Annotated in this window: 106 protein-coding genes, 1 tRNA gene and 1 pseudogene (2 of these 108 cut by a window edge); 76 read left to right on the top strand and 32 right to left on the bottom strand. The window is 49.1% G+C overall.

Annotated elements, in window-relative coordinates:
- Positions 1-1174, top strand: partial view of a DNA mismatch repair endonuclease MutL gene (gene mutL / locus LACSTY_RS10615; RefSeq protein WP_151466737.1) — the 3' portion only. It extends 782 nt beyond the left edge of the window; 1174 of the gene's 1956 nt are visible here — the last part of the coding sequence; the start codon falls outside the window, past its left edge; it ends in the stop codon at positions 1172-1174.
- Positions 1171-1719: a Maf family protein gene (locus LACSTY_RS10610; RefSeq protein ID WP_087912623.1), complete on the top strand. Its 549-nt coding sequence runs from the start codon at positions 1171-1173 to the stop codon at positions 1717-1719. The genes mutL and LACSTY_RS10610 overlap by 4 nt, the downstream gene beginning before the upstream one ends.
- A gap of 119 nt (positions 1720-1838) precedes the next feature.
- Here the strand turns inward: LACSTY_RS10610 and LACSTY_RS10605 are convergent, their stop codons facing one another.
- Positions 1839-2342, bottom strand: coding sequence for a DUF4811 domain-containing protein (locus LACSTY_RS10605; protein WP_087912622.1), 504 nt, complete (start codon positions 2340-2342; stop codon positions 1839-1841).
- On the bottom strand, positions 2339-3796 hold the full coding sequence (locus LACSTY_RS10600) for an MDR family MFS transporter (protein WP_010491940.1): 1458 nt from the start codon (positions 3794-3796) through the stop codon (positions 2339-2341). The genes LACSTY_RS10605 and LACSTY_RS10600 overlap by 4 nt, the downstream gene beginning before the upstream one ends.
- Before the next feature lie 161 nt (positions 3797-3957).
- Between LACSTY_RS10600 and LACSTY_RS10595 the strand changes: the two genes are divergently transcribed.
- On the top strand, positions 3958-4959 hold the full coding sequence (locus LACSTY_RS10595; RefSeq protein ID WP_087913287.1) for an acyltransferase family protein: 1002 nt from the start codon (positions 3958-3960) through the stop codon (positions 4957-4959).
- Positions 4946-5743 carry an alpha/beta hydrolase gene (locus tag LACSTY_RS10590; protein WP_087912621.1) on the top strand — a complete coding sequence of 266 codons (798 nt, stop codon included), beginning with the start codon at positions 4946-4948 and terminating at the stop codon, positions 5741-5743. The genes LACSTY_RS10595 and LACSTY_RS10590 overlap by 14 nt, the downstream gene beginning before the upstream one ends.
- A 265-nt stretch (positions 5744-6008) precedes the next feature.
- Here LACSTY_RS10590 and LACSTY_RS10585 read toward each other — a convergent pair whose 3' ends face one another.
- Positions 6009-7397: a hemolysin family protein gene (locus LACSTY_RS10585; RefSeq protein ID WP_047106347.1), complete on the bottom strand. Its 1389-nt coding sequence runs from the start codon at positions 7395-7397 to the stop codon at positions 6009-6011.
- Between the two features lie 142 nt (positions 7398-7539).
- On the opposite strand from LACSTY_RS10585, the gene LACSTY_RS10580 reads away from it, so the two are divergent.
- From LACSTY_RS10580 to LACSTY_RS10570, 3 genes are all read left to right on the top strand, one after another.
- A complete protein-coding gene (locus LACSTY_RS10580) occupies positions 7540-8286 on the top strand; it encodes a TIGR02452 family protein (protein ID WP_087912620.1) in 747 nt (248 codons plus the stop codon).
- 20 nt (positions 8287-8306) lie between these two features.
- On the top strand, positions 8307-8927 hold the full coding sequence (locus LACSTY_RS10575; protein WP_087912619.1) for a type 1 glutamine amidotransferase: 621 nt from the start codon (positions 8307-8309) through the stop codon (positions 8925-8927).
- Positions 8928-9190: 263 nt separating this feature from the next.
- Positions 9191-10246 carry an RlpA-like double-psi beta-barrel domain-containing protein gene (locus tag LACSTY_RS10570; RefSeq protein ID WP_087912618.1) on the top strand — a complete coding sequence of 352 codons (1056 nt, stop codon included), beginning with the start codon at positions 9191-9193 and terminating at the stop codon, positions 10244-10246.
- 250 nt (positions 10247-10496) lie between these two features.
- Here LACSTY_RS10570 and LACSTY_RS10565 read toward each other — a convergent pair whose 3' ends face one another.
- Positions 10497-11054, bottom strand: coding sequence for a class I SAM-dependent methyltransferase (locus LACSTY_RS10565; protein WP_025012737.1), 558 nt, complete (start codon positions 11052-11054; stop codon positions 10497-10499).
- 212 nt (positions 11055-11266) lie between these two features.
- Here LACSTY_RS10565 and LACSTY_RS10560 point away from each other — a divergent pair.
- Both LACSTY_RS10560 and LACSTY_RS10555 read left to right on the top strand, forming a co-directional pair.
- Positions 11267-11338, top strand: a tRNA-Asn gene (locus tag LACSTY_RS10560).
- A gap of 263 nt (positions 11339-11601) precedes the next feature.
- Positions 11602-12144: a biotin transporter BioY gene (locus tag LACSTY_RS10555; protein ID WP_087912617.1), complete on the top strand. Its 543-nt coding sequence runs from the start codon at positions 11602-11604 to the stop codon at positions 12142-12144.
- 94 nt (positions 12145-12238) lie between these two features.
- Here LACSTY_RS10555 and LACSTY_RS10550 read toward each other — a convergent pair whose 3' ends face one another.
- The 4 genes from LACSTY_RS10550 to LACSTY_RS10535 form a co-directional block, all read right to left on the bottom strand.
- The gene (locus LACSTY_RS10550) at positions 12239-12604 is read right to left on the bottom strand and encodes a hypothetical protein (RefSeq protein ID WP_010491917.1); all 366 of its coding nucleotides are present in this window, start codon (positions 12602-12604) and stop codon (positions 12239-12241) included.
- A 39-nt stretch (positions 12605-12643) separates the two neighbouring features.
- Positions 12644-13786 carry a tRNA epoxyqueuosine(34) reductase QueG gene (gene queG, locus LACSTY_RS10545; protein WP_087912616.1) on the bottom strand — a complete coding sequence of 381 codons (1143 nt, stop codon included), beginning with the start codon at positions 13784-13786 and terminating at the stop codon, positions 12644-12646.
- A 454-nt stretch (positions 13787-14240) separates the two neighbouring features.
- Positions 14241-15029, bottom strand: coding sequence for a tyrosine-protein phosphatase (locus LACSTY_RS10540; protein WP_010491913.1), 789 nt, complete (start codon positions 15027-15029; stop codon positions 14241-14243).
- A gap of 138 nt (positions 15030-15167) precedes the next feature.
- Complete coding sequence (locus tag LACSTY_RS10535) at positions 15168-15560, bottom strand: helix-turn-helix domain-containing protein (RefSeq protein WP_010491911.1); 393 nt, start codon at positions 15558-15560, stop codon at positions 15168-15170.
- A gap of 309 nt (positions 15561-15869) precedes the next feature.
- Between LACSTY_RS10535 and LACSTY_RS10530 the strand changes: the two genes are divergently transcribed.
- The 3 genes from LACSTY_RS10530 (at position 15870) to LACSTY_RS10520 (ending at position 18061) form a co-directional block, all read left to right on the top strand.
- Positions 15870-16316 (top strand): universal stress protein, encoded by a 447-nt coding sequence (locus tag LACSTY_RS10530; protein WP_049169191.1) that lies wholly within the window; start codon positions 15870-15872, stop codon positions 16314-16316.
- Between the two features lie 180 nt (positions 16317-16496).
- Positions 16497-17111 (top strand): DNA-3-methyladenine glycosylase I, encoded by a 615-nt coding sequence (locus LACSTY_RS10525; RefSeq protein ID WP_087912615.1) that lies wholly within the window; start codon positions 16497-16499, stop codon positions 17109-17111.
- 29 nt (positions 17112-17140) lie between these two features.
- Positions 17141-18061, top strand: coding sequence for a DMT family transporter (locus LACSTY_RS10520; protein ID WP_087912614.1), 921 nt, complete (start codon positions 17141-17143; stop codon positions 18059-18061).
- A gap of 131 nt (positions 18062-18192) precedes the next feature.
- On the opposite strand, the gene LACSTY_RS10515 is transcribed toward LACSTY_RS10520, so the two are convergent.
- Complete coding sequence (locus tag LACSTY_RS10515; RefSeq protein ID WP_010491902.1) at positions 18193-18363, bottom strand: hypothetical protein; 171 nt, start codon at positions 18361-18363, stop codon at positions 18193-18195.
- Between the two features lie 135 nt (positions 18364-18498).
- Between LACSTY_RS10515 and LACSTY_RS10510 the strand changes: the two genes are divergently transcribed.
- Positions 18499-18987, top strand: a complete 489-nt coding sequence (locus tag LACSTY_RS10510; RefSeq protein ID WP_087912613.1) for a hypothetical protein — start codon at positions 18499-18501, stop codon at positions 18985-18987.
- A 2-nt stretch (positions 18988-18989) separates the two neighbouring features.
- On the opposite strand, the gene LACSTY_RS10505 is transcribed toward LACSTY_RS10510, so the two are convergent.
- Together LACSTY_RS10505 and add are read right to left on the bottom strand one after the other, a co-directional pair.
- Positions 18990-19226, bottom strand: coding sequence for a hypothetical protein (locus tag LACSTY_RS10505; RefSeq protein ID WP_010491898.1), 237 nt, complete (start codon positions 19224-19226; stop codon positions 18990-18992).
- A gap of 185 nt (positions 19227-19411) precedes the next feature.
- Complete coding sequence (gene add, locus LACSTY_RS10500; protein WP_087912612.1) at positions 19412-20431, bottom strand: adenosine deaminase; 1020 nt, start codon at positions 20429-20431, stop codon at positions 19412-19414.
- 104 nt (positions 20432-20535) lie between these two features.
- On the opposite strand from add, the gene LACSTY_RS10495 reads away from it, so the two are divergent.
- The 15 genes from LACSTY_RS10495 to LACSTY_RS10425 all read left to right on the top strand — a co-directional run bounded on the left by LACSTY_RS10495 (position 20536) and on the right by LACSTY_RS10425 (position 43464).
- Positions 20536-21840: a pyrimidine-nucleoside phosphorylase gene (locus LACSTY_RS10495; RefSeq protein ID WP_087912611.1), complete on the top strand. Its 1305-nt coding sequence runs from the start codon at positions 20536-20538 to the stop codon at positions 21838-21840.
- Positions 21841-22072: 232 nt separating this feature from the next.
- Positions 22073-23497: a cytochrome ubiquinol oxidase subunit I gene (locus LACSTY_RS10490; RefSeq protein WP_087912610.1), complete on the top strand. Its 1425-nt coding sequence runs from the start codon at positions 22073-22075 to the stop codon at positions 23495-23497.
- Positions 23494-24507, top strand: coding sequence for a cytochrome d ubiquinol oxidase subunit II (gene cydB / locus LACSTY_RS10485; protein ID WP_047106359.1), 1014 nt, complete (start codon positions 23494-23496; stop codon positions 24505-24507). The genes LACSTY_RS10490 and cydB overlap by 4 nt, the downstream gene beginning before the upstream one ends.
- Positions 24504-26246: a thiol reductant ABC exporter subunit CydD gene (cydD, locus tag LACSTY_RS10480; protein ID WP_087912609.1), complete on the top strand. Its 1743-nt coding sequence runs from the start codon at positions 24504-24506 to the stop codon at positions 26244-26246. The genes cydB and cydD overlap by 4 nt, the downstream gene beginning before the upstream one ends.
- Positions 26227-27954, top strand: a complete 1728-nt coding sequence (cydC, locus tag LACSTY_RS10475) for a thiol reductant ABC exporter subunit CydC (protein WP_087912608.1) — start codon at positions 26227-26229, stop codon at positions 27952-27954. Before cydD ends, cydC begins: the two co-directional genes overlap by 20 nt.
- Positions 27955-28141: 187 nt before the next feature.
- Complete coding sequence (locus tag LACSTY_RS10470) at positions 28142-28567, top strand: NusG domain II-containing protein (RefSeq protein WP_087912607.1); 426 nt, start codon at positions 28142-28144, stop codon at positions 28565-28567.
- A gap of 180 nt (positions 28568-28747) precedes the next feature.
- Positions 28748-30436, top strand: a complete 1689-nt coding sequence (locus LACSTY_RS10465; RefSeq protein ID WP_087912606.1) for an ABC transporter ATP-binding protein/permease — start codon at positions 28748-28750, stop codon at positions 30434-30436.
- The gene (locus tag LACSTY_RS10460) at positions 30436-32055 is read left to right on the top strand and encodes an amino acid ABC transporter ATP-binding/permease protein (RefSeq protein ID WP_087912605.1); all 1620 of its coding nucleotides are present in this window, start codon (positions 30436-30438) and stop codon (positions 32053-32055) included. The genes LACSTY_RS10465 and LACSTY_RS10460 overlap by 1 nt, the downstream gene beginning before the upstream one ends.
- Before the next feature lie 142 nt (positions 32056-32197).
- Positions 32198-33073, top strand: a complete 876-nt coding sequence (locus tag LACSTY_RS10455; RefSeq protein WP_087912604.1) for a PRD domain-containing protein — start codon at positions 32198-32200, stop codon at positions 33071-33073.
- 173 nt (positions 33074-33246) lie between these two features.
- A complete protein-coding gene (locus LACSTY_RS10450; protein WP_087912603.1) occupies positions 33247-35094 on the top strand; it encodes a beta-glucoside-specific PTS transporter subunit IIABC in 1848 nt (615 codons plus the stop codon).
- Between the two features lie 19 nt (positions 35095-35113).
- Positions 35114-36565: a glycoside hydrolase family 1 protein gene (locus LACSTY_RS10445; protein ID WP_087912602.1), complete on the top strand. Its 1452-nt coding sequence runs from the start codon at positions 35114-35116 to the stop codon at positions 36563-36565.
- 309 nt (positions 36566-36874) lie between these two features.
- The gene (locus LACSTY_RS10440; protein WP_087912601.1) at positions 36875-39664 is read left to right on the top strand and encodes a cation-translocating P-type ATPase; all 2790 of its coding nucleotides are present in this window, start codon (positions 36875-36877) and stop codon (positions 39662-39664) included.
- A 211-nt stretch (positions 39665-39875) separates the two neighbouring features.
- On the top strand, positions 39876-40442 hold the full coding sequence (locus LACSTY_RS10435; RefSeq protein ID WP_087912600.1) for a TetR/AcrR family transcriptional regulator: 567 nt from the start codon (positions 39876-39878) through the stop codon (positions 40440-40442).
- Between the two features lie 50 nt (positions 40443-40492).
- Positions 40493-41911: a DHA2 family efflux MFS transporter permease subunit gene (locus LACSTY_RS10430; RefSeq protein ID WP_087912599.1), complete on the top strand. Its 1419-nt coding sequence runs from the start codon at positions 40493-40495 to the stop codon at positions 41909-41911.
- Between the two features lie 218 nt (positions 41912-42129).
- The gene (locus LACSTY_RS10425) at positions 42130-43464 is read left to right on the top strand and encodes a dihydrolipoyl dehydrogenase family protein (protein ID WP_087912598.1); all 1335 of its coding nucleotides are present in this window, start codon (positions 42130-42132) and stop codon (positions 43462-43464) included.
- A gap of 475 nt (positions 43465-43939) precedes the next feature.
- Here the strand turns inward: LACSTY_RS10425 and LACSTY_RS10420 are convergent, their stop codons facing one another.
- From LACSTY_RS10420 to LACSTY_RS10365, 12 genes and pseudogenes are all read right to left on the bottom strand, one after another.
- Positions 43940-45367, bottom strand: coding sequence for a C69 family dipeptidase (locus LACSTY_RS10420; protein ID WP_087912597.1), 1428 nt, complete (start codon positions 45365-45367; stop codon positions 43940-43942).
- Positions 45368-45629: 262 nt separating this feature from the next.
- Positions 45630-45992, bottom strand: coding sequence for a PqqD family protein (locus LACSTY_RS10415; protein ID WP_087912596.1), 363 nt, complete (start codon positions 45990-45992; stop codon positions 45630-45632).
- A gap of 14 nt (positions 45993-46006) precedes the next feature.
- Positions 46007-47928 (bottom strand): annotated as a pseudogene (locus tag LACSTY_RS10410) (OPT/YSL family transporter).
- A 125-nt stretch (positions 47929-48053) separates the two neighbouring features.
- Positions 48054-49073 carry a bifunctional threonine ammonia-lyase/L-serine ammonia-lyase TdcB gene (gene tdcB / locus LACSTY_RS10405; RefSeq protein WP_087912595.1) on the bottom strand — a complete coding sequence of 340 codons (1020 nt, stop codon included), beginning with the start codon at positions 49071-49073 and terminating at the stop codon, positions 48054-48056.
- Between the two features lie 12 nt (positions 49074-49085).
- Entirely contained in the window at positions 49086-50204 is a 1119-nt protein-coding gene (gene ald, locus LACSTY_RS10400; RefSeq protein ID WP_087912594.1) for an alanine dehydrogenase, read from the bottom strand.
- 608 nt (positions 50205-50812) lie between these two features.
- Positions 50813-51460 (bottom strand): ABC-2 transporter permease, encoded by a 648-nt coding sequence (locus tag LACSTY_RS10395; protein ID WP_087912593.1) that lies wholly within the window; start codon positions 51458-51460, stop codon positions 50813-50815.
- Positions 51453-52319: an ABC transporter ATP-binding protein gene (locus LACSTY_RS10390; RefSeq protein ID WP_087912592.1), complete on the bottom strand. Its 867-nt coding sequence runs from the start codon at positions 52317-52319 to the stop codon at positions 51453-51455. Before LACSTY_RS10390 ends, LACSTY_RS10395 begins: the two co-directional genes overlap by 8 nt.
- Positions 52309-52701, bottom strand: a complete 393-nt coding sequence (locus tag LACSTY_RS10385; protein WP_010491847.1) for a GntR family transcriptional regulator — start codon at positions 52699-52701, stop codon at positions 52309-52311. Before LACSTY_RS10385 ends, LACSTY_RS10390 begins: the two co-directional genes overlap by 11 nt.
- Before the next feature lie 13 nt (positions 52702-52714).
- Complete coding sequence (locus LACSTY_RS10380) at positions 52715-53986, bottom strand: ABC transporter permease (RefSeq protein WP_087912591.1); 1272 nt, start codon at positions 53984-53986, stop codon at positions 52715-52717.
- Positions 53987-53989: 3 nt separating this feature from the next.
- Positions 53990-54877 (bottom strand): ABC transporter ATP-binding protein, encoded by an 888-nt coding sequence (locus tag LACSTY_RS10375; RefSeq protein WP_087912590.1) that lies wholly within the window; start codon positions 54875-54877, stop codon positions 53990-53992.
- 190 nt (positions 54878-55067) lie between these two features.
- Positions 55068-56273 carry an acetate kinase gene (locus tag LACSTY_RS10370; RefSeq protein ID WP_087912589.1) on the bottom strand — a complete coding sequence of 402 codons (1206 nt, stop codon included), beginning with the start codon at positions 56271-56273 and terminating at the stop codon, positions 55068-55070.
- Positions 56274-56611: 338 nt separating this feature from the next.
- Positions 56612-57580, bottom strand: a complete 969-nt coding sequence (locus tag LACSTY_RS10365) for a polyprenyl synthetase family protein (RefSeq protein WP_087912588.1) — start codon at positions 57578-57580, stop codon at positions 56612-56614.
- A 78-nt stretch (positions 57581-57658) separates the two neighbouring features.
- On the opposite strand from LACSTY_RS10365, the gene LACSTY_RS10360 reads away from it, so the two are divergent.
- The 4 genes from LACSTY_RS10360 (at position 57659) to LACSTY_RS10345 (ending at position 62840) form a co-directional block, all read left to right on the top strand.
- Complete coding sequence (locus LACSTY_RS10360) at positions 57659-58573, top strand: 1,4-dihydroxy-2-naphthoate polyprenyltransferase (RefSeq protein ID WP_049169163.1); 915 nt, start codon at positions 57659-57661, stop codon at positions 58571-58573.
- A gap of 32 nt (positions 58574-58605) precedes the next feature.
- Positions 58606-59676 (top strand): metallophosphoesterase family protein, encoded by a 1071-nt coding sequence (locus LACSTY_RS10355; protein WP_151466736.1) that lies wholly within the window; start codon positions 58606-58608, stop codon positions 59674-59676.
- Between the two features lie 792 nt (positions 59677-60468).
- Positions 60469-62373 (top strand): asparagine synthase (glutamine-hydrolyzing), encoded by a 1905-nt coding sequence (gene asnB / locus LACSTY_RS10350; RefSeq protein ID WP_087912586.1) that lies wholly within the window; start codon positions 60469-60471, stop codon positions 62371-62373.
- Between the two features lie 98 nt (positions 62374-62471).
- Positions 62472-62840 carry an HIT family protein gene (locus LACSTY_RS10345; protein ID WP_087912585.1) on the top strand — a complete coding sequence of 123 codons (369 nt, stop codon included), beginning with the start codon at positions 62472-62474 and terminating at the stop codon, positions 62838-62840.
- Positions 62841-62874: 34 nt separating this feature from the next.
- Here the strand turns inward: LACSTY_RS10345 and LACSTY_RS10340 are convergent, their stop codons facing one another.
- Positions 62875-63846, bottom strand: a complete 972-nt coding sequence (locus tag LACSTY_RS10340; protein ID WP_087912584.1) for a cation diffusion facilitator family transporter — start codon at positions 63844-63846, stop codon at positions 62875-62877.
- A gap of 15 nt (positions 63847-63861) precedes the next feature.
- Complete coding sequence (locus LACSTY_RS10335; protein ID WP_151466735.1) at positions 63862-65745, bottom strand: YhgE/Pip family protein; 1884 nt, start codon at positions 65743-65745, stop codon at positions 63862-63864.
- 252 nt (positions 65746-65997) lie between these two features.
- On the opposite strand from LACSTY_RS10335, the gene LACSTY_RS10330 reads away from it, so the two are divergent.
- Together LACSTY_RS10330 and LACSTY_RS10325 are read left to right on the top strand one after the other, a co-directional pair.
- Positions 65998-66591, top strand: coding sequence for a TetR/AcrR family transcriptional regulator (locus LACSTY_RS10330; RefSeq protein WP_087912582.1), 594 nt, complete (start codon positions 65998-66000; stop codon positions 66589-66591).
- A gap of 449 nt (positions 66592-67040) precedes the next feature.
- Positions 67041-67442, top strand: a complete 402-nt coding sequence (locus LACSTY_RS10325; RefSeq protein ID WP_080978087.1) for a pyridoxamine 5'-phosphate oxidase family protein — start codon at positions 67041-67043, stop codon at positions 67440-67442.
- 158 nt (positions 67443-67600) lie between these two features.
- On the opposite strand, the gene LACSTY_RS10320 is transcribed toward LACSTY_RS10325, so the two are convergent.
- Positions 67601-68416 (bottom strand): alpha/beta fold hydrolase, encoded by an 816-nt coding sequence (locus LACSTY_RS10320; protein ID WP_087912580.1) that lies wholly within the window; start codon positions 68414-68416, stop codon positions 67601-67603.
- 24 nt (positions 68417-68440) lie between these two features.
- Positions 68441-69145, bottom strand: coding sequence for a TIGR00266 family protein (locus LACSTY_RS10315; protein WP_075761137.1), 705 nt, complete (start codon positions 69143-69145; stop codon positions 68441-68443).
- Between the two features lie 418 nt (positions 69146-69563).
- On the opposite strand from LACSTY_RS10315, the gene LACSTY_RS10310 reads away from it, so the two are divergent.
- From LACSTY_RS10310 to LACSTY_RS10290, 5 genes are all read left to right on the top strand, one after another.
- Positions 69564-70727, top strand: a complete 1164-nt coding sequence (locus LACSTY_RS10310) for an aminotransferase class I/II-fold pyridoxal phosphate-dependent enzyme (RefSeq protein ID WP_087912579.1) — start codon at positions 69564-69566, stop codon at positions 70725-70727.
- 43 nt (positions 70728-70770) lie between these two features.
- Entirely contained in the window at positions 70771-71763 is a 993-nt protein-coding gene (locus LACSTY_RS10305) for a D-2-hydroxyacid dehydrogenase (RefSeq protein ID WP_087912578.1), read from the top strand.
- A 16-nt stretch (positions 71764-71779) separates the two neighbouring features.
- A complete protein-coding gene (locus tag LACSTY_RS10300) occupies positions 71780-72823 on the top strand; it encodes a PTS sugar transporter subunit IIC (RefSeq protein WP_151466734.1) in 1044 nt (347 codons plus the stop codon).
- A gap of 125 nt (positions 72824-72948) precedes the next feature.
- A complete protein-coding gene (locus tag LACSTY_RS10295) occupies positions 72949-73338 on the top strand; it encodes an NfeD C-terminal domain-containing protein (RefSeq protein ID WP_049169150.1) in 390 nt (129 codons plus the stop codon).
- Between the two features lie 11 nt (positions 73339-73349).
- Positions 73350-74921: a flotillin family protein gene (locus LACSTY_RS10290; protein ID WP_047106399.1), complete on the top strand. Its 1572-nt coding sequence runs from the start codon at positions 73350-73352 to the stop codon at positions 74919-74921.
- A gap of 92 nt (positions 74922-75013) precedes the next feature.
- Here the strand turns inward: LACSTY_RS10290 and LACSTY_RS10285 are convergent, their stop codons facing one another.
- Both LACSTY_RS10285 and LACSTY_RS10280 read right to left on the bottom strand, forming a co-directional pair.
- Positions 75014-76360, bottom strand: coding sequence for an aspartate kinase (locus LACSTY_RS10285; RefSeq protein ID WP_049169149.1), 1347 nt, complete (start codon positions 76358-76360; stop codon positions 75014-75016).
- Entirely contained in the window at positions 76357-77556 is a 1200-nt protein-coding gene (locus LACSTY_RS10280; protein ID WP_087912576.1) for a homoserine dehydrogenase, read from the bottom strand. The genes LACSTY_RS10285 and LACSTY_RS10280 overlap by 4 nt, the downstream gene beginning before the upstream one ends.
- A 109-nt stretch (positions 77557-77665) precedes the next feature.
- On the opposite strand from LACSTY_RS10280, the gene thrC reads away from it, so the two are divergent.
- The 12 genes from thrC (at position 77666) to LACSTY_RS10220 (ending at position 91102) form a co-directional block, all read left to right on the top strand.
- A complete protein-coding gene (gene thrC, locus LACSTY_RS10275) occupies positions 77666-79177 on the top strand; it encodes a threonine synthase (protein ID WP_087912575.1) in 1512 nt (503 codons plus the stop codon).
- Positions 79143-80048 (top strand): homoserine kinase, encoded by a 906-nt coding sequence (gene thrB, locus LACSTY_RS10270; protein ID WP_087912574.1) that lies wholly within the window; start codon positions 79143-79145, stop codon positions 80046-80048. The genes thrC and thrB overlap by 35 nt, the downstream gene beginning before the upstream one ends.
- A 172-nt stretch (positions 80049-80220) precedes the next feature.
- Positions 80221-81171 carry a hypothetical protein gene (locus tag LACSTY_RS10265; RefSeq protein ID WP_087912573.1) on the top strand — a complete coding sequence of 317 codons (951 nt, stop codon included), beginning with the start codon at positions 80221-80223 and terminating at the stop codon, positions 81169-81171.
- A 12-nt stretch (positions 81172-81183) separates the two neighbouring features.
- A complete protein-coding gene (locus tag LACSTY_RS10260; protein WP_087912572.1) occupies positions 81184-81465 on the top strand; it encodes a type II toxin-antitoxin system HicB family antitoxin in 282 nt (93 codons plus the stop codon).
- A 222-nt stretch (positions 81466-81687) separates the two neighbouring features.
- Positions 81688-82947 carry a carboxylate--amine ligase gene (locus LACSTY_RS10255; RefSeq protein WP_087912571.1) on the top strand — a complete coding sequence of 420 codons (1260 nt, stop codon included), beginning with the start codon at positions 81688-81690 and terminating at the stop codon, positions 82945-82947.
- Positions 82948-82995: 48 nt separating this feature from the next.
- On the top strand, positions 82996-83457 hold the full coding sequence (locus LACSTY_RS10250; protein WP_087912570.1) for a universal stress protein: 462 nt from the start codon (positions 82996-82998) through the stop codon (positions 83455-83457).
- Between the two features lie 160 nt (positions 83458-83617).
- Positions 83618-84349: a DNA/RNA nuclease SfsA gene (gene sfsA / locus LACSTY_RS10245; RefSeq protein ID WP_087912569.1), complete on the top strand. Its 732-nt coding sequence runs from the start codon at positions 83618-83620 to the stop codon at positions 84347-84349.
- Between the two features lie 354 nt (positions 84350-84703).
- Positions 84704-85927: a quaternary amine ABC transporter ATP-binding protein gene (locus LACSTY_RS10240; RefSeq protein WP_049169143.1), complete on the top strand. Its 1224-nt coding sequence runs from the start codon at positions 84704-84706 to the stop codon at positions 85925-85927.
- Positions 85920-86771 carry an ABC transporter permease gene (locus tag LACSTY_RS10235; RefSeq protein ID WP_087912568.1) on the top strand — a complete coding sequence of 284 codons (852 nt, stop codon included), beginning with the start codon at positions 85920-85922 and terminating at the stop codon, positions 86769-86771. Before LACSTY_RS10240 ends, LACSTY_RS10235 begins: the two co-directional genes overlap by 8 nt.
- Positions 86772-86782: 11 nt before the next feature.
- A complete protein-coding gene (locus tag LACSTY_RS10230; RefSeq protein ID WP_087912567.1) occupies positions 86783-87688 on the top strand; it encodes a glycine betaine ABC transporter substrate-binding protein in 906 nt (301 codons plus the stop codon).
- A 254-nt stretch (positions 87689-87942) separates the two neighbouring features.
- Positions 87943-89703 carry a pyruvate oxidase gene (gene spxB / locus LACSTY_RS10225; RefSeq protein WP_087912566.1) on the top strand — a complete coding sequence of 587 codons (1761 nt, stop codon included), beginning with the start codon at positions 87943-87945 and terminating at the stop codon, positions 89701-89703.
- A gap of 457 nt (positions 89704-90160) precedes the next feature.
- Positions 90161-91102 (top strand): diacylglycerol/lipid kinase family protein, encoded by a 942-nt coding sequence (locus tag LACSTY_RS10220; RefSeq protein ID WP_087912564.1) that lies wholly within the window; start codon positions 90161-90163, stop codon positions 91100-91102.
- Between the two features lie 88 nt (positions 91103-91190).
- Here the strand turns inward: LACSTY_RS10220 and LACSTY_RS10215 are convergent, their stop codons facing one another.
- On the bottom strand, positions 91191-91601 hold the full coding sequence (locus LACSTY_RS10215) for a GtrA family protein (protein WP_087912563.1): 411 nt from the start codon (positions 91599-91601) through the stop codon (positions 91191-91193).
- 235 nt (positions 91602-91836) lie between these two features.
- Between LACSTY_RS10215 and LACSTY_RS10210 the strand changes: the two genes are divergently transcribed.
- The 3 genes from LACSTY_RS10210 (at position 91837) to LACSTY_RS10200 (ending at position 94792) form a co-directional block, all read left to right on the top strand.
- Entirely contained in the window at positions 91837-92538 is a 702-nt protein-coding gene (locus LACSTY_RS10210) for a class A sortase (protein ID WP_049169139.1), read from the top strand.
- Positions 92539-92628: 90 nt separating this feature from the next.
- Positions 92629-93705 carry an AI-2E family transporter gene (locus LACSTY_RS10205; protein WP_087912562.1) on the top strand — a complete coding sequence of 359 codons (1077 nt, stop codon included), beginning with the start codon at positions 92629-92631 and terminating at the stop codon, positions 93703-93705.
- Positions 93695-94792, top strand: a complete 1098-nt coding sequence (locus tag LACSTY_RS10200) for a serine hydrolase domain-containing protein (protein ID WP_087912561.1) — start codon at positions 93695-93697, stop codon at positions 94790-94792. The genes LACSTY_RS10205 and LACSTY_RS10200 overlap by 11 nt, the downstream gene beginning before the upstream one ends.
- Positions 94793-94861: 69 nt before the next feature.
- Here LACSTY_RS10200 and LACSTY_RS10195 read toward each other — a convergent pair whose 3' ends face one another.
- Positions 94862-95902: a zinc ribbon domain-containing protein gene (locus LACSTY_RS10195; RefSeq protein ID WP_087912560.1), complete on the bottom strand. Its 1041-nt coding sequence runs from the start codon at positions 95900-95902 to the stop codon at positions 94862-94864.
- 177 nt (positions 95903-96079) lie between these two features.
- Positions 96080-96286: a hypothetical protein gene (locus tag LACSTY_RS10190; RefSeq protein WP_087912559.1), complete on the bottom strand. Its 207-nt coding sequence runs from the start codon at positions 96284-96286 to the stop codon at positions 96080-96082.
- A gap of 238 nt (positions 96287-96524) precedes the next feature.
- Here LACSTY_RS10190 and LACSTY_RS10185 point away from each other — a divergent pair, with 238 nt between their 5' ends.
- From LACSTY_RS10185 to LACSTY_RS10080, 22 genes are all read left to right on the top strand, one after another.
- Positions 96525-97214, top strand: a complete 690-nt coding sequence (locus LACSTY_RS10185) for a 2,3-diphosphoglycerate-dependent phosphoglycerate mutase (protein WP_047106419.1) — start codon at positions 96525-96527, stop codon at positions 97212-97214.
- Positions 97215-97376: 162 nt separating this feature from the next.
- Positions 97377-97673, top strand: a complete 297-nt coding sequence (locus LACSTY_RS10180) for an ArsR/SmtB family transcription factor (RefSeq protein WP_010491770.1) — start codon at positions 97377-97379, stop codon at positions 97671-97673.
- Positions 97674-97816: 143 nt separating this feature from the next.
- Positions 97817-99190 carry an MFS transporter gene (locus tag LACSTY_RS10175; RefSeq protein WP_087912558.1) on the top strand — a complete coding sequence of 458 codons (1374 nt, stop codon included), beginning with the start codon at positions 97817-97819 and terminating at the stop codon, positions 99188-99190.
- A gap of 89 nt (positions 99191-99279) precedes the next feature.
- Positions 99280-99747 (top strand): NUDIX hydrolase, encoded by a 468-nt coding sequence (locus tag LACSTY_RS10170; RefSeq protein WP_087912557.1) that lies wholly within the window; start codon positions 99280-99282, stop codon positions 99745-99747.
- 193 nt (positions 99748-99940) lie between these two features.
- Positions 99941-100525, top strand: coding sequence for a MarR family winged helix-turn-helix transcriptional regulator (locus tag LACSTY_RS10165; protein ID WP_087912556.1), 585 nt, complete (start codon positions 99941-99943; stop codon positions 100523-100525).
- A 229-nt stretch (positions 100526-100754) separates the two neighbouring features.
- Positions 100755-101843, top strand: a complete 1089-nt coding sequence (locus LACSTY_RS10160) for a zinc ribbon domain-containing protein (RefSeq protein ID WP_162494867.1) — start codon at positions 100755-100757, stop codon at positions 101841-101843.
- Positions 101844-101906: 63 nt separating this feature from the next.
- Positions 101907-102671, top strand: coding sequence for a zinc ribbon domain-containing protein (locus LACSTY_RS10155; RefSeq protein WP_087913285.1), 765 nt, complete (start codon positions 101907-101909; stop codon positions 102669-102671).
- A 161-nt stretch (positions 102672-102832) separates the two neighbouring features.
- Positions 102833-103291 carry a MarR family winged helix-turn-helix transcriptional regulator gene (locus LACSTY_RS10150; RefSeq protein WP_087912555.1) on the top strand — a complete coding sequence of 153 codons (459 nt, stop codon included), beginning with the start codon at positions 102833-102835 and terminating at the stop codon, positions 103289-103291.
- A gap of 688 nt (positions 103292-103979) precedes the next feature.
- Complete coding sequence (locus LACSTY_RS10145) at positions 103980-104171, top strand: hypothetical protein (RefSeq protein ID WP_010491756.1); 192 nt, start codon at positions 103980-103982, stop codon at positions 104169-104171.
- Positions 104172-104415: 244 nt separating this feature from the next.
- Complete coding sequence (locus tag LACSTY_RS10140) at positions 104416-105612, top strand: iron-containing alcohol dehydrogenase (RefSeq protein WP_087912553.1); 1197 nt, start codon at positions 104416-104418, stop codon at positions 105610-105612.
- Between the two features lie 47 nt (positions 105613-105659).
- Positions 105660-106628: an alpha/beta fold hydrolase gene (locus LACSTY_RS10135; RefSeq protein ID WP_087912552.1), complete on the top strand. Its 969-nt coding sequence runs from the start codon at positions 105660-105662 to the stop codon at positions 106626-106628.
- 418 nt (positions 106629-107046) lie between these two features.
- Positions 107047-107484, top strand: a complete 438-nt coding sequence (locus LACSTY_RS10130; RefSeq protein WP_049169124.1) for a 3-hydroxyacyl-ACP dehydratase FabZ family protein — start codon at positions 107047-107049, stop codon at positions 107482-107484.
- 70 nt (positions 107485-107554) lie between these two features.
- Positions 107555-108004, top strand: a complete 450-nt coding sequence (locus LACSTY_RS10125; RefSeq protein ID WP_005684753.1) for a MarR family winged helix-turn-helix transcriptional regulator — start codon at positions 107555-107557, stop codon at positions 108002-108004.
- A gap of 15 nt (positions 108005-108019) precedes the next feature.
- Positions 108020-108979: a beta-ketoacyl-ACP synthase III gene (locus LACSTY_RS10120; protein WP_087912551.1), complete on the top strand. Its 960-nt coding sequence runs from the start codon at positions 108020-108022 to the stop codon at positions 108977-108979.
- Between the two features lie 67 nt (positions 108980-109046).
- Positions 109047-109286, top strand: coding sequence for an acyl carrier protein (locus tag LACSTY_RS10115; protein ID WP_010491736.1), 240 nt, complete (start codon positions 109047-109049; stop codon positions 109284-109286).
- A gap of 23 nt (positions 109287-109309) precedes the next feature.
- Positions 109310-110299 carry a nitronate monooxygenase gene (locus LACSTY_RS10110; protein WP_087912550.1) on the top strand — a complete coding sequence of 330 codons (990 nt, stop codon included), beginning with the start codon at positions 109310-109312 and terminating at the stop codon, positions 110297-110299.
- 26 nt (positions 110300-110325) lie between these two features.
- Positions 110326-111249: an ACP S-malonyltransferase gene (locus LACSTY_RS10105; protein ID WP_087912549.1), complete on the top strand. Its 924-nt coding sequence runs from the start codon at positions 110326-110328 to the stop codon at positions 111247-111249.
- Positions 111246-111974 carry a 3-oxoacyl-ACP reductase family protein gene (locus tag LACSTY_RS10100; protein ID WP_087912548.1) on the top strand — a complete coding sequence of 243 codons (729 nt, stop codon included), beginning with the start codon at positions 111246-111248 and terminating at the stop codon, positions 111972-111974. Before LACSTY_RS10105 ends, LACSTY_RS10100 begins: the two co-directional genes overlap by 4 nt.
- Before the next feature lie 22 nt (positions 111975-111996).
- Complete coding sequence (gene fabF, locus LACSTY_RS10095; RefSeq protein WP_052767555.1) at positions 111997-113217, top strand: beta-ketoacyl-ACP synthase II; 1221 nt, start codon at positions 111997-111999, stop codon at positions 113215-113217.
- Positions 113218-113222: 5 nt separating this feature from the next.
- The gene (gene accB, locus LACSTY_RS10090) at positions 113223-113660 is read left to right on the top strand and encodes an acetyl-CoA carboxylase biotin carboxyl carrier protein (protein ID WP_087912546.1); all 438 of its coding nucleotides are present in this window, start codon (positions 113223-113225) and stop codon (positions 113658-113660) included.
- A gap of 431 nt (positions 113661-114091) precedes the next feature.
- Positions 114092-114532 (top strand): 3-hydroxyacyl-ACP dehydratase FabZ, encoded by a 441-nt coding sequence (fabZ, locus tag LACSTY_RS10085; protein WP_010491726.1) that lies wholly within the window; start codon positions 114092-114094, stop codon positions 114530-114532.
- Positions 114533-114569: 37 nt separating this feature from the next.
- Positions 114570-115343, top strand: partial view of an acetyl-CoA carboxylase biotin carboxylase subunit gene (locus LACSTY_RS10080; RefSeq protein ID WP_087912545.1) — the 5' portion only. Its footprint extends 609 nt past the window's final position; the window shows 774 of its 1383 coding nt (coding positions 1-774); its start codon is at positions 114570-114572; its stop codon lies off the right edge, out of view.

Here is a 115343-nt window from a genome sequence, read left to right as displayed (position 1 = left end):
TCAGCTCACCAAAGCCGTGATTGCCGGCTACGGCTCCAAACTCATGGTCGGGCGGTATCCGATGGGTGTCATCACGATTCAGATGGATGCGGCCTTGGTTGATGTCAACGTGCATCCGACGAAAGCGGAAGTGCGTCTGAGCAAGGAAGATCAGCTCAGCCATCTGCTGAGTGAAGCGATTCGGAGTCGGTTAGCAAAAGAAAATCTCATTCCAGACGCGTTGGATAACCTGCCTAAACGTGAGCACTATGACCTGGATCAGCTGGAATTAACGCTGAATAAAATCAGCCCGAAAACAGCTGCACCAACGCCGCCGCAGGGAACTGAACTACGCGAAGAAACCCATGACCAGCCTGTAAATACGCCTCAAGCTGGATCAACGCCGTCTGCTGAGACAGCGCCGGACTTAACCATGGATGATTTGGATGATCGGCCAATCTTTAGCGAACCGCAACGGCTGGCTGCGTGGGATCAGCGTTATCAGCAGTTGGATGCCAATGTAGCGCCAGCGCTGGTGGAAGACTTGCCAGCGCAAGATCTGAAGCGGAACGAACCAGCTGAGCGATTTCCGGACTTAACGTATTTGGCGCAGGTTCACGGCACTTACTTGCTAGCTGAGTCCAGCGACGGTCTGTATATTTTGGATCAGCATGCCGCTCAGGAGCGGGTCAACTACGAATTTTATCGTCAGGAAATCGGCAAAGTCGGCACCGATCAGCAACACTTGTTAGTGCCGATTGTCCTGGATTACTCCGCCGCCGATGCGATTGATATTCGGACGCACCGCGATGTTTTGGAATCGGTCGGCCTGTATCTGGAAGACTTCGGCCAAAATAGTTTCGTGGTCGAACATCATCCGACTTGGTTTAAGGCCGGTCAGGAAGAGGATACGATCAAGGAAATGGTGGATTGGGTGCTGCGCGACGGTAAAATAACGGTGGCGGCGTTTCGGGAAAAAACCGCCATCATGATGAGCTGTAAACGGGCCATCAAGGCTAATCATCATCTGGACGACAAGCAGGCGCGCGCACTGATTCAAAAACTGCCGCAATGCGAGAACCCATTTAATTGCCCCCATGGTCGGCCGGTTCTGGTGCACTTTTCCAATACGGATCTGGAGAAAATGTTCAAACGGATTCAAGATAGTCATGAAAGCGGGGAAATGCAGGCATGATCATATTGGCAAGTCACTCACCGCGGCGGCAGGAATTGCTCAAGCGAATTATTCCCAGTTTTGAGAGCCATCCAGCCACGATTAATGAACGGGCGCTGCCGGTTTTAGCGCCGCCAGAATATGTCCAGAGTCTCGCGAAGGCAAAAGGCGAATCGTTGGTGCCCAGCTATCCGGGCGCTACGATTATTGCGGCAGATACCATGGTGGCGTTTCAGGGCAAATTGCTGGGCAAGCCACATAGCCGGCAAGAAGCCAAGCAAATGATTACCGCACTTGGCGGCCAAACCCATCAAGTGTATACCGGCTTGTGGGTGCGCCTGGACAATGGCACGGTGCGTCAACAAGTCGTGGGCACTGACGTTACCTTTTGGCCACTTGAGGAAGCAGAAGTCGAGTCCTATTTGCAGGAAGATGCTTATCAAGACAAGGCCGGCGCATACGGAATTCAAGATGCCGGAGCCTTGCTGGTTAAATCTATTGACGGCGATTTTTACAATGTGATGGGTCTACCGATCAGCACGTTGTATCGCATGTTGTTGGCTTAATCCAGATGGGTTAGACGAATCAAAAGTACAAAATGACCGAGTTGCCAGATTCTTTTACGGCAGACTCGGTCATTTTTAATTCATTCATTTAGAATGTTACAGACGATAAGCTGCGTCACTTAGCCTTTAGGCGACTGCACAACCTGCCAGTTGCTTGGTAGGGTGAAGATGTAGACCTTGCCGATGGTTTTGCCTTGTTCGCCGGAACCGGCAAACATGATGGCGGCAAAGACGTTGCTGTATTTGAGTTTCTGCTCGGTGACAGCGACTTGCGGAATGGTGCCGTGTTTCAGTTTCGTCTTGATGGTGGCACTTGGCTTGACTGTGTGATCGATGGCGTCGCCGGAAATCCGGTAGCGGTAAGCAATATGTTTTTTAGCCGTACCGATGGGCTGGCTGATAATCTGCAATTGGTCATTCATGGGTGCCAGTGGTTGCAACTCGGTGGTTTCGTCAATCGTAAAACCAACATGGTAAAGATCATTCACACTCAACAAAGCAATCGGGCCTAAAACCAGCAAGCCACTGACAATGATGGCTAATGGCCGCTGCCGACTGGGTTTCATTAACACGACAGCCCAGAAAAAGGCGATGGCACCGATGATCAACAATAAGATAATCATGAGGCGTCCCTCCGATCCATGGCGTCATTTTTCAAGAAGAAGCTCAGTATTAAGCCTAGCGCTGCCATGACCAACGAAACGGCAAAAGCCGCCCGATAGCCAGCCAAGGTAGCCTGATGTAGCGCGTTGGCGTAATCAATCGGATCAAGGGCCTTGCCGCTAGCTGCCGGCGTTGCGCCCTTGGTGACGACCGACAAAACAGAGACCAGGATCGCAGTCCCGATCGATGCCGCCACTTGCCGAATCGTGTTGTTCACGGCCGTTCCGTGGTTGATTAAATGCGTTGGTAAGGCGTTCATCCCGGCAGTCGTGACCGGCATGGTGACCATGGTGATCCCGAACATCCGCACGGTATAAACTGTCGTGATATAAATCAGCGGCGTGGTTTCAGTTAACGTCATCAACGGCAAGGTGCCGGCGACCAGCAGAAACAGGCCAGCGACAGCCAAACGTTTGGCGCCAATTCGATCGAAAATCCGGCCGGTGATCGGACTCATGATCCCCATCATAATTGCCCCCGGGAACAAAATCATCCCGGAATGAAAGGCACTTTCGCCACGAATTGTCTGAATATACATCGGCAGCACCATTTCAACCCCGACCATCGACATAAAGGCGACCGCGGTCAAAATGACACTTAACGTGAAGGTCTTGGATTTAAAGACTCGCAATTCCAGTAGCGGTGTTTTGAGATGCAGTTGTCGCCAGCAGAACAAGGCGACAAAGATAATGCCAATCGCGAGACTGATCAGAACCTGGGTGTCCGTCCAGCCGGCATCGCCGACTGTTGAGAAGCCATACAATAAGCCGCCAAACCCAAGCGTCGAAGCAATAATTGATGGTACGTCGATCTTGGGATGTGACGTCGGCAAAACTTTCCGCATGCTGTAAGTGGCCAGTAACACAACCCCGGCAGCAATTGGCATGATGACGGCGAATAACGCCCGCCAGGTATGATGCAGCAAAATCCAGCCGGAAAGCGTCGGACCGATTGCCGGAGCCAAGCCAATGACGATGCCCGCTAAGCCCATGGCGCTGCCGCGTTTTTCCGGCGGGAAGATAGTGAACATCACGGTCTGAAAGGTGGGCATGGACATGCCGACACCAATCGCCTGGATGAGGCGGCCGGCCAGCAGCATCTGAAAATCGCCGGCAAGCCAGCAAATCAGCGAACCTAAGAAGAAAATGGTCATGGCCGTCAGATAAAGGTGCTTGACGTTGAATTTATCCAACAACCACGCCGAAACAGGAATCATGATGCCCATAATTAACATGAAGCCGGTTGTCAGCCACTGAACCGCGCTGGCGCTAATATGAAAATCAGCCATCAGTGTCGGATAAGCCGTGGTGAGAATGGTTTGAGTTAAGAAGGTCGTAAACGTGCCGATCAATAGGGTGATGACAAGTAGCAAACGATTATATGGATGCCCATTAACATCAGTTGGTGTCAACAAAATCGTGTCCTTTCTAAAAACGTTATAATCCAGTCTAGCACGTCAACAGCAGGTTTGGGTGAATGGCCTTCACAAAATCTTTAAAAAGGTATCAAAAAAACATCGTTGCGACTTGTTAGCCTAAAAGTAAGTTAATGAATACGGAAGGGGCGTTTCAAAACGTGAAAGTCCAATCGACGCATCAACGCATTGAATGGATTGATGTTGCCAAGGGCCTCGGAATCATTGCAGTTGTGTTGGGGCATTTCTATCCTCGCAATACAACGTTTTATGAAAGCTTATATTGGTGGCATATGCCATTGTTCTTTATGATTGGCGGTTTCTTCGTCAAGCCGACAACGTTGCCGACTTTAAGAGATTATCTGAGGCGGCGGTTCTGGCCAATGTTCAAGCAGTATTTTGGCTACGGCGTGGGGCTGATTTTGCTGAATTTTGTGGTTGAGCAACGCACGCCTGCATTTACCCTGGATTATTTGCGGCGACTGGTTTATGGCGGAACCGAACTGAATGGTTATTTATCGGTCTTTTGGTTTATGACAGTTTATGCCTTCAGTAGTTTGCTGTTTAGTCTATTACGTGGCTATATGCCAAAAGTCTGGCAAGAGGCGGTTTTAATGGCCGGACTTTTCTGGTTAGGGTTCAGTTATCCTAACGCTGAGGCAGTTTTAGGATTTCCGATTCCAGGCAACCTTGATTTAGTACTGGTTGCTTTGCCGTATATGTTTGTCGGCTGGTGGTTATTCCATTATGCCCGGCAAATTGTCACCAAGCCGTGGTTTATGGTGGTCGCTGTCGGCCTTTTCGCAGTGCTGTTTACTGCCCAGTCGCGTGGCCAAATCGACTTTTTGCTTTATATGAAATCCCATCACTTAACTGATCCACTTCTGGCGGGATGGGCGCCAGTCATCATCTGCGGCGGTTTATTTGCTGGAGCCAAAATAGTGTCAGGAACTTTTGCAGGAAACTGGTTAGATCGCATTGGCCGTAGTACACTACCTATAATGTATGGTCATAAAGCGGTCGGTTATATTTTGGAGAAGATCGGTGATCCCAATATACTTGTTTTGGTGATTGCCGGTGTCACAATTCCTCTTTTCCTTGCTTATGCGGGCCGCTGCGTTCGGGAACGTTGGCAAGACGGGGGATTATATGCGTTTAGTTAAAAGATTGTTGCTGGTCGTGGTGATTTTACTCGTTGGGCTGGCGCCAGGCACACAATTGGTGGAAGCGGACACGACACCGACCATTTTTGTTCACGGTTATCGGGGCACGGCTTTTTCGACCAATCAGCTGATTGAAGGTGCTGAGGCTGCGGGGGTGGCTAAGCGCAGTATGGTGATTACGGTGAGTCCGACCGGGCAGTTAGATGTTCGTGGGACGTTACACACCACTGCCGCGCCGATTATTCAGGTGATTTTTCAAAACAACACCGCTGGCGAGGAAGTAGACAGTCAATGGCTGGCTAAAATTTTCACGATGCTGCATGAGCGCTATGGCGTGGTGAAATTAAACGCCGTGGGCCACAGTATGGGCGCCTATGCTGTCATTGCGGCGGCGATGGCGCAAACGCCGATTGAATTGGAAAAAGTCGTTGCGATTGCCGGCCCGTATGACGGCTTGCTCGGCTGGAATGACCAGCCACATCAGTTACAGCTTGCAGCAGATGGGCGGCCGAACCTGATTCGGCCTGAGTATGCGCGGTTATTGAAGGACCGCACGCATTTCCGCGCTAAGTCGGTGTTGAATATTTACGGCAATGTTCAAGACGGTACGGATACCGATACTGTTGTGAGCGTCAACTCTGCCTTGAGCTTAGGCTATCTGCTTCGTGGCCTCACCAAGTATCAGACACTTGAAGTCACTGGCCCCCATGCCCAACACAGCCAGCTCCATGAACACAATGTGACGGTTGACCGCGCGATGTTGCAGTTTATCTGGGGAAAGTGACTTTGGTCGTGCCAAACTCCGCAATCTCCGGCCAGCTGGGGTGGCGACGCGAAGCTAGAGCGGTGGGCACAGCTGATCCCCATCTGGCCTACGATTGCTCCGCTTTGGCACTAAGATCTCAATCCCTATACAAACAAGAATCGTTCATGAAAAAAAGACCAATTGATCGCAATGTACGGTCAATTGGTCTTTTTTACACTTTAGTCATGAATATTAGACTGTTTAAACACATGTTAGTTGCAATTTGTGAGCTTAACGCTGAAAACTAATCCTGCTTCTTATCTTTTGCCTCTTTAACTTCCTCAGCAACGGTTTGCTTGACCGGTTTTGGATCCTGGGTGACGTCAAACCAGTTGGCGAAGCCGCGGGAGAAATCAGCGACGGTGAAGTTGAAGTGATCGATTTTGACTTTGTCATGCAACTTCAGATCGGGATGCGTTTCCATGATAAAGCCAGCAATGGTGATGATCTCGGAATCCGTGAACGCTTTGATATTAGTGTGGAAGAAACGTTCAAAGTCCCAGAGTGTCGTCTTGCCGCTGACCCGAAAGACTTTGGGATCGTCGGTTTTCCGAATGTACTCGTCGGAGACATCGTCGATTTCATCTTTAACCGTACCAAACAGCTCTTCATAAATATCTTTATCAGTGACGATGCCGCTAGTGCCACCGTATTCATCGACGACCACAACAATTGGCGTTTGTTTCTTGATCATTTGCGTCAAAATATTGTGAATCGGGGTAACTTCAGGCACATTGATAATCGAACGCAGCAGCTTGGAGACTTTCACGGATGGATCGACTTGCCCTTGCTTGACGAGATCATAGATGTAGACATACCCCAGAATCTTATCTTTGTCACCGTTTGCCACAACCGGGAACCGGCTATAGCCTTGAGTTAGATAGTCGCGCAAGGCTTCCTTAACAGTGGTATTAATATCGATCACAAACAGGCTGGTACGGTCAACCATGATGTCTTTGGCCGTTTTGTCATTGAGCTCAAATGCCCGCTGCATATAAATGACATCATTTTGTTCCATGTCGCCGGAAGTAACAGCATTCTTACTAAGGTTCAGAATTTCGGCTTGGGAGAAGGCCTCGTTACCTTCATCGGCTGGCTTCATGCCCATCATTTTGACAATGCCGGTGGCGCTGACGTTCAGCAACCAGACAAATGGGAAGAACAAGATATGGAAGTAATGTAGCGGCGTCACAACCAGCATTAACGTTTTAATTGGATAATCAATAGAAATGTTTTTCGGAACAATTTCGGTGAGCACCACTTCCAAGTAGGTTAAAATAATAACCCCCAAAATAGCGCCGACCGCATGCAGGCTGCCATTTGGCAAACTTAAGTGGGTCAAGCCAAACAGATCAACCAGCAAGAATTCAACGGTGGTTTCCCCGATCCACCCTAAAATGATGCCGGCCAGCGAAACACCAACCTGGGTCGTTGACAGATACTCATTTAAGTTGTGAACCATACGCAAGGCGCGCTCAATTTTCGCTTTGCGGCCCGTGCCTTTGTCGATCATCTCTTCCAAGGCACTCGGACGACTTTGAACCAATGCAAATTCACAGGCAACAAAAAACGCTGCGAAGAAAAAGGTGACGAGCATCACCAATAAATTGGGGACGATTTGGCCACTTTCCATGTATTCCATTCCTCATTTCATGTAGCTTTACAAACTTAATTTTAACATTGAATGAGCCAAATGAACGATAATTCATCGATTGCTTCTATATTGTGCGTTATGCTGGTATCAACGAGTATGCGATTCGAGGGGAGAAGCCGAAATGGAACAAGTCAAAATGTATTGGGAAACAATGAAGGTTTTTAAAGCCGAGCCGGAAATGCCCAAAACCCAGCTGATTAGCAAACCGCTGCCACGGACACCGGCAACAGGGACGGAAATGCCGCAGATTGCGATTCGCAACGTGGATGTTTTTCAACTAATGAGTGAGTTGACTGGCAAAGTCGGCGTGATGAACTTTGCCAGTCCGGTTCATCCAGGCGGTGGTGTGGCGTTTGGCGCGCGGGCGCAGGAAGAAGCGATTGCGAAGGGAACATTTTTGGTGCCGGCGCTGGAACAGTACATGGCGGATTATTATGATCAGAACTGCAAACAGCCTAATCGCGGCCTGTTTAGCTCAAAACTTATTTATGCAGAACATGTGCGCCAGGTTTTTGACGATCAGGGCCGCCGTTTGCCAAAAAAATATGTCGATATCGTCACCGTGGCCGCACCTGATCGTCGCGTCGATCCGCAATTAGATGACGCGACAGCCATGAAAGATATTGCATTTAAGGTTTTACAGACGCTGCGGGCGTTTAAAGCGCATGACGTTGACCAGTTGATTTTGGGAGCATTTGGTACCGGCGTTTTTGGTAACCCAGTTAAACCGGTTGCCGGCGTTTTTCGGAAGGCGTTGCTGTTACCGGAGTTTGCTGGCGCATTCAAACGCGTTTATTTTGCAATTTACGATCCGCAGATGAGAACGATTAAGTCATTTGCGGCTGCTTTAAAAGGTGAAGACGAATAAAGAAAGAAAGGAATTAACCGATGAAACTCACGGTCATGCAACACGCGGATGCTGAAGGCTTAGGGGTCATTCAAGACTGGGCCGATAAGCATTCAATTGAAACTGTCACTTACCGCCCTGATCAAGGGGATCCGATTGCGCAACTGAATCCGGCAGACATTGATGGGTTGATTGTGCTTGGCGGCCCCATGAGCGTCAATGACGATCTGGCCTGGCTAGCAGCCGAACGGATTTTGATTCGCAGTTTAAACAAACTGAACCGGCCAGTCCTTGGCATATGCTTGGGGGCTCAGCAGATCACCAAGGCTTTTGGTGCCAACGTCTACCCGATGGAAAAACCGGAAGAAGGAATCGGCACGGTCAGGACCAGTGATGGGACGCTGCTTAACGTTTTCCATTGGCATGGGGAAGCGATGAGCCGATTGCCGGGCAGCCAACTGTTATACGAAAATGACCAAGCACTTCAAGGATTTAAGTATCACGATCGGATCGTCGGATTGCAATTTCATCTGGAAGTGACGCCGACCTTGATTACAGCGATGGGGGCGGCCGCCGGCAAACCGCAAGGCCCGGTTAATGAAGCCATTTTGGCACCGGGACATGAGGTTCTTAATGCGCTACTTGAGCAACTTTTTGGGTAAAAATAAGCAAAAAACGCAATTTATTTAGACTTAGCGCGAAAAATCAAGGGTATCCTCGAAGATTTTTTGAAGTTCCGCTGACATGAGAATCGCGTCACAGCGGGCTTTTGAGATTGACAATGTTAAGGATGTAACCTAATGTAATCTTTTGTCATAGAACTTAACCTAACCGCAACACCGCGAATACATGTTCGTAATACTGACTGACTATACTAAGCCACAGTTAGTTAAGTCACCACATGAAATCAGGAGGAATTACGAACATGAAAAAGCTCTTAAGTACAGTATTATTCTCAGCCGTTGCTTTATCCGCCGTTGCTTTGTCCAAACCTAGTCACGTTAGCGCAGCAACGAAAGATACTGAATCGACAACCGTCAGTGCACCAGCTAGTGATAAGACGGAAGCCGACGTCACTTATAACGGTGGCGCAACAACTGTTTGGACTTCGCCGACAGTGGGACAACAAGCAAAACGTTACGTTACAACTGGCGAACATCTTAAATTTGTTAACAGTAAAAAAGTTTATTCAGAAATTTGGTATGAAACAGCCGATCATGGTTGGGTTCCAGAACGCTACTTGAGCATCAATACCTTGCAGCAACTGGCACCGTTAACCCAGAAGGCTGACGCAAGCGCCGCACCGACGCAGACAACGTCACCAGCTGAACAGGCCGCTCAGTCAACTTCTAATAATGCTCAGGCTTCATCAAGCGCTGCTGCTCAAGATGCTGCAGCATCAAGTGCGGCCGCATCAAGTGCAGCTCAGGCAGCTGCCCAGCAACAGGCACAACAACAGGCTCAGCAAGCTGCTGCCGCTTCGCAAGCCGCTGCTCAGCAACAAGCTCAGCAATCGGCTGCTGCCCAACAGCAAGCACAACAAGCAGCCGCTACTTCGCAAGCTGCGCTCCAGCAACAACAAGCTGCTGCATCTAAGGCTGCCGCTCAACAACAGCAGGCACAACAACCTGCCAGCCAGGCAACCGTTCAGACAACGCAGACAGCGGTTCAGACAGCTCAACCTCAACAGGCAACCCAACAACAAGCAACTAGCAACCAAGGCACCTTCAAGATCAGTTTCTATGATCCGTCTGTTATGGGTAGCAGCTTAGGTTATGGTGGTGTTGCCGCCAACTTAAGTGTCTTCCCTAAAGGCACCCATTTACGCATCACGATGTCAAATGGTCAGGTGCTAGACCGGGTTGTTAACGACACAGGTTCATTTGCAGCAGGCAACCCACGTCAGCTTGACGTAGCAATGCCAAACGACCAGATTCCTTCAGCGGGCATTCTCTCTGCGACAGTTGAAGTAGTTGGCTAAAGCGATTCGCCTTTAACATGAAACAAAATTAAACGCACTCGCAGTTTCCCAATACAGGGAAGCAGCGAGTGCGTTTTTTTGCAGAGCGTGAACTGGCGCGGTTAGAAGTCGGAGTATAAGTGGCCTTGGGCGTGATGGCCCGGGTTTAGGCCATCGCGACCAAGATCCTTATACGCAGACTTCTGCGCCCGAGAACGCATTTATGGTCGTTCATGGACTATCTGGGTTTCTGTCACGTTTTTGCGAAGAGTCACCGCACACGGGAACTCAGTAGCAAATAAAGTTGCGCAGTTTGAGTCAGCCGTTTATCGGTGACCTGAAACCACCGATTAATCACCAGTTGGGAACTAATCAGTTCATCAACAGCAAGCTGGTCACCAGTTGGCTGTTTAGGCGGCGCCACTGCTGCAATGAGCTGCCCTTTAGCGCTAAGTAATTGACTAAGTACATGGGTGATGGTGCGCAGCTCGGCAGGGGATTGGTTAAACGCGCCGACAATCAGATCGTAAGGGCCGGTCAGCAGTTTTAACCAATGATCAGGCATGATGCGATAACGCAGCCGATCGGAACTGGCCACTGCGCGGGCACTTTGGATGGCGGCGGTATCGGTATCAATGCCCAGTACGGCAGCCGCACCATGGTTCAAGGCATAGCGGCAAAACCAGCCGTCACCACAATGAATCACAAGCACACGTAGATCCGTTACTGGCGGCATTTTCTTAACGAGCGCCTGCCACACCGGTTGATCGTCACCTGATTCGAATGGCATGTTGGGATTATCTTGCATATTAGGATATGGCGTGTCCATAGTTTCACAACCCTTCACATTCATTATAGAGGAAAAAGACCCAAGATGTCGGTTGATCTTGCAGGTTTGTCGACGATGAGTTAACAGCGTAACGAAGCCTGATTTAACGCGGCGGGGAGCTTGTCTAAGGAAACACTGAAAAAAGTTTGGAAAAGTTAAACAAAAGCATTGCATTCTGCTAAGAAACATGAGAATATAATAGACATGTTAATTGCCCAGTAGTTCAGTGGTAGAATGCTTGACTGTTAATCAAAGGGTCGCTGGTTCGAATCCAGCCTGGGCAGGATAAAAGCCGTGAGCTGACAACGTTCACGGTTTTTTTTAATGTTTTTGAACGTGCTGGCTTTAGTCGCTGGATTTGGAATTAAACGGGACGATAACGAAGAATCGAAGCTGAATCAGTCACCGAAACCGACCAAGTTTACTGAGTAACAGATGAGGACTCTTTAAAAGAACACCAAAGAAACAGTCTGCCAATCATTTTTGCCGTTGTCGTGTGCCGTAATATGCTATTCTAAATAAAACAAATCGAACGAGAGGTGACGTCATGCAAACAAAAGCGTTGACACGAATGGGTTTATTACTGGCGGTTCTAATTGGATTGGCTTTTGCTCCGCCGATTACGATCGGTTTCCTCGGGGTACCGATTGTCCTGCAGAATATGGGCGTTATGCTAGTGGCATTGTTACTGCCTATACGACCAGCAACGATCACAATCGGGATGCTATTAGCCTTGGCGGCGCTAGGACTTCCTGTATTAACTGGTGGTCGCGGCGGTATCGCCGTCTTCATGGGACCGACTGCCGGCTTCATGTATGGTTGGTTGCTAACACCGCTGGCCTATGCCGGCATTACCCATTACCTTAAGCAAGATTCTTGGGTGACCAAAGCCCTTGGGATGACGTTGGGCGGCGTGCTGCTGACGGAATTGTTGGGCGCCGCGTGGTTGGCTGCGACGACGAATATGACATTTGTTCCGGCGCTTTTGAGTGTTTTGATCTATATTCCAGGTGATTTGCTTAAAATGGCACTCAGCGTTTTGGTGGTTCAACAATTAACGGCTGTGATGCCTGCCTTGAATTCAAAGTAAGCTAGTACAAAAAAGTACCTTGATTACCACCGTGTCAATGCATGGTGGGGAATCAGGGTACTTTTTTTGAACGGAGCTATGTTTTTGCAGGCTTTTAATCAACGAACAACAGTTCAAAAGCATGATCTTTTGTATTAATATTAACCGAAACGTGGCGATTGAGGTCACTCACGAGATTTCGGGCAAACGCCATTTTGGATTCAAAATCCTTCAACTTGGCCGTAAAAGGCACCGAATTGAAATCAAAGTTTTCGCCGATGAACGCGGCATCCGTGACATATTTAAGATTATTTTGATCGTGACGGCTGCCTGGTTTTAGAACAGCATCTAAATAACGGTACAATTCCGATGGCGAATAGTGTAACGGTTTAACCAGATCGGTTGTAATGTTGAAGTCTGGCGCATCATCGGCCATCTCTTCGTTGACCTGCACCTGTGTCAGTCCTTGATATAATTTCAATGTGGGCACCTCTCATCCTTATACTTTATTATAACATGCTCAGCGTTGGACGATTCGATCAATTGCGTTTTGAAACTCGGTGCGAGCTTCTTCGGTGGTTTCCTTAGCCTGGGCATTTTTCAAAAATGTCGTGAGTTCAGCTGTGGGAGCCGCGGCCAGTTCGCTAATAGCCCACGCGGCCGTTGCCCTGATCATGGGGCGGGGGTCGTTTTCAATGACCTCAAGTAGGTGCGGAACAGCACTGCGATCATGAAGGTTAACTAATGCAATGATGGCGTTACGCTGCAGCGGCTTTTTCCCGCGCCATGCCCCGGCCAGTTTACCGAAGCGGGTCTTAAAGCCTTTATTGCTTAGCGTTAGCATGGGAATTAATTCCGGCATCACGGTGTCGGGATCAGGTTCCATTTCGGGATGTATATGAAAATCTTTGCCTTTATTAAACGGGCAGACCTGTTGGCAGATATCACAGCCGTACAAGACATTGCGAATCATCGGCCGAAATTCCGGATCCATGTACCCCTTTGTTTGAGTTTGGTAAGACAGGCACCGCTGACCGTTCATCCGCCCATCGCCTAGCAGTGCCTTGGGCGGACAAAAGTCAATACAGCGGGTACACGTCCCACATTGACAAGCCATCGGTTCATCCGGTGCGAATTTAATATTCGTGATGATTTCGCCTAAATAGACATAGGAACCAAATTCAGGCGTGATTAGCAGGCCATTTTTGCCGATAAAACCAAGCCCGGCGCGCTGGGCGACGGCGACATCGATTAATTCTCCAGTGTCGACCATGGGTTTGAAGCGGATGGCTGTATCCGTCGCAGCCGTGTCTTTGATAAATTGCATTAATGCGTCCATCTTGCGATCCAAAACGGTGTGATAATCAATGCCCCAACTAGCCCGCGCAAAGCGACCGCGTTTAGGACCGGTGCGAGGTGGGCGGTCATGAATCTTAGAAGGATAAGCCAGCGCGATGGCAATGATACTCTGCGGCTGGTCAAAGATCTTGTCTGGATACAGCCGTTCATCCAGATTCTGGTGTTCGAATCCGGTTGTATGTCCAGCGGCTTTTTGAGCCAGTAAACTGGGTTTTAACGCAGCAAAATCATCGGCGGTGGTAAAGCCGATCTTGTCAATTCCCAGTTCCTTTGCGTGGCTTTTAATGGTTTCCTTAAGATCCATGCCGCCAACCTCCTAACATTGATGATGTCATTATTTTAGCGAAACGGTGGCGGGAAAGCAAAATTGCAGAACGCCCCAAAGCCCATTAACACGTTTACCAGCGCAGAAACCTGCGTGTAGAGGCTTCAGGCGTGACGGACAAAGACCATTCTTTGCCATTTGTACAATTGAGGGCCTGGTGAGGGGTAGCTTCCACTTTCTATAACGCGCTCGCCAGCGCAGAAGCCTACATGTAAGGACCCCAGACCACAATGGCCAAAGCCCGGCCATTGTGGTCTGGGGCCACTTACACTCCGGCTTCTAACCGCGCTGGCTCGCGCTCACAAAAAAACGTCATCCAGCCATTGCCAGACAACGTTTTTCGTTAAAAGAACAGGAGGCGGAACATCGCTTTTTCACGACGCTGCTAACATATCGGAAAAATGTGAACAGATTGTGACGAATTTATCGCTAATTACTGAAGATAGAGTTCCCGGAGGTCGCGCTTTTCCGCCGGCGTGAGTTGCAGAGCGTCTTGCAGATAATTTTTCATGCCGCCGTACTCTTCGTCGATGGTCGCCAATGCACTGTCGAGAAAGGCACCCGAAACGGTACCGAGGTCACGAATGTTAGCGAGCAACGCATCCGTTGCGCCGCGTTTGCGTGCCGCAGCAAGATTCTTTTCGACCATCGGCTGAATCAGGTCGTTGGTTGCCAAATAATCTTGCCGAATCGTATGACCATCGACCCCCAAAGCCGATAGTAAATAAACAGCGCCCATACCGGTACGGTCTTTACCTGCTGTGCAGTGGAACAGCACAGCACCGTTTTCGCTGTCGTTACTTAACAGAATATCGAAGAATTGACGATAGGCTTTTTGGGCGGATGGCATTTTGACAATATCGGCGTAGGTTTTGACCATATTCTCGAAACCAGCGTGCGGATCGCGGGAGAAACTCTTTTGCAGGGCATCAGCCTGTTCGCTGCTTTTGGTTTCGTCGGTTGGGAAGACAGGGACGAAGTGGTATTCAGCGACGTTCGGATAGCGATCGGGCTCGGCCGCTTGTTCCTCGGGCGAGCGAAAGTCCACGTCGGAAATCAGTCCATAATCGGCCAAATAATCCAAATCCTCATCAGATAATTCACTTAGTTTTGCCGAGCGGATAATTTTGTGAGATTTAATCACCTGGCCGGATTTGGTCCGATACCCGCCAAGCTCGCGAAAATTTAAGCCGTGTTTAATATTAAGAACATAAGGTGCCAAATTTAATTCCTCCATCGTGAAAACGTTTGACCCTAGTATACGCGACATTGATGGTGACCGGCAACGGGCTGAAGCGTTTTCATAATGACTAGATAAAAAGAGCCGCCCGCAGACGACTCCTAGTGTAACGCAAAGCAACTATTCTTCCGGTTGAGAAATAATTAAACCGGTAATGAAGGCTGCCACAAGGGACTTGGTTCCGGAACTAAGCGGGGAACCATTGTAGGTCAAAACGGAATTATTACCGATCAGATCTTCAATCCGAATGGTCGAACCCTCTGCAGCTGCTTTTTCCTGCTCTTTTTGTTTCGCGTACTTGTCAGGATATGCAACGCCTAACAAATCAAGCGGATCGACATCATAGTATTCAGCAAGCTTTCGAATACTGCGTTCGCTTGGAATTGTCTGATCGTTCTCCCACTTGGTAAAGCTTGCAGGGGACGTGTGCGTTGCCTTGGCAACTTCAACAATTGATTCGCCACGACTCTTACGGATTTGCCGCAAGACACTGCCAACACCATTTGTAATCATAAATTTCACCACGCTTCTTTTTTTCTTGTGTGACGCCGAATTCTTAAAAATTAAGAATACAAGCTTACTCACTATAATATAGCATCATTACGTATTAAATCAATCATTGAACCGCAAAATCAAAATATATTTAAATAAATTTTGATTGACGGTTCTTTGACCTGCCACGTTGACGCCTCAAGGTTGGTACTGATGTATATTTTACATGGTATGGTGATCGATTACCATGTTAAGACCAAATTTATTTCTTGTATTCGTTTCCTCACCGTTCTATGCTTAAGTTAATAAGAAAGTTAGGATGTGAGCGGAATGGACCAAGAATATGATCGCTTACTTGTACCCGTAGATGGGTCAAAGGAAGCCGAGTTAGCTTTCAGTAAGGCTGTTAAAGTTGCGATGGCCAACCAAGCCCACTTGGATGTTTTGAATGTGCTTGACACCAAGCAGTTTATCGGCAGCTATGGCGGTATGATATCCGGTGATGCGGTTTATCAGCTGACGCAAGATGCGCAGGAATACTTAGAGAATTTGAAGGAACAAGCCAAGAGTACGGGATTAACCGACATTGATATCCATATTCGTTTTGGTAATCCCAAGACGGTCATCGCCACCGACTTTCCACACGACCACCACAACGATCTGATCGTCATTGGCGCAACCGGATTGAATGCAGTTGAGCGGGTGCTGGTTGGTTCGGTAACCGAATACGTTAACCGCACCGCACCATGCGATGTGCTGATCGTTAAAACTAAATAAGCTTTTTGTCAGGTAAGAATCGGTGATATTACATCGCCGGTTCTTGCCTTTTTTGATGCACATCATATTTCGGAGAACGTTACAAACAAATCCAATAACCCGAGGACGACTGCTGGCATTCTTTAAGATCACGGCGTAATGTATCTATAACCAACCAGCAAAGAATTGGAGGTCATTGAAATGGCAGATACAAGCGATCGGACGGCACAGGCCAAGACGGAAGCAGCGTTGCGCCGCTACCAGGAGCGCAAACGCTATACGGATTGGGTTGCCAAAATGTCACCGGAATTACGCGCTTATCATGATCATGAATGGGGCGTGCCGGTTCACGATGATCAAAAACTATTTGAGTTGTTATCGTTGGAAATTTTTCAGGCAGGTTTAAACTGGGAACTCGTGTTACGCAAGCGGGCTGCCTTCAAGGATGCTTTCCATCATTTTGATATTAAACAAGTGGCAGCGATGGATGAGCCGGATGTTGATGCCTTGTTAAAACGCACCGACATCATTCGCAATCGCATGAAAATCGAAGCGACGATTACCAACGCGCGCGCTATTTTAAAAATTCAGGCCGAGTATGGTAGCTTAAATGATTATTTGTGGGCCTTTGTTGACGGCAAGCCATTGGTTAATCGCCCCAAATCACTAGCGGAGATACCGACTAAGAGCGCACTGTCGGTGAAGATTGCCAAAGATATGAAAAAACACGGCTTTGCCTTCGTCGGCCCGGTAATCGTGTATAATTATTTGCAAGGCGCAGGATTAATTGACGATCATGTTGTTATGGAAGACTGATCCAATCAGCGCAAGAAGGGGCAAGGGCGTTGAAACGCATCCGCTTGTGGGGAATTTTTCTAGCCATCATGGGGTCAAGTTTTTGGGGTATTTCCGGCCCGGTAAGCGAGTCCCTGTTTGATAAAGGCATCAAGGTGTCTTGGTTAATTAGCTCTAAAATGCTGATTGCCGGTGTTGTGTTGATGGCGGTGGCCTTTTGGAAAGATCGGTCGGCCATCATGGCACCGTGGCGCAATCTGCGTGATGCGTTGCAGCTGATTATTTTTGTGTTATTTGGCATGATCGGCATGCAGTATATTTATTTTAAGGCCGTTGCCGTGGCGAATGCCGCAACCGCGACGATTTTACAGTATCTTTCACCGGTCGTGGTCTTGGTTTTTCTTGCACTTCGATTGCGGGAAAAACCGCGTCGGATTGATTTACTGACGATTGGCATGGCTATGCTGGGGACAGCACTAGTTGTGACTAAAGGCCGGCTGACACATTTGGCGATTTCCCCGTCAGCTTTCTTTTGGGGCATCATGGCCGCCTTGGCTGCAGCCGCGTATACGTTATTGCCGGCAGGACTTTTAAAACGGCACTCACCAATTGTGGTGACAGCCTGGGCGCAATTGTTGGGCGGATTCCTGGTTGATGCGTTTGATCCCTTTTGGAAACAAATACCGCATCTTGATGCCGCTGGCTGGGCCGGTTACTGGTTTATTGTGATTTTCGGAACGATTATCGCTTATTCGGTGTACCTTGCCAGCCTACAGTTTATTTCGCCAACAGCAGCAACCTTACTGGATGCGTTCGAGCCGTTGGGCGCAACACTTGTATCGGTAGCCTTCCTGCATATGCATCTAGGGTTTGCCGAAGTGCTGGGCGGGGTGCTGATTATTTTGACAGTTGCCATGATGGCAATTGTGACACCACGTGGACCTAAGCTGGAAAAACGACCCGATGAATGAACTGTTTTGGTTTTAGAGTCAGTTGGTGATCAACAGCGGCTAAAACGTAAACGACCCTAGAGACTTGTTTTGCCTCTAGGGTCGTTTGATCTGAAGGCGATTGGACGAATCGATATCGCCAGTCGACAACTTTAACTTGCGTGTTTGACTAGGAGATTCGGCAGTGCCTGTTGGTGTTGGTTACGCCGTAATGCCAGGATATAGCCATTTTTAATGCGTAATCGGTACGTGACAAATAATTGCAGTCGGATAGGGCGGCCTAAATAATCAATGATCGGATACGGTTTTTGATTGCTTAGCATCGTGCTCATCTCCCGACTCCATTATATAACTTGAAATGTCACAGGTTTATGACAATCACCTGACAATCACCTACATTAGATGGCGCGTCCATGCTATACTGGCGTATGAATCAGCAATGAAGATGGAGGCACAGTATGGATCAGTTTAGTATCAGTAATTTAGCAGACTGGCTTGAAGCGCATAACGATGAGCTGATGGCCAAAACCACCCAACTGGATCCCACGAAGGTATATGCCATTGTGGATTATTTGAAAGTGCTCAAAAAGCCGGCTGAGAAATACCTGCACATGAAACAGACCGACTATTACACAACTGAGTCAGATCACAAATTGAATCTACCAGACGATCAGGCACCCCTGACGGCTACTCACGATCGCATTATGGTCAATCACGTTGATGGCTCCATTAAAGATGATCAACTGAATTTTACATATAACCACGAACCGGTTTTCGATGGTGGTTATGCTCCTCAGCGGGATCTCAATATCGTGAAGTATGGGCTGGAGGTCATCGGAGCAGTAGCAACCAGCGGGCACATCGAGACGGTCAGCAAAGCCTTATCCCCAGACGCCGTTCTCACACTTGCGCTGGCAGCCACCGCATTCGCTAACCACCAGTCTTAAGACTACGCAGGCGTTGCCAGCCAGTCATGGTCGGTTAACTCATGATATTTTTTCGAAACCGGAACCCAGAGATGGGCTCTTAAAATAGCGCTGATGCTTTGCCAAAATGCAGGGTCGTCGCGCTGTTTTTTATTCGTTGTAATCGTAATGGGGACGCCGGTTTCAGTGATGGCGTTAATGTTAGGGTAAACAATTTGCTGCAACTGGGTTGCAATAAAGTCAGTTTGGTTAATCAACATAAGAATCATCCTTTCATTTGTTGATAAAACCAGCATAACCAGACCATGTGGTGATATCACGAATCAACCGGGATGAATCTGGGGAAAATTGATGATGAAGTTGTGGCTTTTCCCTTAAGTAATGGTTAAGGGCTTTAAGGAACAGACTGGCGGAGTTTGCGGTCTTAACCCAAATGCCTATCAACCTACAGAAAAGCCGCATAATCCTGCTGCAACCGGTTGCGCAATGTTTGCTTGACTGGTTCGGAAATGAACGCGGCGTTAATGGCATTCAGATTGAAGGTCAAAAAGTCTGCTGCAGTGGTTTTAAAGTAGGTTTGATACAGTTCATACTCGTGGGTCAGGGTCGTATTGGAAACAGTGCGGTTGTCGGTGTTGATGGTGATAGCAGCGCCGGCAGCTTTGAGCGCTTGATACGGGAACTCATCTAGCGACCGGGCCGCTTTGGTTTGCAGGTTGCTGGTCAGGCACAGTTCGATCGTGGTATGGGTCTGGACGATCTTTTGAATGAGGTCTGGTTGATCGAAGCAGGCAGTGGCGTGGCCGATTCGCGGAATTCCAAGGAAGATGGCTTCGGCAATATTTTGGGGGCAGTGGCATTCGCCGGCATGAAAAGTCAACGGAACACCGAGTTTTTGTGCAGTTTTGATCGCCGGGGCGCACACACTGGTGGGAAAGTCGGCTTCGTTGCCGGCAAAATCGCCGCCGACCAACCCGTTACCTAGCAGCGCAGCATTGGCACGAAACATGGCTTGATTATCAGCATTGGGCAACTGGCGCATGCCACAGACGAGCGCTTTAGCAACAATGTCGAACTTGGTCATGGCCTGGTGCAGACCTTCGATGACAGCCTCGGTTGCTTCACTTAAAGACAAGCCGCCGCTGATTGAGAACGCTGGGGCAAATCTGATTTCGATATACCGAACATTTTCTTCCGCCGCCTGGGCGACAACATCGAAAGCCGCCAGTTGTAAAGCTTTTTTGGTCTGGAGCAGTGGGGCAACAAAATCAAAAGTTTTGAGATAATCAGCCAGATTTTCAGAGTCGGCCGGCGCCTGAACGAGTTGGCGCAAGTCGTCATTGGATGCCGGCAAAGGGCGATTGATCATTTTGGCGAGTTGGCGGATGCAACTTAGCGATAATGAACCGTCAAGATGGCAGTGCAGTTCCGTTTTACCTAAAGCATGTAGCGTGTCGAAGTCCATCGTTTTCTCCTTTGTAAAACTTAGAATGATTCGAGTTTAACATAGGCTGCTGCCAACGCGTTACAATAGTTGTAGGAAGCGAATAAAGGTAAGGGTGATAAAAGATGCGCATGGTCGATTTGATCACGAAGAAACGCGATCGAGGTGAGCTAACGAATGAAGAGCTGACCTGGATGATTGAACAATACACCGCGGACAATATTCCGGACTATCAGATGAGTGCCTTTTTGATGGCTGTTTACTTCAATGGCATGACGGATGCCGAGCGCAATCATTTTGCGTTTGCAATGCTACATTCCGGTGACGTGCTTGATTTAAGCGACATTCCTGGCATTAAAGTCGACAAACATAGCACTGGGGGCGTGGGTGACAAGATCAGTATTCCACTAGCGCCGTTGGTGGCCTGCTTAGGGGTTCCCGTGCCGATGATTTCCGGTCGCGGGCTTGGCCATACAGGCGGGACGCTGGATAAACTCGAAAGCATTCCCGGTTTCAACGTGAATGAGTCTGAAGCACAATTCAAAAAGCAGGTGCGAACAATTCACGAAGCGATTGTCAGCGCCAGTCGCGAAGTTGCGCCAGCAGACCGTCGAATTTATGCATTGCGTGATGTGACCGGCACTGTGGAATCGATACCACTTATTGCCGGCTCCATTATGAGCAAAAAACTGGCCAGCGGCACTAATGCCTTGGTCTTCGATGTCAAAGTCGGCAATGGCGCGTTCATGAAAACCATCAAAGATGCGCGCGCCTTAGCCAAGGCTTTGGTCAGCATCAGTCAGACCGCCGGCGTTAAAAGCGTCGCGTTGCTGACCGACATGAATCAGCCTCTGGGTATTACGATCGGCAATAGCCTGGAAATTGCCGAGTCCATTGCGGTGCTGAAGAATCGGGGGCCACGAGACGTGCATGCTCTGACCGTCGCTTTAGCAGCGCAAATGCTGGTACTGGGCGGCAAGGCTCCCAGTTTGGAAATTGCCAGCGGTTTAGCCGAAGACGCTTTGCGGGATGGGCGCGCTTTGACTGCGTTTAAGCAATTAATTCAAGCACAAGGCGGCGATCCCGCTGTCGTTGACGATCCGCGAAAATTACCGCAAGCCAAGTATCGGATTCCCGTGACTGCAGATCAAAGCGGCGTTGTCGATCAAATTGACACCAATGCGCTTGGCCTGGCAGCGATGCAGCTCGGTGGTGGCCGGGCCAAAAAAGATGATGTCTTGAATTTGGCAGTCGGATTGGTTTTGCACAAGAAACTGGGAACACCGGTGTCGAAAGGCGATACGCTTGTGATGTTGCATGCGGATACGAAAGATGTCGCCGATATTGTTGGACTAGTCCAAAAAGCCTATCACATTGGCCCCTCAGCGCCGAAAAAGTCACCGCTCATTCATGAAATTATTCGCCCGTGACATTTATTTTCACAAACAGATGGATTATTTCTACAGTCGTGAAAAAGATAGAAAACAGAACGTCTGGGAAGCGTTTGCGGACGGGCGTGTCGGCCAATATCATAACACCCTTGTGATTTGAAAAAATGTGAGAAGCATGATTTCCATCTTGTTTTTTTGGTTTTTGGTTTTTAAAAAATAAATATCGGGGTATACTTAGATTGTAATGAATCTATTGAAGGAGGAGAAACATATGCTAATGGCAATGGACGTATTATCGCTTGCACGTTTTCAGTTTGCGATGACGACCGTTTTCCATTTCTTTTTCGTACCGTTTTCCATTGGTATGGGCCTTGTGACCGCCATTATGGAAACGCTATATGTGCGCAAAAAGAATGAGACATATAAGAAGATGGCCAAGTTCTGGGGCAAGATCTTCTTGCTCAGCTTTGCCGTAGGGGTCGTTACCGGCATTATTCAAGAATTTCAGTTCGGCATGAATTGGTCGAACTATTCACGATTCATGGGGGACATCTTCGGGGTGCCACTGGCGATTGAAGCCTTGTTGGCATTCTTTATGGAATCGACGTTCATCGGTTTGTGGATGTTCACCTGGGATCGCTTCAAGCCAGCTGTACATGCTATCTTTATTTGGATGACTTGGTTAGGCACCACGTTATCGGCAATCTGGATTCTTTCAGCGAATGCCTTTATGCAGCACCCAACCGGCTTTGCGATCAGTCAAACCACGGGTCGCGTCAAGTTGGTTGACTTTGGTGCCGTGATCACCAATCCGCAGTTGTGGGTTGAATTTCCGCATGTTATCTTTGGTGCCTTTACCACAGCCGGGTTTGCCGTTGCCGGCATGGCTGCTTGGCGGTTACTGAAGAAGGATCAGGTCGACTTTTACAAGAAGTCACTTAAAGTCGGTTTGGTTGTCGGCACCATCGCTTCTGCGTGCGCGATTGGCTTTGGTGACTTGCAGACGCAATTCATTATCAAAGATCAGCCAATGAAGTTTGCGGCTACCGAAGGGATTTACAAAGATACCAGTGATCCGGCGCCGTGGACGTTGGTTGAGTTAATCAATACCAAAGATCACACGACAAGTGGCAATATTGAAGTGCCATACTTGTTGAGCCTGCTTTCCTACCACAAAATGAACGGTTCGGTTAAAGGCATGGAGACGGCTAACAAAGAACTTCAAGCTAAGTATGGTAAAGACAAAAACTACTATGTACCGGTTAAGACCTTGTTCTGGAGCTTCCGGGTCATGGCTGGTGGCGGTGTTCTGCTGTTCCTGCTTGGTGTCTTAGGTCTTTGGTTCGGTCGCAAGAAGAAGGATACGTTGTTGAATCAACGTTGGTTGTTGTACATCCTCGGCTTTGCACTATGGCTGCCGTTTATCATTAACACGGCTGGCTGGTTCATCACTGAGTTAGGTCGTTATCCGTGGGTTGTTTACGGATTGTACACGATCGCCGATGCGGTTTCGCCAACCACGACAGCCGGTCAATTGCTGTTCACCAATATTTGCTACTTCCTGATCTTCACCTTACTCGGTGGTGTGATGATTTATTATTCACACCGTGTCTTGAAGAAAGGACCAGAAGGCGATTTGAACACCGATTATGGGGTCAACAGCGATCCGTTAGCTAAGGAGGCGTTCGCAAAATGAGCTGGTTACAGATTTTATGGTTCTTTTTATTGTTCGTCCTGTTCAGCGGTTTCTTCGTACTTGAAGGCTTCGATTTTGGCGTTGGCATGTCAACCAAGCTGTTAGCTCGCAACACGAGCGAAGAAGATCAGCTGGTGGCAACGATCGGGCCGCATTGGGATGGTAATGAAGTTTGGCTGATCACCGCTGGCGGTGCGATGTTTGCTTCTTATCCAATGTGGTACGCAAGCTTGTTCTCCGGCTTTTACATCATGTTCTTCATCGTTTTGTTCGGGCTGATTGTTCGTGGTGTGTCCTTTGAATTTGCGGCACACGCCGAGACCAAAACCGGTCGCAATATCTGGCGCTGGGCGTTGGCTTGCGGCAGCTTGATTCCGCCGTTTGTCTTAGGGATGATTTTCACTGCGATTATCCAGCCGCTACCAATTACTAAGGCTGGCGATGTTTATCCGACGTTGGGCAATCAGATTAATCTTCTGACCATCGTTGGTGGTGTCGCAGTGACATTGATGATGCTGATGCACGGGTTGAACTTCATTCGCCTGAAGACAACCGGAGATTTACGCAAGCGTGCGCGCGATTGGAATAGCAAGCTGTATTATCTGCTATATGCCGGTGAAGTTGTATTCGCAGTTCTGCTATTCTTCATGACCGACTTCTTCAAGGAGCGTCCTATCAGCACGTTGCTGATTTTGGTTGTGATTGTCGGCTCAACTGTCGCTGCCCATATCGGGGTATTGAAGGATAATGAAGTGCTTTCCTTTGTCGGAAGCGCGATTGGATTGGTTGGCGTCGTTGGCGTCATCTTCAATGGCTTATTCCCACGTGTGATGATCGGGCAGGATGCAGCAATGTCCATTCTTGCAAAAGATGCCAGTGCCAGCTCCTTGACCCTGACGATCATGACCATCGTGGCAGTTATCCTGTTGCCAATTGCCTTAATCTACTTCATCTGGAGTTACGTTGTCTTCCACAAACGCATTCAAGCAAAAGGGGCGGTTAGTGAATGATCGATAAGACGCTCATGCGCTTATCGGGAATGAAGAAAACAATGACAATGCTTGCCGGGTTTGCACTCGTGCAAGCTTTTGTTATTTTATTGCAAGGAAGGTTTCTTGCAGAAGGGATCGTCCATTCCTGGAATCGTCAAAGTTTAGCCGGGTTATGGAAGCCTTTGGGGCTGTTTGCACTGGCATTTACCGTGCGGCAGCTCATTGTGTGGGTGCGTAATCGTATCGGTGCCCGCTTTGCCATGAACGGGTCTGCGTGGTTGCAAGAACAATTGCTGAAGCACTTGTATGCATTAGGACCAGCGGCAGTGGCAAAAGAAGGTACCGGTAATCTGGTCACCATGGCGCTCGACGGCATTCCCGAAGCCGAAAATTATATTGAACTGATCTTAAACAAAATCCTCAACATGAGCATTATTCCGTGGGTTTTGGTCGCTTATATCTGGTACGAAAATTGGCTGACTGGCTTTACTCTGCTGATTATGTTTCCGATCATCATCTTGTTCATGGTGATTTTGGGACTGGCAGCCCGTGACAAGTCGGAAAGTCAATATGCCGGTTTTCAAAAAATGAGCAACCATTTCATTGATTCGCTGCGGGGACTCAAAACGCTGCAATTGATGGGCATTAGCCGCCAGTACGCCAATAACGTTTATGAAGTTTCGGAAGATTACCGGAAGCAGACCATGGGCGTTTTGCGCATCGCCATGTTGTCCACTTTTGCGTTGGACTTCTTTACCACGTTATCGATTGCGGTTGTTGCGGTTTTTCTTGGCATCAAGCTGATGGACGGCGGCATTCCTTTATACCCAGCGATGGTGGCGTTGATTCTGGCGCCGGAGTATTTCATGCCGATTCGCGATTTTGGCACGGATTACCACGCAACGTTAAACGGTAAAAATGCGATGGCCGCGATCTGGAAAGTAATCGACCAGCCGTTGCCGACTGATACTAAGGTGCTGCCGGCGTTTGATGGCTGGCAGGATCAAGATACTTTGAGCATGCAGCATCTTGATTTCATGTACGACGATAAACGTGCAGGAATTCATGACGCTAATCTGCAGTTTACCGGCCCGGAAAAGGTAGCAATCATTGGCGCCAGCGGTTCCGGCAAGTCGACATTGTTAAATTTGATTGGCGGCTTTTTGCAACCGCAATCCGCAACGATCACTGTCCGGGGAACCAAGGTGCCGCATTTGACGCAGGCTGCCTGGCAGGATCATTTGAGTTATATTCCTCAGGATCCGTATTTATTTGCGGATACCATTGCGGCTAACATTCGCTTTTATCGGCCGAGTGCTTCAGATGACGAAGTTCGGCAAGCAGCAGCGGCGGCAGGTTTGAGTCACTGGATCGAAACGCTGCCGGATGGTTATGCGACCCGCATCGGTGAAGGTGGCCGGGGAATCTCTGGCGGCCAGGCCCAGCGAATTGCGTTGGCGCGGACACTGGTTGATACCAACCGGTCGATTTGGCTATTTGACGAGCCAACCGCCCATTTGGATATTGAAACCGAAGCCGAGCTGAAAGAGACACTGGTGCCGCTTTTTAAAAACCGGCTGGTCATCTTCGCCACGCACCGACTGCACTGGCTCAACCAAATGGATCGCGTGATTGTGGTTGATGGCGGGCGGATCGTCGCTGAAGGAACACCGAGCGAGTTAGCAGCCCACTCTAAGCCATATCAGGCACTTGTACACGAAATGCGAGGTGAATTCAATGCATTGGTGGAAAAATGAACACTGGGTCCGGCCTGATCTAAAACGCTACCGGTGGCTGCTGTTTTGGTCGCTGGTTCTTGGGGTCATGACGTTCGTGTTTGCCGGCGCGTTAATGTTCACCTCAGGCTTTTTGATTGATAAAAGTGCTACCAAACCGTTATTTGCGGCGATTTATGTGACTGTTGTCCTGACCCGTGCCTTTGGGATTGGGCGCCCGGTCTTCCAATATGTTGAACGTTTAACCAGTCACAACTGGGTGCTACGGATTACCAGCCATATGCGCCGTAAGTTATACAAAGTGCTGGAAACCGATGCGGCATTTGTCTCGGAACACCACCAGACCGGTGATATTTTGGGATTACTGGCAGATGACATCGGCCACATTCAGAACCTCTATTTGCGGATGATTTTTCCGACCGTGGTTGGCGCTGGCTTAACAGTGATTGCCACGTTACTATTGGGCTGGTTCAACTGGGGCTTTGCGTTATGGATCTGCTTGTTATTGCTGTTTCAGATCCTGATTCTTCCTTGGTGGGGGCTAGTGGTTGAACGCTTCCGCAAGGCTGAGCAAAAGCAGCTGAACCATGATGCCTATGTATCACTGACAGACTCGGTGCTTGGCCTATCCGATTGGGTCATCACCCATCGCGGTCAGGAGTTTTTGGATCAAAGCTTGGCAGCACCGAAAAAGCTGGCTGCCTCGACCGCAAAATCCAAACGGTTCCAGTGGGGACGGGACTTTGTCGGTCAGTTACTGTTCGTGTTGATTACGATCAGTATGCTAATTTGGACGAACCTTGAATGGACTGGCAGTCAGGCAAGTGCCAACTGGGTTGGTGCCTTCGTCCTGGTTGTTTTCCCGCTTGATCAAGCCTTTTCTGGGATTGCCCAGGGCGTCGGTGAGTGGCCGACTTATCGAGATGCGATCCGGCATCTCAATGATCTGCACCCAGTGACGCGGGCATTGCCCAAACAGCAACCGGTACCGTCTAGTTTTAAAACCATTCAGCTAAAACAGGTCAGCTTCCGTTACAAGCCAACCGATCCTGAATTGATTACCGATATCGATTTAACCGTTCACGCCGGCGAAAAAATGGCGATTCTGGGACCCAGTGGCATGGGGAAAACGACCTTGTTGCAACTGGTCTTGGGTGACTTAACGCCGACAACCGGCCAAGTTCTGATCGACGGGCAGGATGTCCTGACTTATCAGCAAAACCGCACGAATTTGTTCGCGGTGCTAGATCAAAGTCCATTTCTGTTCAGTACGTCGATTATTAATAACGTCCGTTTGGGCAATGAAAATGCCAGCGATGAAGAAGTCGCTGCAGCGTTGAAAGCCGTCAAGCTGGACAAGCTCATTGCCCAACTGCCCAATGGTATGGACAGCAGTGTCGAAGAAGCCGGCTTTGCCTTTTCCGGTGGTGAGCGTCAGCGGTTATCGTTAGCGCGGATTCTTTTACAGGATGCACCGATCGTACTCCTGGACGAACCTACCGTTGGCTTGGATCCGATTACCGAACAGGCGCTGCTGGATACGATGTTCTCCGTTCTAAAAGGGAAGACCATTCTCTGGGTCACCCATCATCTGCAAGGTGTCAGCCAAACTGATCGAGTTGTCTTCCTGGAAGATGGCCGGCTGACGATGAATGACACACCGCAGCATCTGGCGGAACAGAATCAGCGGTATCAGAATCTGTATGCGCTGGATGCGGGGTTGCGGTGATAATGCTTTAAATTTTGGAAAATTTGCATTTCGTGTAAAAACTTCATAAGAATAAGATAATTTCACTTAGTAGTCATGCGAGCACAACAGCCGTAACCCAGGTTTGGGATACGGCTGTTTTTTTAACAGTTATTAGTGGTTAACGCGTACAATAAGAAACTGATAAACCGATTCGAGGTGACCTAACATGCGCTGGCTAAAAAAATATGTACGACCACTGGATTATGTCATTGTGGTCATACTCTTCATAGCATGCTTCATTCCGCTGGGCATTTTTTCAATGACCGAAGCGCATGTGAATACGGATCAAAAAGTGGCCGTTATTTCGATTAATGGCCATGTTAAACGGCGCATTAAGCTGGATGCGCATGCGGGCCACCAGCAGTTTACGCTGTATCCGGCAAAAGGGCAGTACAATGTCATCGAAGTTGATGGCGCCCGCATTCGCGATAAGGAAGATAATTCGCCGGATCAGATTGCGGTGCATACGGGCTGGATTAGCCAAATTGGCCAGCAAAGCATCTGCCTGCCGCATAAATTGCTGATTGAAATCAAGCCGGCGCAAGGAAATAAGGACACTAGCGGCGATGATGGCGGACTGGTACACCCTTAATCAGTCGGCTTAAACGTTTACAAGCTGCTAAATGTGGTGCAGTATTTCAAAAATAGCTGCTTAAATGTGTTTTTCTCATGGTAAACTGGAAAAACAATCTGTTGTTCAGCAGATCGTTTGCGACACCGATGGCAGTCACAATGCTGCAGACTGATTGAAAGAAAAGAGGCAAGCCTTTTAATGCTGGGATTACTGAAATACGGACGTGACAAGCTTGGGGCTGGGGTTATTGAAGCAATTTTTGATTGGTTACCGACAGTCTTGCCGGTCATCATTGCGCTTGAATTGGCGGCAAATCGTGCGATGGAAGCAATCGTGGTGGCCGGGGTACTGGGGATATTTTGGCTTCTTTATATTACGATTTACGAACGGCATCACCGTCATGACTGGGCCATGAGTGCCAAGCGTGAGCTGCGTGATCGTTATTTCGAGGCGCTTTACCAACGCAATGATGCAAGTGCCGCAACCGGTGCAGATAATGCGGTGATTCAGCGTGATTTGGGTGGACTTAACAATTTGGATATGTTTTATAGCACGTTGTTTCCCACTTCCTTGCAGGCCGTGATGACTTACCTGCTGTTAATCGCGCTGTCGATTTGGTATCGCTCATGGCTGGCATTACTGCCGCTGGCCTGTGTTCTGTTGATTGGCTTTGCGATGATGTTTCTCGGCAAGCAGATGTCGGCGCAGAATAAGACCCATCTGGCTGGCTTCTTAAAAATGGGCGGACGCTTTATTAACGATCTGCGTGGGATGAATACTTTAGTGATGTACAATGCTGCCGACCGTTACGGGCAAAAGTTCGCGGACGATAGCGAATATTTTCGCCAGGCAACGATGAATCTTTTGAAAACCCAGTTGCAGGTGCTGTTTGTCATCAATGGTTTTGTTTACCTAACTGTGTTCGTTGGCGGTTTTGTGACCGCACTTCAGCTGATTGGCGGCCAGTTACCAGTGGCCGGGGCGTTTGCCACTTGGTTTACGTTGGCCATGATGATGGTCAATGCCCGGCAACTTGGCTATTTCGTGCATGTTGTCAAATCAAATGGACCGTCACTGGCGGCGATCCTTGGAACAATTTCCAAGGCCAAAGCGACGCCAGCGACAGTTCGGATTACCGACAACCGCCCACTTAAACAAATCACACTTGATCAGACGACGATCGGTTATGCGCCGGATAAACCACTTGTCACTGACATCGATGCTACGCTAAAACCGGGCAAGTTATACGGTTTGGCGGGCGAAAATGGCACCGGTAAGAGCACGCTCATTCAAGCTATTTTGGGTCGCCTGGAGCCTTTATCCGGAACGATTATGGCTGACAACACGGCCGTCTCTGCGTTGAGCAACGCACAGAAAGCTGCGGTGTTTGGGTATGTCACGGCAGATGAGTACCTTTTTTCCGGCACTGTTCAGGAAAATCTGCTGTTAGGGAATCGCTTTGGTGACACTTGGCAACAGAAACTTGAGGACCTGGGACTGATGCAGTTTGTCCCTACATTGGAAAAAGGATATGACACCCAAGTAGGCGAAGGCGGACGGTTGCTTTCACCTGGGCAGCGGCAACAGTTGGCGTTTGCGCGGATGTTACTGGCGGACAAGACCGTTTACCTGTTGGATGAAATGACGTCTAGCATTGATAAAGTCAACGCTGCGGCGATTTTGGCAGCCATTAAAAAACTGAGCCAAAAGAAAATTGTTCTATTTATTTCTCACAACCTCTCCGCCATGGCGCAGGCTGATGTGGTGTGGTTTATTCATGATCATCACTTAATTGTTGCCAATCACGCGCAGCTTTACCAAGAGCAGCCGGCGTATCGGCGACTGGTGGATAATCCGGAGACGATGCAGAAAGAGGGTGCACGCTGATGATCAGAGGGTTATTAAAGTACACTCATCATTTGACTGGCGCCATTGTGATCAGTTTTTTGATCGGCATGGTCGCCGAACTGGCCAAGGCAGTTGTCTTGATTCTTGCAGCGATGATGCTGTTTGATCCGCAACACGCGTCAGAGTTGCTGTTGCCAGGCGTCATCGCGGTCATTCTCTTGGGTCTCGGCAGTTTCGGCGAGCAATATGCCGGACATTTTGTAGCTTTTCATGTGCTGGCTGACTTACGCGGCGCGGTTTATCGGCAACTGGTGCGCTTGGCTCCGGCAAAACTGGATACGCAATCGAGCGGTAAGTTACTCAAGTTAATCGGCAGCGACATCGAAGCGATGGAAATCTTTTATGCCCATACCATTGTGCCTGTGGCAATCGGCGTAACATATGGCCTTTTAATGACAGCAGTTTATAGTCGTGTCAGTATTTTGGCGGCAGTGGTCGCGCTGGTCGGCTATGCGGCCGTGGGCGGGCTGATTCCGTATGCGCGGCATCAGCAATTGACTGCTAAGACTCAGGCTGCTGATCAGCTGAAGGCGGCCAACCAGCAGTACTTGTTAGAATCAGTTCGTGGGATGGGGGCGGTGCGCCAGCTGGGCATTGCAAAAGAACGCATGGATCAAGGCAATGTCGGGTTTGACCGTGAAGCTGCCGCGTTTCAACAAGCGCAATTCAGTCAATTATTAAAAAATGTCGCTGCAACGTTTGCCATGGTCGCAACGTGGCTGTTCATGGTCTGGACAAGTGGCTGGCAGCAGGCAACCGCCTTACAGCAAGCGGTTCTTGCAGTCTTCCCGCTGACGTTCGGCCCGTTGCTCGCACTAAACAATCTTCCCGGGTCGTTACTTAACGGGTTTGCGGCGGCTAAAAATCTATTCAACTTACTGCAGGAGCAGCCGTTAATGGCAGCGCCCGCAACTGCAAGTCAGACAGTCGATGCGATTAAGCAGATTCAGGTGAAGCAGGTTTCATTTAGTTATCCAGCGCGTCCCGAAGAGGTTTTAAACGACGTGACGCTGACCTTAAAGGCTGGTGAAATCGCCGGTTTTGTGGGTGCGAGCGGGTCGGGTAAAAGTACGTTGGCTAAACTAATCATGGGGTGGTATCCAGTCACAAGCGGCCAGATTTTGGTCAATGGCACAAAAATTGCGACCATCAGTCCTCAATCGCTGCGGGCACAAATTAATTATTTGCCGCAGACCGCGATATTTTTTTCCGAAACGGTCCGTGATAATCTGACGTTACATGATCCGACGATTACGGATGATCAAATTTGGACGGTATTGGCGCAAGTTAAACTAAGTGACCGGTTAAAACAGCTTGCAAATGGCCTGGATACGCAGATTGCTGCCGGACATGTGCCTTTTTCCAGTGGCGAACAGCAACGGCTCGAATTGGCCCGTGCCTTGCTGCATTCAAGCAGCGTCTTGGTCTTAGATGAACCCACCAGCAATCTCGACACAGAAAACGAGCGGCTGATTCTGGATACGATCAAAGCCTATTATCATGGCATCGTCATTTTGATTTCACACCGCGCAGAATCAGCAGCCTATGCGGATCGGATTTATCGCTTCAATAATAGGCAGGTTGTGGAAGAAAAGTAATTTGTTGGCACTTCAGGTTGTTATTTTTCGATAAAAAGAGCACGCGAAAACATTTCCGTTGTCATTTTCCCCAAAGATTGATAGCCTGAATTTGAACACGGATCAGCAAATGGTCTGACCGTCTTGGAGGAGGGCACGCGCCATGATCATTGAAACGATTCTGAACAATAATGCCGTTGTGGTTCGGCATGAGCAGCGTGAGACGATTATCGTTGAACGCGGTATCGGGTTTCATGCCAAAAAAGGGGAGACACTGACATTGCGGGACAGCATGAAGGTGTATGTTCCGGAAGACCAAACCAAGTTGAAAATTGCGGCGGAAACGATTGCCAGCTTACCGAGCGAGTATTTGACGCTGGCGGCACAGATTGTGCAAGAGGCAGAAGTTCAGTTGCAGACAACATTTAACAGTTATTTGCTGATTGAAATGGCTGATCATCTGCATTTTGCGGTGATGCGGTTGCATGACAATTTGTTATTGCATAACCGACTGTTGTGGGAAATTCAGATGGCCTATGAGCAGGAATATCGAATGGGCAAGTGGGCGTTGGAAGCGGTGGCTGAGCAGTTAGGTGAAGCGTTACCGGAAGATGAGGCTGGGTTCATCGCTCTGAAGTTTGTTAGCAACGATCTCAATCATCAGCAGCCGGTTGATTCGTTAGCGTTTACGCAGATGCTGGCGAATATTACGAAAATCATTTTCTATCGGCTAGGATTGGACATGAACACCAAAACGCCGGAGTACCAACGATTGGCAATTCATCTCAAGTTTTTCCTTCAACGGGTTTACGCGCACACAGATAAGCAGGAAGCGACTTACGACCATGCCCTATTAGCACATTTGCAAGAAGATTATGTGCAGGCTTATCAGTGTATGGAGGATGTTGTTCAGTTTATCGAGCAGAAGGTCAATGTACCCGTTTCCAAAAACGAGCAGATTTATTTAACACTGCACATTTCTCGGTTAGCTGCCAGTCACGGACAGAACTTAAAAAGTAGTGTCACGGACAGAACTTAAAAAGTAGTTGACGACGGCTAATGAATCAGATAAGATGTGGTTATTGAAAGCGAATACAGTACCATCTGGCTTGTTACTATTGAATTAGGCAAAACCAGAAAGACTTAACTTAGGCACACCCTAGGTTTCGTCTTTCTGGTTTTTTTATTGCCCAATGTCTGGAGGAAAGAAAAATGGGAGAAGCAACACTGGCGAAGCAACTGTTGCAGTTGGTTGGCGGCAAGCAGAATATTGAACAGGTTTGGCACTGTGCGACGCGGCTGCGTTTCACATTGAAGGATCCGCAAAAGGCGACCGCGGCCAAACAGAAAGTCGAGGCGTTGGACGGGGTCATCACGGTCGTGGAAGCAAGCGGCCAGTATCAAGTGGTTATTGGCAATAACGTAAGTGATGTTTATCAGGCAATTATTAAACTTGAACCGAGTTTAGGTGACAGTGCGCAGGTGGCCAATGACCAGCCGAAGGAGAAAATGACATTCAAACGCGCTTTCAATGGCTTATTGACCTTTATTTCCGGCGTTTTCACACCATTTTTGGGAGCGATGGCCGGTGCCGGGATTCTAAAAGGCTTACTATCTCTGGCCGTGGCGGTTGGCTGGTTAACGACCAAAAGCGGCGCCTATCAGATTTGGTGGGCAGCGGCGGACGGCATTTTCTACTTTTTACCGATCGCATTAGCCTTTACGGCCGCGAAACATCTGAAGGTGAATCCATTTGTGGCGATGGCGATTGCTGCCGCGATGGTTTATCCCAACATTGTCGGACTTGTTGGCAAACCGAGTATTGATTTCTTCGGCATTCCGGTGGTGGCGGCTAATTACACGGCCACGGTCTTGCCGATTTTGCTGGTCGTCGTGGTTCAGAAGTTTCTGGAACCATTTTTCAATAAAATTTGGCATCAGTCGGTTCGTAACATTTTGGCACCGTTATGCCTGTTAGTGATCATCGTGCCGCTGACCATGTTGGTGGTTGGACCGGTTAGCTCCATTCTCAGTAATGGCCTTGCCACCGCAATTGTGTCGCTGAACAAGAGTGTACCGGCTTTAGCGGGGATGGTTCTTGGCGGCTTCTGGCAGGTGTTTGTGATTTTCGGCGTTCACTGGGCCTTGGTGCCGGTCATGATGAACAACATTGCCCAGTATGGGACGGATCCGATGATGCCGATTCTTTTGCCGGCAGTTTTGGCGCAGGCCGGTGCGGCATTTGCGGTGTTCCTCAAAACTCGTGACGCCAAAATGAAAAGCTTAGCTGGCTCAAGCACGATTACGGCACTTTTCGGCGTCACGGAACCGACTATTTACGGGATCACCTTAAAACTGAAAAAGCCATTTTATTGCGCATGTGTCGCGGGGGCAGTTGGCGGGATTATTGTGGCCATGTCCGGCGCCGGTTCGAATGTGGCATCATTGGCCAGCATCTTATCGTTGCCGACTTATCTCGGTAAAGGGTTCGGCGTTTCGGTGATTGGCGATATTGTGGCATTCGTTCTCGGCGTTGCGCTTACCTTGGTGTTTGGCGGAATTAACGCCGGTGTTAAAGAAGACAAGCCGCAAGCAACCCAGATCGCAGCGGATCACGCAGAAACACTGGCCGCACCGGTTAAGGGAACCTTAGTGCCGCTCAGTGAAGTGCCGGATGAAGTTTTTTCCTCGGGCACCATGGGGCAAGGCATCGCGATTGAACCAGAGGATAACTTGGTCAAGGCACCAGTCGCGGGAACGATCAGTCTGGTCTATCCAACCGCGCACGCTATTGGGATCACGTCTGAAAAAGGGGCAGAGATTCTGATTCACATCGGTATCGACACAGTGAATTTAAAAGGCAAGTATTTCAAACCCTTGATTAAACAAGGACAGAAGGTGGATGTCGGTACGCCGTTGGTTGAATTTGATTATCAAGCGATTAAAGCTGCAGGGTATGCGCCAACCGTGCTGATGATTGTGACGAACTCCGACCGTTATCAGGTTGAAACCCGAGCGGACGGGACAGCCGCAGACGATGCGTTAATGACGCTAGCTTAGAAAGGATGAACATTTAACCATGACTTATTTGAATTTTCCGAAACAATTTATGTGGGGCGGTGCAACCGCAGCCAATCAGCTGGAAGGCGCCTATCGTGAAGACGGCAAGGGATTGTCGATTGCCGATGTCCTGCCCCAAGGAAAAGCACGGTTTGATCTGGTGAATGAGCCGGATTTTGACTGGACCATCGATGAAAGCAACTATCGGTACCCGAATCATCAGGGCATCGATCATTACCACCATTTTAAAGAAGACATTAAGCTGTTTAGTGAAATGGGCTTTAAGTGTTATCGTTTTTCGATTGCCTGGTCACGAATTTTTCCGGAAGGTGATGAAAAGACACCTAACCTGGCTGGTCTGGCGTTCTATGATGCAGTGATCGCGGAGTGTTTGAAATATGGGATTGAACCGATTATCACAATTTCCCATTACGAGATGCCACTGCACCTGGTTACCAAGTATGGCGGCTGGAAGAATAAGCAGCTCATCGGCTTTTACAAGCGATTTGCCGAAACCGTTTTGACCCGGTATTTCAAACAGGTTAAGTACTGGATGACTTTTAACGAAATTAACAGTGCGCTGGCATTTCCAGTGATGAGCCAAGGCTTGGTGAATAGTAACGGCGCCGCTGATAAGCGTAACATTTTCCAGGCCTGGCACAATCAGTTTGTGGCTGGTGCCGAGGCGGTTAAAATCGGCCACCAACTGGACCAGGATCTTCAGGTTGGCTGCATGTTGTTATACGCCACTACTTACAGTTATGACGCGAATCCGGCCAATCAGCTGGCGACGCTGCAACAAAATCAAGCGTTCAATTTCTTCTGCGGCGATGTTCAGGTGCGCGGCGAGTATCCAGCCTACACGGATGCGTTGCTGGATCAATATGGCATTAAGTTAACGGATCTGGACTTTTCGGCTGCCGAGTTGGCAATGTTGAAGCAGCATCCGGTTGATTATATTGGCTTCAGTTATTACATGTCTGCTGTTGTTGAAACGGTTCAGAAGGATCATGCTGAAGTTGGCGGGAACTTGTTAAGCGGCATTAAGAATCCTTTCCTGGAAGCGAGCGAATGGGGTTGGCAGATCGACCCGACCGGTTTGCGCATTGCCTTAAACCAGTTATACGACCGTTATCGCAAGCCGTTGTTCATCGTTGAAAATGGTCTCGGCGCCGTGGACCAGCCGGATTCAAACGGCGAGATTCACGATGATTACCGGATTGATTACCTGAAGCAGCACATTGAACAAATCGGTGCGGCCATTCATGATGGCGTCGATGTGATGGGCTATACGCCATGGGGATGCATCGATTTGGTCAGTGCGTCAACCGGCCAGATGTCAAAGCGTTATGGATTCATTTATGTTGATCTCGATGATGCTGGCCAAGGAACGCTTAAACGTTCCAAGAAAAAATCCTTCGACTGGTATCGGCAGGTGATTGCGTCTAACGGAGCTGATTTAGATTCCTAACTGACGGCTTGCGTTAGGATGCCTGAGTCCAACTTGACAAAGTTAACGGTGTTATGTTTTAATATTAGCTATAGTGAATAGCAACGAATCGGTTGAGCGTATGCTTCAAGATGCCTTTCCTGGGGAAGAAAGGGCGTTTGAGGCGTGCGCTTTTTTCGTGAGCAGGAGCGCTTAGAAATCGGAGTGTAAGTGGCCATTTAGGCTTCAAGGTTCTTACACGGAGATTTCTGCGACTGCGAACGCGTTACGACACAAGCAAAAAAACGCCGCCAACCGAATTCGAGAACGTATATCAAGAAAGGGATGACCATGAACAAAGTTTATTTAAAGCACAAAGAAGAAGTTTTGACCGCACTGACAACGAATCGGACACATGGCTTAACCAGCGCAGAGGCTGAGGCGAGACTGGCAAAGTTCGGCCCGAACGCATTGAAAGCAGCACCGACGATCCCGGCCTGGCGCCAATTTTTGCTGACCCTCAAGGAACCCCTTGTCATTATTTTATTTGTTGCAGTCGGCTTGGCATTGTTGAGTGCGGCTTATGATTTTTTTGTAACCGGCAATCGTAGTCATGGGATGGCGGCCATTTATGAAAGTATCGCGATCTTAATTCTTATCGGCGTTAATTCCGGCTTGGGATACTGGCAGGCGCAATCGGCGAAAAAGTCGATGGACGCGCTACGGAATATGGCCGATCATCAGGCGCGGGTGTTGCGCGATGAAGTTTGGGAAGATGTGCCGGTTGCGGAGCTGGTACCAGGCGATATCGTTCGGGTGCAGACCGGTGACTTTTTGGAAGCCGATGTGCGGTGGCTGCGGGTGGCGAACCTGCAAACATCTGAGGCGCACTTAACCGGCGAAGCAGAACCGGTGAGCAAGCAATCGCATGCCTTGACCGAAAAAGTTGAATTAGGCGATCAGACCAACATGGGTTTTTCCGGTTCGATGATAACTGCCGGGAACGGATATGGTGTTGTGGTCGCTACCGGGATGGAAACCGAACTCGGCAAAATCGCCAAGTTAATGAATGACGTGCAAACGCAAAAAACGCCAATTGAGCGGGTCGTTCACAGCTTGAGCAAAAAGCTGATGATCGTTGCGATCGGGATTGTTTTCCTGACATTAGGATTGGCCTTGTTTAAAGCCTATCAGCAAACCGGTAACCTCTCCTTTGAAATACTGGCAGCGTCACTGTCCACTGCGATTGCGCTTGCCGTAGCGGCGATCCCTGATGCTTTGCCCGCTGTCTTGTCGATTGTTTTAACCATTGGTGCGACCAAGTTGGCCAAGAATCAAGGCTTGATCAAGTCATTGAATTCGGTTGAAACCTTAGGCGCTACGAATTATATTGCGTCCGACAAAACCGGCACGCTGACGAAAAACGAAATGACGGTGACGCGCTTTTTTGCTAATGGCGCGCATTATGAAGTCGAAGGCAATGGGTATGACACGACCGGGGACTTTTTACCGGTAGATGACCAGGACACCCCTGCATTTCAACGATTTTTGCAGGCAGCGGTGTTAAACAACGAAGCCAATGTGACGCAAGATGAAGATGGCCGCTTTCAGCCGTTTGGCAATCCGACCGACGTGGCGTTGGTCGTAGCTGGCGCAAAAGGTGGCATTGACCGGGCGACTTTGCTGGAAAAAACCGATCAGCGCGATATCGACATTTTACGGGTGTTACCGTTTGATTCAACGCGGAAAATGATGAGCGTTGTGATTAAAGCAAACGGTCAGTTCAAAGTCTTAACCAAAGGCGCGCCGGATGTTATTTTGCAGAAAACGGACCAGGTGGTGGAGCATGATCAGCTGGTGCCGATTGCAGATGCGCGGGCGGACATGGAAAAAGTGATTTTGGACTTTGCCAATGATGCGTTGCGAACCATTGCGATCACGGAACGCGCCATTGATGAATCGCTAGCCTTGCACGGTGAGATGGCCGAGCTGGAACAACATCTGACACTGCTTGGGATCGCCGGCATCATTGATCCGCCACGCCCGGAAGTGAAGCGTTCGATCCAGACGTTACACGCGGCTGGAGTGAATGTCGTCATGATTACCGGCGACCACGCAGCCACTGCGCGCGCCATTGCTTACAAGCTGGGAATTGTTCAGAAAAAAGATGCTCAGGTTATTGAAGGCGCCATGTTAGACAAACTGCCTGATGCAGAGTTAGATGATGTGGTCTTGGAAGCGCGGGTTTATGCGCGCGTGTCCCCAGAGCACAAGCAACGGATCGTTAAAGCTTTGCAACGGCGCGGCCAAGTAGTTGCCATGACTGGTGACGGGATTAATGATGCACCGGCGTTGCGGGCCGCAGATATCGGCATCGCTATGGGCATCAATGGCACTGAGGTCACCAAAGACGCGGCTGATTTGATTTTGCTCGATGATAAATTCACCACCATCGAAAAGTCAGTGGCAGCTGGCCGGACGATCTTCGGAAACATTAAGAACTTCATGCGCCATGAATTGACAACCAACGTTGCGGAAGTGCTGGCGTTACTGTTAGGCGTCATCTTGATGACCGGTCCCATCGGTCACGTCAGCGTCACCACACCAACGCTGACCGCACTCATGGTTTTGTGGGTGAATATGATTTCGGACGCGTTGCCAAGCTTTGCCTTAGCGTATGATAAACCGCAAGCAGACCAGATGAAGCAAAAACCGCGCGATACTGATGTTTCGATTCTAAAAGGCATGGTGGGCCGCATCTTCGTTCGCGGGACCGTCATGGGTGGCACGGTGTATGTTGCGTTTATCTGGGCAGCCAGTGCCGGTTTACCAGCTGCTGCAGCCCAGACGATCGCGTTCCTGACACTGGTGTTTGGCCAATTATGGCACGTCTTTGATGCCCGGAGCACGACGACGTTATATCGACGCAATCCATTTAGCAATATCAAGTTGCTTGCTGCAGTGAGTTTTGCGGCGGTGAGTTCACTATTGGTCACTACTTTACCGTTTTTCAACGTGGTGATGGGTACCCAAATGCTGACATGGCAACAATATTTGCTAGTCACTGTGCTGCCGGCGATTCCTACGCTTGTACTTTCGGGGATTAAAGAACTTTGGTTGGCAGTGGCTAAGAAAAAATGATGTCTTTTAAAATAAACCGGTGCTGACTGCGTTAAGCTGCTCATTCAATGGGCGGTTTTTTTCGTTAGCACTCGCGACTTCTACACCGGCGAACGGCAGACGGTGGAAGATGCAACGCATGATTGATTTTCATATTTCTAAAAATAAAATTGACTTTTTCCAGAAAACAGCAGTATTATATAGACCGGTTGTTATAATTTGGAGGTTAGCAATGAACACACGTGAAAAGTTAGTCGCGACAGCTGCGGATCTTTTTCAGGAAGAAGGGGTCAGGGCGACGGGATTATCAAAAATTCTGGCCGTCAGCGGGACCCCGAAAGGTTCACTTTATTATTATTTTCCTGAAGGCAAAGTGCAGCTGATTGAAGCCGCCATTGAGTATGCGGGTGCGCAAATTTTGGCGCGGGTTAGACAAGCGCTTAAACGGGATGAGGCTCCGGAAATTGCCTTGACCGGACAGCTGGCGGAAATGGCGGATGAGATGCAGCAGCACGGCCGGCTCAGCAGCCATTCAATCAGCCTGATCGCGCTAGAAACTCGCGATGAACCGAAATTACAGGCAGCTTGCAGTGCGGTTTATACGCAACTTGAAGATTTATACACCGACAAACTGGTTTCAGCAGGGATGTCAGTGGCACCGGCGCGGCAACTGGGGCAATTCGTTCAGGCAACGATCGAAGGCACCATTATGATCGCGACCACCAAAGCGAATCCTGACTTGTTACGCCAAACCGCGGTCCAGTTGACCTACCTGATTAAACAGGCATTGGCGTCATGAAAATGCCTGCCAGCTGTTCATTGATTCGAAAGTAGAAAAGGAAGTTATTCATGCAATTATCACAAACAAAAGCAATGCCACAAGCCCGCGTTCATATCGCCCATCCGGCCTTAGCCATGATCGGATTGATGATCGGGGCGTTTGTCGGCATGTTTTCAGAAACATCACTTAATATCGCATTACCTAGCCTGATGACGGCACTGAATGTGTCACAAGGCACGATTCAATGGCTCGTCACCGGTTATATGCTGGTCATCGGGATCTGCATGCCGATTTCCAGTCTTTTGTCCAAATGGTTTAATACCAAAAGAATTATTTTATTCGCATTAGGCGCCTTCATTCTTGGCTCCGTTGTTTCCGCGATGGGCGCTAGTTTTGCCGTTGTCTTAATCGGTCGCCTTATTCAGGGCATTGGGACTGGCTTGATTCTGCCGCTAATGTTTTCGGTGGCGATGCAGATTTTTCCGCCGTATAAATTGGGCACGGTAATGGGATTGGCGGCGCTGGTAATCATGTTTGCGCCTGCAATTGGCCCGACCATTACCGGACTCATCCTAGCCAAGTTCACCTGGCATGATATTTTCTGGCTATTCGTCCCGTTCTTGGTATTGGCATTTATTTTTACGTTGACGTCAATGGAAAATGTCTATCACCAAACCAAAACACCGGTCGACTGGATCTCGATTGTTGCCTCATCGATCGGTTTTGCCGGGATCGTCGTTGGCACAACCATGGCGAGTGATTCGGGTTGGTTATCGCTCACCGTGGCGGTTTCACTGCTGATCGGCATTGCCGGTTTGGCATTTTATACCCGACGGCAGTTATCGTTGAAAAAACCGATGTTGAACTTGCGGGTCTTCGCCAATAAGCAGTTTACGGTTGGTACCTTACTGGTCATGCTTGATTTTGGCGTGATTCTGGCTTCGATGTATTTGTTGCCAATGTACCTGCAGCGCGTTATTGGCTTGCCAGTCGCGATGACCGGGCTCGTGATGTTGCCAGGTGGGATTGTCAACGCCGCGGTTTCGGCAATTGCCGGGCGGATGTATGACAGTCATGGCGCGAAGTGGTTAGCCCGTGGCGGCTTTGTGATTGCCATTCTCGGGATCCTGATATTGCTGAGTAGTGGGGCACAAAGTCCGTTGTGGTGGATCATTTTGGGACATGTGACCTTAATGATTGGAGCGCCGCTTGCGATGTCACCGGCGCAGACGTATGGCTTAAACAGTTTGAGCGGCGCCGAAAGTGCAGACGGCAGTGCCTTGCTGAATACCTTGCAGCAAATTGTCGGTGCGGTTTCAACGGCGGTTGCCACAAGCATGCTCGCCTTGGGTTCCGCTCAAGCAGCCGGACAATCAGGACTGACAGTCGGTTCGCACTATGGCTTCGTGTTCGTCTTAATTCTTGCCGTGGTTGGCCTGATCGTTGCCTTCCAAGTTAAAAAGCCCCAAGTGAGTCGCGATCTTTAATCCCTCAAACGCCTTTAATAAGTTCCGGTAAGTGATTGTGCGAAAACAGTCGTTCTTACCGGAACTTTTTTGCTATCAAGCGGACTTTTTGTAGAAAGCGTCATATAGAAGTGGTGCAAAAATGTTTCCGCCGCTAAGCATTGTCCGTGACTAATTTGTATACCATCTGTTATGCTTACTTCGTTGTTAGTAGGCAGTGTCATAAGGAGGATGATAGTTTGAAGAATCCATATGATTTTGATGTCTTGTACTTAGGTAGTGGGCATGGCGCGTTTGATGGTGCGGGCCCGTTGGCAGCTTCGGGGAAAAAGGTGGCAGTGGTTGAAGGCGACATGATCGGTGGCACCTGTCCGAATTATGGCTGTAACGCGAAAATTACGCTTGATACGCCGGTGGCTTTGCAACGGCTGGCAGAACGGATGCAGGGTGTTGTATCTGGTAATATTAAGATCAACTGGTCGGCATTAGTCGCCCACAAACAAGCTGTGATTAAGCCGTTACCGGATGCTATCGGTACGGGATTAACCCAAAACGGCGTAACGATCATCCATGGCTATGGAAAATTTCAGGATGCACATACGATTGTTGTGGGTGAAAAGACTTATACCGCAGACAAAATTGTCATTGCGACTGGCCAGCGCCCGCATCGCCTTGATGTGCCGGGAACTGAATTAGCGCATGACAGTCGGGCCTTTATGGATTTGGACGTCTTGCCGAAGCGGATCGGTATTTTGGGATCAGGCTACATCAGCATGGAATTTGCAACGATTGCCAATGCGGCAGGCGCCGATGTCCATGTGTTGATGCATCATGACCGTGCTTTGCGGGAATTCCACCAGCCGTTTGTCGAAGATGTGATGGCTGACATGACGAAACGGGGCATTCAATTCACGCCGAACGCGGCGGTGACTTCGCTTGAGAAAACCGATGATGGCATTGTGATTCACTATGGTGACAAGGAGCAGCTGGTTGTCGATTGGGTGCTGGACGCAACCGGCCGAATCCCGAATGTTGAGCAACTGGGGTTAGAAAATGTCGGCGTTGAGTTTAACCAGCACGGTATTCCCGTGGACGACTATCTGCGAACCAATGTGGCCAATATTTATGCATCGGGCGATGTTTTAGACAAGCCACAACCCAAATTGACGCCAACAGCCACGTTTGAGTCCTATTACCTTTACAAGTTACTGAGCGGCCAAACAACTGCGCCGATTGATTATCCGGCGATTCCGTCAACGGTTTACACCTCGCCAAGAATTGCCAAAGTCGGTGTGGCACCGGAAGCGGTCAAGGATGATACTTACAAAGTCGTTCACAACCACATTCCGGATGACTGGTATCATCAAACCGATCAGGAAACGGTGGGTGATAGTCTTTTGGTGTTCGATCAGGAACATCATCTTGTCGGCGCCACGGAGTACAGTGCTCAGGCCGAAGACGCGATCAACACGTTATTGCCGGCGATTGTCTACCATCTGAGTCGTGATCAGATGTGGCAAATGGCGCACATTTTCCCGGCGGAGGGTGCAGCAGCATGGCATAAGATTCGGTAGTCTCTCGGCTTTGAAAAAACAAACGTAAGCTATTGGCTTTCAATCTGTTTAGTTCAGTGCACTGTTGGGGGGAAAAATTAGGCAATAAGTTCCAAGCCGTGCCAAACTCCGCAATCTCCGGCGGGGCCTGGGCTGGAACGTGGTGGGCACGACTTTGAGCCTCTGCAAAACCGGCAGAGTCTCAAAGATCGGCCTTGTACTACGCCGGGAAGACCGCCCGGCTAGTACAATCTCACCACTGAGCCCGTCCCCGCCTACGATTGCTCCGCTTTGGCACTAGTATCTTAGCAAACCGACTGAATTATCCTCTTGGAACCAAAAACGAACGCACTCCTTGCAAACTTTTTGGAGTACGTTCATTTTATTTTGGGATCGTAAATTATGACCCAGTCTTTGCCGTAACGGATTTTGTTGCAAACTTGTCTTCAGTCGTTCGTGAGTTTGCAGTATACCGCGTCACAACTTAACTACAGCGCTAGAGATTCGGATCCATTTTGAAGGTCAGCTTCGATAAGCCGGTTCCCATCGTGATTAGCTTAAACAACAACTCGCGAGTGGCGTCGTTGTAGTGTTGCGCAATCAGATGGTTTTGCTCGGTGAGGTATTGGGTTAGATCCGAGCCGCTCATTTTGGCGGTGGCGGCGTCGACCTCAGCGATTTTGCGGCGGGCCCATCCATTGAGCTCTTTTTGGTAGGCTAAGTCGTCTTCGATAAAGTCGGCGTAGTGGGACTCGACGACCATCGCTAGCGCTTCGTAAAGCCAGTATGCAGCGTTGAGATCCATTTTGGCCGGTAGTTCGCGGTAACTTTCATCGGTGTCATTGGCATCGGTGAAGAAGGGAACGTACGGACAGAAGGCGGGGATGCCAAAGCCGACCCACTGGACAGCGGCAGCGGGGTGCTGATCGACCGGACGCATTTGCAGAATGTGAGAGTTGGCGGTGCGGGATAGCGAAATGGCGCGATATGTTTTGCGGTCATGTTCACTACCGCTTCCTAATGGGTCAAACTGGGTTTCATTGAAGTGTGACTTGAGCACATACTGAATATCTTCAATCGAAATCTTGCGGTTGGCTTTGCGGATAAAAGGCAACTCCGGTGATTCCGGATCTTGGATGGTTTCGGGATTGAGGTAGCGTTGGGCGAACCAGACCCGCGGCGTGTTGTAGTGATGATCCTTTTCGGTGTCGGTACCGAAGATGTGGCGGAAGTTCCATTGATCAGTGTCGGGATTCAGGTTATGGCGATCAACAAAATCCTGGATGCCGTCTGCCCACATGTAGTTGTCAGGATCGTTGAAATCGATCGTTTGAATGGCAACCTGATTGGCCGCAACTGCATAACAATCGTCAGGGATGCGCACGGCGACCCATTGATGCCCGGTCACGATTTCCATGTACCAGACTTCATTTTGATCGTTAAACTGCACGCCGTTACCTTCAGCTGAACCATATTGTTTCACGAGGTCGCCGAGATACCGGACGCCTTCACGTGCACTGTTGATAAAAGGCAAAACCAGGGTCGTCATGGAGTCCTCAGCTAAGCCATTTTTAACAAACGGATCATAGGCGAGAACGCGTTCATTGGCATAAACACTTTCGGTGGCACTTTCGCCGATATTTTTCTCGTTAAAGCCGTCTTCTTCGTTTGGCCCGGCACTTTGATCGGCATCGGGCGTTGCGGTGTAGCGATAGCCGGTTTCCGGTAGAGGGACCGTTAATTGATTGTATGGTGAGACATAAGTTTCTTTGCGTCCAGTGACGGCTGGCTGGACGATGAAACGCTTGGGATAGATGGCAACAAGCCGATCTTCGTTGCGGGAGATATAAGTGGCACCGTCAAGTGAAGCTTTTTTGCCGACCATCATTGAAGTACAAGCAGACATTTCGATTCGATCAATCATTTTTTTCCTCCATTTTTTTGCGTGAGCGTGAGCCGGCGCGCTTAGAAGCCGGAGTATAAGTGGCCTTGGGCGTGATGGCCCGGGCTTAGGCCATTGCGACCAAGGTCCTTATACGCAGGCTTTTGCGCCGGGGAACGCGTTAATGTGAGCGTGAGCCGGCGCGCTTAGAAGCCGGAGTATAAGCGGCCTTGGGCGTGATGGCCCGGGCTTAGGCCATTGCGACCAAGGTCCTTATACGCAGGCTTTTGCGCCGGGGAACGCGTTATAGAAAGTTTGGGTGGTGATCCAGCCGTTGAATTAAATGATCCTTTTCAGCGATTTGATTGAGATAAAGGGCTAACCGCGCGTCCCGCTGATCGTCGGCCTCTGGGAATTTCTGGGCGAGTTCTTTGCCGATCATGGCGGCGGTTCGGCGGCCATTGATTTTGCTAAAAACGAAGCTGCCATAAGCATCAAGATGCAGATAGCTGACTTCGGGAATCTTCATATGCAGCACTTTCCGACAAAATCGCTGAATAGCGTGGTTTTGCGGACGGATAATGGTGATTTTTCCGTTCTTTTTGGTGTACTGCACCTGGGGATTTTTTCGATAAATGACCGTGGTGAGCATGTCAGTCTGTGTCATTGTTTAGACGCCTCCTACTCAGCTTGCTTCTTGGCGGCAGGGTGTTTGATGGCCATCAATGGCACAATAATCGCTGCGGCCATGATGATGAGTAACACGACGGCCATGGCGTTGCTACCGGCAAAACCAGCAGGTACACGGTTTTGCAAAACGCCGGTGACGTGTAAAATGATACCGATCAAGCCAATGATGGAACCGCCGGCAATCAGGCCGCTAGAAAGTGAGACTCCAGCGGATAGGCGCGTTTCGCGAAGTTTCTTGTTTTGCGTGGTTTTTTGAATGAAAAGCTTTAACAACGCACCGACCAGAATAATCGAAGTCGTTGAAATCGGTAGATAGAATCCTAAGGCAACGGTCATGATCGGCAGATTCAGCATCCAGCAAACAAGCGCCATGATGATGCCGACAATGATCATGATCCACGGCAGGTTACCGGATAAAATGCCGGTGGTCAGCGTGGCAATGAGGTTGGCTTGCGGCAAGCCGAATGGCGGATCAGCACTTTTAACGGCTAGTTGCGGCGAGAGAATCACCGTGGTGCCAACAACAACGATGACACCGATGAGTGCGGCGAGCAGAAAATACTTCATCATTTCGGAGCGCCGACCGCCGACAAGGTAATTGACTTTTTGCGTTTGCATATAGGCACCGCCGACAGAAATCGCGGTGACAATGAAAACGCCGAACAACAGGAGAATCTGTGGGTATTGGACGTCCAACCCATCAGCGCAAACACCAGCGTCATGACAACCAGACTAGCGATGGTCATGCCGGAAACCGGGGCGTTCGAGCAACCGATCGTACCGGCGAGTCGGGCTGAAACAATGACAAACAACAGAGCCAAGACGAGAGACATGATGCCGGCCAAGATGGTGATCAACATGTTGCCAGTTAGAAAAGCACCGACGATGAAGATCGCGATGGTGGCAACCAAAAGTGCCATGATGCCAAGTGAATTTTTTTCTTCGCCACTGTTATTACGGGCGTTGAGCGTTTTCTTGATGGACGTTACGATGACCGGAATTAACTTGATGGCCCCGATAATACCGCCGCAGAGCATCATCCCGGCGCCGATGTACTTGGTATAGGAACCGGCCACGGTATCGATGTTCATCTGTGACATCAACATGTGGGCGTCATTCCAGACATGGGCGTGGCCGCCAGCCATTTGCGTGAAGTAAGCAATTAATGGCGTGATGCCAAAGTTAGCCAGTATCGAACCGGCAAACATGGTCAAGGACACGTCCAAGCCAACAACAAAACCAATGCCCGCCAACATCGGATTGACTTCTGTTGAAATTTTCCAGCGGTAGGATGCACTACCCACAAACGTCATCACACTGTTGACCCACCCGAAAACCTGCGTGGTGAGCAACGTGATCGCGCCGCCGATGCCAAAACCGATCCCCATATGTTTCAGCGCATCGCCACCGGCTTCACTGGCATCCAGCGCTTCGGAAATGGCAGTCGATTCCGGATACATGAGTTTACCGTCTTCTTCAACTAACAAATAATTCTCGACAAGGCTAGCCATGCCGACTGCGAATAAAACCGCCAGCGCACCGACGGCAATGCCGGCAAAAAAGTTCACCCGGCCGCCAATGATGATAATGGCTGGCAAGACATAAATCATCCCGCTGGCAATCGACTCACCGCCGGAACTCATCCCTTGCAGCAGATTCTTGCCAAAAAGTCCTTTTTTCTTGGCGAAAACGCCGACTAACCCTGATCCGATAATCGATCCGGGAATTCCGGCGGCCACTGTCAAGCCAGCTTTCATGCCCGAATAAGCCGTAGAAGCGGCAAAGATGGTCGCCAAAACGGCACCGATGATGAAAATAGCCGTGCTTCCGCCACTATTTTCCTGTGTGCGTTCTGTGGCATACGGCACATATTTCGTCTTAGCCGCGGTTCGCTTCGAGATCGTCTTTTCCATTGTGTTACCCCCAATTAACGCGGATTCTGGCGCCACAACATTTGCACATTAGCCGTGATGAAAAGATTTTCGTTCAGCTCAAGGCTAATTTTTGACAGATGCTTACTGGCACCCTGATAAAAACATTAGCCGACAAAATGGCCGGTTGGATCATGGTCGAAGAAATGTTCGATATTTTGGGCGACTCGTTCCAAATCAACATTGCCACCTGATACCAAAGCAACGACTTGCTTGTCGGTGAGCCATTTGTCATCGATTTTGTGGGCTTCGAGCGCCGCGGTTGGCAATGCGCCTGCTCCCTCTGCAACGGTTTTAGCGCGTTGCAGGAGATCCTTCATGGCTTCGGCAATTTCTTCTTCCGAAACCAGTACCATCTCGTCGACAAGGTTGCTAGCGAGGCCGAATGTGATGTCACCGGGCATTGCCACGGCAGTTCCATCAGCCAATGTCGAGCCGGCGCATTGCCGTGTCAGGTGACCGGCTTGCAAGGAAGCGGTCATGCCGTGAACGTTTTCGGATTGCACCCCGATAATGTGAATCTGAGGATTGGCATGCTTGAGCGCCACGGCGATGCCAGAGATTAACCCGCCGCCACCGACTGGCACAATGACAGTATCGATGGTAGGAAGTTGCGTCAAAAGCTCTAGACCAATTGAACCTTGTCCGGCAATGACGAGCGGATCGTTGTAGGGATCGACAATCGTGAGGCCGTCAGCGGCCGCTTTTTTTTCCATAAAAGCGCGCGCTTCATCAAACGTTTGGCCAGCCAGGATCACGCGAGCCCCATAGCCGCTGGTTGCCTGCTGTTTGGCGAGTGGTGCGGTTTCCGGCATCACGACGGTGGCGTTGATTCCCAATAAATGTGCCGTTAATGCGACACCTTGAGCATGATTACCAGCGCTGGCAGTGATAACGCCTCGCTGCTTTTCACTATCGGTGAGGTGATGGATCTTGTTGTAGGCGCCGCGAAACTTGAATGAACCGGTCAGCTGCATATTCTCAAGTTTGAGATAAACATCGCCGTGCGTGACAGTGCGGCTGAGAAACATTGATTGAATCAGCGGCGTCACGCGACCGACCTTGTGAATCAGCTGACTTGCTTCCCGAATATCTTTTATCGTGACGGGTGGGGTCATCGTTAGCATCAAAACCACCTCCTAATTTCTAACCAGCACTTCTGTCAACGGTGTGAAAGGCTGCGATAACGAGTTGGCAAGACTTTGATTCGTGATCTTGCCATGGTAAAGATTGACGCCGGATGCCAAGGCAGGATCCGCCGCGATTGCTTGGTCAATGCCCTGAGTAGCAATCGCCAGTAGGTAAGGGATATTTCCACTTGCCAGCGCCAGCGTTGCAGTTCGTGGCACCGCACCAGGCTGATTCGGAACAGCGTAATGGATGACGCCGTATTTGGTAAACACAGGTGATTCAATTGTTGTCGGCGCGTCAATGGTTTCGACCGTGCCACCTTGGTCAATGGCAACATCAACCAAGACGCTGCCCGGTTTCATGGACTGAACCATCGCTGTTGTCACAAGCTTCGGCGGTTTAGCCCCCGGGATCAAAATCGTCGAAATGAACACATCAGCCGTTTTAGTCGCAGCGGCAAGGTTTTCCGGTGTGGAAGCCAATACAGTCAGGTCTTGCCCCGCAAACTTTTGCTCAAGCCATGTGCGCCGCTCTGGCTTTAATTCGATAATGGTGACGTGGCAACCCATAGCCAATGCTAGGGTAGCTGCATTGAACGCTGCCGTGCCGCCGCCAAAAATGACGACATTGCCGGGCGCTACTTCTGGTGTGCCAGGGAGCAAAATACCTTCGCCACCATGTTGTGCTTCAAGATAAAAGGCACCCATGATCACCGAACGCCGCCCAGCAATGGCACTCATCGGTTTTAGCAAAACCAGTTCACCATCTTTGACAATCGTCTCGCCGCCAATCGCCGTGACGCCAGCAGCTTGCATGGCGTGGACGGTTTCCGGCGCAGATGCTAAGTGCTGAAAACCCCAAATCACCTGACCGGACTTGAAATACTGATACTCTTCAGCATCCGGTTCTTTTACCTTAACCACCAAGTCGGCATCCCAGCTGGCCGCATGGCTGACTAACTTACCGCCAGCGACTTCATAATCCGCATCCGCAAATCCGGCCCCGATCCCCGCAGCATGTTCAACCCAAACCTCTGCGCCAGCCGCGGTCAATTTCTTCACATTGGCAGGCGTCACAGCAACCCGGCCTTCGCCAGCCTTTTGCTCTTTAACAACCCCAACACGCATGTTGATCCTTCCTTTCTCTTACACTCATATGTTAAATACTTCACAGATGCCAAAACAACAGCTATGTGACAACTCTCACAAAATAAATGTTAGCGCTTACGAATTTCCGCGGAGAATCTCATGGATCACTTAACTGGGATTTTGAGAAGTGCTCATAAAAAAACAGGAAATAAGGGTAATGTTTGCTAAATGTAGTGTTGATATTAAGCATGAAAGTAAGAGACCTTGATGACTAATAACTTTAATTGATATTGAAGTAATTTAAAGTGAGGCAAGGGCGGCAAAATGAGACAGCAATATGATGACATTTAAAACGGAAAGAAGACGAAGATATGAAATTCAAACATATTGTGATTTTTTGAATAAATGAAAACAACGATCACGTGCCGATTTTATTTTCAATCTCGAAAAGACACCTGTTTACAAATGTTGAACCATTCTCATAATGTTCTTTTGACTCATTTTTAGGTTTTATAAGTGCACATTTACAAAGCCCCGTTTAAAATGCCGCATGGATGCAAGCATCAAAAAAGTACCGGTGTCTCCACTGAAATCGGAGATCTCGGTACTTTTGGAAAAGGCGGCAGTTTGTCAATAACATTGAGACATTAAAATTCTCTTTTGTCGTACAGCACAGTACTTATCCACCAAGAGAATGCAAACAGAAGTACTAGCACAACGGCCATTAACCCAAGCCATGGGCGCATCGAAGTTAAGGTGAGGTTCAGGCTTCTTTCCAGGAAAATGACGATGACCAAAATTAATGTGACAGGCAAATAGGCGGCGAGTGGTGCTCGTTGGTAACCTAAGAAGATCATGATCGGGAATGATAACATTATTTGAAACAAGACAAGACCAGTCCCGAAAAGTAGTATCCCCCAAAAGGATTGAGCGTCGCGAACAGGATTGAATCGAGCGATGGTGCCAACGCCGATGATTAACATAGCTAATCCATCAATCAGAATGGTAACGATTACGCCAAAGAGGTAATGACTTGCGACAATCGTATGGCGCCGAATCGGCAGCATTGCATATAACTTTTCCAAGCCACTGCGGTCAGTGCTGATAAATGGCAAGATCAGAATACCAATGCTGGCGCCAATAATGCCGCCAGCTAGTGGCGTGGACAAGTCACCGTTTAAAAAAACCAGTCCCAATGTGATGACTAGGGCGAGCATTGACCCCCACCGATATCGACTGTTACCAGCAAACAACGAGCTCAAATCCAAGCTGACAAGTTTAACAAGATCATGCATGCGGCCGACCTCCTTTACCAAAGGCAATCATCAAGGACTCCAAGTCAACCGGTTCCTGAATGATGCTGGCAGGCAGGAAAGCAGTTTGATCGGTTGGCCAGATGCCGGCAAAACCGACCACACTGCGTTGAAGGCCGATAATATTAGCTTGAATGGCCGGTGTTAAGTCATTAGGCCCGCCTTTGATCATGACATACCGGTCGAGGAGTTCGTCTAGTGAACCGGTAAACGTGACTTTACCTGCTAATAAATAAGTGACATAGTCGGCCACCTTCGCCAGTTCAAGGACATCGTGGGTCGAGATCAGTACACTTCGTTGCCCATCGCTAATGAAATCCTGCAAAATGCCAATTAATTCATCGCGGGCAATCGGATCCAGCCCCGAAGTCGGCTCATCCAGGATCAGTAACCGAGGATGATGAGCGAAGGCTGCCGCTAGTTGGAGTTTGATTTTGGCACCCATGGATAAATCACGATATTTGGGTTTGGTAGGGATCGCAAAATCTTGGAGGAGTTCCTTAAACTTGTCTGGGTCCCAGCTGGGAAAGAAAGGACCGACATACCGGCTCACGGTTTCTGCGCGCCATGAATCAGGATAAACCGGACCGTCTAAAACGATCCCGATTTGATCCCGAACGGATTCCCGGCCTTGTGGTGTTGTCTGACCAAGTAATTCAATCTGGCCGGTATCCGGACGAATCATATCCAGAATGGCTTTGATCGTCGTTGTTTTCCCCGCACCATTGGGACCGATGAACCCCATGATATAACCGGCAGGAAGCTGAAAGCTAACATTGGCCAGCTGAAATTCTGCATATTGTTTGTTCAGATTTGTGACGGTAAGTAAATCAGCGCCCATGATCGGTCTCCTCCGCTTGTAATAAGGTATCCAGCATGGTGTGTAGCTCGCTGGGGGCAATATGCGCCATGTTGGCAGTATCAATTGCCTGATTGAGTGAAGCTTCAATATCTCGTAGGGCATTTTCCCGAACCAGCGCACTGTCTTGCCCTAATACATAAGCACCTTTTCCTTGGACATTGGTGATAAAGCCGGCTGCCTCAAGTTCGTGATAAGCCCGCGTGGTGGTGATGACGCTGATACGCAAATCCCGTGCAAGGCTGCGAATGGATGGCAGCTGCTCATTGACTTTTAACTGACCAGAAAGGATCGCGGCTTTAACCTGATCTTCGATTTGCTCATAGATCGGCTTGCCCGATTGATTTGAGATGACGATCCGCATGGCTGACCTCGTTTCATGACTTGATCGGATTATTTTTGCGGGCGGTCCGTTGCAATTGCAGCGAGCGCTTGAACGCTTTTAAAATGCCGCCATCTGAATAGCTTAACACATTCGTCTGATAAAGCTTGACCGTCAGCCAAGTGAAGATGATTAAAAAGATCAGATTAATGCCGAATGCCGACCATGCAGCGAGCGCACTAACCTGGCCCGCGCCAAGGCGTACCGGCATCATCATGGTAGAAAGAAACGGGACGTAGCTGGCGATATTAAGGATAGGCGAGGTGCCGGAACTAACAATTAAGGCACCGAAGTAACCGACCATGCCAAGCATCACAATTGGGGTTGTTGCCTGGCCGATTTGTTCCTGATTCGCGACCAGCGAGCCGGTGAGTGCAGCTAACACGGTATACGTCAGCGTGCCTACAAAGAAGAAGGCAAGACTGAAAATCAGCATGTTCGGAGTAATGCTACTTAGGTTCATTTGACCGATGAGTGAAGACAGCGGGTTTGAAGGCAACTGGCGCAAGATGACCATGCTGGCGAGTCCCACCACTGCGTAAATTGCGATTTGCGTTGCCATTAACGCCAAGATTCCCAGCAACTTACCGAAAAATTGTGCTTGCGGGGTAATGGCCGTTAAAATCGACTCTTCAATTCGCGAGCCTTTTTCAGTGCCGATTTCCTGGGCCATCATGGAGGCGTAGCTGATCACGAACGTATAAATCAAGAGACCGACAATAAATCCGGCTGCCGAGCCTGATGCCTGGCTCTTGGCGGAGCGGGTCACCAACTTACCGTTATCAACTGTGACATTGTTAGTGGTGAACTTCGGTGTGGCAAAAAGCTGCTGCAACTGGGAAGGCGTTAGGTTCAGCTGCGTTGCGACTTCCTTGGTATGTGCCTGGGCGAGGATCGACTGCAACTGGGTACGATCGATACTTTCTCCGTCTGTCCGTTTCATTAGGCTGGCTTCCAAGGTCGGATGACTGGTAATGGTTAAAACCCCATCAAGTTTTTCATCGGCTAAAGCACTTTTGGCCGCGCCGGGTGTCTTGTAGCTGATGTATTTTTGATCGTCATTGCTGTTGGCTTTAAAAGTCTGTGTCAGTGCAGGACTGGACGTCACCACGCCGATACGGGTCGTTTGGTTGGTTTGGTTCATAAGCCAGAAAACGCCACCAAAAACTGCTGCCAGAACTAGCGGACCAAGAACGATCCAGAGCCAGGTTTTACTTTTGAGATTTTTGAAGAAAACTTGACGGAAAATGACATCCATTTTTTTCATGGCTTAGGCCTCGACTTTCATGCGGAAAATTTCGTCTAGAGAAGGTGCTTGTTGGCTAAACTCGGGAATGTAACCTTGATGGGTTGCAGCGGCGAAAATATCCCGGCCAACTTGCGGATCATTGAGTTTCACCAAGAAGCCGCGCGATTGCGGGGTGACAGACACAACGCCCGGGAATGCTTGGAGTTCTTGCTGTGTCAGAGGTGATTGGATGTGTAGCCGGGTTTGACCAAATTGTTTGCGAATGGCGTCAAGTTTGCCGGATAAGACGACTTCACCATTTTTTAACATGACTAGCTGATCGGATATTGCCTCGACGTTGCCCATATCATGACTTGAATAAATAATGGCACTGCCGGCATCCCGCAGCCGCCGAATCCCGGCTTCGAGTAAGCTAGCATTCACGGGATCCAATCCTGAGAATGGTTCGTCTAAAATGATGAACTTTGGCACGTGGATCATGGCAGCAATGAGTTGGACCTTTTGCTGATTCCCCTTAGACAGATCTTTGATGAGATCGGTCGGTTTTCCCTTGACCTGAAACTGTTCAAGCCACTGATCAAGGCTAGCCATTGCTTCAGTACGTTTCATGCCATGTAGTTCAGCGAAGAAGCTAATCTGATCAGCCACTGTCATTTTCGGATAAAGCCCGCGTTCCTCAGGGAGATAGCCGATCATTTCCCTGTTGAGTTGCGTCAGTGGCCGATCTTGCCAGGTCACCGTACCGCTATCTGGCTGCAATAAATTTAGCAGCATTCGAAAAGTGGTGGTTTTACCGGCACCGTTTTGACCGATCAGACCCAGGATTTCTCCTGGGCGAACGGACAGTGAAACGTTGCGAACGGCCGTCGTTTTGCCAAAATGTTTGGTTAAGTTCGTGACATTGAGCATGGCGCGCATCTCCTTCAATGTGTCTATACTGTATATGTATGATATGCACAGTATAGGCAGTGGGCTGATAAAATGCAAGTTCTTATTAGTTTTTATACAAAAATATCCCCAAAAGCCGAGACTCAACTTTTGGGGACAGGTTCATTTAGGCGAAAATCATTGACACTTGGTTTGTAGAGGCCTTGAATTACTATTCAGCTTGCTGAACCGCATGTGATAGCGACATAACATCCCGCACAATCATCAACTCTTCATTAGTCGGAATAACCAGCGTTTTAACTCGCGCGCCTGGCGCCGTGATGTCGCCAGCCTGATGACAGGTTTGCTCATTGCGTTGCAGATCAATGCGCGCGCCGAGATAGTCGAGTGATTGCATGACCCGAGCGCGAACGGCACTGCTGTGTTCGCCAATGCCGGCAGTGAAGACCAGCGTATCAACACCGTCCATCAAAGCGGCATAGGCACCGACATATTTCACAATGCGATTGACGAAAATATCCAGTGCAAGTTTGGCACGGGGATGTTGTGGCGCCGCTTCTTCAAGATCGCGCACGTCATGGCTAATGCCGGAAATGCCACGCAGGCCAGACTGGGTATTCAGAATGTCAATCATTTGATCAACATCGGTAATGGCCAATTTTTTCATCAGGTAGGCGATCAGCGAAACATCAACGTCGCCGGAGCGGGTGCCCATTGTGACGCCGGAGACCGGAGTGAAGCCCATTGACGTGTCGATGGATTTTCCATTTTGAATGGCGGTAATGCTCGAGCCGGCGCCAAGGTGCATGACGATCATGCGCATTGATTCAAGCGGCTTGCCAAGCATTTTGGCCGCATGAGCGCTGACATAGCGGACACTGGTGCCATGCGCACCGTATTTGCGAACGCCGAATTTTTGATAGTATTCGTAAGGAATGCTGTAGAGATAATTAACGGGTTTCATGGTTTGATGGAAGGCCGTATCAAAAACCGCCACTTCAAGCGCCCAAGGCATCATGGTGCGGAAAATCTCGATGCAGTCCGCTTCGACTGGGTTATGCAGCGGCGCATAATCGCGCAAGGCCCGAATCTGTGCCAGCACTCGGTTATCAATCACAATTGGCGCGGAAAATAGTTCGCCACCAGCCACAACTCGATGACCGATGCCGGTAATTTCATTAAGCTGATGCACGAGGCCAAGCGATTGAAGGTCGGACAGCGTGTTTGCGACTGCCTCCCGGTAATTGTGGATAGGGGTCGTACTTTCATACACTTGATCAGTGCCATACTTAATTTTAACAGTAGAGTTTCGTAAAATATCAGTCGCGCCTTCTGCAAGTTGGCGTTCACTTGGCATGTCAAACAGTTTCCATTTAAGGGATGAGCTGCCGGCATTGATAGAGAGGATTTTTACCATGTTTGATCACTCTTTCACGATTGCTATATCAGTATCATACCACTGAACGGGTGTTATGTTTGTGAAATATTACGCAAATTTGGTTTTTAGATACATCTTCGTTCCATATCACATGTTTAAAAAGACTAAACAATGAGCTGTAACCCGCCAAAAAGTGTCTCTCAACCTTGGCGGGTTACAGCTCATTTTCTGTTTTAATGGTCAATCTTTTAGAATTGGCTAGGCATCAATGTTGGCATGAACGATTCAAAAGCACAACGCAGCCAACGAAGACTTAATGCTTTTTGAAAACTTGGATGTGGTGTCCGGTGCTCGGCGAGATGCCGCAGCCGCAACGACTAATGGCTCCGCTTCAACATTTGCTGAGTCAGTTTGACCAGTGCCGATTTAGTGGCCGATGTCGGGAAAGGCGCCAGTGCCGCAACGGCGCGATTAGTATAAGTAGCCGCCATTTGTTGGGCTTGGGGCAGGCCGTGGGTGCGCACGATCGCGGCAATTTTCTCCGCATTGGCCGCAATGTGGGCGGCATCTTGGGTTAGCGGTGCCAGTTGATCGGGAACGATCTGGTAAGCATAGATTAATGGCAGCGTGACGATGCCATTATGTAGATCCTCAAGTGCCGGTTTGTTGAGCGTTGAGCTTGTCTGCGTGTAATCCAACAAGTCGTCGATCATCTGAAAAGCCATGCCGAGTTGCCGGCCAAAACGATAGGCAGCCTTTTTTTGCTCAAGCGACAGATGGCCGATGACGGCGCCTGTATAAGTTGATAACGCAAATAAGGCGGCGGTTTTGCCCGCAATGGCACTGAGGTAAGCGTCGATGGTGGGAATCAACGGCGCGCTTGGCCCATTTTGATCCACTTCGCCCATGAAAATGCGCTTCATAATGCGGGCATTGGCGCCAAGGTCGACAATTTCCGGATTTTGTTCGCTGAGCAGCTGAAAATAAATGGCAAACAAAAAGTCGCCGGCATAGATGGCTTCGCGATTGCCGGATTCAGCAGAGACGGTGGCCATGCCCCGGCGAATGTCGGCATGGTCCAAAACATCATCATGGACAAGGGTAGCCAGATGCAGTGCCTCAATTGCCGCGCCAGCCGTCACAAGATCACCGTTGTCAGGTTGGCCGAAACGCGCTAGCATAAGCATTAGCCCGCTGCGTAACATTTTGCCGCCAGCGTTGATTTGTTGCTGAATGAGGGTGTGTACTTGCGGCTCGCGCAAAACGGCGACCTGCTCCAGTCGTTGTTGGATTTGTTCGAGTTGGTGATAGACCGTGGGGAATCGGTGCCACAGGGGATGAATCATGCATTTTCTCTCTTTCCTTAAAGACATATTTACTCTACTGTACCTGATTCTTAAAAGTCAATTATTGGAGGTTGGGTTATGTCATTATCTGTATTTCTTGAGTTGGTTGAGATTAAGGCGAAAACGGCATCGGTGTTTCCTTTTCTCTTGGGGACGTTGTATGCCTGGTATCACTATCATACGTTACATATTCCAGAGTTGCTGGTCTTCTTTGTTGCGATGCTTTTGTTCAACATGTCAGTCGATGCTAATGACAATTATCAGGATTATCGGCGATCGGAGCGGACAGAAGCACTGCACTTTCGCGAAAAGACCAACATCATCGGGGTGCATCATTTAAATCCTAGCATGATTGGCTGGATGGTGGTCGCTATGATGGCCACCAGCGCCGTTCTGGGTTTGTGGATGGTTAGTCGTACCGGTTGGCCGCTGCTGGTGATGGGGTTGTTTAGCTTTGCGGTCGGTTACGGCTATGCTGGTGGGCCGCGGCCGATTTCGGCGACACCTTATGGCGAGTTTTTCTCCGGGTTTACGATGGGCTTTGTAATTTTTCTGATCGCGGTTTATGTCAATGTCTTTAATGTCGCGGACTTTTCATGGCCGTTGATTTTGTCGGTTTATCTGGCCAGCGGTTTGGCCCAGTGTGCGATTTCGGCGCTGCTACTGGCAAACAATATTGCGGATCGGGAAGAAGACGAGACACTCAAACGTCGAACGATCGTGCATTACCTCGGTCTCGATCGCAGTATCATTTTTTTCTATGGTTTGTACACGGTGGGTTTCCTGATGCTCATTGCGTCGGTGCTGCTCGGTCTATTGCCGAAGCTGACGTTACTCACCTTGATAACCATTCCATTTGTGATTAAAAATGCGCGGGGCTTTGCTGCTAATCCAGTGAAAAAATTGACTTTCCCCAATGCGATCAAGAATTTATTTGTCACGACCTTGGCCCAAGTCATCTTCCTGGCATTAGGTGTCTTTTTAAATATTTGAAGCTCACACTCGGTTCTTGAGGGGAGGCCGTCATGAGTATCACGATTCGTCCATTTGTTAAAAAGGATCTCGGTCGCTTTATTAACGCAGTGGCGCCATTATTACCGGCATCAGCGGTGAATTTTGCTTTGATCACCGATACGCACGACAAAGCAAAGTTTGCAACCACTTATTATGGGCCAACCGGTTATTGGCACGTGCGGGAACAAGGGTGGCTGAGTACCCATTTGCCGCTTGCACTGCGGGTTCACTTAGGCGATTTGGTTGATGGTTCGGAATCGCCGTGGCTGACAAAGTTGCGGCTGCGCAATATCATGGCCGATTATCGCCGCGGCCAGGTGCCGTTTCTGGTCACCAAAGGCAATCATGATGACAATGATAAGTTTGCCGAAAAGCAGCCGGGTCATCGTGGCAGCTTTTTGCCGGAGGTGGCGCAGCAGTTGATTTTTGCTGCCGATGCGACTCAGCGCCAGGTTGCGGTTTCGCGTGAAGGTTTGCTTGTGCAAGACTTTCCTGGGCTGCGCATCATTGTTTTAAATACGGCAGATGTGCCTTTACATGACGGACGTAAAATTTATGACGTCAAAAAGACATTAGCCGTTTCGTTTGCACAGTTGCGGGATTTTGTTTTAGCGCTAAAAGGGGCCCAAAACCGCGATGTCTTAGTCATGAGCCACGCGCCGGCCATGAAGCAAAATGGACAGCCGGCGTTGAAGTTCAACGGCCGCGCGGTGCACGAGTTGCTGCGGGCGTTCAATTTACATGCCAGTGGCTTGCTGAACACAGGCAAAACGCCTGAGTTCGGCGGGCAGTTACGTTTCGATTTTACCCAAACAACTGGGAAGATTATTGCTTATCTGGCGGGGCACTACCATCTGGAAGCTGATTATCAAGTGAATGGTATTCATTATAGCTTGCAGAATACCAGTGCCTTGATGGGGCGGCATCATGGGCTCACCACTAAATTCAATCGCCGTTATGACCGGCGCTTTGGTACGCCGAGCGAATATGCCGGGTATGTTGTCAGTGTTGACGTACAGCGGCGTCTGCTGAGTCTTTATGGCTATGGGGCAGCGAGTCGTGTCCGCCGATTTGTTTACTAAATCTTTAGAAATTTTTGCCGAAAAATCTGGTCATTTCGGTTGTCAAGATAACGCTTACATGTTACACTGTATTTGAAGTTAAGGAAGAACCAAAGGTCGATGCAGGAACCGAGAATCACGATCCTTTGTCTAGCAGCACAAAGACGAACCGGCTCGAAAGTGTGTGTCGCAAAGCACGAGAAAAGCGAATAGAGCACTGGTGCAGTAAGTATCTGCGCCACTTATCGTAAGATTCATGTTCCACAAGATCCAAAGATGAACACACATGGAGGTATGAGGCTTATAAACAGACTCAGTAATCCAAGCGGGACAATGAGCTTCCCATAGATGTTCAATCGGGTGTGTCATAGGACCACCAAACAACGCCAAGTTATCTGGCAACATCATTTCAACACTCGTCGTTCCGTACAAGTGAATAAGTTTTTTGTAGAGGTGTCGCAGTATTAGATTTATTGAAGAGGGTTTTACAATTAGCACCAGTAAATGTAACAAAACTGCTGCATCGGTCAAATCCTTAACTTAGGAGATCCAGGTTCACCTGTAGGAACCTGGGTCTCTATTTTTTTGCCTTTTTCTTAATTTTCAGAAATGACCAGACACATTGCCTGAAAGATTTGAATTTTATTTGCGCCCGCAATTACCAGGCAGCAGCTGTCCATATGTCCCGATTAAGCCGATCTGCCGATGTCGCGCAAGCTCCCTTTTACCGGCGCGCTTCAATTGACTTGCGCCGCCAAATCTTTATACTGAAACAAGTAATGATGGTCATTCACGTGAAAAGGGGTTAACTGTATGTGCGGAATCATCGCGTTTGCGGACAAGACAATTTTAAACAAAAAGCCAGTTATTAATGGCATGATGGATATGATCAAGCACCGGGGTCCAAACTCTAGCGGTGAATATATCAATGATGATGTCGCCTTAGGGTTTCGCCGGTTGTCCATCATTGATTTAAAGGGTGGCTCACAACCGATCCTAAACGAAGATGGCACGGTTGCTATTATCTTCAATGGTGAAATCTATAACTTCCAAAGCATTCGCAAAGATTTGATCGCTGCCGGACATGTATTTAAGACCCACAGTGACACTGAAGTTCTGCTTCATGGCTATGAAGAATATGGCATGGAAGAATTACTCAAGAAGATTCGCGGCATGTTTGCCTTCCTGATTTGGGATGACAATAAAAAAGAAATGTTCGGTGCCCGCGACTTCTTTGGCATCAAGCCAATGTACTACTATCACGATGGCGATACATTCATTGTCGGTAGTGAAATCAAGGCATTTTTGAAGCACCCCAAGTTTAAAAAGCAATTAAACAAAGAAGCGTTGAAGCCGTATTTGACCTTCCAGTATTCCGCTTTGGACGAGACATTTTTCAAAGGCGTTTACCGCATTCCGGAAGGCCATTACTTCACGTTGAAGGATAACAAGCTCACGATCAAGAAGTACTGGGATATGGACTTCAAGGCCAATCATCTCAGTTTCGACGAGACCGTGGCTGCGATTGACAAGAGCGTCTCCGAATCGGTTGAAGCGCACCGAATTTCTGATGTTGAAGTTGGATCCTTGCTTTCATCCGGCGTTGACTCTTCGTATATCACCGCGCTGTTGCGGCCGGAGCATACTTTCTCGATTGGTTTTGACAACAAGAAATATCACGAAGGAACAGCAGCCAAAGAGCTGAGCGACAAACTTGGCTTAGACAACACGAGCGATATCGTGACGGAAAAAGAAGCGCTCGACAACTTCCCACTTATCCAATATCATCTGGACGAGCCAGACTCCAATCCATCCTGCGTGCCGCTTTACTTCCTGACGCGGATGGCGCATAAAGACGTCACCGTTATCCTGTCTGGCGAAGGCGCTGACGAACTGTTTGCCGGTTACGCCAACTACGGGTTCCACACCCGTAGCCATGCAATCCGCGTGTTTGCGGATGGTTTGCGGAAGTTGCCGCGTGGCGTGAAGTATCGAATCGCCCATGGCTTAAAGAAAATGCCTAACTTCCACGGGCGCCTGCATTTGTATGAATCCACAGCTCCGGCAGAAGAATTCTTCATCGGTGAAGCACTTGTGTTCCACGAAGGTCAAGCCGACAAGATTCTGCAACCTGAATTCCGGCAAAGCAAGAGCGTACGCGACATTGTTACCGAATCCTATAAGAAGGTTCGCCACTACGACGATGAAGTGAAAAAGATGCAGTACCTCGATATCCATCAGTTCATGCCTAAAGATATTCTGTTGAAGGCCGACAAGCTCTCGATGGCAAACTCGATGGAATTGCGGGTACCGTTCTTGGATAAAGAAGTGGCCAAAGTCGCTGCGGGTATCCCGACCAAGTATTTGATCAACTCCCATAACTCCAAATATGCGCTGCGTGAAGCGGCCAACCGGCATTTGCCGGAAGAATGGGCCAGCCGTGAAAAGCTCGGCTTTCCGGTTCCGGTCAAGCAATGGTTGGAAGACGAACCATTCTACAAAGAAGTGCGCAAAACCTTTGAACAGGATTGGGTCAAGGAATTCTTCGATCAGGATGCGATTCTGGACATTCTCGACAAGACGTATCGCAAAGAACGTGACGACCGGCGGAAAGTCTGGACCATTTACACCTTCTTGGTTTGGTACAAAGTTTACTTTATCAACACCGAGATTCCGCATTACATTGCCGATTCGAATAAAGATAAGATTGAAGCTTAGTCTGGTTTAATGAATAATAAGCACAAGGCAACTGGCAGCATCAATGCTGTGGGTGCCTTGTGCTTATTTTTTCAGGGTGTTTAAGAAGGAAAGTCATCATGCAGCACACTGATTGTATCTTTTGCCAGCTTCCTAAGTCTAAGGTAGTCCTCGAGAACAATTTGGCGATTGCTTTTTGGGATATTCATCCCGTGAGTCGAGGTCACCTACTTATCATCCCACGGGCGCATCAGCAAGACTATTTTGAACTCAGCCAAGAGGAATTGTTAGCCGTTAATGACCTTATTCATGCCGGTAGGAAGCTGATTGATCTTCACTTTCATCCCGATGGCTACAATATCGGGGCTAACGTTGGGCAATATGGCGGCCAAACGGTGATGCACTGCCATATCCATTTGATACCAAGATATCAAGGCGATGACCCTAATCCTGCTGGCGGTGTTCGGAAACTTTTGCCAAGAAGATGAAGATTAGACTCTTTGTCAGAAATCGGTGATCGAACTAGAATGGCTTCCAGATAATCGCTTGAGGCTGTGCGCTGGCACTTTTGGGAGCGGGTTTGACCTGAATACAGCAGTAAAGGACCGGAAAAGAAGCTTGCAGGATCTGCTCAATGCTCTTGCAAATGCGGTAAGACTTGGTCAGGCTGTCATCATTAGCTAAAGTGATTTCTGCTTCGATAATAATATTATTGCCTGAATAGCGGCCATCAACAAAAGTAACATCCATCACACCACTGACAGTGAGTATTTTGTCGATGATGTCTGTGCGCAGCTTTGGGCTGAAGCCATTAGATAGCTTTTCGGCGCTTGTGCTGAGAATCTGGCATCCATTCCAGATGATAAAGAATCCCAGAAACAGTGCTGCAACTGGATCGATCCAGTGAATGCGAAACAAGGATGCACCGATAATCGCCAACATGGTACCTGTAGATGTGAGTGCATCACTTAGAAAGTCCCTAGCGGATGCTGCTAAGGAACTGCTTTGAGTTTTGCGAGCGATAAAATGATTAAACGCACATAGCGATAGCATTGTGACACCGGAAATGGCTGCCATATAAGCTGCCTGGCCTTTAAGTGGCGCCGTGTAGTGGCCAGCCAAAAAACCGAACGTCTGCGTGATGCCTTCCCAGACACAGACGAGACCCACTAAGAACATCCCGAGCCCGGCTAGAAAAACAGCCAGACTTTCAAACTGCCAGTGACCTTCAAGATGAAAATCATCGGAAGGCCTTTTTGAAAAGGTTAAGCCTACGATTAAAGCCGTTACGGACACAATACCTGTTAGGTTGTTTTGACCGTCGGCAATCAATGCGGTTGAATGATCGGCTGTACCGATCGCTAACTCGGCCCCGGCAATCAGGATATAGACAATTAAATTTAGAAAAAGGACTCTTCGCGAAGTCTCGATTCGTTGATGACTAGCTTTTGTAATCAAGTTCGAGATACTGATGGGTTTGATGTTTTTTAACATGATTCGACACCTTCTTCAGTTATCTTCGGCGGCAGTTTCAATTTCAATAAAGCTTTGATGGAGTCCGATCTGGAAGCGAAGAATCATCGCAAGATTAAAGCCAACGATGAGGGCTATCATAACCCAAATGTTAGTCGTGATGGCTTGGTGGGTTGAAATCAGACTTCTCAATGCATCAATTAGATAAGTCATTGGCAACCAAGCATTGATGGCTTTAGCAAAACTGTTGACTAAATAAGTCGGATATAAGCCACCGGAGCCGGCCAACTGCAAGACTAGAACAATAGAAACCAACCAGGTGCCAAAACCGCCCAGTAGCAAACGAAGACAGAAAATAAGCGATAGAAACAGCACTGATCCAAGCAAAATCGTTCCGAAAAACGCGCCTTGCGAAGTGACATGTAAATGATTGCCTGAAGTCAATGTCCAATAAAGCAGGATTGCTTGTAATAAGCCAACTGATCCGACAACCGATGCCTTACTAGTCCACCAAGTCAATGCATGGCGAGGCTTCTTGTGTGGTAGAAAGCCTTCGTACATGGTTCCTAGTGCGATGCCACCAACGTAAAGGCCAATTGCAATTGCAAATGGTGCCATGCCAGTACCATTGTTTGGGATTTTGGCAATATCACTTGTGACCTCATGGACTGGTGTTGCCAAAGCCGATGCATTTCCTGCCTTCGTATGAATGACGCCTAGTTTTTGAACTGCGGCAGTGAGGCTCTCTGCAAGTGTTTGGCTGCCTTGACCAAGTTGCTGTGAGCCACTCAACAAGGACGACACGCCGGTATTCAGTTTTTCAGTGCCGGATTGCAAAGCAGGAAGATTGGTTTGTACGGTTGCAAGTCCCTGGGCAATTGCCTGATTACCAGTTGCGAGTGCACTAACACCATTCGTATACGCGGTTAGCCCATTGTTTAACGTTGCGGTGCCTGTGGCTAGTTTTGAGCTGCCGCTGTCAATTGCTTGCGAACCGCTTGTCATGGATTGAAGTCCACTCGTAAGTGCAGAAGATTCTGCAGCAAGTTGTTTTTGGTCAGTGGTTCCGGAGGTTAGCTGTTTTTGCATGGTTTGGGCTAATTGTTTCAGCTTGACAGTTCCTTGTGCTAAGGCAGGCGATTTCTGTGCCAACTGATTTAAACCGTTTTGGATTTGATCAAGACCAGTGGTAAGAGTTGCGGCGTGATCTTCTAACTGATTGAATCCGTTTGTCATCGTTGTGTTGCCGGCGATGAGCTTGGTATTACCAGCCGCGAGTTTATCGACGCCGGCAGATAAAGCTGTCGTCCCTGTCAGTAGTTGCGACTCACCTGTTGTTAATTTTTGTGCCCCGCTGGCCAGTGCTTGACTGCCATTTGCTGCTTTCGCCAACCCTTTAGTTGCCTGGTGCAATGCGTTTAGAACAACAGTTGCGTCCAGCTTAGTGACCTGCGCTGAGACCTTTGCTTTAATTGCCGTTGCCGCGCCGGTTGTCATTTTGGAGACAATGAAATTCTGCCCGGAGTTAAAACGAAAATAGAGATTCATCTTTTGGGGCTTATCGGTCAAAATCGTGGTTGCCATTTTCGAGAAATTCTTGGGGATCGTTAAAACCATGTAATATTTTCCTTGCCGTAATCGATGATCAGCTGTTTTGGCTGAAACATGATGAAAGTCAAGTGAGTTTGACTTATCCAAGTTTTTGGTCAAAGTTTTGCCGATAGTGATGTGGTTCCCATGATAAGTCACAGATTGATCGTGATTAACGATTGCAACTGGTATGTCGTCCATTTTGCCATAGGTGTCCCACATTGAGGACAGGTAGATAAAACAGTAGATTGCTGGAATTAATGCAATTGCAATCAACACAACCAGCATCATCTTGTGTTGAAACAGATAGCGCCATTCGCTTTTTAACATTTTATGACCGCCTTTCAAATTGACATCCTGTTCATTAGCGATCATAGGGGCGTCTTAGATTTCAAGCAAGCGACAATCTGGTGAATTTGTTCAGCCAAAAATCGCCTTGTTGTGGGTAAACTCTGCCAAAAATGTGACCAGAACAATACTGTCTGTATGAACATTTGAGGGGAATTTGTCAATTGTAAATATTTAATATTTATTGTTAAATGAAGTTGGAAATTGACAACCTGTCAATGGAGGCGAGCTAACTTGGCAACAAACACAAAAATGGTTGAAACAGAGGTTAAGATTCAAAAGGCGTTTATTCAACTTTTACAACAAGAAGGTTTTGGAAAGATCAGCGTGCAACAATTGGTCAAACTTGCCGGCATCAGTCGCGGCACTTTTTACCTGCACTATTTTGATAAGTATGACTTACTGAATCATTACGAAGATGAAATTGTCAGCCATGTCAACAGCATCTTCGAACGTTTTCCCAAACCGTTTACCCAAAACGACCGGTCAAAAACGACTCATGAAAATGATGCGTTTTTCCAGTTGTTTAAATATCTTTATCACCAGCGCGAGTTGGCAGCCTTGCTCTTAAATGAAGGTGGCACGCAACTGGTCACCAAGGTCAAACAATTGATTGTGGCGGTTTTACGCCAAGGCGCAGGGGACTCAGTTGAACAATCAAAACAGGTGCCGAGTGATTATGCGCAGGAAATTGTGAGTCAGGGTGTCTTGGATATCATTGTCTATTGGTTGAATCAATTACCGGTTTTGCCTCCAGAAGATGCTTATCGTATTTTTCGCCAAACCCGAATGCTAACGCCGGAAGAACTGACGCGACAGATTAAGTGACGACTATTGATAGATTCGTTAACGCAGAAACATTCATGTCGTCTATTTGCAGGGCGTGGCATCATCAGCTTTCAAGTTCTGCTCTCTAAGACGGAAAACCTATGAACGGAGGGAAAATATGAAGTACTGGCGGAATTTCTTCTTAACGTTCGGCGCTGCAATGTTATTGGCGTTTATTATTTCAATCTGGCTGAGACGCCCATTTAGATGGTGGGTCTTTGTTGCTGGCGCGTTTGGAAGTCTGATAGTCGATTACTGGTTTGGAAAATGGAAGAAAAAGCATAAACATTCCGCGGATTGAATCAAGCTTTTCCACTAGACGCTTTGAGTGAATATTTATATTTAACTGTATTCATCTGTATGAGCATGGCGTCCATCGAGACACAATAATTGCCTGAAACCTTTCACGGCCTTAAAACGGCTGTACTGAAATGAATAGGGGATGTGTCATAGTGGCAAAATTGAATCAAGCAATGAAAGACATGATTGCTGGTGAGTTGTCCTATATTTCAACCGTTGATGCAGATGGCAACCCGGATGTTGGACCCAAGATTTCAATGCGGGTGTTGGACGATGAGCACCTGATTTACAATGAAATGACAGGTGGCCAGACCCAAGCCAACATTAACGACAACGGGAAAGCGATCGTCGCGGTTGCTAATGCCAAGGCTTTGAAAGGCTTCCGTTTTGGTGGTACCGCCAAGCTTTACACGGACGGTCCTTATTATGATCAAGCGGCAAAGTGGGCTGAAGGCAAGTTTCCAGTGCCAAAGGGAGCCGGCGTAATTACCATTGACAAGATCTGGACATTGGATCCCGGTCCTAAGGCAGGTAAGCTTTTTGAAGCGTAATCCAATGTCTTCAATATAACTATGGGATAACATCTGAAGCACCAAAAGACGGCCAATCAGCGAAAAGATTAGCCGTCTTTTGGTGTTTGTATCAAGAAAAAGGAATGGTTCCGCCGCCCAAATCGCTGCCATCACCATTCCTTGCTTTTGCTGAGATACTATTGGGTTATATCGTTCTTTTTCGATTCCTGTATGAACCGGTGATAAGCTTGCATCACCTGATCAGGCGCATCCATCATCAAATTATGCCCGGCGTTTTGAATCAACGTCGTGTGGATATTGTCATGCCCGTTGGCAAAATCAAGTTGATCTTGATAGCCGACTTCATTATCATTTTGGCCTAGTAACATGGTGACAGGTTCCTGAAGCATACTGGCTAAACGAGATTCGAAAGAAAAATGATAGTCATGCCGCATTTTCATTGCATCCCAGAATGGCCGATCAAAACGGGTCACAGCCGGTCGGACCAGTTGTTGATATTGTTGCCAGGTAGCGTGGCTGATGACCACGTTCATGTTGAGATAATCGGCAAAATCTATGTCCTCACTTGGCACATCATCCTTAACGACATGCTTCAGCTTTGCAACGTGGCGACCCTCTTTATCCGCAATCACAACCGGTGCGGTTAAAAAAGCACCGAGAAAGTCCGTCGGGAAACGCGCGAGCAAGCCTAACGCCAAGTAACCGCCGTAAGAATGGCCCACGAGGTAACTTTTACATTGACTGACAGCTTGAATGAAATGGTGGAGTTGCGCTAACACATCGTCTGCATTGCGCAATGCTGCCGTGGCAGGCGAACCACCCATGCCGGGCAAATCAGGATAAATTCGCGTATAGCCAGCTTTTTCATCCGCAGTTAATCGCGGTTCATAAAAGGCTGACATACTGTGACCATCCAATCCCATGCCATGTAAAAAGACAATCGGTTGGTCGTTTCCAAACGTTTGATAGTGCAATCCGAATTTTTCTGGCATCAATGTCTCCTTACTGGTTAATGATCAGTCACTCTTAGTCGGAATAAATGGCTCAATCAGGTTAGCCAAAGCTTGAATGTTCCGTGTCTGGATGTAAACCGTTCCTGTTCCGGTGAAGCGGTTGACCAAGCCTTCGCCGGTTGTGAAACCGATGACGCCGCTGGCCGGCTGAATGTTGTAATCCAGCTGACTATCCCACGCAACCACATGGCTATTGTCAACAACGTATTCGTGGCTTCCGTCGAGTTGGATCGGAATGATATCACCATATGCCGAAACCAGCATGGTACCTGTGCCGGCTGTTTCCATAATAAAGAAACCGCCAGTGCCGCCGAACAAAGCGCCGCCGACCTTTTGACTGGCCATGTGATAGCTGGCGGAGCTGTCCATGGCCAGAAAAGCACCGGTATTCAGGCGATATTGATGGCTGTCATCAAGCGTTAATTCTTTAATGACCCCAGGATTGCCGGGTGCGATGGCCAGTTCGGCATTAGGTGCGGTGCCAGTGGCGGTGGTGATGAAAAAGCTTTCGCCGCTTGTCACAGAGCGGCCAATCGCGCTCATGAGACCGCCGAGACCTTTCTTGCCGTTGCTGTTCATATGGCCGCTTAGTTCCACTAAGCCATTGTGATAAATCATGGAACCTGATTCGATCTGGATCGTTTCATCCTGTTCCATGGCAATATCCACAACCGGGAAAGTATTGTTGGCCGTGATGGTATATTTCATCGATAAAAGCTCCCTTCTTAATTAATTTAATTGTAGCGTATTCAACCGTTGAAGTGCGGCATTTTTCCTCGGAAAAGGTTAGTGGTGGATTGAAACAAGTCAAATAAATTAACTCGAATTAGTTGACAAATGAACAAGTAACCGGTAATCTTTAGCTAATCCAATTCTTAGGAGGTTCTCATGATGACGATGAAGCTGACTCAAAGCGCACAATCATTTTATTTCTGGTTTTTCAGACGCGATCTGTGAGACCAGTTACCTTTGAGTGAGCGGTCACACAGATCAAGCAATTGACTGTGTGGCTGAAATCAGGAGAATCATTCCCAATTCCTTGCCCGCAGTCACATCGACTGCGGGTTTTTGCGTCTGTCGGGTTAATCGCTAAGAATACTGGCAAAAAATACTGGAGGTAGAAGAAATGGCATTAGTTGATCGTATGAATCAGGAAGTTCGGCAGCTCAAGCCGAGCGATATTTTACAGTTTAATGCGGAAATCAGCAAAATTGACGGGATTGTCAAGCTGACATTGGGTGAGCCGGATTTTCCCACGCCGGAACATGTTAAGGCCGCGGGTATCCGCTCGATTGAAAATAATGAAAGCCACTATACCCAGAGTAAAGGGCTGCCGGGATTGCGGGCTGCAGCCAGTCACTATCTGGCGACAAAGTACCACACGAAATATGATCCCGAGACCCAGATTCTGATCACCGCGGGCGCGACTGGCGGGATTTATTCGAGTTTGACAGCGATGTTGAACAAAGGCGATACCGTGATTATTCCGACACCGATTTTCCCGTTGTATATTCCGATTGTGATGTTGAATGGTGCTAAGCCGATTTTTATTGACACTTCGGCGGACGGCTTCATTTTGAAACCGGAAAAGCTACAGACGGCGATTGAAGCGAATAAAGATACTGTGAAAGCCGTTGTGTTGAATTATCCGACGAATCCGACCGGGGTGACTTATAGTCGCGCCGATCTTGAAGCGTTGGCAGCGGTGATTAAGCAGTATGAGATTTTTGTACTTAGTGACGAGATTTATTCCGAATTAACTTACACTGGCACCCACGTTTCGCTGGGTGAAGTTTTGCCGGATCAGGCGATCGTTTTAAATGGGGTGTCGAAGTCCCACGCGATGACCGGTTGGCGCGTGGGTATCACGGCGGGGCCAGCGGATGTCATTGCCCAGGTCGGAAAAGTCAGCGAGTTCACGATGACCAGTGTGACCACGAACGCGCAACGGGCCGCTGAAGAAGCACTGAAAAATGGCATGGATGATGCACAACCTATGAAAGAAGCTTACATGAAGCGGCGGGACTTTTTGATCAAAGCCTTGACTGATGCCGGATTGAAGGTGCCGCATCCAGATGGAGCCTTTTACATTTTTGCCAAATTACCGGAGCGCATGCATGACAGCTGGAAGTTTGTTTACGCGTTGGCGCGCGAGGCAAAAGTGGCGGTTATTCCGGGTGCCAGTTTTGGTCCCGGTGGTGAAGGTTATGTGCGGATTTCTTATGCGGCGTCAATGGCAGATCTTAAATTAGCGACAGATCGCATCGCTAAGTACATGGCAAATCATTAATGGGTAGATAAGTAAAACTATGACAAACAACATGGAGGCAAAGATGACAAAAATTCTGATGTATTCCGTTCGTCCCGATGAGCAGGCTGCCATTGACGATTGGGTGGCCGCTAATCACATTGAGGTAGATACGAACACGGTTGAACTTGGACCCAAGACGGTTGACTTGGCTAAAGGATATGACGGCGTTGTGATTCAGCAACACGCGGCCATTCCTGATGACGTTGTGTATCAAAAGTTGAAGGCATTTGGCCTCAAGCAGCTGACGTTGCGGATTACCGGCTTTGACATTGTGAACCTTGAAGCCGCTACCGCCAATGGGTTGGCTGTGACCAACGTGCCAGCGTATTCGCCGCGGTCGGTTTCCGAATTGGTTTTGGCGCAGGTGATGCGGCTGATCCGTCACTTAGGAGAAGCCACCGCCCGTGAAGCGAAGGACGATTACAGTTGGGGCGGCTTGGAAGCTGCGGAAATTCACAATCTGACGGTTGGCATTATTGGTGCCGGCAAAGTCGGCAGTGCGGTGGCTCGGATTTTCCGCGCGCTGGGGTCAACGGTCATTGTCAGTGACCCGGTGCAACGGCCTGAGTTGGCGGATTCGGTTAGCTATGTGGATTTGGACACGCTACTGACGACGGCTGATATTGTGACCGTGCATACACCGCTGGATGCAATCACCACCCATTTGATTGATGCAGATGCACTGAAAAAAATGAAGCCAAGCGCTTATCTCATTAATGCAGCCCGCGGTCCGATTGTTGATACCGGTGCCTTGATTCAGGCGCTGAAGGATCATGTCATTGCCGGAGCAGCGTTGGATACGATCGAAGGGGAAGCCGGTATTTTTGGCGAAGATCGCAGTCAGACTCTGGTGGACAATCCCGAACTCGAGACGTTGAAGGCGATGCCGAACGTTGAGATCACGCCACATATCGGCTTTTATACCGACGCGGCAGTGAAAAACATGATTGATATTTCGTTAGACGATGTCAAGCTCATTTTGGAAGGCGGTCATTCACCGCATCAAGTTAACTAAATTTGGAGGAGAACGGATGAAAAAAGACGCGAAAACGGTGACGATGAACATTTTAAACGGTTTGTCCGTGGGTATCATCGTGGCGCTGGTGCCTGGCGCTATTTTGAACGCCATTGTGAAGTTGCTTTTGCCGAGCTTTCCGCAACTGGCGGTGGTGACGTATATGACCACGGCCGCCATGACCCTGTTGCCGGCATTGTCGGCGGTTTGTGTGGGCATGATTGCGAAGTTTACGCCGATTCAGACGAGTTCGTTGGCGTTGGCCGCGATTATTGGCGCCGGGAATTACCATTTGACCAAAACCGGCTTAACGGTTGCCGGAACCGGGGATGTTATCAATCTGGCAATTACGCTTGCGATTGGCTATTTGGTGATTTTATTGCTGGGGAATGCGTTGAAAGCCTATACGATTCTGCTGATTCCGTCGCTGGTTTTACTCATTGCAGGCGGAGCTGGCATGTTGACGCTGGGGCCGGTTTCCGGGATTACCAAGTACATCGGGGTGCTCGTGCATGACATTACCGCCTTGCAACCGATCGTCATGGGCGTTTTGATGGGCATCATTTTTGCGGTTTTGATTGTGACTCCGATCAGTACAGTCGGGATTGCCACAGCCATTTCGTTAAGCGGGATCGGTGCCGGTTCGGCGAATCTGGGGATTGTCGGGGCAAGTTTTGCGCTGGCAGTTTACGGTTGGAAGGCGAATCCGCTTGGCACGTCTTTGGCGCATTTTCTGGGATCGCCTAAAATGCAGATGGCCAATATTTTGTCTAAACCCAAGCTGTTCTTACCGATGGCGATCAACGCCGGTATTCTTGGTGGGGTTGGGGCGGCATTGAACATTCAAGGCACCCCGGCCAGTGCCGGCTTCGGTTTTTCCGGGCTGGTGGGGCCATTGGCGGCGTTGGATGCGATGAAGACCGTGACAGTAGGCAATATTTTGGAACTGACGCTGCTGTTCTTTGTCTTGCCAATTGGATTAGCTTACATCAGTTATTTATTGTTCACTAAGACGCTGCGGTATCAGGTGCCAGAAGATTACGCACTGCATTATGACTGATCATTTTGACAAAATCGATTGTGCAAAATAAAACGTTCGTTTCGCTTCGATTGGTATAGGCTGGGAATCGTTTGCATGGTAGAATAAAAGAGACGTTTGTACCTGTTGAAAGCGAGGCGATCGGAATGGTTACTTGGTGGACCCAACAAGGATTGGGTTTGCAGTTGGTGGTGGGCGTGGTTGCGTTGGTGATCGTTGCCGGTCTTTTATGGATGTTGCTCTCGTTGGTGTTGTTGCCGTTGTTGGCGGTTTTACAGCGCGTTTTGTCATCGGTGGAGAACACAACGTCCATGAGCACTCAGGATTATCTGCTGGGCACGTTGACACTGGCGGTTGCCCCTGATCATACGGGCGAAGTCATGGTGACAGGTGGCGGCCGGGCGCGGCAAACTTACCCGGCCAAATTGTGGTCAGGCACGCATCGTCCACTTGAGCAGGGCACCAAAGTCGTGATTATCGAACTCACACAAGGCGTCGCATATGTTGATGCAGTCGCCGCACATAACCAACCCTAAGGAGGGGACGAATGGAAATTTTAGCTGATTATATGCCATGGATCATTGTCATCGTTGTCTTACTGCTACTTTTTATTTTCTTGGCAACGCACCGCAAGACCGCATTACCTAACGAGGTCCTGATTATTTCTGGGGCTTTGATCTCCGGTAAGCATAGCTTCCGGGATATTAACGGGAATCGGGTGAAACTGATCACGAATGGCGGGTCATTTATCCTGCCGATTCTGCAGCGCTGGGATGTTTTAAGCCTCAATACCCGCACAATCGAGGTAGCAACCCCGGAAGTTTACACGCAGCAGGGCGTTCCGATTATCGTCAACGGAACGGTTATTTTAAAAATCGGTTCCAGTCAAGAAGAAGTTGCGACCGCTGCCGAACAATTTTTAGGCAAAAATGACGAGCAGATCAATGCCGAAGCGACCGAGATTCTTGAAGGCCATCTGCGGGCTATTTTAGGCACGTTAACGGTTGAGGATACTTACCAAAACCGGGATGCGTTCGCCGAGAAAGTCCAGGACGTGGCTAGTTCCGATTTAGCCAAAATGGGCCTGCAGATTATCTCATTTACGATCAAAGATATTGCCGACAAGAACGGCTATCTTGATTCATTAGGTAAGAAGCAGATTGCCGAGGTCAAGAAAAACGCGGCAGTTGCTGAAGCGGCGGCTAACCGTGACACGCGGATTCAGCAAGCCCAAGCCGATCAGGAAGCCAAACAGCAGGAAATCGAGCGGCAGACGCAGGTGGCGGATGCCGAACGCGAGCAACAAGTCAAAATGGCTGACTTCAAGAAGCAACAGGAAATTGCTCAGGCCCAGGCCGATCAGGCAGCGATTGTTGAGCAGATGAAGGCCAAGCAGGTTCAAAAGGAAAAAGATATTGAACTAGCCCAGAAGAATGCAGAACTGCAGGAACAGGAACTGAATGCCACCGTGCGTAAACAGGCCGATGCTGACCTGTATAAGGCTCAGCGTGCGGCTGAAGCGCAGAAGGCGACCCAGATTGCAGCAGCCGAAGCGTCAGCCAAGCAAGTCGAATTGGCTGCTGAAGCGAATGCCAATGCCACAAAAGCGATTGGGGAAGCCGAAGCCGGGAAGACCCGGGCAATCGGGTTGGCCCAGGCGGAAGCGATCGCGAAGCAGGCTGAAGCCGCTCGCCAATTGGATGAATCCGGTCGCTTCAAGATGACCATCGAGGCAATGCCGAAGATTATTGAAGCTGCCATGAGTCCTTATGCTAACGTTGATTCGATTAAGCTCTATGGTGACGGCGACCTCACCAAGCAAACCAGTGGCAGTTTGGTGAAGGAGCTGGACATGCTTCAGGAAGTAGCAGGCATTGACATTCGCGGGATGTTAAATGGTGCCCTCATGCATCAAGCCGGCAATCAGCCAGTGGTCGATGCCATCAAGGGTCGACACGCGGATACTGCCGAAAAGGCGCCGCAAAAACAGTCGGAAGCGCCGCAAAAGCAACCGGCAGCACCAGCAGCCCCGGCAACGTCCGCCGCTAAGCCAGCCGATGCCAGTCAATCGGCAGCAAGTGCGCCAACAAAAGAGGCAGATAAGCCGTGGAAGAAATAACGACTGCGTAACGTAAAAAAGGCTCCCGCTTCTCAGTCATTGAACTGGGAAGCAGGGGCCATTTTTTGATAGATCAGCAAACACCATATACCTCAAGCAATGCCTTCAATATAAGGTGCTGGCCGGTGAAAGTTCTGGTGGATACTGCTGTATATGACGCGGACGGCTTTGTCGTAATCCTTATCATTGACGCCGATCAGTAAGTTGATATCGTCGTTGGTTTGACTGACCAGCTGGACATTTAACAGATTGTCATCCAGATAAGCAAGCACTTTTCCGGCAATCGCCGGTCGTTTCCGCAGCTGGCGGGAAACCATCGCAATTAAGGCGACATTTTCAGTGACTTCCAGTTTGTCTGGCTGACAGGCGGTTTTAATTGCTGCTGTTAACTCACGAACCGAGATTTGGTGGCGGGGTTCCCGAATCAGCAAGCTGAAGCTGTCGATGCCGGTTGGCAGGTAGTCTACGACCAGGTGATGGGCAGCAATGACGCCCAGCGCCCGTTGAATGACTTCGAGGTGTAAGGCAAGCTGATACTGGCGAATGGTAATGACGAGATAATGTTTTCGCCCAGCAATGCCGGTGATAATGCGCAGCTCATCGCTGGGGTCGTCATCATGAATGATCAACGTTCCCGGATCCTGTGGGGCATTGGTATTGAGAATGCGGGTTGGAATTTTACATTCACGAACCGGCTGGACGGCTTCTTCCTGAAACACGCTAAAGCCCATATAGGTCAATTCGCGCAACTCATCATAGCTCATCACGTCAATACTGTCGGCATCCTTGATAATGCGCGGATCCGCCATTTTAATGCCAGACACATCAGTCCAGTTTTCATATAAATCTGCCTGAGCTAGCCGTGCTAGCCATGCGCCAGAGATATCGGAGCCGCCACGGGGCATGAGTTGAACATGTCCGGCTTGATTCTGTCCGTAAAACCCGGGGATGACCAAGCCATGATGCTTAGGAAGCTGACGATAAGCCGCCTGAGTTTTGGCTTCGTCAATGGCGCCGCTTTGATCAAAGAAGAATAAGTCGGTGGCATCCACAAAGGTATAACCCAGATACGCCGCCATCAGCCGAGCGGTCAAAAATTCGCCGCGGGATACCAGATAATCGCGCGAGTAACGCGTGGCAAGCCGATGACGGATCGTGTTCATTAATTTAATTAAAGGCACGTGTAACTGTAATGCGTGATTGATGGCTTCCAATCTGGCCTCTACCTGAGCGAACATCTGCGTCACATCGCGGCCGGCTTCCATGCCGTCCGCAATAAGGTAGAGGGTGTCTGTGAGTTTTTGGCTGGCCGGGCCATATTTACCGGCGGCGCTGACGACCACAAGCTGACGCTGGGGATCCTGATCGATAATGGCTTTGACTTTTTGAAATTGATCGGCGGTGGCAACGGAACTGCCGCCAAATTTTGCGACTTTCATCCGATGACCTCCTGATCTAATTGCTGTTTGACATCGCGCGCGACGAGTTCGCTATCGCCAATCGCCGCCATGAATGCATGGGCGTCAATTGCCAAAACACCGCGCATGAGCCGATGCATTTCGCCGACTGGGATTTGCTTAATCAGCAGCCGGTGATCGATCACTTCGGTTTGCTTGTCGTTAAACATGGCAAAGGTCAATGGATCAGCGCGCAACAGATAGTCGGCAACACTGAGGTCAGGATCAAATTGTAAGGTTTGCTTGAAGTCTCGTTTTAGATGGGTGACGTTTTCCAGAATATCAAAAAGATCTTGGACAATGGCGTTGGCCGTCGGATATTTACCTGCGCCTTGGCCATAAAACTGCAAATCGCCAATGGTTTGGCCGTGCAGGCGAATGAGGTTGAAGTTTTCAAAAGTATTTGCGGCCAAAGCGGTGGCTGGATAAAGCCGCGGCTCAACGACCATACTATAATGATCACCGATTCGTTTACTTTTACCGATTAAACGCAGCACTTGATGGTGTTTGGCGAAAAAGTCGATGTCGGCCTTGCTGACGTGACGGATACCAAACTTAGGCACATCACGCGGCGGTACCATGTTGTAAGCTAAAGCTGCAGAAATTTTGAGCTTGTTGACAATATCATCGCCGTCAATGTCGGCACTCGGGTCGGCTTCGGCATAGCCCATATCCTTGGCCGCCAAAAGAACAGGATCGAAATCGAGGTGGGCGCGTTGCATCTGGTCTAAAATGTAATTGCTGGTGCCATTAAAGATCCCTTCGATCGTATCAACCTGATCAATCCGCGCGGCCCGTTCCAGATTACGGATCCAGGGAATGCCACCGCCAGTCGTTGCTTCAAAATAGAAGCAAACATGATGCTGTTCGGCAGTGGCAATAAATTCAGGCAGATAATGGGCAACAACCGCTTTATTGGCCGTCACAACATGCTTGCCATGGCGCAAGGCCCGAAGAATATAATCGTAAGCGGGATGCAAACCGCCGATGGCTTCGACCACCACATCAATAGAAGGATCCGCAAGAATGGCATCGAAATCAGTTGTCATCTCAGGCATGGTGGCAGGGTGGGTTGGGCGAATGAAAATCGCAGTGACCCGCATTCGGCGATCACCATTCGCAACAATATCGTAAACGCCGCTACCGACAGTACCAAAACCTAAGATGGCAATATTCATATTTCTCAGCTCCTTGTTTATAAAATATAGACACTTGTTTTTCTAATGCGAACAGATTATCATATCCATATCGTAAAAACAAGTCGGATCAGATAGGAGAATCGTTCACATGCGATACACGAGCACACGGGATCAACGAGTAACCAAAACGAGCCAGCAAGCCATTAAGCAAGGTATTTCCGAAGAAGGCGGCTTATTCGTTTTGCCGCATTTAACGGATTATCGGATTGCGCTTCAGGATTTACTGGGAGCAGATTATGAAACGATCGCTCAGCATGTTCTCATGACCCTGTTGCCTGATTTTAACACTGCTTCACTGAAAAAAGCGATCCATTTAGCATATCGGCAAAATTTTTCCGATAAACGCATCACACCGATTCGAAAAGTCGGCGATTTCCATGTGCTTGAATTGTTTCACGGCCCGACCAGTGCCTTCAAAGACGTGGGACTGCAATTATTGCCCCAGTTGATGCGGTTGGCCCTTGATCCGGAAGATCGCATTATGATTCTGGCGGCAACCAGTGGGGACACCGGCACCGCAGCCTTGCAAGGGTTCAAAAATGTGCCGCAAACGGGCATTACGGTTTTTTATCCCGATCATGGGGTTAGCCCGATTCAGGAGCAGCAGATGCTGACAACAACTGGTAAGAATACGCGGGTGTTCCCGATTGCCGGTAACTTTGACCAAGCGCAGAGTGCGGTCAAAGCATTGTTTACCGATACGGGTTTTGCAGCCCGGCTGCAGGCAGAACAGGTTACGTTATCGGCGGCTAATTCCATTAATATCGGCCGACTGATTCCGCAAGTGGTTTATTATTTTGCTGCTTATCTGCAACTGGTTAACAGCCATGCAATCCAGTTAGGGAAACCGGTTAATTTCACAGTGCCGACCGGAAACTTTGGTGATGTGCTGGCTGGTTTTTATGCCAAGGCACTGGGCTTGCCGATTCATAAACTGATCGCTGCGGCCAATGCCAATCGCGAGATCGCAGACTTCCTGGATACCGGCATCTATGATCGTAACCGGCCGTTTTTAAAAACCGTTGCTCCAAGTATGGATATTCAGATTTCAAGTAATCTGGAACGCCTGCTGTATTATAAGAGCGGCGAAGATAGTGCCTATGTGGCCATGCTGATGAAAGATTTGGCGAAAACGGGACGCTATCAAGTCCGTTCTGATGTACTGGCGGCGATTCAAGCCGATTTTACCGGTGGCTTTGCGACTGACGAACAGGTAGCAGGAGCGATTGCCAAAGTCTGGCAGCAAGATGGCTACCTGATGGATCCGCATACAGCGGTCGGTTATAGTGTCATGCAACAGTATCGCGCCATTGGGGATACCACGCCGAATATCTTGTTGGCAACGGCGAGTCCCTATAAGTTTCCGCGCGCGGTGGCTAAGGCACTTGACTTGCCGGTGTCAGGCGACGATTTTTCGTTGATGGCACAATTGCAACAGCTGAGTGGCGTTGCGATTCCGGCAAATCTGGCCCGTCTGGCAGCGATGACACCGCAACCGAAACATGTGGTTGCACCAGCAGCAATGGGTGCCGCCATTCTCGATGCGGCAAAGGAGGTTTTTGACGATGATTCGCGTGTCCGTTCCGGCAACAACCGCTAATTTAGGCGTTGGTTACGATGTGTTGGGGATGGCCCTTGATCTCAAAGCTCGGTTTACTTTTGAACCGAGCACCCAAAAGCTTGAGATTATCGGTGATGAGCCCGCTTTCGCTACCCCAGAAAATTTAATTTATCGCGCCTTTGTCACGTTTGCGGATGCCATTCATCAACCGGTTCCCAATTTACGCATCACCGTTGATTCGGATGTTCCTAGTGCGCGGGGATTAGGCAGTTCGGCAACGTGTGTGGTCGGCGGTCTTGCTGCGGCGAATGCCTGGTTTCACGCCGGGTGGGATCAGGCCGCACTTTTGAAGTTGGCGACTCAGTTGGAAGGGCACCCGGACAATGCGGCGCCAGCCATTTATGGACAGGTTTGTGCGACTATTTTGGTAGGTGACGAGCCGATTGTCCGACAGTATCCCGTCAGTCAGCAGCTGCACTTTGTTGTGTTGATTCCGCCATACGCGGTTAGCACTGAAGAAGCTCGCAATATTTTGCCGGCAACCATGAGTTATGCGGATGCGGCTTATCAAATGGGCCGTTGCGTTTTGATGACCCGCGCATTGGCGGATGGTGATTTAGCACTGTTACGCCAAGTGGCTCAGGATCGGATGCATGAGCCATATCGCGCTAAGCTGATTCCGGATTATCAAGCAGCGCGCCAAGAGACGGCCGCACACGACGGGGTCTTATTGATTTCCGGTTCGGGATCGACCATGCTGGCCATTATTGGCGATGCTGCCGGAGCCGAACAACTGCAAAAGGCAGCCGCGCAACGGTGGCCGGAATGGCAAGTTAGAATCGTGACGCCGAGTGAACAAGGCGAACAGGTGGTAAAAACAGGGGACTTTTCAGAAAAAGCCGAGCATTGAAGCTTGGTTTTTTTTACGCGCCATGATTGTTTTTTCTACGCCAAATGTGGTTATATGGCGAGAAAAATCGTTAGAGGGCAGGCAACAAGATATCATCGTCTCGTTTGACGGCTATTTTTGGTAATATAAAGACAGACAACTGTCATGATCCAGACCAGAAAGGACGGAACGGATGGAGCGGATTAAGTCTAACGAGCGGGTACTGATCAACATCGGCCAGCACTGGTATTACACGACCGCGAGTCGCCTGTCACAGGTTATTCATGACACGATTAAAGCGGCGTTGGGGCCTGATCAGCATGAATTGTTATTCGTCTATTCGTTTACCACCAACAGCCGGTACAGCCTGATTACTGATGGCAAACGGCTTTGGCATTTGAGAATTAGCGATCATCGCCAAGCCGGTTACCAAGGTTTCAACTTTGATCTGCGAAATACTGCTAACTTTGGCGAACTCCGTGAAATGATTCGGAGCTGCCTAGCCAGCCCCAACAATACGCTGCGAGTGGGTGGCCTTGCTTACATGCTTTTGCTTGTCAAGCATACCGAGGTGATAGAAGACGAGCAGCACAACGTTCAAATAACGGTTGGTGATCAAGTCATCACCTTGCCGCTGAAGCGTCTGTCTATGCTGCTGGATCAGCTAAACCAACTTAAACTGATTACGACGGAAGAAACTGGGGCCGCCGTTGTTACTGCGCTAGGTGAGGGCGTGATAAAACGCCTGACGACACCAGAAATTTTACAACTGTGGCACGGCGACGGGTCGCTCGACTTTTCAGTCCGAACTATCTTGGAAGTGTTTGCAACCGGTTTGCCAAAAGAAGAAAAACTCAATATGATCAGTCCTTATAACACAGTGGTTGCGGTGGGTCTAAAAGGCAAACCGCACCGTTTTAGTATTCCTGGGCGGCTTAGAGGTGAATTGAAAGTCGGGCAAATCATCGCGGTAAGGGCCTCGTATCGGCAGCGCGCACTTGCCTGCATCGCGGAATTGACAACTGTCCCGAAGGAAGAACAATTAGCCGTTCACATGGGGTGGGTCAGTAAGCATCCACCCACGGAAGAAGAGATCGCTGCGTATCTGGCTGAGAAAGCGGACCAAGCAGAGATGTCTGACTAAAGGAGTATAGCCATGAAAAAAGAGCCTATCAAATCATCGGTTCTAGTCTATCCAACCATTTTCACCGAATTTAATGATGAAGACGGCCATTACTTTACAGTCACCAGCCCAAATATTAAAGGAATGGTGACCGAAGGAACAACGCGTGAAGAAGCGGCCATAGAGGCTGTGGATGCCATCGCAACCATGCTGGATGGTGAACCTTATCCACCAGTTCAAGATCCGTCGAATTGGACGTTGGCAGCTAATCAGAGCATTGTGTACATCACGGTCGATATGGCGCAGCTGAAATAGTTTTGAACCACACTACTAGTATCTTCATGAATGCATATTGCCAGTATGGTATAATTCGAGAGCGACGAGCGAAAAAAGTTGAACCGCTTCAACCATCGCTTCGGGAATGTCATATGCAGCCGGCAACAACAACGTCACTGATCGCCGCTGTATTTTCAATGAAAATTTCAAGGCGCAGGCGTAACGAGCCTGAACCTATCGAACGAGGAGATTATCATCCAGATGAAAGATGCACCCAGTTTTACCCCCATTCTGCTTGGCAGTGATATGAACGTGTACGGGATGGCGCGTTCGTTCCACGAGATGATCGGCGGTGCGATTGATGTTTATGCCCGTGAACAGCTTGCGCCGACGCGTCTTTCGCGTATCGTGAATGTCCATCTGATTAAGCAGTTTGATTCCGACCCCACGTTCATCGAAAAAATGCGTGAAATTGCCCACCTGCATGCGGCTTCGGCAGGTCGACTACTCTTGATTGCGTGCGGCGATACATACGCCCAACTGGTATCCAAACATAAAGATGAATTGAGTCAGTGGTTCATCTGCCCTTATGTTGACTATGATTTGCTGAAGCGTCTGAATAGCAAAGAAAGCTTCTATCAGGTGTGCGAGGAATATCATCTGCCATACCCGGCGACCAAAATCGTCACCAAGTCAATGTACGAAAGTAACGCCACCATCACGGCACCATTTGAATTTCCGGTGGCGCTTAAACCGACTGATTCGGTGGAGTGGTTGAACATCCATTTTGAAGGGCGTAAGAAGGCGTTCACGATCCACTCACAGGTTGAGTTAACCAATACGATTGCCAAGATTTATGACAATGGCTACACGTCCGATCTGATCTTGCAGGATTTTGTTCCTGGCGATGACAGCAACATGCGCACCATGAACTGTTACGTGGATCAATATCATCACGTTAAAATGATGTGTTTGGGCCACCCGCTGCTGGAAGATCCGACGCCGGCTTCAATCGGTAATTATGTCGCCATTATGCCGGCATTTGATCAGAAGCTATACGATCAGATCAAGGATTTCCTGGAAGCCATCAAGTTTACGGGTTTTGCCAACTTTGATATGAAATATGATCACCGCGACAACACCTTTAAGTTGTTTGAAATCAACATCCGCCAGGGACGCAGCAGTTTCTTTGTCACGTTAAATGGCTACAATCTTGCCAGCTGGCCGGTTCGTGATTATATCGTCGGCGATCTCAAGGATGCTCCAACAGTTTTCGGTAATGCTGACCGCAGCAAATACAAGCTATGGCTGGGCGTGCCGGAGCGGGTCTTCAAGCAATATTCCTCCGATAATGAAGCCAAGCGGGAAGCATTGCAGCTTATCAAAGAAAAGCGTTACGGGACGACGGTCTTTTACAAGCCGGATATGACCTTCAAGCGTTGGATATTGCTTAAGTACATGTTTCACAATTATGTCGGCCGGTTTAAGCAGTATTTTTCGGAAAACAAAGGTAATGTGTGATAGAATAGTTTTGTTAGGGATACCTAAACTTGCAAGGGGGCATTTCTGTTGGTTACTGAAAATGATTTAACGATTGAATCCGTGCATTATAATCGACTGCTGTTGGCGGTCGATGATGATGACGACGACTCCTCGCGCAAGGCATTGAACTACGCCTGCACGGTCGCCAAGATTTACGATATTCCGCTGGGGATTGTTTCGGTTCTGGAAACCGGCGATTTGAACATTTTCCAATCATTGACACCTGACGATGTTGATGCAGCACGGGAAAAGATGGCCAAGAACCTGAATACTTATGTTGAAAAAGCGCGTGATTTCGGCGTTCAAAAAGCCCAACCGATTGTAGCAGAGGGCCGTCCGGCGGCAGCGTTGCTTGATGAAGTCATTCCTGCATTCAAACCAGACTTAGTCATCATGGGTTCGCATGTTCGTCGCGGCCGGTTACGCCTCGGACACGTTGCAAGTGAAGTGGCACGTGATGCGTCGGTATCTGTTATTATCGTTCGCTAATATTGTAAAAGCATCACAATAAGCAGCCGTCGCGACTCCAAATAAGAGTTCGAGGCTGCTTTTTGAGCGCATACTGGCGTCGGATACCAAGCAAAAGTCTAGCGTAGGATAGACGCAATGCTGGAAGGTCACCTTTTAACCAACAGAAACGAGGCATCTCATGCATTATCAAAACATCAGCGTTGGCAAACTCATTCGCCGGGTCAGCCGCTTCACCGTTGAAATTGAATTGGACGGCATCACGACGCCAGTTCACATGAACAATACCGGCCGCAATAAGGAAATTCTGATTCCGGGCTCGCTTGCCAGTGTTCGCCATGTGGCCAATCCTAACCGTAAAACGCACTACGATCTTTTAGCCGTGCAGCGGCAAAATCGCTGGATCAATATTGATAGTCTGGCGCCGAACCACGTGGCCAAGGAATGCTTGGAAACAGGGACTTTGACACTGCCGGGGTTGGCATTGCCGTATACGGTTCATCCGGAGACGACCTGGCGCGATTCCCGGCTGGATTTTGCCGGCACAGCTGCAGATGGGCAGCCATGGTTTGTCGAAACCAAAGGCGTGACGTTAGCGAATGGCTCGTTAGCCGCATTTCCCGATGCCCCGACGACTCGCGCATTGAAGCATGTCCATACCTTGATGATGGCGCAGGCAGAAGGCTACCAGGCGTTTTTGGTGTTCATCGTACAGTTGCCAGATATTCAGGAGATGACCATTTATCGGGATCGTTTTCCCGAGCTGGTCACCGCGATCACCAACGCTAAGCAAGCCGGCGTTCGGGTGTTGGCATATGATACGGTAACCGGTCCCGATGCCATTACGTTAGGACACAAAATTGCCTTTGATGAACAGCTTCCGTTTACAGAAATCGACTTGGCGAGTTTGTGAAAAATGAAAACTCGTTCATAAAAATTTCATTTTGACTTGACAATTTTATTTAAGCATTGCTACCGGGTCATTAATCGTCCCTAGCCCTCAATCCTATGCAGATGAGGGCTTTTTTGATGGCGGAAAAATCGTGGACTCGAAGACGCTGAGTTCTTGGCGAAAAATGAAAATGAGATTCCGTGATTTGAATCACACACAAATGATCTTTACAATGGTTAGCATTGTTTCAATTCGATGACAACTGTTTCTTAAATAAGACGCCAAGTAACACAAGGCATAGCAAATAGCTTTAAGCAAACAGTACTGGGTACACGCTTGTCAAAAAGCGGTGACCCCGAGAGGAGAAGTGAACGGATGCAACACAAAATTGAAAGTGATGCAGAAACCAAAATCGAAGTCCGCGGGTTGACCAAGATTTTTGGTAAACGAATTAACCGCGCTAAGGAAATGCTGAAAAATGGCAAAACCAAGCCGGAAATTTTAAAAGCAACCGGCGCAACGGTCGGCGTTGATCGGGCGGACTTTTCGATTAAAACCGGCGAAATCTTCGTGATTATGGGACTTTCCGGATCCGGGAAATCAACGACTTTGCGGATGTTGAATCGGTTAATTGAACCGACTGCCGGTCAGGTACTGATTGACGGTGACGATATTGCCAAAATGGACAAACAAGGTATTCGCGAGATTCGGCGTAAGAAACTCAGCATGGTGTTCCAAGGGTTTGCACTCTTGCCGAATCGAACCGTGTTGCAAAATGCCGCTTTTGGTTTGGAAATTCAAGGTATGGATAAAGATGAACGCGAAACCAAAGCCAATAAAGCGCTCGACTTGGTTGGCCTGAACGGTTTTGCCGATCAATATCCGGACCAACTATCTGGCGGGATGCAGCAACGGGTTGGCTTGGCGCGTGCCTTGGCCAGTGATGCCGAGATCCTGTTGATGGACGAAGCATTTTCCGCGCTTGATCCGTTGAATCGTCGGGATATGCAAGATGAATTGCTGGATTTGCAGGAAGACATGCATAAGACGATTGTGTTTATTTCGCACGACTTGAACGAGGCGTTGCGGATTGGCGATCACATTATGATCATGAAGGACGGCGAAATTGTCCAGATTGGCACGCCTGAAGAAATCCTGAGTCAGCCAGCCGACGATTACGTTGAGAAATTTATCGAAGGCGTGGATCGCAGTCAGGTTTACACAGCGGCTAATGTCATGATTCGGGCCAATACGGTCAACATTGACAAGGATGGTCCGCGGTTGGCGGCACGGCGCATGCGGGATAACGAGATTTCCAGTTTGTATGTGGTGAATACCCAACGGAAACTGGTCGGGATTCTGGATGCGGATGATGTACGAGCGGCGATTGATGCCGGCAAGAAGGATCTGAAGGATATCGTTAAAACCGATGTGCCGACAACCAAAATGGATACGCCACTGGCCGATCTGCTTGACGCGGTTTCCACGACTTCGGTTCCGTATGCCGTTATCGACGATCGTGACCGGTTACGCGGCATCATCATTCGCGGTGCCGTCTTAGGGGCACTGGCAGGACAGGAGGTCAATGTCAATGTTTAATCTTTTCATGAATATCCCGACCATACCGTTGGCCCACTGGATCGATTCATTCGTGGCCTGGTTAACCCAGTTTTCAGGGTTCTTCGGGGTGCTGACGAACTTCATCGGCAGCATTGTGAACGCGTTTCAGGCAGTGTTTGATTTGATTCCGATTTGGCTGTTCATCGTGTTGATTATGGCACTGACTTGGTATCTGAAACGGGATCAGAAGTATCGCAGTCTATTGATTTTTGAACTGCTGGGTTTACTGCTGATTTGGAATCTCGGTTTCTGGCGCGACATGACCCAAACGCTCACCCTTGTGTTAACAGCCAGTCTGTTAGCCATTGTGATCGGTATTCCCCTTGGTATCTGGGCCGCGGAAAGCAAAACCGTGTCCGCCATCGTGAAACCACTGATGGACTTCATGCAGACCATGCCAGCCTTTGTTTATTTGATTCCGGCGGTGGCGTTCTTTGGCATCGGGATGGTGCCCGGGGTGGTTGCCTCGGTGATCTTTGCCATGCCGCCAACGGTTCGGATGACTCAGCTTGGCATCGATCAGGTGCCGGCTGATCTGAACGAAGCAGCCGTTGCATTTGGCGCGACCAGTTGGCAGCAGCTTATCAAGGTGCAGCTGCCGTTTGCCCGCGGCACGATTATGGCCGGCATCAACCAAAGTATGATGCTGGCACTGTCGATGGTTGTTATTGCGTCCATGATCGGGGCGATGGGCCTGGGAACCAAAGTCTATTTTGCCGTTGGACGTAACGATGCTGGCGGTGGCTTTGTCGCCGGCCTTGCGATTGTCATTTTGGCGATCATTTTGGACCGGATCACCCAAAGCCTCAACCGCACACGCTAGGAGGTGGCCGTTTGCGTTTTTATAAAAAGATCATTGCAACCATGGCGATGATGGCAAGTGTCTTGCTGCTGGCGGCATGCAGCAGCACCCAGCCTAAGTACGATGCCAACAAGCCACTAGGGCCGCAGATCAATTACACGATTACAGGGATTGATGCCGGTGCCGGGATTATGACCAGCACGGATAAGGCGCTGAAAGCATACGGTCTGGGAGATAAAAATTGGCAGCTGCAGCCGAGTTCAACCGCAGCCATGACCAGTACGTTGAAAAAGGCGATTGCCGACAAACGGCCGATTGTAGTCACCGGCTGGACGCCGCACTGGATGTTCACGAAGTTTCCGTTGAAGTTTCTGAAGGATCCTAAAAATGTTTATGGTAAAACCGAGCAGATCCATACGATTGTGCGTAAAGGACTCAAGCAGGATGACCCGCAAGCCTATCAGGTATTGGATCAATTCCACTGGACGCCAAAAGAAATTTCCAGCGTGATGCTCGCCGTCAACAATGGTCAGGATCCGGCTGATGCTGCCAAAGACTTCGTCAAGAAGCATCCCAAGCAGGTTGCTGAATGGACAAAAGGTGCGAGTCATGTCAACGGACATCCTAAGTTGACGTTAACGTACATTGCCTGGGATTCGGAAATTGCCTCCACCAATGTCGTAGCAACGGTCTTGCGCCAAGTCGGCTACAAGGTCACGATTCGCGCGATGGAGCCGCAGCCAGTCTGGGCATCGGTGGCCACCAAGGCCGCAGATGCGCAGGTTTCCGCGTGGTTGCCGAACACGGCGGCCAAGTTATACGCCGATTACAAGAACCAAGTCGTTGATCTTGGCGTCAACATGGACGGTGCCCGCGTTGGGTTGGCTGTGCCAAAGTATATGAAGAACATTAACAGTATTGAAGATTTGAAGAAATAGAAGATCGTTAACGCCAAGGGAGTCGCTCGCAAGATTGCGGATGGCTTCCTTGGTTTTTTTGTTGGGTGGGTTAATGAGCAGATGGCTTGCCTTCTGGGCTTTTAATGACTACGATAACCGCGAAGAAGTATCTAATGTTATGAAAAGTTAACTCATTCGTAACAGTTTTTCTTGAAGTGTTCACCACAACGCGTTCATCGGCGCAGTTTCATATACGCACCGGTTCACGTTCACTTAAATGAGGAGGGTTTCTGATGGCTGAGACGATAAAAGCCGGAATTGCTGCATTGCGGACTTTGGAAAGTTGGGGCGTGACCCATCTTTACGGCATTCCCGGCGGTACGTTTAATAACATGATGTATGCGCTGGATGAAGAGCAGGCGCGGATCAAATATATTCATGTCCGGCATGAAGAGGTCGGGGCGCTGGCAGCCGTTGCTGATGGTAAGCTCACCGGTCATATTGGCGTGGCATTTGGATCAGCCGGCCCCGGAGCGACGCACCTTTTCCAAGGAATCTATGATGCCAAAATGGATAAAGTGCCAACGCTATTCTTGGTAGGCCAGGTCGAACAGCGGTTTATGAATGCCGATTTCTTCCAGGAATTGGACGAAGATCCGATGTTTCAAGACGGCGCTGTTTATGCCCGCACCGTGACTACCGCGCGCAGTCTACCCCACGTGATCGATGAGGCCATTCGCCGCGCTTATGCCGGTCGTGGTGCTGCCGTGGTGATCATCCCCAACGACTTGCCGGCAGAATCGATCCCGGCTGACGGGTATTATAGCGCCGCTGAAACGCATGCAACGCCGGTTTTGGCGGCCGGCAGTGATGAGCAGGTTGATGCAGCTTTGCGGCTGATCGGTGCGGCTTCCCGGCCAGTGTTGTATGTCGGCCAAGGAGTTCGCGGTGCGGCCGATACCGTCATGACGCTAGCCAAAAAGTTACAGATGCCAGTCATTACCACCGCACTCGGTAAACCGATCATTCCGTATGAGTTTGAAGCGTTGCTGGGATCGGCTGCTCGGGTTGCGTCGAAGCCGGCTAATGAAGCGTTACGAGTTGCGGACCTCATCATGTTCGTCGGCTCCAACTATCCATTTGCCGAAGTGATGTTCTCGCCTAAAGCAAAGTTCATTCAGATTGAAGCGGATCCAAAAACGCTTGGCAAGCGTCATCACACCGATGTGGCCATTTTGGCAGATGCACCGGCAACGCTGAAGAAAATGATTGCCCGCAGCGATGATGCCCCAAGCAGCGGCTGGTATCAGGCAAACGTCGACAACGTGAAAAACTGGCATCAGTACAACGATGATATGATGCAACGGACTACTGGTGACATGCGGTTTGAACCAGTTTTCGGTCAAATTAACCGGTTAGCGACGGATGATGCGATTTTCGCTATTGATGTCGGCGATGTAACGCAGAATGCCGTGCGGCTGCTGAAAGTCACGGGACGTCAAGCTTGGACTACCAGTGGTTTGTTTGCCACCATGGGCGCTGGCTTGCCAGCAGCTTTGGCGGGACAGTTGAGTTTCCCTAAGCGGCAGGTATTCAATTTGACTGGCGACGGCGCGGCAGCAATGGTCATGCAGGATCTCGATACCGAAGTGCGGTACCATTTGCCGATTATTAATGTGGTGTTCTCCAATAATGCTTTAGGTTATATCGAAGACGAGCAGGAAGATGACGGCCATGAGTGGTTCGGTATCGACATGCCCCCGATTGATTTTGCGACGGTCGCGAAAGGCATGGGAATGACGGGCATCACGGTGACGCAGGTATCGGAACTTGCCGACGCATTTGACGAAGCCGAGGCTAATCGCATTGCCGGCAAACCGACGCTGATTGATGCCAAAATTACCAATGAACGGCCAATTCCGGTTGAGCACCTGCAACTGGATCCTGACCGCTTCGATGCCCCGACCATTGCAGCGTTCAAGAAGCGTTACTATGCGGACAATTTGGTGCCGTTCAGTGAATTTTTGAAGGCGCATCACGTTCCGGTTGAATAATTGTGTGTGAGTAGGGAAAAACTCAGGCAATGAGTTTCGTGCCGTGCCAAACTCCGCAATCTCCGGCCAGATGGGGCTGGAACGCTGTGACGGCGCTTTGAGCTCGCACAACCCGCGATCTCAAAGTCGCCTAACAACATCAGCGACAAAAACCGGTCGCTGTGTTGTTTCCACAGCTGAGCCCCATCAGGCCTCCGATTGCTCCGCTTTGGCACTAGTGATTGAACAGTCAGACAAATCATTTGAACGTAAATTGTAAATCAACGTGCGCCGTAATGGTTGCACGTTCTTTTTTATGTTGCGGGGCTGTTGCCTGCTGCTCAATTTTAATGTCACGACGAACGCAAAGCACAATCAATGGTTGCGCCGCCCGAAAATGGTATCATGTGACTTAACCGGGCAATTCGTCTATGGCGTGAATTGTCTCGTGACTTAAATGACAGGATGGCCTAACAGGATGTTTTCTGCTGAAATTATTATGAATCCAAGTGCGGGTAATGCACGCTGGAAGAAGGAGTTGCCGGCGTTGTTGGTGCTGCTTAAATCGCACTTTGCGCCGTTGCGGGTGAACCGAACCCAACAGCCAGGTGATGCGCAGATTGTGACCGAGAAATTGCTTAAAGCCTATCATGGTCGTCTTGACGAACTACAACTGATTGTCATCGGTGGTGATGGCACGTTGCATGATGTTGTGAATGGATTACAACGCTGCGGTCATCCCGAAGTGGCCATTGGTTATGTTCCGACGGGTACGGGCGATGACTTTGCGCGTGCTCAGCAAATACCCTTGGATCCGAAAAAGGCCGCGGCGGCACTGGTCACCGCTATGCCGCGACCGGTGCGGATCGGGGTTGCGACTTCCGCCAAATATGGGACTCAGTATTTCATCAATAATTTTGGGATTGGCATGGACGCGCAGATTGTTTACCAAACTAATCATTCGCTGCACAAAGGGACGCTAAATGCCCTCAAGTTGGGCCAATTTGCTTACGGCGCCAGCATTTTAAAAGCGCTGCGGGTGCAGAAAGGTTTCGCGGCAACGTGGCAAGTCGCCGGGCACTCTGAGAAACACGCTGATAACGCCTATTTGAATGTTTTTACCAACCATCCGTTTCTCGGCGGCGGTATTCGCCTTTTCCCGGACGCAATGGATCAACGCCAGCGGTTATCACTGGTCCAGGTTCGCCGCGAAAAGCTTGGCACCTTGCTTCAAGTCGCGGCTGCCATTTTAAGCGGCCGATCGGTTCATCGCGCTATCCACCATCTCGAGGCCGATCAATTTGATTTTGTCACGAAGGCTACGGTGCCGATTCAAATGGATGGTGAGGAGTACACGACGCCAATTGCGGTTACGCTGCGGCAAACGACACAGATGTTCTTATTGCCAATGACCAACTAAAAAGTCCCCGTCGACAGTCGATGTTTCAGACTGTTGATGGGGACTTGCGATTTGCTCAAGTCGCTGTTGGGGTGGGCTTGCCAGCCGGTTAACGCTTACGCACAAAGATCAATTTTGAGAACAGATAATTGGCCACCACGATGATAACTTGATCGAGAATTTTGACCAGAATCTCATTGCCATGCAGCCAGTCAACGCCGACGATCATGATGAAGTTGTCTAGCAGCAATGACACGCCGCGAAGAATCAGGAAGCTGGTCAGTTCGAACCAAAATTTTTTCTTGCTTGAATAGTCGCTGTGGAAGACGACACTTTTATTGGCAAAAAACGCAAAGATAACACTTATGATATTCGCAGTGGTATTGGTTAACACCAAGCCGATGCCAAAGTAGCGCATCACGAAAAAAGTGACAAAGTTGATGAGGGTTGTGAGGCCGCCAATGAATAAGTAGTTGATGATCATTTCGTAGCGGCGGTAAAGTTGAATCAGGGTTTTCAAGGGAATGTGCTCCTCTAGCATTAAGTTTGGCACGCGTGCCGGCCCGAATAATGGCAACTCGTCACAGTATACCATGCAACGCAGTGGGGCGTTAGCCGGCGAATGATCAAGTGACTTGCACTTTTGCACGCCTTTGTCTTACAATTAGTAAGTGGATTCGAACGTTATTTTTGTACTGTAAGCGCGCTTGAATCTCAGCAAATTTCAGGGTATCCTTTTCCCAAGGAGGGTGACGATGACAAAATCTAGTAAGCAACAACCGCCGCGCAAGCATCGCTGGCTTTGGCGGACGATTTTCACGCTCGGTATCCTTCTTGGCTTAGCGCTGGTCTTCAATGAACCGATTAAGTTATTTGTGGTTGATCATTTAAGTCAGACAACGATGGCGCATATTGATCGGGACACGGTTGACAAAAACGAAAAGAAGCACGCGACGTTTGATTTTAAAGGCGTCAAGGCGTTGGACATCAATACGGTCGGTAATGCGGCGATCACGCGTAATCTGCATCCCATCGGCAAAATTGCTATTAGCAGCGTTAACCTGAAGCTGCCGATTCTCAAGGGTTTATCCAACGATAACCTGAGTGCCGGCGCCGGAACGATGAAGGCCGATCAAAAGATGGGCGAAGGGAATTACGCGTTAGCCGGTCACTATATGACCAATCAAGGCATCCTCTTTTCGCCATTAAAGAACGTTAAAAAAGGCGATACGGTTGTTATCACGAATATGAAGCACATCTACACGTATAAGGTGACGACTAAACAGATTGTTAATGAGACCCAAGTCCAATGGATCGATGATGTGGCGGGCAAGAAACTGATCACGTTGGTCACATGTGCGTCACCGACTGAAGGCGAAGTGGATCGGATCATTGTTCAAGGCGAGCTGCAAACAGTTAAAGATGCCAACAGTCATAATTTGAAAATTTTCTTATAATTTAAGCAAGTGTGAGCGAATGCTTGCACTTTTTTTCTTTTTGCGGCAGGCTAAAGTTTAATGAGTAAAGAATGTTAAATGGGGGAGACTATGTCAGCTTACGAAAAATTTATCAACAACGTGCCGGTTCGGCGTACCGTTGTTTTATTCTCAGTATTTCTAGTCTTATGGTTCGCACGCAGTATTATGAGCGATATTTTGCTGACATTTATTTTTGCCTTTTTGGTCAGCCGCTTGGTTCATGCGGTTCAACGGCATGTCCATATTCGCCCGTTTATCATTGTGGTGCCGGTTTACATATTGGTCCTTTTGGGGCTGGTTTATGCGGCTGTGCATTATGTACCGGCGATTGTTCGCCAGACCATCACGCTGTTCAACTCGGTGCAGGACTTTTATAACAGCGATGCGTTTGCGAATAATCAGGTCATGCAATGGATACTGTCAAGCACCAAGAGTCTGAATCTGACCGAGCAGCTTAAAACCGGGCTGTCGACGGTTCTCGAATATGCTGGCAATATTGGTGCCATGGGGTTGACGCTGGTTCTGTCATTTATTTTAAGTTTTTTCTTTACGATCGAGCTGGACAGCCTGCCTGAGTTCGGTCAGCTGTTCCTGGATTCACCATTTGGCTGGTATTTCAAAGACCTGCGCTATTTTGCCATGAAGTTCATCAATACCTTTGGCGTGGTGATGGAAGCCCAGATTTTTATTGCGGTGGTCAACACGGTCATTACGACGATTACCTTGTTATTCCTGAAGATGCCGAACATTCCTAGTTTGGCCATTATGGTCTTTCTGTTGTCACTGATTCCGGTGGCGGGGGCGATCATATCGTTGATTCCGCTGACCATTATCGGCTATACTGTCGGCGGCTGGCAGGATGTGATTACCATTTTGATCATGATTGCCGTGATCCATGTACTGGAAGCCTATGTGCTGAATCCGAAATTTATGAGCAGTCGGACGCAGCTGCCGGTATTCTTTACGTTCGTGATTTTGCTAGTTGCCGAACGACTTTTTGGCACATGGGGTCTGATTGTCGGTATTCCGATTTTTACGTTCTTCCTCGATGTGTTAGGCGTCAAAAAGATTGCCGGAACGAAATCCAGTCACTCGACATATGCCAGCATCCCGCAGCCAAAGGAGCACGACGGCGATGGCGCATAAAAAACGTTGGTTGATCGTGATCGGGGTGCTCGTGGCGGTGCTTGCAGCAGGTGGCTTGACAATGGTGTGGATACAACATCAACGCGATGCCCGCAAAATCACGGCGCGTCCGGTTCCCCAGGCACAATTAGGTAAAAGTGCCCGCAAGCTCATTCGCGAGACTGATTTCAGAGGCAGTGTCGCATTGATCAAACAGGGGCGAATTGTGTATAGCGGTGGCGTTGGCGAGGCAAATCATGATCGCAAGCTGGCCAATACCGGTGACACCATGTTTCCGTTGGCGTCGGTTGAAAAGTATCTGACCGCCTTGCTGATTGGCCGGTTAGTGGCCAATCACCAGTTGAAGCTGACAACGAAGCTGGCGAAGTTTTATCCCGAGATTGCCCATAGCAAGGACATCACGGTTCGCCAACTGCTTGATCACCGTTCTGGGATTCAGATGGATGAGTTAACGCCGGACAATGTTTTGACGTCGGAATCGAAGTCACTGGATTGGAATTTACAGCAACTAGGATCGACCGGTAAGCATGACTTTTTCTATACGAACGCGAATTATGCGCTGTTGGCCGGCATCATTCGCAAGGTGACTGGCAAAAGCTTCGCGACGACGCTGCGAGAAACGATCCTGACGCCGTTAAATCTTCAACGTACCCGCAATTTTGATGAACTAACCGCAAAAATGCCCGTAGCACAAGGCTATCTCACCGAAGACGATGACCACTACCAGCCAGATGATCTTAGCCCGGCACTCTTGTCGAGCTTACTTGGCAGCGGCAGCGAGTACATGAGTGTGACTGACCTGGCGAAAGTCATCATTGCCGCTGAAACCGGGAAAATCATTCCGCCTAAAGTGTATCGTGAGCTGATCACCGCCAATTATGCTGATGGTAATCGGTATGCCAGCGGGGTGGCTTGGCTAGATGATCAGCGGTTACTGCAAGGCATGTACAACGACAATCCGGAAAGCTTCAGTACGTTAGCTTATTTCCGCGCCAATGCAGCGAGTGGTGTTGTGTTATTCGGTAATCACACCATGACCACGGACACTGTGACGTTAGCCCAGAATCTGGAAACGTTGGTTCGATAGCGCGACAAAAAAGACGACACTAGAGGGAAAAATCCAGTGTCGTCTTTTTTGCAACGTTAAACGAAACTGCTAGTAGTTGAAAGAGCGGCCGATATCGTTGATGCCTTGGTAAAGGCTGCTAATGATACTTGAGAGTCCAAGCATGCCAACCACCATGAAGACCAGGAAGAGTAGCGCGCTGGCAATTAAGTACGCATAGATTTTATCGAACTGATTCGTTGGTTGCGCGGTGAATAACATATAGGGTCCGGCCAAGAGGAAAAGTCCGAGACTTAGCGCGACGAGTAAGGTGAGCAGCATCGCCGATCCGACGTTGATAAGACCGATAATCTGCATCAGCAGCGTGAAAAGTGAGAAGAACACCATCCAGTTAGCGTGGAAGGCATAGGCGGTAGTGAACTCAAGAAAATTGCGGCGCCGATCGCCCAGAATGCCGCGGATCGCCAGATAATAAATCGCAATAATGGCAACTGCAAGAATGGCGACCATGACAAACAGTTTGATGAAGGTGCTCAAAACGATATTGGCAACGCCACCCGGAAGTGACGATAGCGTACTGCTAACCCGCAACGCGATTGTTAAGGCCAGACTGATAATGGTGATAGCCAAACTGGTGAAGCCGAAGTAAGGGTGATAAGACCGCTCGATGTGCGCCGGATGCTCGATGCTGTCAACTAGATAACGCCAGTAACTGCCAGCATACTGTTTGCCTGCTTCAACCGTTGGATTCGGCTGTTTTGGTGCTGCTGGTGCCTGTGCGACCGTTTGACTGTTCTCGGCGCCAGAATTCGTATTTGTATTGGTTGATGCAGTTGCCGTTGATGTTGCCGGCTTCTGTGGCGCATGAGAAGGACTGGCAGTAGCGCTTTGTGCTGCTGCTGTTGAGGCTGAATTAGCCGTTTCATCCTTCACTGGTTCTTTTGCAGCTGAAACTGGTGCAGCAGACTGACTGGCTGAACTTGTGACCGGCTTTTCAGCAGATTCAGTATGAGATGCCGTATCAGTCTGCGTTTGTGTTACCGCAACGTCAGCTAAATTGGTACCACATTTGACACAGAAGTTGGCGGTTACCAGGTTATGGGCACCGCAATTAGGACATATTTTAAACATAGAATGACCTCCAAAGTAAAAGTGAGCGTTCACCGGCTTCTGCGCCGGTGAACGCGTTATGGTGAACGGGTCCTTTCCGACCCAGTTCACGTATGAAACCAAACCACCAGTTATGAAAACACCCGTCACCTAATCATACCAAATGAATTGACGAATGCCTTAAGCTACCACCAAAAATCACCTGCGATGGAAGAGCCGATAAAGACCACCGGCAACCAAGGCAAAGGTGGTGCCGAGTAAAATCAAATCCATGACCCCGTGAACCAAGGACAAGAAGCCGTTTTCATTAACGGCTGCTTGAAAGGCAGCGGTGCTTACATAGACCAAAAAATAAATCACACTGATCAGCCAGAAGCCGCCGATCGTTAACCAGATTTTTTTCAAGATAACCTCCAAGCAGTGGGTTGTCGCCGCAATGCAGTGGGCACACTGGACGATGGTCATCACCACCGGAGCGCGACCCACTTTTACACGCCGTTCAGGTGACCTCAATCATTTTCTTTTCCCTTATGTTTCCAATATACCAGAGAAAGCGGGTGCGAACTTACTGAAAATGGTGTAACATGAGATTCTGTAAACAGACAGAAAACTGTCAAATCATAAAAGCGAGGTATTCTCTGATATGGCGAAATTAGTATTGATCCGTCACGGGCAAAGTGAATGGAACCTGTCCAACCAATTCACCGGCTGGGTGGATGTTGATCTGAGTGAAAAAGGTGTCGAAGAAGCAAAGCATGCTGGGCAATTGGTCAAGCAGGCCGGCCTTGAATTCGATCAGGCTTACACCTCAGTTTTAACCCGTGCGATCAAGACCCTGCACTACGTCTTGGAAGAATCCGGCCAATTGTGGATTCCGGAAATGAAGACCTGGCGTCTGAACGAACGTCACTATGGCGCATTACAAGGCTTGAACAAAAAGGAAACCGCTGATAAATATGGTGCCGACCAAGTTCATATCTGGCGCCGTTCGTATGACGTTTTGCCACCATTGTTGAAAGCAACTGACGAAGGCTCTGCTGCTAAGGATCGTCGTTATGCCAACCTTGATCCGCGGATCATTCCTGGCGGCGAAAACCTGAAAGTCACGCTGGAACGGGTTATCCCATTCTGGGAAGACCATATCGCACCGGATCTGTTGGATGGCAAGAACGTTGTCATTGCGGCACATGGTAACTCACTGCGCGCTTTGACCAAGTACATCGAAAACATTTCCGACGCTGACATCATGAACTTGGAAATGGCAACTGGCGAACCGGTTGTTTATGACTTTGATGAAAAGTTGAACGTTAACAGCAAGACCAAGTTGGATTAATTCCGGCTTGATTGGCTAAAGAATTCGTATAAGACGGGCATTGTTCGTGCAGATTTTGTATTTGTGCGAGAGTGCCTGTCTTTTTTGTCGTTTAATATCTAGCGAACCGAGTTTAAAGTTGATTAAGTTTGTAGTTTGGCAAAGATAAGTTATAATAGTTGTATGATTATTGAACTAAGTAGCGCACAAGTTGATGAAATTCAGGTTAAGGTTTTTAAAGCATTGGCTGATCCGGTTAGACTGGCTATTATTCGCTATTTAAAAAAGGTGAACAAGGAGGTCACCTGTGGCGAAGTCGGTGAGGCAATTAAAATGAGCAAGTCGGCGGGATCCTATCATTTTCGCTTGTTGCGTGAAGCTGGATTGACGAAGACGCGAAAATCTTCGCGCGAGAAGTATGTTTCGCTTAATGCTGAAAATTTTGATCTCTATGTAACGAATTTTTATAAAAATTTGTAGATGGCCGGTAGATGTCTATCGGCTATTTTTATACAAAATAGTTCAAAAAGATTTGAACTATGTATTGCAATTTACGAAAGCAAGCTTTAAGGTTTAATAGTTGAACAATCGTTTAACTATTAAATATTGAGGAGCGTGCTCGTATGTTAAATGCTGAAAAGGCAAAACCAAAGACAGGCTGGATCTTATTTTTGACATCGCTTGGCTTTTTTATGTCAATGATGGATTCAATGATCGTGACGACTGCTTCAACGGCTATTAGGAGTGACTTTTCTATTTCTGTTGATCAATTGCAGTGGGCTTTAAATGCCTATAATATTGCGATTGCTGCCGTATTACTGGTCGGTGTGGCGATAGGCGATCGACTAGGACATCGCAAAGTTTATGAACTGGGACTACTCATCTTTGTTATTGGATCGATTCTCTGCGCCTTGTCCGGGAATATTATGTCGTTGATTGTTGCCCGGGTTGTCGAAGGTGTTGGCGCATCGGTTATCACGCCGATGTCAATGGCCATCTTGACAGCAAACGTCCCAGTAGAGAGCCGCGGCAAGGCGTTAGGTATTTGGAGCGGCATTGGTGGACTGGCGCTTATTGTCGGACCGGCATTAGGTGGGATTATCGTCGCCAAGATTGCGTGGCAGTGGATCTTCTGGATTAATGTGCCAATTGGTTTAATTTGCATCTTATTGTCACAACAGAAACTCCCTGAAACCAAAGCCGGATCCCAAAAGATCAATATTCTTGACTCACTTTTAGTGGTTTTAACTTCAGCAGGTCTGATTTGGGCGCTTTCGGCAAGTAAATCAGTCAAAATCCCCACAGTAGCTATCATTGTGGCAGTTTTAAGTATTTTGTTTGCGTTGCTACTCGTATGGCGACAAAAACGCGAAGACTTTCCCTTGATTCCTTTAAGCTTTTTCCAGCGGTGGCAATTTACCGGTGCTAATCTTGCAACGGCGCTTCTATATGCCGCAATGTACGGAGTCGTGTTCTTCCTTCCCCAATTTTTCCAGGTGGTTGGACATGTCAATGCCATGGTTGCCGGAATGGAAATGCTGCCATGGACGGGCATGCTGGTTCTTGTTGCCCCGTTTGCGGGTCGCGCTGTGGATCGCTTTGGAGAACAGCTTATTGCGATCTTTGGGCTATTTCTGCAAGGGCTTGGTTATTTGCTTATTGGATTAATCGTTCACGATGGTTATACATATAGTCTAACGATCGTGCCGCTTGGTCTGGCAGGTATTGGTCTTTCAATGGCAGGGCCAGCATTGCAAAAAGCGGTCTTGGGTGCTGTCAGCCCAAAGAATCTGGGAAAAGCTTCAGGTTTGTACAATATGTTTCGATTGTTTGGTGGTGCCATTGGGGTCACCATTTCAGTTTTGATTTTCTATGCAATTGGCAGTGCAGACACATCACTTGAATTTTCAAGAGGGTTTCAAGCGGCTATGGTCGGCGCGGGCGGACTTTCGTTAATCGGTATTTTGTCCGCATTAAGATGGCGTCAAAATGCTTAAACGTCAGTGAAGGTATGTGGCCTAATCTTGCACCTGAAGCTCAACTGTCTGATAATCAGTTTAAACAGTTCGTGAAAAGAGGCAGTTAAGTGGCAAACTATATTAAAGAAATTCGCAGCAAGGTCGGGCATATGCCCATTTTTCTCAATGCAGTGGCTGGCGTGGTTGTTAACGATCAGGGGCAGTTATTGTTGCAGCAGCGAACTGACGCCGGCAATTGGAGTGTCCCCGGCGGCATGATGGAATATGGCGAGTCGTTTCTTGAGACGCTGAAACGCGAGATGAAGGAAGATTCCGGTCTGCTGGTTGAGCCGATCAAGGTCCTGCATACCTTTGATCGCGGATTTACGACTTACCCGAATGGCGATCAGGCGCAGATTGTCTGTCGGTTTTATCTGGTCAATCCTGTTGGCGGAAGTTTGGAAGATGCCGACCCTAAGGAAACTTTGGCGTTACGGTATTTTGATCTGGATGCGTTACCGCCGCTGTTTAGTCAGCAAACGCGCGACATGATCGATTGCGTTCGGGATTACTTGAAAACACAGGCTGAATCATAATTTGGTCTTGATTGACACGCTGTTATAGAGAAAGCGAGCTGAGGATGGTGTCTCAGCTCTTTTTTTATGGGCGGTAGATAATTCGTTAGCTTTTATTGACACGAACTAACAAATGAGTTATTATCTAGTCAGTTAGTTTTATATTTTAAAAACTAACTATGAAAATTCTAACCATCAAAGGAGCACGCATAACATGACACAAACATCAGAAGCTTTATTAAAAGCATTCGGCCAACTAATCCAAAAGCGGCCGTTTATGGGCGCCGTTGCCAGCAGTTTACGGTTTGGCGATCGTCAGCGGCAACCGAACCAGCTGCGATTATTGCGTTTGCTGGACCAAAAAGGTGAGATGACCAACTCGGATTTGGTAGAGGCTTTGGATATTCGTCCTAGCTCGGTTTCCGCGTTAGTGCAGAAGTTAGAGGAACTTGGTCTGATCAGTCGCCACGAGTCGGAAACTGACAAGCGGGTGCAGCTGATCGGGCTCACAGATGACGGTCGCAAATTTATTGAAACCACTGGTAAGCTTCGAACCGATTTGCCTGATCAAATTTTCAGCGGCTTGTCTGAAGACGAACAGGCTGAATTACTGAAGCTAATCAACAAACTATCGGAAGATCTCGCCAATCGCGATGATTTGAGCTGGCCGGAAGGTAAACAGTTCGATGATATGCGAATTTGGGCGGAACGGTTCCATCACGGTCATCATGGCCCTCGCCGCGGCTATCCGGGCAGTTTTGGTGCTGGCGGTCCGCGGGGCTTTGATCGGCGGTTCTAGACTGAACCAGGCTTTACCAAAAAAGTGCTTTTGCTAAAACGTTAATAGACGAAAAGGATCTTCTCGGTCAGTTTCCGGAAGATCCTTTTTAAGTTGGCGTCAAAAGGGTCAGAACGCTTAAGAAACGCTCCTAATCGCTTGCTTTTCATTAAAAGTTTGGCGAAAACTTTACTATTTTGCAGGAAGCAGGCAAGATGGATTTAAGTACTTTAGAATGGAGGTCACCGATTTGGCTGAAAAAATGCGGTACTGTCCAAATTGCGGCTTTAGAATACCGGCTGGGGTGAAATTTTGCCCGAATTGCGGTATGGATTTGGTGCAATTTGATGCGCGCTTAGCCGCTCAATCAGCGACGCAGCAAACGCAAAGCCGTCCGACAATGCAGCAGACAGCAAGCAATACGACGCGTGCAGCGCAGCGGGACACAGCAAGCCGATCACGGCGGCAGCAGGAGAAAACATCGAACGTTAAGAAAAGCCTTGTGTTGACAGACGATAGCTTCCAGCATTTTCTTGACTGGCTGGCAACGCATATCGTGTATACCTTAATCGGGGCGCTAGTTCTTTTTTGCGTCTTCAGTTTTTCCGTTTGGATTGGGTGGCTGCTGGCGGTCATTAGCACGGTCGCAGTTTATGTCGTAGCCAATCGTCGAGTGGTTGCACCTTACCAAAGCAAATTCAGTAATGAGTCGCCAGATGACGATGACATTTGGACGATGCCTCAATCCGCTGCGACGGGGCAAGGTGCAAACTATACTGCAGCAGCGAGTGGTCAATCGACAACCTCGCCGTGGCCACAGGGGATGACGACGAATGCGCCGCAACACTGGTGGACACGGCTAGCCGGAAAACCGCGACGACGCGGTGGCGTGATTTGGATCGCTTATTTACTGGCTGCTTTTGTAGCTCTGATTGCTGCCTATGTGTGGCCATTTGGTGCCAGCGGTGTGGGAACCACTGCAGTTGGCGGCAGCCTGTATGATTTGGTTCGCAGTGCGAATACATTAGCAGAAACCGCCGCAGCTGCCGGTACCGTCAGTTCGGCGAAGGCTAATTTACCTTATCTGGCCTTGGTGTTAGCAGGTTTGGGTCCGGCATTGGGCTTGTTGTTTGGTTTCTTCCGATCACGCGGCATGATGCGATTCGGTGGCATGTTGGGCTTGCTTGGCTATGCATCTCTTTACTTTGCGTACGCGCCGTTGATGAGTAGCGGTAGTAATCAAATCCAAGGATTATTGAGTCCAGGCATCGGTTATTCGATTGGGATCGGGGCGGCTTTGATCATGTTTGTGACAGCGCGGTTACTGCCGCGAGACTGATGCCATGGGCTGCGAGCGATTTTCGCATCAGCAGACCGATCAATGAAAAAGGGGAGAATGGTCATGGCGTTTTGTCCAAATTGCGGCGCGCAAGTCAGTGCCGATGAAACATTTTGTCATCAATGCGGGTTTAATCTCGCTCAGTACCGGTCACAACATCAGGGAACGGACCCGGAAAACGGATCAAGCAATGCCAATGCATCTTCGGTCGGCCCAACGCCACAGCCAACCGGGCAAGGTGCTGTGCCGCCAAACTCAAGACGGCAGCGCAGTCATGGCAGTGCGCCAAATGGACCGCGACGCCCGTGGCTGATGGTCAGTTTGGTTCTGGCTGCGGCCGTTATCGTTGTCATCGCGGTGCTATTTTTCCAGAATCAAAGTCAGCAAACGCAAGAGGCTGTGGCAAGTTCAGCCAGTGCCTCAGCTGCGAATGCTTCATCAGCTTCCTTTGTATCAGCGTCTGCATCATCTTCGCAGGCGGCGGCATCGAGTTCACTCGCGGCCTCGCAAGAAGCAGCTAGTGAGTCGCTTGCCAACGCGAGTGAATCGGCAGCGGCGGAGAGTCACGAAAGTACCACAACAACGGGCGGTAGTGACTTGAGCAATCGCCAAGTCGCCAAAATGGCTGCGGATCTAGATGATTTCGACCTTGATGACTATCGAGTGGAAGTGACGTCACCAGCGACCAATATGAAAGAAGTCGATGTTTACGACAAAGATGATGGTGAGTTGCATAATAAATACCGTTATGACGAAATTCATGATCAGATGAGCAAATATGACGATGATTCCGGTAAATGGGAACTGATTCAAGACGATGATGATTAATTTCTAAAGAGGTGTTTCGCAAAGTCTGCTTGTGAAATGCCTTTTTGTTACCTTGAACCAAGGTAGATTTTAAATTGGCTAAAAAGTCGGCTGAAGGAGCGCTAATGAAACTGTTGCATTTAAAACCAAAAAGCGTATGTTAGTAGACATGGGGGTTATGTATGCAAACCGAATCGAATATTTCCGGCTTAATTTATCAGCTGGCAAAGTTACAGAAGTACTTTTTAAACCAGCACCTGAGCGATTTAGACTTAAATAGTGATCAAGCCAAGGTATTGACGTTTGTCGCCGCTCATCCTGGCACGAACCAACGCCAAATCAGTATCGACCTGAGCCGCGGGCCGGCCAGCGTGTCAAATTTGGTGAAACGGCTGATCCAACAAGGTTTACTGGAGAAGCGAATGGCGCCGCACAGTGATCGTGAGCGGCAGCTTTTTTTGACGGAAGCGGGCAAAGCCGCGGCGACAGAAGTCCACGAGCTATTTCAGGTGCTGGAAAAGGCTTTTGCAACGAATGTTAAGGACCCTGAAGCGCTGACGCAGACGCTAAAACAACTTTTAGTAGCCTTACAAGTGAGACCGATCAAAGGGCACAGTTACAACTATCAGATACGGGGCTAAAAGACGAGCTAGCGTTTATTTGTCCACTTTGTTTGGGAAGAGATTTGTTGACGAATTGGCAAGGTTTAACGTATAATTCTAAGAGTTGAAAAGAGGCCATTGGGATGATGCCCCAATGACCTCGACACGGCTCAGATGAGAAGGGTAAAAGCTAACTTTGGCGGTTAGCTTTTTTGATTATCGCGTACGCTTTAGCACTACTGGTGATCAGTAGGCTTAGCGCGATGATAATCGACGCCACATCCAACGCGGCGAACCCCTTTCCTCTCTTGAATTTGGCATAGCTGACACCTCCACTGCTAGAAAAGTGTTGAGGGGTGTGCCATCCAATCCGCTAGACCAAGAAAATGGGTGATTAGTCCTTTTCTAGGTCGTAAACATAATCTATAGGTTGATGCGTATACCGTCAATAAGAACCAACTAGGCCACAGGTGTTGTTATAAATACCCAGTTAAAATGACGTCACAGTTGCTAACCGAATTTGAATGATGGAAGCTGTTTCTAAATCTTTGAACAAAGTTAAGAAGCTCAATATATTGAAGATTTGCAGGATGTACCTACTGAAACACCGTTGTTAGCAGTATGTGATTAACTTAAATAACAAAAAACTCAAATACCCCCTTGGCGCTTGCAAAGAAACATGCTAAACTATGCACAAATTCAGCAAGCAGAAAGGTGTCCCTTATCATTGATTGGCGCGTCGAATGAAGCGTTATTTGCACTATTATTTCCTAAAGACTTTCCGACACTGCTAGTGGCCAAACAGGCGCGACGCATGTTGTGTATTCGTGCCGCGCATGGCAACCAGGAAGCAGCCCGATTATTACGTGTCCGGTCAACGCCGATACACGTGGTTTATGCCGTCAAAGTCAGCCATTAAGACAAGTTTTACCTCTGAGTCCGACTATTTGGTCGGGCTTTTTTTGCTGTGAGCGCGAGTCACTCCGGCTTTGCGCTGGGAGCATTTTGTGGAGAGTTGAACGTGAATCGGCTCCTGCGCCGCTGAACGCGTTACCATAACGTCATTTAATAAAGGCGACAAAAAGCGCCATCAACATTTCTATTTCAATCACAATAAAGGTACAATTAAATTGATAACAGGTGAAAGAAATGGAGATGGCACTGTGAAGAACTTTCGGTTTAAGAATCCCACTGATATACGCTTTGGGACGGGTCGGCTTGACGTTGAACTGCACGATGCTGTGAGTCAATTTGGTTCGCGGGTTCTTTTTGTTTATGGCGGACACTCAATCAAAAAATCCGGACTTTACGATACGGTAAAAGGTTTGCTCGCAGATTTGCAGCTTACCGAATTGCCGGGGATTGAACCTAATCCTAAAATCGCTTCGATTCGCGACGGCCAGAAATTGGTTAAAGATAACGACGTCGAAGTGGTGCTGGCAGTCGGCGGCGGCTCGGTAATTGACGCAGCCAAGGTCATCGCCAGCGCGAAGTTTTATGACGGCGACCCATGGGACTTGGTCAAAGATCGCGGTGTGACCCGGCACAAGTTGCCACAGTTACCGGTCGTGGACATTTTGACCTTAGCCGCAACCGGCAGTGAAATGAATAGTGGTTCGGTCATTTCCAATCCGGAAACCCATGAAAAGCTTGGCACCAACGGACCGAATACCCCAGCGGTGTCGTTTCTTGATCCAACACTGACTTATACCGTTCCGCATCGCCAAACCGCAGCCGGTTCGATGGATATTTTCAGTCATTTGCTTGAACAGTATTTTGATCGCTCTAAAAACAATGACGCTAGCAAAGGCATGATGGAAGGCCTCATGCGAACGGTGATTAAGTGGGCCCCGATTGCGGTTAAAGAGCCGGACAATTTCGATGCACGCGCTAATTTGATGTGGAGTGCGACGATGGCGCTTAACGGTGTGATGAGCGTTGCCAACGAAAACGGTTGGACCGTGCACAGCCTTGAACACGAGCTGTCGGCTTATTATGACATTACCCATGGTGTCGGTCTGGGTATTTTGACTCCGCGGTGGATGGAATATGCGTTGACGAAAGATTCGACAACGGCTGAGATGTTTGCCCGCTTTGGTCGTCACGTGTGGGATCTTGAAGGGGACGAAACTTACGCCGTGGCGCAAGCGGCAATTGACGAAACCTTTGACTGGATTCAGCATTTAGGCTTTCCGATGACACTGCCGGAAGTCGGTATTGCCGATGAACGCCACTTTGATGCGATGGCAACAGCTGCTGTGGCCAATGCCAGACTCGAGACACGTGCGTATGTGCCGTTGTCGGAAGAAGATGTCAAAGCCATTTATCAAGCTGCGATGACTGACGGCTTAACGGCATAGCTGATGGTTTTGGTTGATTTTTTGTTGATTGACGAGGGGGAAAGTTTGTGACGCAACCGATTCTTGAACATGATTCCGTCGCTTTTCAAGCAGCACGCAACGCCGAGAACCAACTGTGGGCGGATTTTAATCTGAAACCTAAGGCGCGTTGGTTTAAATTGCCACCAGATGATTTGCGAGTCAGGGTGCTTGAATTCGGCCATGGGGATCCTGTGCTTATCATTCCCGGCAATACCGGCGATCCTTACCCGTTTGCGCCGCTTTTACCACAACTGGCCGGTTATCACTTGTTTGTGCTGGCGCGACCAGGTGGCGGCTTAAGCGACGGATTTGACCATGAACAGGTGGACGTGCACCAATTTGCGGTTGATCTAATCGGCCAAATTATGGATAAGCTTGATCTGAAATCAGCGCCGATCATTGCACATTCCATGGGCGCGCATTGGGCAACTTGGTTTGCATTGGCGCATCCGGAACGGGTTGACCAGCTAATTCTATTGGGTAATCCAGGGCGGATGTTAATGACCAAAACGCCTGGTATGCTCAAGATGGCGATGATGCCGGGCTTGGGGCAGTGGTTTATGAAGCGCCAAATTCCAAAGTCTGCCAAGCGTGCCTGGGGACCGCTTCACCGCATGGGCACTGATCCAGTGGCCGTCAGCAAGCTGCCACAAAGTTTTGCCGAGTGTGTTTATGCTTTTGACCATTTACCGAATTACGCAGTGTCCACCTTGTCCTTGTTGCACAGTATGAATTCAGAGAAAAATCATAATGGCCTCGGTGAAGACCAACTACGCCATCTGTCCGTACCTACAACGCTCATTTGGGGTACCAATGACGCGCTCGCAAGACCGGAGTTGGGTCAGGAAATTGCGGCAGTGGTGCAGCACGGCGAACTGGTGACCGTTAATGGCGCCGGCCATGAGCCATGGATTGATGACCCGGAAAAAGTGGGCACCATCGTCCGCTTGAAGTTGAAGGATAGTCGGTTGCGTGCCGAACTTAACCGCCAGTAATGGATCAACACGACTGAATTCTAACAAAAAAATTATATTTTTAGCGATGATCGGATGTCTTGCAACGGTCATCGCGTTTTTTATTTTGGCCAGAAAAGCGGGCTGCAAAAACTCAATTTTCCAAAAATTATTTTTTGTATCCGTTCACAGTTTATGGCATGCCTTAAATCCCGCAACAAAGTTATCTGGGACCGCCTTCATTCGCTTGTGCCTATATTCTCACAAAAGAATATATACGAAAAAGGTTTGACAATCAAAACAGTTCTGCATATGCTTTGAACATCCAATTAATCTGGTTGGACAAAAGAGCGAAAGCATGTGAGCACCTGATCCAAGTGGGAATTTTTATTTCGTTTCGTGATGAGATGATTTTTTCTGCAAGTGCTCAATTGCAATCGTGGTTAAAGGAGGCGAGGCTATGACAACTTTGGATACCTCAACCATACAGACGCTGATTCCGAATCGTTATCCGTTGTTTTATATCGATCGGGTCACCGAATTAGTACCGGATGAATCCATTGTCGCGGAGAAGTATGTGAGCGTGGCAGAGGATCATCTGGTTGCTTATCTGCCGGGTGAGCTAACCATGCCGCCGACGTTGATTATTGAGACGCTGGCCCAAGCGGCATCAATCCTGATTTTGAAATCACCAAAGTTTGCCGGTAAAACCGCTTATCTGGCAAGTATCGGCAAAACAGAATTCCTGAAGCCTGTCCCGACTGGCAGCGTTTTGACGCTAGCAGTCAAAATGGGCAAAGTTCGGGCGAACATGGGGGTGGTCACAACGACCGCCAGTATCGGTGATGAGCTCGTCTGCCACGCAGAATTGCATTTTGTGGTAGAAGCAAATGCTTAGTTCACTTGACAGGCTTTTTTTTTCAACTGATACTTTGAATATCAAATCAGTTGTACATGGAGGCACACCAATGTCCCAAAAGCCAAGCGTCAAGCGGATTAATGATAAACTCATTCGCGTTTATTCAGATATCCTACGAATGGAAGAAGAGGAACTGCGCAAAAGTCAGTTCCGGGATTTAGGTATTAAAGAAATGCACACCATTGATGCGATTGGTATTCATGCGACACCCAGCTCAAGTGATGTGGCCAAAAAGCTGCATGTGACGCAAGGAACCCTAAGTGTGGCGATTAACAATCTGGCACGCAAAGGGTATGTCGAACGACTGCATCTTGAGTCGGACAAACGAGTCGTGAATCTGCGACTTAGCCGCAAAGGGCGCTTAATGTATCGTGCCCACCTTGCCTTTCACCAGAAAATGGTTGCAAGTTTTGTTAAAGGATTTACCGAGCCGCAAATCGAGTTAATCGAACGCGCGCTGGATAATCTCAATGAATTTATTGACGAATATCGTCATTAGAAAGAAGGCCCCGTCTTGGAGATTCTGGCCAGTGCTTATTCGGTACCTGCCACGCGTGTTGAAAATGAGCAGTTACGTCAATTTATGGATACATCCGACAGTTGGATCCGAGAACGTACGGGGATTAAAACCCGCCATGTGGTCACCGATCAACGTAACTTTGATCTAGCGTATGATGTTGCCCAGCAGCTTTTGACGAAGTCGGCGATCAGTGCCGACCAGCTTGATTTCATCATCGTGGCGACCATGAGCCCGGACTATGCAACCCCGGCCGAGGCAAATCGCCTGCAAGCAGCACTTAATGCAGATCATGCATTTGCATTTAATCTCAACGTTGCCTGCGCCGGTTTTGAGTATGCGTTGCACGTTGCCGATCGACTGATGACCAGCCCGACGGTTCATCAAGGTTTGGTCATCGGAAGCGAAGTGCTTTCCCGATTGGTTGATTGGCATGATCGACGCACAGCAGTGTTATTCGCTGATGGTGCTGGCGGCGTTTTGATCAGTGATCAAGGCGCGCCGGTCCAGGCAGTCGATCTCAAAAGCTTCGGCGATACCGAGATGGTACTGTCAGCTGGGGCTCAAGGCAATCAAAGTCCGTTTGCGGATGCGGTTGAAGAACCTTCAGCTTATTTCAAAATGAACGGCCGCGCGGTTTACCAATTTGCCATCAGTGAAGTCCCACGGTCAATTCAGCGAGCGCTGGATCAAGCGGAGATGACCACGGATGATATCGATTGGTTCCTGCTTCATCAGGCAAATGCCCGCATTGTTCAATCCGTGAACAAAAAACTGAAAGTTACTGCCGACAAGTTTCCCATCAACATTGATGAGTATGGCAACACCAGCGCAGCCAGCGTGCCGATTCTGTTGGCGCAGTTAGCTGAAGGCGGTCGCCTGAAACGGGGCCAGAAATTGGTGCTTAGCGGTTTTGGCGGCGGCTTATCAGTCGGCTCGCTGATTATGACGTATTAATTCGAACATCCCTATAGACTGACCGAAAAACGGTCAAACCACTTAACTTAAAGGAGAGCATTTAAACATGACTAACGAAGAAGTATTGCCTAAGGTACAAAACATCATTGCTGACCAATTGGACAAAAACGCTGAAGATGTGACTTTGACCACGAACTTCAAGAATGATCTGGATGCAGATAGCCTGGACATTTTCGAAATCATCAACGAAATCGAAGACGAATTCGACGTTAAGATTGAAACCGATGAAAGCATTGAAACGGTTGCTGATCTGGTAAACTTCATCACTGAAAAGACCGAAGCTTAAGACAACTGGAGAGGAGTGGGCCAATGAGTCCATTAATGGAACGCTTAGGCGTTAAGTATCCGCTTTTTCAAGGCGGCATGGCATGGGTTGCTGACGGTAAATTAGCTGCGTCGGTTTCTGAAGCCGGTGGTCTTGGTATCATTGGCTCCGGTCATGCCCCTGCTTCGTGGGTTAAGGAACAGATCGAAGTTGCAAAATCAATGACAGACAAGGCATTCGGTGTGAATGTGATGCTGTTATCGCCTTTTGTCGAACAGGTCATTGATGTTATTGTTGATGCCAAGGTTGCCTTGGTCACCACAGGCGCCGGCGATCCTAGCCGTTATCTGGACCGGCTCCAGCAAAATGGCACCGTTGTGATGCCGGTGGTGCCGTCTGTTGCCATGGCCAAGCGCATGGCGCGTGATGGCGTGGATGGCGTGATTGCTGAAGGCATGGAATCCGGCGGTCACATTGGCAGTATCACGACCATGGCCTTGGTGCCGCAAGTCGTTGATGCCGTTGATATTCCGGTCGTTGCGGCTGGTGGGATTGGCGATGGTCGCGGTGTTGCCGCAGCACTCAGTCTGGGTGCGATCGGCGTTCAAATGGGCACCCGCTTCCTGACATCAACTTCAAGCCGGATTCACCAAAACTATAAGGATGCGGTGATTAAAGCGAAAGACGTGGATACGTTGGTTACCGGTATGTATGTCGGTCATGCAGCCCGCGTGTTGAAAAACCCGATGAGTCGTAACTACCTGAAACTGGAAAAGGAAATCGCACTGTCCGATACGACTGACTATACGGCAGTTGAAGAGCTGGGTAATGGTAGCTTACGGAAGGCGGTTCTAGAAGGCGATCGCGACCATGGTTCATTCATGGCCGGCCAGATTTCCGGTTTAGTCAAGCGCGAAGAGAGCAGCCAGGACATCGTTGAAGAAGTCATGCAGCAGGCAAAAGAGATTTTGGCTGGTTCCAAAATGGCAGATCTTCTCACGAGTTCGACTGCGGATGCATTTCCACGTCAGTAAACACATGACAAGGAGGGTTCCATCTGTTGCAATTTGCTTATGTGTTTAACGGCCAAGGTGCCGAGGTCCCCGGAATGGGGATCGATTTTTACCAGAATACTTTGATATTCAAAGAGATTATTGACCGTGCCGACGCCGTTTTGGACTTTGACTTGCCTGAGTTTTTGGCCAATGGTGATTTTGCCGCGCATCCGGATGACTTGCAGCCGGCGTTGGTGGCTTACAGCGTGGCAATGCATGAAGTGGCGTCAGCCGAATTGCCGCCGGAAACAGCCTTGGCTGGATTGAGTCTGGGCGAGTACAGTGCTTTGATTGCTGGTGGCGGAATGAGTCTGGAAGACGGGCTTAAATTAGTCGCGGCACGTGGTAAAGCGATGGCGGCGGCTTGTCAGAATCAGCCTGGTGGTATGTTGGCAGTCATGAGCGGTGATCAGGCAGTTATTCAGGAAGCCTGCGAACAGGCACCGGATGTTTGGCCGGCTAATTACAACGGTCCCAAGCAAACGGTTCTGGCCGGCACCCATGATGCCTTGGCCGTGGTCGAAAAATGGCTAAAATCACAAGGTGTTCGCGCCATTCCATTGCATGTGGCTGGCGGGTTTCACAGCCCCTTGATGGCAAGTGCCCAACCACAGTTGCAGGCAGCGTTGAAACAGGCCAATGTGTTTGAACCGGTGATTCCGGTGATCAGCACGACTGCGCTCAAGCCGTTTACGGCTCGCAATATGCGTTCCGTGCTCGCAGCTCAGGTTGCTGAGCCAACCAAATTTGCGGCGGTTATCGCGCAACTGAAGGCTGAAGGCGTCGATACGATTGTTGAATTGGGCCCTAAGCCGGTGCTTAGCAAGATGATCAAGCGGATTGACCGTAAGATGACGACCCATCTGATTAGTGATGCAGCGAGCCTCAATGAGGTCGCCGATTTGAATAACGGAGTGAAGGCAGATTGAAATTAACTGATAAAACCGCGATCATCACGGGTGCCTCGCGTGGCATCGGTGAAGCGATTGCCAGAAATTTTGCGCAGGCAGGGGCCAACTTGGTGCTGAATGCGCGCCATGAATTTCCGGAAACTTTGATCAAAGAATTAGAAGGCTTTGGCCACGGGGTCGTCACCGTCTTAGGCAGTGTCGACGATCCGACAACCGGTGAGCAGCTGGTAGCAGCGGCCTTGGATCAATTTGGCAGTGTTGATATTTTGGTCAATAATGCCGGCATCAATGATGACATGTTGGCGATGCGGATGAAACCGGCCACTTTTGCCAAGGTCATCCAAGTTAACTTAGATGGCACTTTTTATGTGACCCAACCTACCTTCAAGAAAATGATGAAGGCGCGTGCCGGGGTCATCATTAACCTCGCCAGTGTGGTCGGATTGACCGGCAACATCGGGCAGGCGAATTACGCTGCCAGCAAGGCCGGCATTATCGGCCTGACCAAAACACTGGCACGTGAAGGGGCAATGCGTGGCGTGCGCGTCAATGCGATTGCGCCGGGAATGATCGCCACGGATATGACCGCAGCATTGAGCCAATCCAGTCAGGACCAGATCTTAGCGGAAATTCCGTTGAAGCGCTTCGGCCAGCCCGAAGAAATCGCGCACACAGCCCGCTTTCTGGTCGAAAATGCCTACATAACCGGACAGACTTTGACAGTCGCCGGCGGGTTAGGTTAAGGACATGAACGGAGGAATGACATTGCAACGAGTAGTCGTAACCGGAATGGGTACCGTGAATCCACTGGGTCATTCAGTCGCTGAAACCGTAGCGACGATGGACGCTGGCAAAGTCGGTATTCAACCTATCACCAAATTTGATGCTGAAAAAACCGGCATCACAGTCGCTGGTGAAGTCAAAGATTTCAAACCTGAAGCACGCATGCAAAAACGTCTCAGCAAGCGATTGGATCTGTTTACCCAATATGGTCTTTACAGCGCCATTGAAGCCTATGAGCAATCCGGGCTGACCAAAGACGCCGTTGATGCTGATCGTATGGCCGTTATTTTCGGATCAGGGATTGGTGGTTTGACAACCATTCAGGAACAAGTGACGAAGATGTATGTAAAAGGCCCGGATCGGGTGAGTCCACTGTTTGTGCCTGAAGCCATTAGTAACATGGTTGCCGGGACCATTTCCCAATATTTTGGTGCCCACGGTCCTAGTTATGTGGTGGTCACAGCTTGTGCCTCTGCCACGAACGCCATTGGCGAAGCAGCGATGCGGATTCAAGCTGGCAAAGCCGATGTTGTGATTACGGGTGGCGCCGAAGCATCCGTCAACGAAATCGGAATTGCCGGATTTGCGGCGCTGTCAGCTTTGTCCAAAACCGCAGACCCGACCCAAGCAAGTTTGCCATTTGCGGCCGATCGTAACGGTTTTGTGCTTGGTGAAGGCGGCGGTACGCTGATTCTTGAAAGTCTTGACCATGCCCAGAAACGCGGCGCCAAGATTTTAGGCGAAGTGGTAGGTTATGGTGCAACTAGTGATGCGTATCACATGACTGCTCCTGATCCGAGTGGTGCCCAAGCCGCCCGCGCAATGCAGCTGGCTGTCGAAGAAGCCGGCATTCAGCCTAGTGACGTGGGTTACATCAATGCGCACGGTACGGCCACCAAAGCCAATGATGCCATGGAAAGCAAAGCTATTCATGATCTTTTCGGCGACAACGTGCTGGTCAGTTCGACTAAAGCATTGACCGGCCATCTGTTGGGTGCAGCCGGTGCCATTGAAGCAATTATGACTTTGAGCGCGTTGCAGGATGGTCGGTTACCGATGAACGTCGTGGACGCGGCACAAGATGAAGACTGCCCCGTCACCTTGGTCAACCAAGACAATCGTGATACCACAGTTGATTATGCCTTGAGCAATTCCTTTGGCTTTGGCGGCCATAATGCGGTCTTGGCCTTCAAAAGGTGGTGAGTGTCATGGACACCAAAATGATCGAATCCTTGATTAAGCAGTTGGAGCAAAGTTCTTTGAACGAGCTGGAACTGACGCTCGGCGAGGATTCCCTGCATCTCGTCAAAGCGGGTCCGGTCGCACCGGCACCGGTTGCTCCGGCTTCCAATCCGGTGCCAGCCACACCGGTCAACCCGACACCGGCTGCCCAACCTGAACAACCCGCCGGCACCGCCATCAAGGCTCCGCTAGTCGGTATCGTTTACCTGGCACCCAAACCAGGCGCCGATCCGTATGTCAAAGTCGGCGACCACGTCAAAAAAGGCGAGGTTGTCTGCATCATCGAATCGATGAAAATGATGAACGAAATCAAAAGCACCGTAACCGGCACACTCAAGGCTGTCGAAGTCGACAACGAGAGCTTGGTCGAATACGATCAGCCGTTGTTTACGGTCGAAGAATAAGCGATATAGGCTAAGGTGCAGTTTAAGTTACGATTACGATGCAAGAGTGAACGTTAATTTCAAAGATAGAAGCGTTGTTCACTCCCTAGTTCATCACAGATAATCGTCAAGGATCTTAAGATATCAGTGTCAAAGCGGAGCAATCGTAGGCCAGAGGGGGCTCAGCTGTGAAATTGTACTAGCCGGGTGCTCTTCCCGGCGTAGTACAAGGCCGAGCTTTGAGACTCAGCGGGCTTTGCTGAGGCTCAAAGTCGTGCCCACAGCGTTCCAGCCCCCTCTGGCCGGAGATTGCGGAGTTTGGCACGACAGGGAATACATTGCCTAAATCTTTCTTTGTTAACAGGACTATAACTTGCCCTTAGTTGTACTTAAAAAAACGCTTGACAATACCTCTTACCAAATAAACGCGTTTTAAGGAGGAATTTTATTCCATGCTCGAAACCAAGAAAACACTTGAAGCACAAGAAATTCAGCAAATTCTACCGCATCGCTATCCGATGCTCATGATCGACCGGGTACTGGATCTTAAACCAGGCGAATCAGTTGTGGCCCAAAAGAATGTTTCCATCAACGAACAGATTTTCCAAGGCCATTTTCCGGGCAATCCGATTTTCCCGGGCGTCTTACAAATTGAAGCCATGGCGCAGGCCGGGGCAATTGCCCTGTTGTCGATGCCAGACTTCAAAGGCAAAACCGCATATCTTGGCGGCATTAAAAAAGCCAAATTCCGCCACATGGTTCGTCCAGGCGACGTTTTGCGGATCGAAGTCACCTTGGAAAAACTGATTGACCACGCTGGCTTAGGTAAAGGCAAAGTATACGTCGGCGAAGACATGGCCTGCAGTGCCGAACTCGTTTTTGCCATTGGCTAACATCGCCGGATTCAGACTCGTGTAAGGAAGTGGAACTGTGTTCAAAAAAGTACTCGTTGCCAACCGTGGCGAGATTGCGGTCCGCATCATCCAAACCTTGCGGGAAATGGGCATCACCTCGGTGGCGGTATTTTCGAATGCCGATCGCCACAGCCTACATGTCTCGCTGGCAGATGAAGCGATTTGCATCGGCGGTCCGCGGGCAACCGACTCTTATCTGAATATGCGCAATGTCGTCAGCGCCGCCATTTTAAGCGGGGCTGAAGCTGTGCATCCGGGTTTCGGTTTCTTATCCGAAAATGCCGAGTTTGCCAAGTTGGTGACCGATGCCGGCCTGGCTTTTATCGGCCCTAAGCCAACCGCAATTGAGCAAATGGGTGATAAAGCGGTCGCCCGCCAGACCATGATTGATCTTGGTGTACCAGTGATTCCCGGGAGTCGGCCGCTACAGGATGTCGATACGGCGTTGGCAGCGGCTCAGGCAATCGGTTATCCGCTGATGCTTAAAGCCAGTGCTGGCGGCGGCGGTAAAGGGATCCGTAAACTGACCGACGCCGATGCGCTGACTGCCGAATTTGCCGGTGCCCAAGCAGAAGCTCAGGCTGCGTTCGGCGATCCGACGATGTATCTGGAAAAGGTGATCGTGCCGGCGAAACACGTCGAAGTGCAGGTGCTGCGCGATCAGCAAGGCCATGTGAGCGTGTTCCCGGAACGTGATTGCAGCTTACAACGGCACAGTCAAAAAATGATCGAAGAAAGTCCGTGCCCGGTATTAAATTCAACCGAGCGGGCCAAGTTGTTGCATTTAGCA

This window comes from Lacticaseibacillus styriensis, from assembly GCF_030770295.1.
Lineage (GTDB): Bacteria > Bacillota > Bacilli > Lactobacillales > Lactobacillaceae > Lacticaseibacillus > Lacticaseibacillus casei.
This window is presented reverse-complemented; position numbering and strand designations above follow the sequence as displayed.

What these genes read in the sequence shown, in the direction of transcription:
- cydC (WP_087912608.1), top strand. Translation starts at nt 26,227, where the DNA reads ATGCATTGGTGGAAAAATGAACACTGGGTCCGGCCTGATCTAAAACGC.
- cydD (WP_087912609.1), top strand. Translation starts at nt 24,504, where the DNA reads ATGATCGATAAGACGCTCATGCGCTTATCGGGAATGAAGAAAACAATG.
- LACSTY_RS10555 (WP_087912617.1), top strand. Translation starts at nt 11,602, where the DNA reads ATGCAAACAAAAGCGTTGACACGAATGGGTTTATTACTGGCGGTTCTA.
- LACSTY_RS10490 (WP_087912610.1), top strand. Translation starts at nt 22,073, where the DNA reads ATGCTAATGGCAATGGACGTATTATCGCTTGCACGTTTTCAGTTTGCG.
- LACSTY_RS10220 (WP_087912564.1), top strand. Translation starts at nt 90,161, where the DNA reads ATGTTTTCTGCTGAAATTATTATGAATCCAAGTGCGGGTAATGCACGC.
- LACSTY_RS10205 (WP_087912562.1), top strand. Translation starts at nt 92,629, where the DNA reads ATGTCAGCTTACGAAAAATTTATCAACAACGTGCCGGTTCGGCGTACC.
- LACSTY_RS10465 (WP_087912606.1), top strand. Translation starts at nt 28,748, where the DNA reads ATGCTGGGATTACTGAAATACGGACGTGACAAGCTTGGGGCTGGGGTT.
- spxB (WP_087912566.1), top strand. Translation starts at nt 87,943, where the DNA reads ATGGCTGAGACGATAAAAGCCGGAATTGCTGCATTGCGGACTTTGGAA.
- thrB (WP_087912574.1), top strand. Translation starts at nt 79,143, where the DNA reads ATGATTCGCGTGTCCGTTCCGGCAACAACCGCTAATTTAGGCGTTGGT.
- LACSTY_RS10415 (WP_087912596.1), bottom strand. Translation starts at nt 45,992, where the DNA reads ATGACACAGACTGACATGCTCACCACGGTCATTTATCGAAAAAATCCC.
- LACSTY_RS10195 (WP_087912560.1), bottom strand. Translation starts at nt 95,902, where the DNA reads ATGTTTAAAATATGTCCTAATTGCGGTGCCCATAACCTGGTAACCGCC.
- LACSTY_RS10365 (WP_087912588.1), bottom strand. Translation starts at nt 57,580, where the DNA reads ATGATTCATCCCCTGTGGCACCGATTCCCCACGGTCTATCACCAACTC.
- LACSTY_RS10535 (WP_010491911.1), bottom strand. Translation starts at nt 15,560, where the DNA reads ATGATTACAAATGGTGTTGGCAGTGTCTTGCGGCAAATCCGTAAGAGT.
- LACSTY_RS10235 (WP_087912568.1), top strand. Translation starts at nt 85,920, where the DNA reads ATGTTTAATCTTTTCATGAATATCCCGACCATACCGTTGGCCCACTGG.
- LACSTY_RS10150 (WP_087912555.1), top strand. Translation starts at nt 102,833, where the DNA reads ATGCAAACCGAATCGAATATTTCCGGCTTAATTTATCAGCTGGCAAAG.
- LACSTY_RS10460 (WP_087912605.1), top strand. Translation starts at nt 30,436, where the DNA reads ATGATCAGAGGGTTATTAAAGTACACTCATCATTTGACTGGCGCCATT.
- LACSTY_RS10210 (WP_049169139.1), top strand. Translation starts at nt 91,837, where the DNA reads ATGACAAAATCTAGTAAGCAACAACCGCCGCGCAAGCATCGCTGGCTT.
- LACSTY_RS10110 (WP_087912550.1), top strand. Translation starts at nt 109,310, where the DNA reads ATGAGTCCATTAATGGAACGCTTAGGCGTTAAGTATCCGCTTTTTCAA.
- LACSTY_RS10370 (WP_087912589.1), bottom strand. Translation starts at nt 56,273, where the DNA reads ATGGTAAAAATCCTCTCTATCAATGCCGGCAGCTCATCCCTTAAATGG.
- LACSTY_RS10570 (WP_087912618.1), top strand. Translation starts at nt 9,191, where the DNA reads ATGAAAAAGCTCTTAAGTACAGTATTATTCTCAGCCGTTGCTTTATCC.
- LACSTY_RS10280 (WP_087912576.1), bottom strand. Translation starts at nt 77,556, where the DNA reads ATGAATATTGCCATCTTAGGTTTTGGTACTGTCGGTAGCGGCGTTTAC.
- sfsA (WP_087912569.1), top strand. Translation starts at nt 83,618, where the DNA reads ATGCATTATCAAAACATCAGCGTTGGCAAACTCATTCGCCGGGTCAGC.
- LACSTY_RS10565 (WP_025012737.1), bottom strand. Translation starts at nt 11,054, where the DNA reads ATGGACACGCCATATCCTAATATGCAAGATAATCCCAACATGCCATTC.
- LACSTY_RS10525 (WP_087912615.1), top strand. Translation starts at nt 16,497, where the DNA reads ATGGCAGATACAAGCGATCGGACGGCACAGGCCAAGACGGAAGCAGCG.
- LACSTY_RS10455 (WP_087912604.1), top strand. Translation starts at nt 32,198, where the DNA reads ATGATCATTGAAACGATTCTGAACAATAATGCCGTTGTGGTTCGGCAT.
- LACSTY_RS10255 (WP_087912571.1), top strand. Translation starts at nt 81,688, where the DNA reads ATGAAAGATGCACCCAGTTTTACCCCCATTCTGCTTGGCAGTGATATG.
- LACSTY_RS10175 (WP_087912558.1), top strand. Translation starts at nt 97,817, where the DNA reads ATGTTAAATGCTGAAAAGGCAAAACCAAAGACAGGCTGGATCTTATTT.
- LACSTY_RS10320 (WP_087912580.1), bottom strand. Translation starts at nt 68,416, where the DNA reads ATGCCAGAAAAATTCGGATTGCACTATCAAACGTTTGGAAACGACCAA.
- accB (WP_087912546.1), top strand. Translation starts at nt 113,223, where the DNA reads ATGGACACCAAAATGATCGAATCCTTGATTAAGCAGTTGGAGCAAAGT.
- LACSTY_RS10510 (WP_087912613.1), top strand. Translation starts at nt 18,499, where the DNA reads ATGGATCAGTTTAGTATCAGTAATTTAGCAGACTGGCTTGAAGCGCAT.
- LACSTY_RS10165 (WP_087912556.1), top strand. Translation starts at nt 99,941, where the DNA reads ATGACACAAACATCAGAAGCTTTATTAAAAGCATTCGGCCAACTAATC.
- LACSTY_RS10295 (WP_049169150.1), top strand. Translation starts at nt 72,949, where the DNA reads ATGGTTACTTGGTGGACCCAACAAGGATTGGGTTTGCAGTTGGTGGTG.
- add (WP_087912612.1), bottom strand. Translation starts at nt 20,431, where the DNA reads ATGGACTTCGACACGCTACATGCTTTAGGTAAAACGGAACTGCACTGC.
- LACSTY_RS10580 (WP_087912620.1), top strand. Translation starts at nt 7,540, where the DNA reads ATGGAACAAGTCAAAATGTATTGGGAAACAATGAAGGTTTTTAAAGCC.
- LACSTY_RS10185 (WP_047106419.1), top strand. Translation starts at nt 96,525, where the DNA reads ATGGCGAAATTAGTATTGATCCGTCACGGGCAAAGTGAATGGAACCTG.
- LACSTY_RS10355 (WP_151466736.1), top strand. Translation starts at nt 58,606, where the DNA reads ATGAGTATCACGATTCGTCCATTTGTTAAAAAGGATCTCGGTCGCTTT.
- LACSTY_RS10335 (WP_151466735.1), bottom strand. Translation starts at nt 65,745, where the DNA reads ATGTTAAAAAGCGAATGGCGCTATCTGTTTCAACACAAGATGATGCTG.
- ald (WP_087912594.1), bottom strand. Translation starts at nt 50,204, where the DNA reads ATGCGTGTTGGGGTTGTTAAAGAGCAAAAGGCTGGCGAAGGCCGGGTT.
- LACSTY_RS10435 (WP_087912600.1), top strand. Translation starts at nt 39,876, where the DNA reads ATGAACACACGTGAAAAGTTAGTCGCGACAGCTGCGGATCTTTTTCAG.
- queG (WP_087912616.1), bottom strand. Translation starts at nt 13,786, where the DNA reads ATGGATCTTAAGGAAACCATTAAAAGCCACGCAAAGGAACTGGGAATT.
- LACSTY_RS10155 (WP_087913285.1), top strand. Translation starts at nt 101,907, where the DNA reads ATGGCGTTTTGTCCAAATTGCGGCGCGCAAGTCAGTGCCGATGAAACA.
- LACSTY_RS10345 (WP_087912585.1), top strand. Translation starts at nt 62,472, where the DNA reads ATGCAGCACACTGATTGTATCTTTTGCCAGCTTCCTAAGTCTAAGGTA.
- LACSTY_RS10240 (WP_049169143.1), top strand. Translation starts at nt 84,704, where the DNA reads ATGCAACACAAAATTGAAAGTGATGCAGAAACCAAAATCGAAGTCCGC.
- LACSTY_RS10380 (WP_087912591.1), bottom strand. Translation starts at nt 53,986, where the DNA reads ATGAAAAAAATGGATGTCATTTTCCGTCAAGTTTTCTTCAAAAATCTC.
- LACSTY_RS10130 (WP_049169124.1), top strand. Translation starts at nt 107,047, where the DNA reads ATGACAACTTTGGATACCTCAACCATACAGACGCTGATTCCGAATCGT.
- asnB (WP_087912586.1), top strand. Translation starts at nt 60,469, where the DNA reads ATGTGCGGAATCATCGCGTTTGCGGACAAGACAATTTTAAACAAAAAG.
- thrC (WP_087912575.1), top strand. Translation starts at nt 77,666, where the DNA reads ATGCGATACACGAGCACACGGGATCAACGAGTAACCAAAACGAGCCAG.
- LACSTY_RS10115 (WP_010491736.1), top strand. Translation starts at nt 109,047, where the DNA reads ATGACTAACGAAGAAGTATTGCCTAAGGTACAAAACATCATTGCTGAC.
- LACSTY_RS10440 (WP_087912601.1), top strand. Translation starts at nt 36,875, where the DNA reads ATGAACAAAGTTTATTTAAAGCACAAAGAAGAAGTTTTGACCGCACTG.
- LACSTY_RS10495 (WP_087912611.1), top strand. Translation starts at nt 20,536, where the DNA reads ATGCGCATGGTCGATTTGATCACGAAGAAACGCGATCGAGGTGAGCTA.
- LACSTY_RS10260 (WP_087912572.1), top strand. Translation starts at nt 81,184, where the DNA reads ATGAAAAAAGAGCCTATCAAATCATCGGTTCTAGTCTATCCAACCATT.
- LACSTY_RS10300 (WP_151466734.1), top strand. Translation starts at nt 71,780, where the DNA reads ATGAAAAAAGACGCGAAAACGGTGACGATGAACATTTTAAACGGTTTG.
- cydB (WP_047106359.1), top strand. Translation starts at nt 23,494, where the DNA reads ATGAGCTGGTTACAGATTTTATGGTTCTTTTTATTGTTCGTCCTGTTC.
- LACSTY_RS10515 (WP_010491902.1), bottom strand. Translation starts at nt 18,363, where the DNA reads ATGCTAAGCAATCAAAAACCGTATCCGATCATTGATTATTTAGGCCGC.
- LACSTY_RS10585 (WP_047106347.1), bottom strand. Translation starts at nt 7,397, where the DNA reads ATGGAAAGTGGCCAAATCGTCCCCAATTTATTGGTGATGCTCGTCACC.
- LACSTY_RS10610 (WP_087912623.1), top strand. Translation starts at nt 1,171, where the DNA reads ATGATCATATTGGCAAGTCACTCACCGCGGCGGCAGGAATTGCTCAAG.
- LACSTY_RS10180 (WP_010491770.1), top strand. Translation starts at nt 97,377, where the DNA reads ATGATTATTGAACTAAGTAGCGCACAAGTTGATGAAATTCAGGTTAAG.
- LACSTY_RS10605 (WP_087912622.1), bottom strand. Translation starts at nt 2,342, where the DNA reads ATGATTATCTTATTGTTGATCATCGGTGCCATCGCCTTTTTCTGGGCT.
- LACSTY_RS10505 (WP_010491898.1), bottom strand. Translation starts at nt 19,226, where the DNA reads ATGTTGATTAACCAAACTGACTTTATTGCAACCCAGTTGCAGCAAATT.
- LACSTY_RS10200 (WP_087912561.1), top strand. Translation starts at nt 93,695, where the DNA reads ATGGCGCATAAAAAACGTTGGTTGATCGTGATCGGGGTGCTCGTGGCG.
- LACSTY_RS10575 (WP_087912619.1), top strand. Translation starts at nt 8,307, where the DNA reads ATGAAACTCACGGTCATGCAACACGCGGATGCTGAAGGCTTAGGGGTC.
- LACSTY_RS10590 (WP_087912621.1), top strand. Translation starts at nt 4,946, where the DNA reads ATGCGTTTAGTTAAAAGATTGTTGCTGGTCGTGGTGATTTTACTCGTT.
- LACSTY_RS10315 (WP_075761137.1), bottom strand. Translation starts at nt 69,145, where the DNA reads ATGAAATATACCATCACGGCCAACAATACTTTCCCGGTTGTGGATATT.
- LACSTY_RS10125 (WP_005684753.1), top strand. Translation starts at nt 107,555, where the DNA reads ATGTCCCAAAAGCCAAGCGTCAAGCGGATTAATGATAAACTCATTCGC.
- LACSTY_RS10375 (WP_087912590.1), bottom strand. Translation starts at nt 54,877, where the DNA reads ATGCTCAATGTCACGAACTTAACCAAACATTTTGGCAAAACGACGGCC.
- tdcB (WP_087912595.1), bottom strand. Translation starts at nt 49,073, where the DNA reads ATGCTAACGATGACCCCACCCGTCACGATAAAAGATATTCGGGAAGCA.
- LACSTY_RS10420 (WP_087912597.1), bottom strand. Translation starts at nt 45,367, where the DNA reads ATGATTGATCGAATCGAAATGTCTGCTTGTACTTCAATGATGGTCGGC.
- LACSTY_RS10395 (WP_087912593.1), bottom strand. Translation starts at nt 51,460, where the DNA reads ATGCATGATCTTGTTAAACTTGTCAGCTTGGATTTGAGCTCGTTGTTT.
- LACSTY_RS10470 (WP_087912607.1), top strand. Translation starts at nt 28,142, where the DNA reads ATGCGCTGGCTAAAAAAATATGTACGACCACTGGATTATGTCATTGTG.
- LACSTY_RS10445 (WP_087912602.1), top strand. Translation starts at nt 35,114, where the DNA reads ATGACTTATTTGAATTTTCCGAAACAATTTATGTGGGGCGGTGCAACC.
- LACSTY_RS10430 (WP_087912599.1), top strand. Translation starts at nt 40,493, where the DNA reads ATGCAATTATCACAAACAAAAGCAATGCCACAAGCCCGCGTTCATATC.
- LACSTY_RS10265 (WP_087912573.1), top strand. Translation starts at nt 80,221, where the DNA reads ATGGAGCGGATTAAGTCTAACGAGCGGGTACTGATCAACATCGGCCAG.
- fabZ (WP_010491726.1), top strand. Translation starts at nt 114,092, where the DNA reads ATGCTCGAAACCAAGAAAACACTTGAAGCACAAGAAATTCAGCAAATT.
- LACSTY_RS10360 (WP_049169163.1), top strand. Translation starts at nt 57,659, where the DNA reads ATGTCATTATCTGTATTTCTTGAGTTGGTTGAGATTAAGGCGAAAACG.
- LACSTY_RS10450 (WP_087912603.1), top strand. Translation starts at nt 33,247, where the DNA reads ATGGGAGAAGCAACACTGGCGAAGCAACTGTTGCAGTTGGTTGGCGGC.
- LACSTY_RS10310 (WP_087912579.1), top strand. Translation starts at nt 69,564, where the DNA reads ATGGCATTAGTTGATCGTATGAATCAGGAAGTTCGGCAGCTCAAGCCG.
- LACSTY_RS10305 (WP_087912578.1), top strand. Translation starts at nt 70,771, where the DNA reads ATGACAAAAATTCTGATGTATTCCGTTCGTCCCGATGAGCAGGCTGCC.
- LACSTY_RS10390 (WP_087912592.1), bottom strand. Translation starts at nt 52,319, where the DNA reads ATGGGCGCTGATTTACTTACCGTCACAAATCTGAACAAACAATATGCA.
- LACSTY_RS10385 (WP_010491847.1), bottom strand. Translation starts at nt 52,701, where the DNA reads ATGCGGATCGTCATCTCAAATCAATCGGGCAAGCCGATCTATGAGCAA.
- LACSTY_RS10530 (WP_049169191.1), top strand. Translation starts at nt 15,870, where the DNA reads ATGGACCAAGAATATGATCGCTTACTTGTACCCGTAGATGGGTCAAAG.
- LACSTY_RS10340 (WP_087912584.1), bottom strand. Translation starts at nt 63,846, where the DNA reads ATGTTAAAAAACATCAAACCCATCAGTATCTCGAACTTGATTACAAAA.
- LACSTY_RS10285 (WP_049169149.1), bottom strand. Translation starts at nt 76,360, where the DNA reads ATGAAAGTCGCAAAATTTGGCGGCAGTTCCGTTGCCACCGCCGATCAA.
- LACSTY_RS10290 (WP_047106399.1), top strand. Translation starts at nt 73,350, where the DNA reads ATGGAAATTTTAGCTGATTATATGCCATGGATCATTGTCATCGTTGTC.